This is a genomic window from Taibaiella sp. KBW10, from assembly GCF_003852495.1.
Taxonomy (GTDB): Bacteria; Bacteroidota; Bacteroidia; order Chitinophagales; family Chitinophagaceae; genus Edaphocola.
On record NZ_QAJI01000004.1, the window covers coordinates 500,404 to 615,746 of the forward strand.

Sequence of the window (115,343 nt, forward strand, 5' to 3'; positions counted from 1 at the left end):
GTCTACAGAGGTAATTACGGCATGTTTTACTTTCATCAGGTGGATTGCCTCTGCTACGCGCTGTGGCTCATCCCAATCTACCGCCTCCGGTCTGCCCGTTGCTACGGCACAGAAGCCGCAACTGCGGGTGCAGATATTACCCAAGATCATAAACGTTGCAGTACCCTCTCCCCAGCATTCACCCATATTAGGGCAATTACCGCTTTCACAGATGGTATGTAATTTATGATTATCTACTAATCCTCTTACGTGTTTATATCCCTCTCCGGTAGGCAACTTCACACGAAGCCAATTGGGTTTTTTGGCCTTCCCGTTTACATAAGTTACTTCCTCTTCTTTATTTCTTGCTGCAGTCACAGCAGAAATCACCGGTAATTCTATCATGTATTATATTAATTTATTCAAAACACTTTGGCAAAGTTCCTAAAATTTAAGTCTTAAACCAAGTCCATTTTCACTTAAACCTAATTCTACCTGCAGCTTTCTGTTTGCGCTGCTCAAACCTTCATTATAGTGGTGTACCGCGCTCCGTAAATGCCGCTTATAGGCAAGGTCACAAGGAATACTAATAGTTATGGCGGCGGAGCCGGCACAAAGCAAGTATATATTCATCGGTTGCCCTGCTATTGCACCACCTATTTGCGAACCGATCAAGGCGCCACCAATGATACTAAAAATCATGGACGCGTCCTGATTCGTACCCGATTTAACTACTGCATGATAGGCAATCGGATCATTTTTCGTTATGTACAATAAGTCTTTACGGCTTTGTGACACACCTTTGTAAAATACCTTTCTGCCGGACAATTGCAGCGGCTGATTTTGGGCCGAAACAGTTGTTGTACTAAAAAACAATAAAAAGACTACGCTTATCTTTTGAATCATATATGCCGGTGCCTGAACTATCCTTTTTTATTTTTTCCAGCCGATTTCGAAAGCCGCATAAGCATTCAAAAATACGGATTTAGGGTCCTGAAAAGCCATTTGGTGAATTTTGGAAAAGTATACTTCCACATTCATCCCTACTTCAACGCCTGCTAATCTTTTGCGCTTATCGGCATAGTCAAACTTCAATCCGGAGCGCAGGTGTAAACCCGGTACAAACTTCAATTCATCCCATCCTTTACGGTATCCGTATCCACCCAGTAAGCGGGTATAAGGAAGTACATCATACACTTTATCCGGATCCAGCTTTATATCTCCCTGAGAGCTTTCAAAATAATAAGGTTTAAGTATCCCCAAACTAAAACCACCAACGGTAGACCAATGAATAGACACCGTATTGGGCTCGGGTTTCCCGGCAATCAGTTTTTTATAACCTACGCCTATTTTCGCCTGATAAAATGTATTGATCTTACCATAACGGAACAACTCCGTGCTAAAAGCAGATAATAAAGGATTTTTAAACCTACCGCTACCTTCATAAGCAAACTCACGCATCTCTTTAGCATGTCGTTTTTCACCAATTTCCAATTGCAAAAACAATACATCAAAATAACGATCTATTTCGTGTTTTTCTCTATCGTTTTTCTTGATGAAGCCATAGTTATAATAGGCATTCCAACCATCAGTATTGATCCGAAAACCCAAGGCACGCTCTTTGGATAAAGGCTTAGGACCTTTTACCCTCGGCAATTTTTCCTGGGTATTCACCAAAACGACCGTGTCTGCTACGCGATTTCGATATTGTATTTTCTTACCCTGCTGGGCCTGAACGGAAGTCGTCCCCAAAAGAAGCACAGAAAATATTAAAGGTAATTTTGTAAATAAGTTCATCAAATGCGATTTATCTTTGTAAATTTATAAGAAAAATTTCAAATGACTTCGAAAATAATTTATAAGGGTGATTTACGCACGGAAGCCACACATTTACAGTCTGGCAGCGTCATAGAAACCGATGCTCCTACCGACAATAAAGGCAAGGGTGAACGCTTCTCTCCTACAGATATTGTAGCCACTGCATTGGGTTCCTGTATGCTTACGATTATGGGGATTGCCGGCAATACGCATAATATCAATATCGTGGGTACAACTTGCGACATTACTAAACTGATGGCGGAAAATCCTAGACGTATCGGGGGCATTAAAGTAAACCTGAATATTATAGGACAGGAAAGCTATTCCAGCAAAGAAAAAATGATCCTGGAGCATGCCGCTATGACCTGCCCCGTCATCGAAAGTTTGCACCCGGAAATAGAGAAAGTGCTTACCTTTACCTGGAACGGTGTGGCAGAAAATTAAACGTAAGATCAAATTCAGGCTTTGGGCATCAATACACAATTACAAAATTTTAAAAACCGGCTGGCAAATGAGATTGTAGAGCCCGCTTGGGGCTGGGGATTTCGTGTAGCCATATCGGTAACCCTTCCGGTGCTGCTCAGTATCTTTTCGGGCAATCCTAATTACTTCTGGATGGTCATAGCGGGAGAAACGGTTTCTATTGTAGAACTGAAAGGTTCTGCAGGCTTCCGTTCGCGCCTGTTGATCGCTGCCGTTATTTTTGCGGTCTTATTTACCATAATCGGCGGCCTGGCCGGCGGCCATCTCTGGTGGAGCGTCCTGCTGATGTTTCCTATTGCCCTGGGTTGCGGGCTTATGAAAAACCTGGGTGACTGGGGCTTAGGGCTAGCCATCAATATTTACCTTTTTTATCTTATATCCTCCTCCCACCCACCCCCAACAGTAGCTGCCTTTTGGGACAGGATTTATTTTGTGGGCTTAGGAGGCCTTTGGGCTTTGTGTGTAGGGGTATTTAGTTTTTCTTTTTTACCACAGGGCAAACCGTACCGCAGAACGATAGCACATATCTGGAAGGCAGTAGAAAACCTGATGGTCTTAGTCTCCAATGATTGGGATCTGGGTACCAAAAAAAGTTCCATACGAGCCATTTATCTTAAAGAGAAAGAAATCAGAACAGCTATTGACGCCTCTTTGGCTCTTTATGGCAATCTTTATGATGAGAAGAAACAACAGCCGGAAAATGAGCGCAAACTGAGCTATGCCAGAAGATGCGCCTCTATGGCGAGTTTACAGATCATCAGCATTACCAATAATGCTGCACTGCTCTTCAAAAAACCGTTGAGCCAGGCCTTTATCATTCAGATGCATACGATCTTAAAGGTATTAGAACAGCTGTCTAACAGGATGGGCTTTTATTTTTACACGATAAAAGAGGAAGAATTACTGCTGATCCAATCCCGATTAGAACGCCTGAATAAATTCAAAACGAACCTGAGCACTTTCGAAGAAAGTAAAATCCCCGAATGTGAACGAATCATCCATCACATCAACCGTTTTGCGCATTTGGTAGAACTGTCGGTAAAAACAGTTTCTTCGGAAAAAGAGAAGATGATGATCAGCCAGTATTCGCTGATGCAAACCCTCAATATCCTGCATCCAAAACACCTGCAAAACAATATTCGCCAGTTCCTGAACTTTGACAACCTTACCCTGCGTTATGCCCTGAGAATGGCGATTACCGCTACTTTAGGGCTCGGGTTAGCCATGTTTTACTTTCCCAATCATGGGTATTGGTTGCCGCTTACGATCATTATTGTGAGCCAGCCTTTTTTTGGGGCTACCTTAAAAAAAGGGATACAGCGAAGTGTGGGTACCATTGCGGGGGTGATCCTCGGTTCCCTGATCATGATCGCTCCTTATGCCCATATTACCAAACATTTCATGGTTGTGTTCGGGGCCATATTGATGATCTATAATCTGCGGAAGAACTATTCCTGGGCCGCGTTTTTCATTACTATATTTTTGATCGGACTGCTGTCTACAGAAAATCAGGTGAGTAATGCTTTATTAATCGAGCGCATTATCTCTACGGCGCTGGGTGCAGCCATGGCGATCATTTCGGGCTTCCTGCTCTTTCCATCCTGGGATAAAAAATTATTACCCAATTATCTCGGAAAGGCGGTCGCTGCCAATTACAAATATTTCCAGTTTTTATTTAATGCACAAGTCTCGGAACAGGAACAAAAGCCCTGGGTGGTTTATAAGATTGCGGCAGAATCAAGCAACAGCAATGCTTTCGATTCTTTAAACCGGTATATTACGGAACCGAAATACCGCAGCAAGAATGTAGGTGCGGCATACTTTACGGCAATTACGTATAACATTAGGATCACCAGAGAACTGAATGCTTTCATTGATGAAAAAGAGGCCATCGATACGGATGCCAATCTGATCACCGGCGCACCCTTGAAGCCTTTGCTCCTGCAGATTGATACACTTTTCAAGCATACCATCGCCCTGCTGAAAACAAATTACGCGATCGAAATCGACGAATATACCTTGTATCCTACAGCCCAATATGATGTGCTGAATATATCGGCACAGCAAAAAATAAACCTGGAACGCCTGCACATAGAACTATCGGCTTTGTATGCCAGTCTTGAGCATTAGTACCAGGATTAGTTATTCGTTTTTGTCCGGCCGATAATTGGAAACAGCTGCATACGATGCTTTAGATTTCCGTTTGTATTTAAAAATAATAAAATGGAGCGCCCTTTATCAGGCATCCAGTTCTTTCAGTACTTTTTGATTGTTTTCAATCAATTGTACGAGTTTTTTACGGTCTACTTCTGATAAGCTCACCGAATCATCTGCTAATATTTTGCGTAGCGACTCCAGTTCGTCTTCTTTTCCTTTAAAAATATGGTCGAGTTTCGATTTAATGCCTGAAGCTACATTGGCCACTGTTCTCCTTGTATTTGCCCCTCTGGAGGGTGCAAATAAAATACCTAAGGTAAAACCGCCGATTGCTGCCCATGAGAATTTTGATAATGCCATATGAATCAATTATTTTATTCGTAAATATACCCATTTTACCTTAGACCATTTTTCTAAAATTTTGCTAAAGCAACACACATATTTTTAACCTAATTTTTCCAAGAATGTAGCTATATTTTATTAGGTTTGCATCATCACACAAACAATTTACCTGTTATGACAAATACTACTGTACAAGCCGTAAAAGAAAGACTGGATAATGGCGAGCAATTGAACATTATCGACGTAAGAGAGTCTGCGGAATATTACAATGATAATATCGGTGCCATCTTGATGCCCTTAAGCAAATTAAGAAATTTTGAAGCGGATAATCTGGAAGACATCCTGGATCAGGAGATCATTGTGCATTGCCAAAGCGGCAAAAGAAGCATCGAAGCGTCTATCCTTATGGAACAAATGGGCTTTACCAATGTGGTAAACCTGGAAGGTGGAATTGTGGCCTGGCGTAAAGCTTTTGGAGCCGAAAATATTTAATATGCAAAACATAGAGCCTTACTACCAGTGGCGACACTTATACACGGCAGAGGAAGACCCTTTATCTCCCTTCTATGGCAGAACCTATAGTGAATTTGAATTCAGCCAGACTGTTTATAATTATTACATTCATCCGCAATGGGACGAATTCGGTTCTAATACCCTTTACCTCAAAATCTTATTTACCGATTACGAGGAAGGCTATACAATCATAGAATTTTTAGGAGAGTGGAACGATGCTATCGGAAATGATATCATGATGCTGAAGCGGGAGGTCATAGACCTGCTCATCAGGGAAGGTATTCGCAAGTTTATCCTGATTACCGACAATGTATTGAATTTCCATACGAGTGATGATAGCTATTACGAAGAATGGAATGAAGATCTTATGGAGGACGGTGGATGGGTAGTTATGCTGAATATGCCGGAACACCTGCAAAGGGAGCTCAGATCGGCCGGGATCAACCGTTATGTATTCTTTCAGGAATATGAAGAATGGCGCACGCACCAACCCCCAATTGTATTACAAAAGGTAGAGGAACAAATTTTAAAAAGGATAGGATAAAATGGAGAAGGCGATTCAGGTAGATATTTTCATTCCCTGCTTTATAGATCAGTTGTTTCCCGAGACGGGAATTAATATGGTTAAAGTATTGGAGAAACTAGGCTGCACCGTACATTACAATAAAAACCAGACCTGTTGCGGACAACCCTCCTGCAATAGTGGTTTTCAGGATGAAGCCAGAGCCATCGCTAAAAAATTCTGTAAAGACTTTGGTCATTCAGAACATTATATTGTGGCACCCTCCGGTTCCTGTGTGGGTTATATTGCCAACCAATACGATCATCTGCTCAAGAATGCAGCAGAGTACAATACCTTTAAGAAAATCAAACCAAGGTTGTTTGAATTTGCAGACTTCCTGGTTACCGTGTTACAGACGACTTCTGTAAATGCCGTTTTTCCGGCAAAAGCAACTTATCATGACGGATGCGGTTCGCTTAGAGAATGCCATATCAAATCGCAACCCAGGCAATTGCTCGAACAGGTAAAAGGCTTAAGCCTCACCGAAATGAAGGAATGTGAAACCTGTTGCGGTTTTGGGGGTACTTTCGCAGTGAAGTATGAAACCATCTCAATCGGCATGGCTCAGACGAAGGTGGAAAGCGCTCTGGCAGTCGATGCGGAATATATTATTTCCAGCGATCTGTCCTGCCTCATGCACTTGGATGCCTATATCAAAAAGCAAAATATTCCTTTAAAAACCATGCACATTGCCGACATACTCGCTTCGGGTTTATAGGCGAGTGCCCAAACATAAAAAATGGCCTCAATCAAATATCTTTTCCTGAGCTTAACCATCCTGTTGATCGGCACCTGTTCCTGGCAAAAAAGCTTTGCACAGCAGCATACACCTGCCGATACTGATACCACAGTATTGACACAAATGCGCAAGATATTTTACGGTTTAAAATTTAACGACATCAAAGACGATGCTTTGGTTACGATTAAAGACATGCCTAAGGATAGCCCTGTACTTATTATCTATTTCAAAACAGATTGCGGGCACTGCCGTATGGATGCAGAAAGGATGCCACAAATTGCCGCTGCTTATAAAATACCGATATGGATGGCTTCCTATCAAAGCAAAACGGAACTCAGTGCCTTTGCCACCGAATTTAAGCTGGACAAGGTACCGAACCTGCGTATCTTAAACGATTTCAGCAAGGGGATGCATAACTGGTTTGATTTTAAATATGTGCCCTTTATTGTATTGGTTGATGCGAAAGGTAATTTCATCAAAGAGTTTGACCGCCTGCCCAAACCGGAAGAACTGCAGGAAATAATCAGAACGAATGACTTTTTAGAAATGTATCAGAAGTAAAAAACGATTCGAAATAAGAAATAAACAGAAAGGCAGCCATGAAAATGGCTGCCTTTCTGTACTAAAAACTAAAAACCAAAACAAAAATGCGTGCAGGTCTTATTTACTTAATGCTTTTCTTACTTCCGGAGCCACTTTGGTCCCGAATAGTTCTATCGATTTCATCATTTGCTGATGATCTGGAGCACCCACATCCATATGCCCGATAAAACGGGTAATGCCAAACAATTCGTGCATGTAGAGAATCTTATCCACCACCTGAGCCGGTTCCCCGATAAACAATGCACCTTTGGGGCTACGTCCACCATTAAACTGTGCTTTGGTATAAGGAGGCCAACCGCGGGACGCACCGATGCGGTTCATTTGCGCCGCATAGTTTTGGAAGTACTGATCGCATTTCGCTTCTTCATCGCTTACAAAAGTATGAGAATGGATTCCGATTTGCATTTTTGATACATCATGTCCGTGCTTGATATACTCTGCCTTGTAGAACATCACCAAATGTTCAAACTGCTCCGGCATACCACCGATAATGGCCAGGATCAAAGGCAGTCCCAGTTTTGCTGCTCTTAAAATAGATTCAGGAGTACCGCCTACGGCAACCCATATCGGCAACTGACCGTTATTAGTTGCTCTGGGGTATACCGTTTGATTGTTAAGCGGTGCCCTTAATTTACCCGACCAGTTCACCACTTCATTATTATTGATATTTAATAAAAGATCCAGTTTTTCTTCAAACAATTGATCGTAATCTTTCAGATCGTATCCGAACAAAGGAAAAGATTCAATAAAACTTCCGCGGCCCACACCGATTTCCGCACGGCCGCCGGAGATCAGGTCTATGGTTGAAAAATCCTGATACACTTTTACCGGTTCTGCAGAACTCAATACCGTTACCGTACTCATCAACTTGATGTTTTTGGTAATGCTTGCCGCCGCTGCCAGTACAATCTCGGGTGAGGATACCGCATAGTCGGGCCGATGATGCTCCCCCATCCCAAATACATCCAATCCTACTTCATCTGCCAGTTTTATCTCTTCTAATATCTCTTGTAATTTTATTTTTGGATCCTGTGGTTTGCCCGTAGCCGGGTCAATTGCCAAATCTCCAAACATACCGATACCTAATTCCATAATTATTTATTTTATACAAAAATACACCAATGATGGTGCCCAAAACATTGATGTATGATAAGTTATGATTATAGTAGTCTATAGTATTGTTCCTTATTGGTATTGGAGCACCAAAAATTCTGTGCCATAAGGATGGGTATGCGCATAGAGATCTTCAAAGAAACGCTGCCCGTAGGTCAGGTAAAAAGGTAAAAAAGTATCATAACGCTCCTGCAAACTGTCATTCGGAAAGGTATGTTCTTTTAAAGAACGGATCTGCTGTACCTTGTCGTCCATCTTTCGCTTAACCGCTTTTAAAATCTTTTTCTCCAAGACCAGTACTTGCTTTTTCATTTTGGTAAACACTGCTTCTGCACTATGATGCAATTGATGGTCTAAACCGGATAGATCCGCTTTCGTAGCCATTTCCAATTGCTCCAGCTGAGCCTTTAGATCATTCACCTGCCAGGTATCATCACCATATTGTTGTACATATTGATTGATCAGCACTTCTGTCTTCTGAAATAATTCCGATAAAGAAATCTGCAATTTTTGTTGCAGCTCTATAGACTTACGCTCAATAATCAATGCCGATTGTCTTAAGACAATGGCCGGAAAAAATACCTGATAATGATGAAACAGCGCCCTGAGCTGCATCCAGTAAGCCACTTCGCTGCCGCCGCCGATAAAGGCAACATTAGGCAAGATCGTTTCCTGGTAAAGCCCGCGCAGGATTACATTGGGGCTAAAACGCTCGGGATGGTTATTTATTTCGGCACGCATAGCCGCGGCGTCAAATAAGAAATCCGTATTTAAAACTTGCCACTGCTCCCCTACCTGTTCTATACGCTCCCGGATATTATCCTTCATGTAAAAGAAATTGATGGGGCGAACAAATGCCTGTGCCGCATAAACAGCATTCAAATGGTCGGAGGTCTCGGTAACGATAGCCTGCGCGGAATGTTGGAACATTTCGTTTTCAATGACCGGGATAAAGGCTTTTTTGAACCGGTAATCATTCGCATCTAGCACGACCACACCCAGAAAACCGAGCAATTCATTTACCATGATGCGTGTGGCCTGTGCAATGGTATGGCCACTGCTGTAAGCGGTACCGATGATGTGTTTGATCTGCTGCTCGGGAACGCCTACCGGCCCTAAAACCTGGAACAGTTCTTTGATCAACGGTTGCAGGTCATCGGTATGCATACTGCCTACCGCACCGGTCTGTGGAGTGTTCCAGCGATACGTATTATGATTATAGCGAAATACACCTAGCTCGTCCAGATCATTATCTTCTGAACCAATATAAAATACAGGTACAAAATTTTGATCGGGATGTTTTGTTTTTAAATGCTGTGCGAGTTTCGCAGCATGAATTATTTTATAGATAAAATATAAATAACCCGTCATCAGGTTAGGCTGATGTGCGGTACAAATGGTAAAGGTATTTTCCTGTTGTAAAGAAGCAATGTTTTGTCTTACGATATCTGCAGCCTCGATAGTGCTGTATTGTTCCTGTAAAACGGAGACCAAAACGCTGCGGTCTACCGGAAACTGTTGCCGCAACGACACGGCTTCTGCTAAACCCTGATCATCGGGTGTAAAGGTGTAAAATGGCTTTAAGCTTGGCGCTGCGGCAAGGTAATCTTTTACCAAAGCAGAAAAATAACCGGTCTCTTTTATTGGAAGATATTGCGCAATGCAGTCAGCTGGATTGTCCATTACAAAATTCGTTTGCGCAAAAATAGCAGAATAATAGCGAATGTAATCTGCAATTTTTTCCTAAAAAAAATTAGCCCCCGTATGGAGGCTAATTCAATATAATTGTGATCAATAAATTAATCTTCTTTTACTTCTCCTTTGATAAAGGCTTTGATCCAATGAGTATCTACAGACTTAGGACGCTCCAGAGGGAATCCTAAGGCTCTATCCCAACATAAGCCGGCCAATACACCCAAAGAACGGCTTACACCGAAAATAACGGTATAAAACTCTTCTTCTACCAAACCAAAGTATTTCAGTAAAGCACCGCTATGAGCATCTACGTTAGGGAATGGATTTTTGATCTTACCGGTAGCACCTAAGATATCCGGAGCCACATCATATACATTCCATACCGTTTGTACCATAGGATCTTCAGGGCAATGCACTTTTGCAAATTCCATTTGTGCCGTAAAGCGCGGATCTGTTTTGCGCAATACTGCATGGCCATAGCCTGGTACTACTTTACCATCGGCTAAGGTTTTCTTGATATAGTCGCTGATCTGCTCTTTACTTGGTGCCTGAGTACTCAATTCAGCACACATTTCTTCGATCCATTTGACCACTTCCTGATTGGCTAAACCATGTAAAGGACCTGCCAAACCATTCATACCGGAAGCGAAACAAAGATAAGGATCAGATAAAGCAGAACCTACCAAATGCGTAGCATGTGCAGAAACGTTACCCCCTTCATGATCGGCGTGGATGGTTAAATATAAACGCATCAAGGCATAAAATCCTTTATTGTCATAACCCAGCATATGAGCAAAATTACCCGCCCAATCTAACATTCCGTCCGGTTGGATATGATCACCATTTTTATATTTTCTGCGATAGATATAAGCTGCGATGCGCGGTAAACGGGCAATCAGGTTCATACAATCTTCAAATATGAAAGACCAATAATCCTTTTTATTGATTCCGTTAGCGTATTCTTTAGCAAAGATGGATTCTTTTTGTAAGGCAGTGATGGCAATAGAAAATTGCGTCATCGGATGGGTGCCCACCGGCAATTTTTCAATTACATCAAATACATAATTCGGTACATGAGATTTTCTCGCGAAGGTAGCAGACAAATGGTCTACATCTTCAGCCGTAGGTAACTCTCCGATCAACATTAAATAAAATAAGCCTTCCGGTAAGGGTTCTGTACCGCCGGGTGCTTTAGGTAATTTTTCTCTTAATTCCGGTATCGAATATCCTCTAAAGCGGATGCCTTCCTCTGCGTCAAGTAAAGATGTTTCTGTGATTAGCCCCACAATACCTCTCATACCCTGATAAGCCTGTGCAATTGTCGTCTCTCCTAAAACTTTATTTCCGTGCTCCGCAATAATTGTTTTGATTTCCGCTGCTACTGAATCAGCTTTTACTTTAAACCTGTCTTTTACGAGTCCCATATTAAGTTTTTATTTATGAAAAATTCCACTCAATTTCTTTTTTGAGCGGTACAAAGTTAACTAATTATCATAGAAATCGGAAGAGCTCTTCTGATTTCTTAACAATATAAAAATATACCATACATAAGCTATTCTATATATTCTAAGGTAAAAGAAACGATACCCGTTTCCTGCTTATTTTCTTCCGGAAATGCCGCATTTTGCGACAGCTCCCACACATTATTGGTCAGGTACTCTTCCGTAACCCCTATCTTATATAAACATTCTTTTAAAACTTTTGAATAGTCATGTAACAAGCCCGTATCCGTAAGGCCTACATAACTGTTCATTTCCAATCCTACAATCTTACCGGAATAAGGTTTTAAAGCCCTGCTGATTGCAATACAAAAACTGTCGTTACGCAAGAGCGCACTATCTTTCATGTTTAGGGTCAGCAAAACAATATTTTTCTTATTGGGCACATACCCTTCAGGTACCAAACGGCATTGCAACGTATCCATAACCCGGAGCGTAGAAAGCGTTATCGTATCGGTCCATGATTTATAATAGTTATGGTTAATGGCCAGGCCATAGCGATTACCTGCGGGTAAAGTGGCATAAAAACTACCATCTCCACGGTTACTTTTCAAGGTATACAATACCTTTTCACGGACTAGATCGGTGATGGTAATCGTTGCTTTACTGAGCTGGCTTTCCGTTTCATAATCGGTAACCAAACCATACAATATAGCCATAGGTAAGGGTTTCAAGTGTTGGGGCAATTCGGCTTTATAGAGATCTAAGCCCCCAAAACCACCGGCCCGGTTTGAAGCAAAATAAAGTGTATTGCCTTCTATCGTTACCGTACCACAGAACTCGTCATCAGTTGAATTGATCGGTGTGCCCAGGTTCATGGCTTTCGTCCATTTACCATCTGCCTGCCTGACGGCCTCATACATATCATATCCCCCAAAACCCGTGTGTCCGTTAGAAGCAAAAAATAAAGTCTTGTTGTCGGCAGCAATCACCGGGCTCATCTCATCTTTATCAGTATTGATTTCCGGTCCCAGATTCTCGGGTACCTGCCAATACCCCTCTTTAAAATAACTTACCCAGATATCTTTCCCACCATATCCACCCGGACGATTACTGACAAAGTATAAAGCCGTTTCATCGGTCGACAGTGCCGGCATACCTTCAAAAGCAGTCGTGTTGATGGTATACCCGAAAGGACGTGGTGTAGACCAGCCTTTAGCAGTGGCATAAGACAAATACAGATCGCAGCCGCCCATCTCCCAGCCGTTCGGGCTGCGGTTATCGCACTTTTGATAAATCATGTATTTTTCATTGAAAGAACGGATCTGTGCGCCTTCTGGATTAGGGGAATTTAAGGGGAAGCCAAGATCGGCCGATCGGGACCATACCCCGCAACTATCCAGACGGGTGATGAAAAAATCTTCGTTGACACCGGCACTTCTGCGGGTAAAGATAAGATCATTGCTGAGTACCGAAAAAGAAGGGAAATAATCATCTTCCGCACTATTCACGCTATCTCCCAGGTTCACGACCTTGACATTATGCTTGTTATACCCGATCAATCGACCAAAATCAATGGAACGCTGCAAGGCGGCCACTTCTGTTTTTAACTGGGGCTTGGCATTAACCGGCATTTGATAGGTTCGTAAAACCGATCCTGCTTTTTCCGCGTTACCGGAACGAAATAGTGCATTAGCCCAGGGAATAGCAAATAACTGAGTGCCTCCCGAACAGGATTTTGTTCCGGACTCAAATATATAAGCGGCATCAAGATATCGTCCCTGGTCAAAATAATATTTACCCACAACACCATACACATAGGGAGCGTGTACCGCAGCCGCAAGGGCTTTCTTGTAGAAATTTTCTGCTTTCTTGGATTTGCCTTCGTTTAAGAAAGTATTGGCTTTGTTTAAATAGCGGTCCGCCATTGCCGAGCCTGATTGAGCATAAGTTTGCTCAAAAGCCGTTAACAGAAACACTAATATAATACAATACCTAAACAATATGTGGATGATTGATTTGTGTGTTAAGATTTTCTTCGCTGCATTTCTCTTTTGATCAGCGACAATTCTCTGCCGGTCTGTCCTTTTACAGAAGTATTTTCCTGTGCCCGGCGCATGAGGTAAGGGATCACATCTTTTACCGGACCATAAGGCAGGTATTTAGAAGCATGATAGCCTTCATTCGCCAGGTTAAAGGTCATGTTATCGCTCATGCCAAATAACTGTGCAAAATATACTTTATCCGTATTGTTGGGTAAACCTTGTTGTTTTAAGATATCGGCGGCGATCAGGCAACTGTCTTCGTTATGGGTACCGATAAAGGTAGCAATATCCTGATGATGGTGCAGGCAATAATGCACTGCAGCATTATAATCCTTGTCCGTAGCCTCTTTATTGGCCTGAATGGGACTTAAATAACCCATCTCCATGGCACGGTTTCTTTCCTTTTCCATATAAGCGCCCCGTACCAGCTTTGCTCCTAAGATAAAGCCTTTGGCCTTTGCTTTCTCATGCGATTTTTTTAGGAATTCGAGCCTGTCGTGACAGTATAGCTGAAAGGTATTAAATACAGTAACCTTTCCTTTATTATACTGCTCCATCATGGCATCGGTAAGATCATCCACCGGTTTTTGTATCCAGGATTCTTCTGCATCAACCAGGATCATCAGCTGATGATCGTTGGCCACACTGCAGATGGCATCAATGCGGTCTTTTACCCTGTCATACTCTTTAGTCTCTTCGGGCGTTAAGGGTGTTTGTGCATGCAACTTTTCTAATAATCCGAAACGGGCAAAGCCGGTAATCTTTATCGGAATGAATGGGATATTCTTTTGCGAGGCCGCATATTGAATCGCTTTAATAAATTCGGGAACGGCTTTATCAAACTCTGCTTCTCCATGTTTTCCTTCTACCCCGTAATCCAAAGCTACCCCGACATTATACTGCGCCAGCATATGTGCTGTAGCCGCTACTTCCTGTAAGGTTTCCCCGCCACAAAACTGTTCAAAAATAGTTCGCTTGATAATACCCTCTACAGGCAGGTTTATCTTTAAAGCCACACTGGTAAAGGCGATTCCTATTTTCGTAAGCGTAGAAGACGACATAGAAGAAAATAAGAAATGGGCTTGCTTAAGTTGTTTGTTGTTTTTATAGCGAAATGCTACTTCAGTATTGTCGAACGAAAGAGACATTATAAAAATAAATTTATAAGATATAAGATTTAAACGCAAATATAAAACAAAATGAAGCTTTAAAAGATTTTAAAATACAAGTTTTTAATTCACATTCTTAATGTAAGCTGTACCTTTGCCCCTAAACGTTTATATCCTCATAATGAATATATTCAAACGCGTATTCGGTCATCTCTATTTTGTATATGGGATGATTCTGTTTTTTATCACTATGCTGATTGCCCTTATTCCGGCAAGTATAGCCCTGTTGTTTCCCGAACCAAGGCGCGCCAAAATCATCCACCCCACTTACAAAATATGGATGAGTATTTTTTTACCCCTTGTCGGCTGCCCGGTAAGAAGGACCGGTAAAGCTCATTTTAAGAAAGGCGAAAACTATGTGGTCGTCATCAATCATAATTCCTTAGTAGACATTCCGGTATCCATGCCATGGGTGCCTGGTCCCAATAAAACGCTGGCCAAAATTGAAATGACAAAAGTGCCTTTATTTGGCATTATTTACCGGGCCGGTTCTATCCTCGTAGACCGCAAGAATGACCGCAGCCGTAATGAAAGTCTGACCAAGATGCAAGAAACCTTAAAAATGGGATTGCACCTGACCTTATACCCGGAAGGCACCCGAAACAAAACGGACAAACCCTTACAACCCTTCTATGACGGCGCTTTTATGAATGCTATTATGGCACAGAAACCCATTATTCCGGGTCTGATATTTAGTACAAAAGAAATCTTGCCGCATCATATTAAACTTTGGGCCTGGCCAAAAACCATTCGGATTCACTTCCTGGAACCTATACCTACTGCGGGTTTGGAACTAAAAGATAAAAAAGTGCTCAAGGAGCAGGTATACGCAATCATGGAACAACATTATCGTACAAATCGTTAGGCTTATGAAAGTAGTGCTGCTGGGTACGGGTAATATCGCGCATTTTTTTGCACAGCAATTATCCTCACATCCGGACATAAACATCGTACAACTATACAACAGGACGCTGGAAAGTGGTCTGGTATTAAGCCAGGCTTACGGCATTCCGATCGTACAACAAATAGAAGCCATTGATACAACGGCAGATGTCTACATCTTTTGTGTCAAAGACAGTGCAATCGCGGCGCTGGCAGATGCCCTACCCTTAAAAGGTAAACTTGCCGTGCATTGTGCCGGTTCGCAACCCTTGTCGATCCTGGAAGGTTGTAGTGAGCAAAATGCGGTCATCTGGCCCGTTTATTCCATCAATAAACACAACTTGCCACAACACCGCGACGTTCCTCTAATCGTAGAAGGAAATCAGGAAGCCGCGCTGCAAAAGGCGCTTTACTTAGCCGAACGTCTCTCCGATCGCAGCACCGCAGTGAATTACCAGCAAAGGCAATATATGCACCTGAATGCGGTTATTGCGAATAATTTCACCAATCACTTATTGGCCATTTGTACAAAAATCAGCGCGGAACAACAAGTTCCTTTTAACTTTCTGCTGCCTATTATTACACAAACCCTGCAACAAGTGGAACAACACCCGCCTGAACAATTGCAGACGGGACCCGCTATCAGAAAGGATATCCCGACGATGGAGGCGCATATCCGATTACTAAAGGATCATCCCGAATGGGCTGCTGTTTATGAAAGTATTAGTGCCTCTATTTTAAAAATGTATTCGTAATGGCCTATTACGATTTACCTAAAGAGGCTCGTGCAGATTTGTTCCGGGAAATGACTGCCCTTATAGAAAAGGAAACCCATCAGGGAACATGGCACACAACCTATACCTACCTGCAGGATGAGGATACCTACATCCGCAAAAATGCTTATCTTGCCTTGGGTAAAGTATCAAAACGCAATGCTGTAGCAAAGGTAAATGCCCTTATGCGCTTAGAACAGTTGCTTGATGATACGAATCCGCTGGTGCGGCAAACGGTAATTAATGCTGCCGGTGAAATCGGTTGTTTCGATTTCGAAGCGGTATCTTTCTTTTTTGATAAGGGCCTCTTCGATCCTCACCATAGAGTAAGAAACGCGGTGATCGGATCTATTAAGAAAATGAGTGAAAAGAATCCGGTACCGGTATTGGCCTATGCAGCCCGCTTTTTACAGCATGAAGATTATGAGATACGCAGGGAGATTGTACATGGTATCGAACTAAGAGGAAGAACCCATCCGGAAGACATTTTACCCTTATTGCGGGTATTGGAGCAGGATACCAAAGCCAGGGTACGCAATACCCTAGTTCATGTACTGGGGCAGATTGCCTACAAAAAAGGTTGCCTGGAAACGGTATGTGCCGATTTAAAGCAACATTGGCAAAACAAAAAGCTTATTGCCGATGCTTTGGCCGAAATTATCGATGTGCACCATCGTTACCGTAACTTTTCTTTTTACACACAAGAGCAGGCTCGGAACTATATTGAACACTATTTTAGAAATTAATCAGACTATGAATATTTTATCTTTATTTGAACATATCAAAGTATTTGTTTTTGACATTGACGGTGTGCTGACCGACAGTATGCTGCATGTACAGGAAACAGGAGAGCTACTGAGGAGAATGAATATCAAAGATGGCTATGCCCTGCAACTGGCGGTAAAAAAAGGATACCATGTATGGATCATTTCGGGAGGACATTCTAATGCTTCTAAACGACGATTAAATAATTTGGGCATACAAGAAGTGCATATAGGCGTACAGGATAAGCTGGCTTTATTAAAAGAAAAAATGGCCGCACTGTCTATTACCACGGAACATGTTTTGTACATGGGCGATGATATGCCGGATATTCCTTCCATGCAATTTTGTGGCCTTGCTACCTGCCCTAATGATGCTGCCGTAGAGGTATGCAACATTGCTCATTATATTTCCCCTTTAAAAGGCGGCTCGGGTTGTGTACGGGATGTAATCGAAAAAGTACTAAAGATCAATAAACATTGGGAATAAAAAAACCTGTATGCATACAAAAGGCCACAATATATTGTGGCCTTTTGTATCAGCATATATCTCAATCATTTAAACAATTCAAAACCATATTGGGCATCAGCCCAAAAAGCATCCAGGGCAATGAGCCGGGGTTTAAAAAAGGAGATCAGTCTGCTCCACTCTTCTTTTCTAAACATATTGACGCCTTCAAGTTCATATCCTATCCTGCTGACCGTTTTATCGTAATCATTCAACACATCTTCTTCCCAATTCCATCGTTCTTCCAAAGCGCTTTCCAGAAGTTTTTTCAACTGGGTAAACTGTTCAAACATTAAGGCACGCATGCCTTGATCCGGATGGGATAATTCTATTGCAATACGGGCATGCTTACTATCTGCGTCAGTTTTAAAATTCAGGTATTTGATCCCCGTTTTATAATTAATCCAATTAATCTTTTGTCCTTCTGCAGACGGCACCGAAGACATATATTGCCCAAAGGTTTTCCAAAAGGTTTCTTTTATAGCTGCGGCTTCTTCTCTTGTATACAAATCCTGTTTTTAAGGCAAAAATAAATATTTTGATGTAAAGAAGCCAATATTCAGGGATTGTATATTGCCCGAATAGTGAACAAAACCTGCATATTTATAAAATCAAAAGAGGCTTATCTGTATTGGTTCAGACTTTGAGTTCTATCCGGAAACCCTCATCATATATTGCTGTCAGTACACCACCGATTTTATCGGCTCTTAGCCGCATATTATCAAGCCCCATGCCATCTGTAGGGATACCGGTCTCTTTTTTTCCGTTATCCTGAATACTTAAATAAAGGATATCTTTTCGTTTGATGAGTTTGATCACTACTCTTGTAGCATCGGAGTGCTTCACGATATTGGTTAAGGCCTCTTTAAAAATAAGATAGATGGCCTGCCTTTTTTCCGGATTAATGAATGCTTCACCAATAACCCTTTCTATTGAAAATTCATATCTTATTCCTCGTGCCGGTAACGTTTTATCTGCGAATGACCGCATGCGATCAATCATATTTTCGTATTTATCTTTCCGGTTATCCATAGACCATACTATATCTCGCATTTTCTCCATTGCATCCCGGCTCTGGCTGCTGATGTAATCCAGCGCGCCTTTATTTTCCGGCGCACTGGTATAGCCCAGCATTTCGCTTTGCACTGCCAGCCCTGATAAGATACTTCCGACATCATCGTGCAGATCCATACTGATTTTAGTACGCAGATTGGCAAGATATTGTTGCCTCTTTAATTTTTGTCGGTAACGGAGCCGCATAAATAAGGATACAATCGTGATGGTAGCCAACAAGAATAAAATACGCACCCAAATCATTCTGTGCCATACCTGCCGGATAACGATATTGATTTGAAAGTAGCGTGCATTATCATCATTCAGATCGGTAGAGGCTTTTATCTCCAGCGTATAGCTTCCCGACCTAAGGTTATACAGATAAAGGCTGCCATTCAAGGAATAATCTGTCCATTGTCCATTTTGCTCTTTAATCCGGTAACTGTAATAAACACTCCTTCCGAATTCCGGCACTGAAAAATCTATGGTTATGGTGTTATCGAAAGGTCCTAAAACAAGTTCTTTACTCAGATTGTTCCAGGCACCCAGATAATAATATTTTTTCTTCTGACTGTTAAAGACGATAATATTGGATACTTTTAAAGGCCTGATAAGCATTACCGCTTCCTGATTAAAAGGAAGTTCAGAAGGAAGAAAAGAATACAAACCATTGGTACCGCCGAAGTAATAACGGTTATCGGAGGTTTTCAGCGCTGAAGCCCGGTTAAATTCTAGGGCAGCTAAAGGGTGATCTTCATGAAGGTTATAAAATTTTTTCTTTACAACATCAAAATAGCAAATCCCGAAACTCGTACCTAAATAAAAGTTACCTGTCGTATCTACAAGCAGAGAATAAATATTCCGGTCTACCAGGTTGCCGTCCTTATTATATTGATTTTTATAGATCTTATAGGTTCCAGTCTGCGTATTTAACAATCCTAAACCACCGGCGCAGCCAAACCAAAGCCCTTCTTTGGAAAGATACAGCATATTGATGGTGGCTCCTATGTCACGTTCCATTTTGAAATACTTCTGGTCGTATTTCTTTAATAGCTTTCCGTCCTTTGTCATTAGTGCAAGACCATTCAATTTGGTAGCCAGCCAAAAGTTATTTCCGCTGGCATCCGGAATTATATCGCTGATTTCTTCTAAAGCCTCTCCAAAACTGCCTAGGTTTTTGTCCATAGGGTGCATGATCAGTTTTTTTCTCGCTAGGTCATAGCGAAACAATTTGCCTGATTCCCAGGGATAAAACCACATCGTATCTTTATTCAGGCATTGTACGGTATGCATTATTAGATTATGATCATTCTTATCTCCTAAAAAATCGTACTGTCCGGTTTTTAGATCTAATATAAGATTGCTCCAAAGTAAAGAGCCTTTCCAACAATTAAGGTCATAAGTGGACTGCACTTTGGATGACAATTGCTTCGATATCGGGAAAACCCGAAAATCGTTTGCATTTTTCGGTTTGATGAGCAATCCGTTATAAAAAGAAGCATAGATATTTTTCTGGTCATCTTCTGCCAAGCCCCTAAAACTAAGCAAAGGGTATTTTTTGTAAACTTCCGCATCAATTCCAACGAAAAATGGATTTTCCGATTTGGGTCTTTCTGTCAAGGAATACATTCCTTTATCTTTAACCAGGTAGGTATTATTCCCTGCAAATATTATTTTTTTCAATAAATTATTGAAGGGCAAACCCTTTTGCCCTTTACGCAATTCACTGTACATTCCGGAAAAATCCTGTATGCTATGGTCTTTTTTATCAATAAGATAAAAGTATATATCATTACCGATATAAACCATATCATTTTTGACGGCAAAAGCAGAAGCCCATTGCCATGAAAAAGCGGAACTAGAATAGTTTATATTGAAAAGAGCAGGCAAGGTCATATAATGCACCATTTTATCTTGCCGGGCATCCCATGTATAGATATTTTTACATTTTTGATCAAGGAAAAAAAAATGTTCTTTATCGGAATAGACTCTAAAAACGCCCCTGTTATCTGGTGCCTGGTAGCTTTTTACTTGGCTGCCATCGGCGGCAATCCGGAGAATCTGGTTATCATTGACCAGCCAGTGATAACCACAACTGAATTCAAAATGCCAAATATCGTCCTTGTTATACAAACCACTATATACCTGTTTCGCATTTTTATCATTGGTTACCCTTCTTACAAAATATGTTCCTTTTTCTCGATCAAAAGCTACGGCCATTATTTCGTTACGATCAGAAATACTCATCCTAAAATGAAAACCTTTATTGTTCTTATGCCTGGTTTCATAGCGGTACTTCACTTTACGGCTATAAGGATCAAAACAAATAAAGCTATGATAACTACCTTCCTGGACATATAGTAATCCTGCTGCTCCTTTACGGATATTTCCAAAAACCTCCAAAGACGAGTCCTTTTTCAGGGGATAGGCCGCATTGGTCTTGGAGTAATTGATTACATTGTAACCGTCATATACATGGAGTCCTTTGCTACCGGACAACCAAATATATCCTTCATTGTCTTCAATAGCATCCCAGAAAAAAACATCTTCTCCTTTTGTATTGAATTTAATCTGTGTTATATCATATTCCGGCGATATGTAGTGATACTGCGCTTGTGCCTTATAAGCAATAAGCCACAAAAAAATAGTATATATCCACCGCATATTAAAAAAAAATTTGTGCATTCAAAATAAACCTCTTAAACACGATATACCCACATCTTAATTGATTTCTCCACGCATGTATTTAGCAATGGCTTCCGTTTTATTATTAACCTGCAAAATCTTGTACATTTTTTTCACATGGCTCCTTACCGTTTCTACAGACACAAATAGTTCTGTACCAATGACATCATACGTTTTGCCATCAACAAGTCTCTGTAGTATCTCTCTTTGTCTGCTTGTTAGAATGGTTGCTTTACTTACCCTACCGCCCATTAAATAAGTAACAATCTCGCGGGCAATAGAAGGTGACATATAAGAACCACCTTCACCAACGATGTACAAGGCAGATACGATATCACTCATGGAAGCCGTTTTGGAGATATAGGAACAGGCTCCCGAACACAAAGCCTTTAATATCACATCTTCCTCTTCATATGTCGTAAGCATAACGATGTTAATATCCGGCATTTTTTCAATAATAAGCGGAATAGCCTCTAAACCAGATATATCAGGAAGCCCTACATCCAATAGTAAAATATGTGTCTGGCCCTCATACCTGCCCATCAGTTCGTCTAAAAAGGGACGTACAGCCGAAAAACGCACACCCAATTCAAATTCTTCTTGTAAACTTATATACTGCATTAAAGTATCCCTAAAAACAGTATTATCTTCTATAATGCTAACCCTTGTCTTCTTCACAATAATAAATTTTCAATTAAAACGCCCCAATAAATAGTATAAAGTGACAATATAACGATTTTTTAAAGATTCAAAATGGCTTAAACCCAGATTTTAGCAATAGCTTGAGTATCTATTTCAAAAATCAACCTATATTTCACCCTATAGGGTGATTGTTAGATTGATTAATTTTTAGCACTTTTGTATTGTCAATGAGAGCATTACACTTTTAATCCTTACAATACTAATTTACTTATATAAGATTAAATATTTGAGATAAATTTAAAAAAAATAAGAAAAAAAATGCAATATTTACCAAAGTAAATAGTAAAAAGATTACCTATGATTAAAAATCAAGGCCCATAATTATAAGAGGAAAGGGTTTATGATTTAAGAGACTGATTGTATTCAATCAGTCTCTTTTCATTTTGCGAAAGTGATTTAGCTATATTTTATTCCTTTTTAAAAATACACAGGGACAATGCTGAAAAAGAGGATACTGTATCCTGAAGCAGGGAAATAAAACGGGGAAATAAAAAAGCCCCTTAACAGGGGCTCTACTGAATTTCTCTAGAGCCCCCCCTGGAAAACCAATAGTAATACAAATCTAAAAAGAAGCAGCCATTGAACATAAGGGATTTCCCACATTTATAGCTAAATAGAGTACTTTAAGGGAAAAAGGCCCATTGTTAGAGCAAAATGAAACAATAATCTTCATATACTTGATGATCAATACAGAATAAAATCACATTACGGTTTAATAAAACAAAGAAAACGCCATTGTAGCAAACAGAACGCTTATTATACGATTATAGATGGCACGCAAACAATCCTTCAATCCGTCCGGCCCAAACTCGTTTTACGTAGATAAATATCCTTATATAGGAAGCAGCTTAAAAAAAATTCCAAAAACAAAAGGCTCCTAGAAAGGAGCCTCGATAAAATCAATCGTTGAAAAGCATTAAATAGGTTCGTAGTATTTTTAATGTCTCCTAAAAGGAGGGGTACCATTTACTTTGTAATAATTTTTTGTTGTTTATTTTTCGATAGTAAGCAAATGTAATACGGTTCCGGTTCAATATCTAAGGGAAATCCCACATATCTCTCAATGAAGTTTATAGTACTTAATGTATATGATATCCATCGCCTTAGCTTAATCTTACCGGGGAATAACCTTAGGTACTTATTCAGCATAACGATTATCGTTTAGTATAACCCTGTCTACAGGCATTACTTTATGAGGATATTTTTCAACGTAGTTACGAATCAACTGCGCCATATAGTGGTTACCATAATAGCGTGTCAGGCTGTTTTTAAGGTCTTCCGATTCAGAAATCTGTGTATAGGCGTCAATATAACCCATAGCATACAGGTTCCCCTTTTCCACCCAAATACAGCTTTGCTCTTCTGCCACCCTACCCTTATCGATAATAATAAAGCTTTTTTGCCTTTGTGTCAGATCGCTGAGGGCCAGGTATACCCTTTCGTTGTATTCCGCCAGATCAGGTAAAACTGCTGCTTCCTCAAAAACATCCTCTGTCCGGTCCGGTTTTGATGGTAACCCGAATTTACAAAACCGATGATCCAGCTGAAACTCATCGATCAAATTTCGAAGCAATACAATGCCATCATACTGCCGGTCAAATACGTGCACACACTGATGAAACTTACTTAGTTTGCCTATAGCCAAATATTGATAACCGTTCCTGGCTTCATACTGAAATAAGCCAAACTTAGGCTCGAAGCGCTTTAAAGATCGGTTATAAGCAGGCCATAAACGCTTGATTTCTATGCATTCTAAAAGTAGTGCCATCAATTCTGTCGCACAAGGCTCAAAGGAAATGGAGTAGATCTCCCGTAAAAAATGTTGCCTTTGGGGACTGATGTTATGACCGGAAAAATGCGAAGCAACCCTCTTTTTAAGGTTTACCGCCTTGCCCACGTAAATCGCTTTACCAACATGATTGTGAAAATAATATACCCCTGTGCCCTCCGGTAGCGCCTCAAAATATTCGGGAGGCAGATTTGGTGGGAGCCGCTGATCCTTTGAAGTCTTTTTAAGCATGTCTGCAATCACATTATGCGCATCCCAGGCCAATAATTTCTCAAAAAGCTCAGCTGTGGCATCGGCGTCGCCACCGGCCCGGTGCCTGTTTTCAATAGAAATATCTAAGTCGCCACAAAGATTACCTAAGCTATAGGAACGCAAGCCGGGTTTTATTTTACGGCTCATCCTTACCGTACAGAGTTTGGGGGCAGTCCACTTATAACCGGCATGCTCCAATTGGTGACGTACAAAAGAGTAATCAAAATTGACATTATGGGCCACAAATACCCGGCCCTCCAAAAGGTTAAAAACCTGCTCTGCGACTGCGCTAAAAACAGGCGCATCTTTTACCAAGTCGTTATCGATACCCGTCAAAGCAAAAATGGAATAGGGAATGTTTTTCTCCGGGTTAATGAGGCTTTCCCAGCGATCGATAAGCTCCTTGCCATTATGTATCAGAATGGCAATCTCCGTTATATTACTCCCTGCAGCATTGCCACCCGTGGTCTCAATGTCCACAATCGCATATTCTATATTTTTCATTGCCATTAAAACCCGGTGTCTATTGTAAACGATATGATATGCACTCTTTTATAGGGCATCTTCATGACTACTCAAAGTATATACAAAAATAACATTATAGGAAATACACATTTCACTTACAACACACTTCTTATTCACCTTTTTATATTTTACAAAAATGATATGTATACATAAAATATAAAGTGCGTGTTGTATAATGAATTAACTATTAAGGGAAGGCAAAGAGCAAGAGCTGCTTAAAGACAAACTAGAGGATAAAATAAAAAGAGCAGGTAGATACCCACTCTCTTGTTGTATAACGTTTAGCTCAATTAGGGATACATTGGTTTCATCCAGTTTGGCATGTCCTAATTAATACCAGTTTCTTATAGTGCAAAGGAACGACTTACTTTTTCTATTTATGTTAACCTATGTTAACATAGGAAAAATTATTTTGAACGCATAGGAATTATTGAAAACGGTATCGCATTTACCGGGCTTTAAATCACAGTATGCGCTCAGAGCACTATATATAAGAATATACATTTACGAAATTTTACGCACAATAATCAAAAGTTAAATAATAATATAGAATAATTAACATTTGTGGGATTTCCCCTTCTTTTTGGTATAGCGCAACAATATCTTTATCCGGTACTTATTCAATTTTGAGTTGTGCTTATGGATAAAATTTACGATCGTGAAAACGCTTCATTTTTATCATATAACTGCCACCCTCCTATAGCAATAAGTCTTTGAAACTTTCTGTTTCAGCCCTAATTAAGCATACAATAAGCGATTATTTTTAATTTTTAAACCTTTCAAAATGAAAAAACAAATCTTTACGATTTCAACCTTGGCCCTATTAATGGCAGGAAGCCTGAGTTCCTGTAAAAAAGATAAGGAGACCATGCCCGAAGCGGCCCGACCGAAAGTAAGTACACTATCCAACAACATTTCTTTCACCTTTTATGACTTCGGTACACAGATTGAAGAAGATGATTTTCTAAAAAACCCGGATGATGCTAATGATGAAGCCTATAACTATGTAGAATATGCTTTAACCTTAGGACTGCTGGAAATGTACAACAATCATCCTCAGTTAGTAGACCAGTTGCTTCAAAAAACAAACAGCACCCGTAACAAATGTTACAACCTGTTTAATTTTGCTGATGAAGTACCACAGGTTGATGCTATTTTTAATGCCGTTTTTGACGCCCGTTTTTCCGATTTCTCGGTTTATGGCAATAACTGGAGAGCTTATGTACAGGAAAAGTATAAGTACGATGTGCATTATACACCTTTCGTAAGATTTGCGAACAATGGCACTATTAACTTTAATATGCCCGCATATGTAGCCGCACCTTTCGAGATCAGTGAAGAAAAGTTCAGCGATTTTGACAATAATATTCCCCTTTGGATCAAAGATGGTAATGTGACGAAATTCACCACCCTTAATGAAGATATGTCAAAAGTGATCGGTAATCCGGTACTGTTGATTTCAAACGGTTTCGCAGGAGATGAATCTAACGTAACCCAACTGATCCGGGAAGAGGAACAAACCATGGTTCCTTATAAATGTACCTTCCCGAACCATCGTCATGAATACCTGACCCATCACTATTTCAAGATCAACGAAAGATATGAGGGTACCGGTAAAAGTGATTATGTGTTTGTATGGGTGGCCAGAGCAGCCTTCCGTGCCGATTTATTAAATTGGGAAAATGCTACCGTAACGGGCACACATTCCAAATCGGTTCATAAAAATGATATCGGCAAGTTATTCCATGAAGAATTTACCGTGTTCAGCCCAGATATGTATAATCCACATCCAAGATGTTTTGAGATACAACTGATGGCTTCCTACCCAAGTGTGTATAAATCATACGCTGTAGGGGCTTATGAAAAAGACTGGTATGCCGGTTGGAAAGATGTAATGAAAGCGGCCAACTCTGCAGGCGTCTACGAATCTTGGCAAGGTAGAAGAAAGTATTCTAATGAATGGTACTACTTCGATCCGAGTACAAATAATTCATATCCTTTCAATGTACGTAATCCGGCACAGCACACCACTTATTACAACTATAATAAAGGAGAATTAAGACTACACAGATGGAATTTGTAAGTCCATTGACAAGTCTGTAAATATGTACATCGCATGCNNGCATGCGATGTACATATTTACATGAAAGAAGTATTCCGAAACAGCAACTAAGATTACACAATAAAGCCCGGTAATGATACCGGGCTTTGTTTATTGAAGGGGCAAAGTACTATATCCTTAAAATATAATCAATGTTGCGTTGGCTGTTGCCGCACTCTGAGCCCAACTACCGGTAAAGAATGTGGAGCTGGTAAGACAAGGCGGAGTTGGTTGACCCAAGCTGTTAGCATAAGGATTGGACATACCAACACCAAAGCCAACATTAGTTGCTCCTCCTCCAACAATATACACAACTTTTGCCTCTGTAATATTGGTAGCAGGATAAGAATTAAACGTTGTTACGCCCGGGCCTACCGTTACAATTCCACCTCCGGCTAAACTTAAGGTATAAGAACAAGCGGTCAAATTGTTTACGGTCAATACATTTGCAGCTTTAGAAATTCCATAAGTTCCCATAAGGGCGAGTGTTGCTAATAATACTTTTTTCATAATATATTATTTTATAAAAGTTAATAATACCCGAATACGGGAATATTATTTAAAGTTATGCATAACACCCATTGGAATACTAGCTATTTTGTATGATCAATATATTCTTTTTGTAAAAATGGTTATTCATTTTGTTATCTGACAATCAACTACTTACAATCCTGACATAAGATAATGTTGTGTGCTTTTCTGATGGCATAAGCAGGGGCATCATTTGCTAAATGATATAGGATCAGATACATTATTGGTAAACAATAAACCAGGCACAAGTATTTTGTGAATAGTAAAGGTGATCCATACAACAAAGCCCCCTGGCGCCAGGGGGCTTTGTTGTTATTGGCAAGAAATCATTAAAGAATCTTAAAATATAACCAATGTTGCATTATCTGTTGGACTAGCTTGCGCCCAGCTTGCTGTAAAATAGGTACCTGTAAGGCAAGGAGGTGTTGGCTGACCAATACTGTTTGAATAAAAGAAACCATACCCTACATTAACCTGGGTAAAGTTGGTACCAGAAACATACATAATTTTAATCGCACCGATATTTAGCCCGGCACCAGAAGTATACGTTATGGAAGCACCGGCGCCAACCATTGCCCCGCCACCGCCTGATCCTGTTCCGGATATACTTAAGGTATAAGGACAAGATGTAAGATTCGTAATTGTTAAGGTATTTGCAGCTGCAATACCCGCGGTACCGGCTAAAGCCAATAATCCTAATAGTACTTTTTTCATAAAATAAAATCTTAAAGGTTAACAATGAATACGCTAATGCGATATACTCAAATATATACCATTAGCAGATTCGCATATCGGGCAATTTTGTATGTGTTATCAATCTATTTTGCCTAAAGAAGTAATTATTTTGTTAGGTACCGATGTGTTGGGCCGCTACTATAAATAATCTTTCCCGCATTTTATAACTGGAAGTCGAATCATTAAAATATAAGCGACTCAATGAGTTCAGGCATCCCATATAAAAATGTGAACTGAGTTGAGCACAGATTGTAATACACCTTAAAGATGTAATAAATAAAAAAAATTAAATTTGGATACAAAAAAAAAGCAACTATAATATTATACAAAATATCAAATGCAATTTCTCAACTGATTAACGAGTATGACAGACGATACCAACAACAAAAAAGTTCAACAGACTATTTTCTTTATATGCTTATTCGCTTTACTACTAGGCGTCATTAGAATTTTCAATGATGGATTAGCAGATATTTTTAAATTTAAAGTAATAATGCCGCAGACTTCGTGTCGTAAGGGAGAGCCATATATTTTAGTAATGATTTTTGCTACTATCGGTTTGCTACTGAGTGGTAGAAATCTGATAAAGATTAAAAGACGGCATAAAAATTAAGGCTACAGTATAATTAATGTGCACAAAGGAAACCTCTGCAGGTTCCCTGACTTACCCAATTGAAATAATCAGGACAGGTACAGAGGATTCAGACACATCTATCAAAACCGTTAGCAGGGAACAGGACTGCCGATATTGAGGCGGATTGTTGCTACATATTCAGGCTTTAACCCTATATTTTTCAATAAAAAAGCCCCCAATAAGTGTCTAACTTTTGGGGGCGCTGTAAGCCTTCGGCTTTTTTTACTTAAAATATGACCAATGCTGCATTAGCCGTTGGTGAGGCTTGCGCCCATGAGCCGGTAAACAAGGTAGATCCGGATGCAGTGATACATGGGGGTGTTGGTTGTCCCATACTATTGTGGTAAGGTTGGGTAATCCCGACGTTAACTTGCGTAACAGCCCCTCCCCCAAAAGTATACATGATTTTCACGAAATCGATATTTGCAGTTGGAAATGAATTAATTATCGTTACACCCGGTCCGATAGTTGCGTACCCGGCTCCGGAGATACTTAATGTATAAGTACATCCCGTAAGATTATTAACAGTTAACACATTTGCAGCTTCTGCCATTCCATAAGTGCCTACTAAGGCAAGTGTAGCTAAAAAGATTTTTTTCATAATTTACAATTTAAAGATTTAATGACAATTAGAGATGTCATTTAAATATATACAAATTGCACACGACTATATCTTCTATTTTGTGAGGTTAACCGCTTATTTTGTATAAATAGTTAATCATTTTGTGAAAAAATGGCCCAAAATGTGCTTTCCTTTTGTTGCCACAAAAGGACGAATAAAACGGTTGCCTATATGCTTGATTTCATATTTAATTATAATAAAGGAACCTGAATCATTATTTGACCCAGGTTCCTTTATTATTTACAGTTGTCCGAAAATGAATATTATCTTTTATGAACTTCGATTGTTTGTGATTGATTTCCAGAGATGATTTCAAAATGATATACACCATTCGGTAATGTCGAAATATCCAGCGTCACGGTCACTCCTTTAACGGTTTTATTCATTATCAGCTTGCCTTCAACATTATATACCTTTATATCCGATTGATTACTAGTTAATCCGTTGATGGTTACCTGATCCCGTGCCGGATTCGGGTATATACTCAGTGATTGCTGACAATTATTACTCAAAGAGATTGCCTTACTATACTGATACAGATCGTCTAGGTCCACAATATGCAGACGGTAATATTGTTTATCTGCTTTTGCCTGCTTATCCGTATAGCTATAAGCACTATTTCTGCCTTTAGGAGCAACAATTGTGATGGTCTCAAATATAATCCCATCATTACTGCGTTGCAAAGCAAAATGTTTCAGATTATTTTCTACACCGGTGTTCCAGTTTAGGTTAAAACTACAGTCTTTGCTCGCCCGTCCGGTAAAGCTCAGCAGTTGTGCGGGTAATGGAATACTCCAGGTTACCGTATAGGCTGCAGGCGTAGGGTCTTTTTTTCCGGCCGCATCTATCGTGGAATATTTAAAGGTTGTGGTTCCTGTACCCGCCGAGCTTGCCCCGGGGGCAATGGTTAATAAGGCAGGATTATAATTCGGTATGGGTGTACCAGCCGTAACCGCAATACCATTATACCTTAAAATATACCCATTAGTGGGTAAAGTATCGATTACAATTGACTTTCCGCTCCACGAACCTTGGGCAACCTGATCTTCCGGATCACTGCCCTGTAAGGGTTGCGTATTAAGGGTCGTCAATGTAGGCACACCGGTAGGATTATAGCTCACCGGGTATGATTCGGGTAAACGCTCAATACCAAAATTGGCATTGATGGTATTACCGCTGATCACAACGGCCAATCCACCGCCGGCTACGGCATCGTTCACACCGGCAAAACTCTCTCCCGTAGCGACCCAACCCGTGGGTAATAGCTGAGCAGGGGCAGCCTGGCCTACTTCGCCTTGCGTACTGCTTAACTGCGCCGTAAAGTTACCGTCAGGAATATTGGGTATGGTATAGGTGCCATTGGCATTTATCGGAACAGTGGCAATCACCACACCACTGCCATTCACAAGATTTATATATAATTGTGTAGTACCGGCGACACCGATTCCGGTACCATCAACGGTATTATCGGTCATGCCGTCATTATCATTAAATAGCGTGCCGGTTAGGGAGGAACAACCACCGGTAATGATCGTAGGGTCATTTGCGGTTGCCGTTGCCGGATTATCGGAAGATACCCTGTCATTGGGTAAATTCAGTTTTTCCACTCCGGTATAAGATACGCCTGCCTGGTTGCTGTAGGTGCCGGGAACCGCGGTAGCAGTGATCACAATCGTAGCACTATCGCCACGTTCTATCACACCATTCTGAAAAGCGGCTGCTCCGCTAGAACTGATCAAAGGGCCGTTGCCGGTATTGAATAGCGCATTATTGGCACCGGGGATGGCAGTACCGTTTAAGGTGGCACCGGTAATGGTAAGACCGGCGGGTACGAGGTCAAAAATATGGGTATTAATAGCCGCAAATTGGCCGGTGTTCCGAACCGTAATAGTAAAAGTAAGGGTAATCTGATTGGCTGCAGTACAGCTACTTGTTGCTGATTTACGGACAATTACATTGGGTACTGGAGCCGCACAAGAAGCGAAATCCGCAGTTCCAAAGGCGGAAAGTGTTGTTTGCGCCGCCGTATTCGTATTCACCCGGATTACACCGGTACCACCACCGGACAAATAATCTCCACTCGGAAGAAATGCGACAGAAGCCACAGCAGTCGTAAAATTAGCGATTACCGTTCCTTGCGCCAGGTTTATACCCAAATAAGTTCCGTTTGCATCATAATTTGCCGGGAAAACAGCCAGGACATTCTGACTTGTAAAAGCCCCGGTCAGGTTGCCTAAACCATCAAAAGCAATATCACCGCCACCAAAGCTGGCAGCAGTTGTGGTAATTCCGGTTAGCCCTAAATTGCCTACAACTACGGGAGCAGTATTTGGTGTCGCCGGATTAAAACGATATAAGGTGTTTAATGTTCCACCGGCATGAAAATAAATATTTCCATCTGCGGGGTTATACGCTGCTTTATTCATGGTTGCAGATAAGCCAAAGGCGGCGGTAGTCGTACCATAAGGATTCGTTGCACCGGGTGTATAAGAATAGATATTGGCCGGAGTACGGGTACTAAACCAAATGATACCGGTTGTAGGGTCTACTGCAATCGCACTTGTCCCCATTGCGGGATCTGTCGCCGCGGTACCTCCGCCAAAAACATTTCCTATGGTGGTTTCGACACCTGTAGCGGTATCAATTCTTACCAGCGTACGCTGATCGCTGCTGGATATGCCGTAAATGGTATTGGCCGGGCCACAGTTTTGTGCACTTAACCGGTATAAAGGAAACAGGGAAATTAAAAGTAACAGAAGTATGTACTTCTGAAGAAAATTTGTTTTCATGTACTAAGAAGAAGAAGAGGTTTGAAAAATGAATTGAGCTATTAGGGAACGCGTGATACTTGTCCGGAATGTGTAATAAGTGGTCTTAATTTATGATGGGCATGAGTGAGGTATCACAAGTAAAGTCTGATCGGTCAATTTTTAGCTGCTGCTTACAAGCCAAAGGGGACTAAGATGGTCACTACTATGGTGTGTTAGGGGTGATTTTCTTTTACATTGGTTGTCTATTTTAAATATAGGTGTAGGAATCATAACCCTGCAAAGATGGGGTATTAAACAGTAAATAGAAATCACCCTATAGGGTGATTTTTTAATAACAGACCACCCTATAGTGTGATGTATTAATAAATAAATTAATAAATAATTTTCTATATTACATTGGTGAGGGACAGACAACATTTGAGCAAAGAATAGGCTTAAGCAGGGCTGCAATTATTAATATAACAAACTCATTTAAAGCACATTAACTAAATAACATTGCGACCAAACATCCAGAGTTAAATATAAATTGGCTTTCAAACCGGTGAAGGAGATATGCTATTACCACAGCTATGGATAATAAAAAAGCCCCGGAGCCGTTGCCATAGATAGGGCAATAAAAGAGACAAATCTTAAGATAGCTCAAATTTCAGGAAAGGGTGACCAGCATGCCGAGAGCGTAATAAAACTTTTTCAGCTACTTGCAGATGTAATGAATGAGCAAAGGAAAATCATTGAAAGGCTGAACAATGCAGATGCCGTTCTTTCTGCGAAGGAATTAAAGCAAAAGGGCATAAAGTACATAAAGTAAGGGTACAATATCTGCAGAACGAGAGGGCTTTTCTACCATTATAATGTTGATCCCTTAACAATATATTGATTTTCTATAACTTCGCGACAAATTGATAATTTAAATACGATATTAAGTTTAGCATACGCCATATTGTGGTACTATAAATATTCAAGTATGAAATTGAGACTTACTTTATTAATGTTACTCCTCAATATTTTGGCATTTGGTCAAAATAAAGAAGTAAACGCATTAAACAATTATTACTTAAACGCGATTGGTATAGGAATAGGGTTTTCATCCATAAATAGTATACAAATGGATTTAAAAGTTTCAAAGAAAAGAGGCGCTTTTTATTTTTCATTTACAAATGAACTTGGTACGACGAAGGGTAAATATGTAAAGAAAATTCTGAGTAATTATGGACAAACGCTTATTAACAGCGGAATAGATCGGGAATCCTATTCTATCGGCTATTCCAGGCACTTAAATAAAGCTTTATCTGTTTCCGGGGAAATCACTTATGGGATTAACTATGGATACAAAAATTATAGTGATGACAATTTTTCCGGCGGTGGATACCATGTACTCAATAAAGAAAAGGACCTCTTAGGATTTGGGCTCAGGCTAAATTATAGACCTATCCAATATTTAGAAATATCAGGAGGATTTAACACTATCTCTAAGGCAAATTTTACAATCCTATATTATCCCTTTGTATACAGCAAATAATTACTGATTATAAGATAACAAAAGCCCCGGTTAGCTATTAATCGGGGCTTTATTTTTGGCAAAATGTGTAAGGTTTGTGTCCGCAAAAAAAATAGCGTTTCGAGCAAAGATGCTGAAACGCTTTCTGGTATTGGTGGTCCCACTCGGGCTTGAACCAAGGACCCTCTGATTATGAGTCAGATGCTCTAACCAACTGAGCTATAGGACCGCACGGTATTTACTTTTACCGTAAAAGGATTGCAAAGATAATGATTTATTTTTGCCAACAAAATTTAAAACCAATTTTTCAATAATTCACGCAAAAACCTATATTTGCTATAAATTATTCATCATAAAAAATAACTAAAATGTCTGAACAACAAAATCAGGATCAAGGAATCAATATCGAATTAACAGACGAGCAAGCGAATGGTACCTATTCTAACTTAGCGATTATTACACACTCTTTCTCTGAATTTGTGTTTGACTTCATTAGCGTAATGCCGGGTATGCCAAAAGCAAAAGTAAACTCCCGTATCATCATGACGCCGCATAATGCAAAACGTCTGATGAGAGCATTGATTGATAACGTAAAACGCTACGAAACACAAAACGGTTTAATTAAAGACGAGCAGGAAGGTGGTGTACCAATGAACTTTGGTGGTGCTGCAGGAGAAGCTTAATAAGCACTAAAGATAAAAAAGAACAGGCAACAGCNNGCTGTTGCCTGTTCTTTTTTATGTCCGGCACTTTTATTAACAACAAATAAATCGTAATTTTGCCCAAAATTTTCTAATCGCTTTTAGGCAAAGCCTCTTCTTCAACAATGACGGAAAAAATATTAATCCTTGATTTCGGTTCTCAATACACACAGCTTATAGCCCGTGCCATTCGCGAACTCAATGTGTATTGCGAAATCGTACCTTGTTTAAAACCCATAGAAATTACTCCGGATATTAAAGGTATTATCTTATCCGGTAGTCCTTTTTCGGTAAATGACCCGAATGCACCCAAGCCCGATGTGAGCCAGTGGAGCAATCAGGTACCTGTACTTGGGGTATGTTACGGCGCGCAATTGATCGCCCAACAAAACGGAGGAATCGTCGCTAAATCGAACAGCCGTGAATATGGCCGTGCTCATTTAGTGATGGAAAATCAGGAATGTTTTTTAAGTAACATCAGCGAAGGTTCTCAGGTATGGATGAGCCATAGCGACAGCATTAAAGAATTACCGGAAGGATTTACGCTATTGGCCAAAACCGATAGTATTCCCGTAGCCGCTTATCGTGTTGATACCTATAAACAACCGGTTTATGGTATTCAGTTTCACCCTGAAGTAACGCATAGCACCGAAGGCAGGAAGATGATTCACAACTTTGTGGTGGATGTGTGTAAATGTACCCAAAGCTGGACTTCTGCTGCCTATGTTGAAGAAACTATTGCCGGTTTAAAAGAACGCTTAGGCAATCAAAAAGTAGTGATGGCTTTAAGTGGCGGTGTAGATTCTACCGTAGCTGCTACCCTCATTCACAGAGCAATTGGCGAAAACCTGTATTGTATTTTCGTAGACAACGGCCTGTTGCGTAAAAACGAATATGAAGAAGTATTAGAAAGCTATAAAGTATTAGGACTAAATGTAAAGGGAGTTGATGCCAAAGACCGTTTTTACCAAAAACTGGACGGTGTAAGCGATCCGGAAGGCAAACGTAAAATTATCGGCGGCCTTTTTATCGACATCTTCCAGGAAGAAGCCCATTTATTGGAAAACGTAAGTTTTCTGGGACAAGGCACGATTTACCCGGATGTTATCGAATCGGTATCGGTAAATGGCCCTTCTGTAACCATCAAGTCACATCATAATGTGGGTGGCCTGCCGGAGAAAATGAATATGCAATTGGTAGAACCCCTGCGCTTTTTGTTTAAAGATGAGGTACGCCGTGTAGGAAAAGAATTAGGTATTCAGGCTTCTTTCCTGGAACGCCATCCTTTCCCGGGGCCAGGCTTAGGAATCAGAATCCTTGGTGCAGTTACCCCCGAAAAAGTACAAATGCTGCAGGATGCAGATGATATATATGTAAACCTATTAAAAACAACCGGAGAATACAATAATGTATGGCAAGCCGGTACAATCTTATTGCCCGTACAAAGTGTAGGCGTAATGGGTGATGAGCGTACATATGAATTTACCGTAGCCTTAAGAGCCGTAACTTCTGTAGATGGCATGACCGCAGACTGGGCACACCTTCCTTACGAATTCCTGGCCAAAGTATCGAATGATATTATCAATAAAGTACGCGGGATCAACCGTGTGGTATATGATATCAGTTCAAAGCCACCGGCAACAATCGAGTGGGAATAAGTTCCCGGATTATTATATTTTTGAAAGCCATTATACTTGTAATGGCTTTTTTACTGTTTTATAGATAAATGATGAAACTTTTATTCGCGGCTAACCGGTTTCCTTACCCACCCTACAGAGGAGACAAATTAAAAATATACAATCTTGCCAAAAGACTGTCGGTAAAGCATGAATTGCATTTGCTGACTTTTCTGGAAGACGAAACGGATCTGCAATACCTGGAAGAACTTAAAAAAATCTTTACGGAAATCCATCTGGTCAAACTCCCTAAGAAGCAAAGCTACTGGAATGTCCTGAAAGGCATTATGAGCACTAAGCCGCTACAAGTCGCCTACTTTGAGTCTGCTGCCATGCATGAAAAAGTAAAAGACCTGCTGCATCAGCACACATACGATGCCGTCCATGTACAGCACCTGAGAATGGCACAATATTTTGAACACCAATACCAGGTACCCAGGATTCTGGATCTGCCCGATGCCTACTCTTTATATTGGAAACGCAGGATAGAAGCCACCTCGGGATTCAAGAAAATATTCAACAGCATAGAATTTAAACGGGTTAAAAAATATGAGCAAGTACTCAACCGGTTTAACCAGACTTTAGTGTGCTCCAAAGAAGATAAAAACTGGCTGGAACAAGAACAGCATATCCATAAAGTGGGTATTCTGCCCAATGGTGTAGACACGACAACCTTTCACAACATCGCCCACGACTATACCCAGGAAAAGACGATACTCTTTACCGGTAATATGGACTATGCCCCTAATGTAGATGCAGTGCAGTATTTTGCAAAAGAGATATTCCCCATACTGCAGCAACAGTTTCCAAAGGTAAAATTCGTTATCGCAGGACAAAGACCGGTAGAAGCTGTGCTGGCCCTGCAAAGCGACTCCATTGAAGTGACCGGATTTATTAAGGACCTGAAAGAAGTTTATAAAACGGCAGCTATAGTAGTGGCCCCTTTGCGTTTTGGCGCCGGCACGCAGAACAAAGTACTGGAAGCTATGGCCATGGCCGTTCCCGTGGTCAGTATGAACGTCGGTTTTCAGGGATTGAATATTGAATCGGGCGAAGGTGTGATCCTGGCTACAGATACCACAACCTTTATCAAAGCCTGCTCCGGTTTACTGGCCGATAAAGCACAAAGACAAACCGTGGGAGAAATGGGTAAACGCGTGATCCAGACACAATTTGACTGGGATGTGGTTAGCGATAAATTAATACAATATTTCAACCTGATCCTTAGGAAAGCTTAAGCAAAATAAATACTTTAGCGCCTCATAAAAATCCTTAAAACATGATCAACCAATTAATAAAAATATTTACCATTTTAGTGCTCGCTGCTGGTATACCCTCTTTAAGCCAGGCACAGCAAAAAACAGTAATCACCCAAATCTCCAATCCCGGAAGAATATTTCCTTCCTGTGAACTGGAAGAAAGCAGGCAACAGTTGCAACAACAGTTCGGCCCTGAAAAAGCCGATCAGATCATTCGCCTGGTTAAAGCGTCAGGCTGGCCGGCACCGCTTAATAATGTGAGCAGCCGATTGGAGGAAAGTTCGCAACAGGCCATAAAGAAATACAAGGTACGCACTATGGCAATAATCGATGCAAGGTATTGTCTAGTATCAATAAGCGCAGCAGACAATCCGGGTATGGATGCTTCCTATTTTTTACCTTCAGGGCAGCTTTTCTATATGTTTGTGGGTAGCGATGGTATCAAAAACCCGGTTGCGCCACCCCTGGTCAAAAAGAAAGCTACTGCTGCACCGGTAAAAACTAAAAAGACTAAATAATCAGCACTTCATCATAAAAAAAGGGTGACAACAGATGTTGTTACCCTTTTTTGTATTTTCCTGCAAAGGAGAAGAATTATTAACCCTTCACTAGTTCCGTATTAATCACGATCTCTACCGTATTGCCTACAGCAGGTACCCCGCTGGGTAATTTATCATTATAAGACAAGTTAAAGTCCATGCGGTTAATGCTCGTTTTTGCGGTAAAACCAGCCCTAGTTTTTCCCCATGGATCGGTAATGATACCGCCATTTTGCACTACATTGAAGGTAACTCTTTTGGTTACGTCTTTGATTGTCAGATCAGCCACCAGTTTATATTGATTGCCTTTTACTTTTGTAAAAGAAACCGATTTTAAAGACATGGTACCATATTTTGCGGCATTAAAAAAATCAGGCGATTTCAGGTGACCATCCCGCGCTTCGATTCTTGTATTGATGCTGTTTACATCAATGTCGAACGCTATGGCTGCACCGTTAAAATCTTTATCATTTTTAGCGTCTACACCACCGCTTACTTTTGTAAATTCACCATCTACAAAGCTAATGCCTAAATGTTCAATAGAAAAACGCGCATTGGTATGTGCCGGGTCTGCCGACCATTTTACCTGCGCAAAAGTGCTGCCAAACATTAATAGGGCAACGGATAATAATTGAAGTGTCTTCTTCATCTTTTTGTTTTTGAAAGGATTAATTTATAATGCAAAGTACGGGCAGCCTTTTCAGCAAAAACTTGATGTATGTTAAGTTTTTAGAACTTTTATCCTCAAAGAATATGCCGATTATAAATTATTTTCCAGGAATAAGCTAACTTGCCAGGATGGAACAGGCGCTTTTCAGGCACTTTAATCAGTTTATTAGCCTTAGCACAGAAGAATTTAGTACATTGATACCCTATTTCCATATCCGCAAGCTCAAAAAGAAAACCATTTTTATCAGAGAAGGAGCATATGCCAACAGTATTGCCTTCCTTATAACAGGTTCCATGCGTGCCTACCACATTTCAGAAGGCGGTATAGAACAAGTGACCCAGCTTGCTTTGGAAAACCATTGGGTATCGGATCTCTATGCTTTTCTGAAAGGAACACCCACAACCTTAACAATAGAAACCATAGAAGACACGGAATTTCTCGAGTTTTACAGCCACGATATGGATCGGCTATACGAAACCATGCCAAAGATAGAACGTTATTTCCGGATCCTTTTTCAAAACGCCTATGTACATACCCAACAAAGGCTCAATGCAGCTTTAAGTATTCCGGCGGCAACGCGGTATAGCCAACTGATCCATACCCATCCCGAAATCGCGCGGCGTATTCCGCTACACCATATTGCTTCATATCTGGGCATTACACCCGAAAGCCTGAGCCGGATCCGAAAAAAGATCATGCAATAAAAAAGACCGGCCTGAGACCGGTCTTTGATTTAATAATTTGAGATTACTTCTTCTTCCACCACCACCACTTCCGCTGCTTCTTTCTTTTTCGCCTCCTCATACTTACGATATTTATCGCTCGTCATCCTGCTGCCATCATGGCTATAGCCCGGCTTATCAAAAAGATAGCCCATACGCTGTTTCCAGCTCAGTTTAGGTTGGGTTACATCTTTCCAGATTTGTGCAAATTCGTGAAAAACAATGGTCACCGCATTGGGTTTAACCAGGTTCTCCGTCAATCCGTAGCGAATCGGTTCATATTCCTCGGTTGTCAGTTCCTTTTGAAAAGTACCAAACATCTTATCCCATATAATCAGGAACATACCCATGTTCCGGTCTAAATATTTAGCATTGGAGGCATGGTGTACCCGATGATGAGAAGGGGTAACAAATATTTTCTCCAGGAAACCCAAGTTGCCGATCGATTTGGTATGAACCAGCGTACCCCATATTTGAGTCGCTGCAAATACAAACATTACATCTAAAGGTTCGAATCCAAGGAAAACCAAAGGAATAAAATACACAAAGCGGTATAATGGTTCCAATACAGAAGAACGGAAACCAACAGAAATATTATAATGTTCCGCACTATGATGGGTCACATGCGTTGCCCAAAAAAAGCGAATAAAATGATCGTTGCGATGCAGCCAATAAAATAAGAAATCTTCTAAAATCACCAAGCTTACCCAATAGAACCAACCTTTATGCTCCCAGGTCACAAAAGTATGTTGGAAACAAAGACTGAAAATATAGAAATAAACCACCCGGAAACTCAGGTCAACCACAAAGTTGAGCAGGGATAAATAGATGTTTTGAATCGTTTCTTTAAAAGTATAGAAAGTCTGTTTACGGATATTGGCAAGAATCAACTCTGCACCGATTACCACCGCATATATCGGAATCTGGGTAATGAGCAGTACCTGTTCTCTGAAATTGGTCATCATAAGGCAAATACTTTATACAAGGATCAGGATATAATCCGCTCTTGAAAACGCTGCAAAATTAGGTAACTTTGCGCAATTGTGCACTTATTTCTATAATTTATAACAGCTCAAAATCACACTACCCCCTACTATACAATGAAGAAATATTTTATCCCGGCGTCCTTTTTAATACTCCCTAATTTACTCTTGGCACAGACAAATGTGCAAACCGAAAGAAAAAATACAGAAGAAGTGTTTAAAGTAGCTGATATCCCACCCAAAGCAGCTTATAATTTCAACACTTATCTTTCCGGTAACCTTCAATATCCTTCAGCAGCCATTGAGGCTAATATTCAAGGCAAATTATACGTATCTTTTGTGATCGAAAAAGATGGCACCATATCTACGGCAAAAGTCATAAAAGGAGATACCCTTGGCGGGGGACTACCTGAGGAAGCCTTGCGCGTAATCAATACCATGCCCAAATGGGAAGCCGGAACTATAAATGGTCAACCCGTACGCTGTGCGGTCACGACACCAATTAATTTTCGATTAAAAGAAGCAGATACCGTAGCTTACACTGAGGAGAATGTCCCACCCAAAGCGCCTTATGACTGGAACCACTATCTGTCTCAAAATGTACGATATCCGTTTGACGCCAGAGAAAAAAGGATACAAGGGAAAATATATATAAGTTTCGTTGTTGGGAGAGACGGCACAATATCCGATGTGGCAATTGCAAAAGGCAAAGAAATAGGTAATGGGCTGCCTGAAGAAGGAATACGCGTAATCAGTTCTATGCCAAAATGGGAGCCCGGGAGACAAAAGGGTGTCCCGGTACCTTGTTACTTCACTGTACCCATCAATTTCAGGGTTCAATAACACCACCTGATTTATTATAACGCTATCTTTATCATCAATATGAAAATATTTTTCAAGCTTTTAATCCTTGCCGTCACGCTTAGGCCTTCTTTGTCCGCACAGGAATTAAATACCCCAGCGCCACAAGCCAAAAATGAAGTCCTAAGTATGGTTGAGGTACTCCCCAAGGCTCCATATAATATACGCGATTACTTAAGCAAAAATGTGCGCTACCCTGCCAAAGCGATGGAGTCCGATATACAGGGCACCGTGCAGATTACCTTTATCGTGGAAAAAGATGGCAGCATCTCTACCGTAAAAGCTAATGGCAATAGACCCGGAGGCGGATTAACAGAAGAAGCCATACGCGTTGTACGTGCGATGCCCAAGTGGCAGCCCGGCATGAATAAGGGTGTTCCGGTACGCACCTTCTTTGCGATACCAATCACATTTAAGCTGGAAGATGACATCATTGTAGATAAAGACACCACCGTCTATCGCAGTGTACAGGTACCCGCTAAGGCTTCCTACGATTATACACAATATATCAGCCAGCACCTCAAATACCGGAAAGAAAACAAGGCAAACCCTAATGTTGGAAAGGTATATGTAAGCTTTATTGTTGAAAAAAATGGAAGCCTATCCCACATTAATATAGATCATAAAGGAAAAGAAATGGATAACCAACTGGAAGAAGAACTAAAACGTGTAGTCAGTACCATGCCCAAATGGACACCGGCACAACATAAAGGCTTACCCGTACGTTCCTACTTGAGGATGCCCATTAATATTTATCTTCGATAACCTATCTTCGTATTTGTGAAAAAAATCATATTATCCGTCTTCTGTTTGTTAAGCGTTACCCTATCGGTATATGCACAGGAAGTCCAGCAAGTGGAGGGAAAGAAATTTGCCGCTATTGAGCGCATGCCGGAACCGGCATTTAACCTGCCGCAATACTTGCAAACGAATATTCAATATCCTGAAGAAGCCCTTAAAAATAAGGTTGAAGGTAAAGTATTCCTCAAGTTTGTGGTGGATACAGACGGAAGCCTGAGCAACATAGAAATCGTAAAAGGAAAAGACATCGGATACGGCATACCCGAAGAGGCGATCAGGGTGGTAAAAAATATGCCCAAATGGAAACCGGCTAAACTAAGTAACGGACAACCCGCAAAATCATCTTTTATGCTTCCAGTACAATTTAACATACAATAGTGCCTATTATAAAAAACAGTGCATTCATTCCTTATGAAAACAATCCTAATAGCTGCATTTAACCTACTCGCCTTGACTAGCGCACAGGCACAGGATAAGGTACAAAAAGAAAATCTGGTGTTCAGAATGGTGGAAGAACCTCCGGCGGCCGGATTTGATATTATTCAATATTTAAGCAAAAACCTTCAATACCCTGCCGAAGCACTTAAAAATCAGGTAGAAGGTAAAATCTACATGAGCTTTGTGGTGAATGAAGACGGCAGCTTAAGCAATATAGAAATTTTAAGAGGTAAAGACCTGGGCAACGGTCTTCCTGAAGAGGCGATCAGGCTGATTAAAAGTATGCCCAAATGGAAACCGGGAAAACAAAATGGTGTCAATGTACGCGTATATTATTCCCTCCCTGTAACCTTCAGACTAAATTAAGGTTTTATGATGCTTAAACCTATTTTCACTTTATTTTGGTGCAGCATATACCTTCCGGTATTTGCACAAAAAGAAGCTGTTTATACACCTCATCAGGATACTGCGGTCTTTGCCTGTGGCGGAGAAGTTCCTACCCCACCCTTTGTGCTTAAAAAATACATAGAAGAACACCTTAACTACCCGCAGGAGGCCATAAAAGCCGATATACAAGGAAGGGTGTATATTTCGGTAGTCATACAGGAAGACGGCAAGGTAACAGATGCCAAAGTAGTAAAAGGACAGGAGCTTGGATATGGCCTGCCCGAAGAAGCCCTCCGCGTGATTCAAAGTATGCCCGGAAAATGGAAGCCGGCTATCTCTCTTCAAACGAATAAACCGGCAAAATGCCATTATACCATCCCGGTAGTCTTTATCCTTCAATGATCATCTTCCGCATTTTACATTAAACGGCGCACTTTTTCCAATTGACCAATCCTATAGGTCTATTAACAATCCCCATCATAAATTTTTTTCCTTCCTTTCTCTTATCAAGCAGCAAAACAAATCAATATGACTATCAGCATATAGTCGACCATTTTGTTCATGCTTTTGTGGTAACCAAAGGACCCAAAATGCCTGTTTTCATCAAAGCGATTGCTCCGCACCGCAATTTTGTTAGGTTCCGTGCATTGATTTTTGAGCTTTAAGAGCGTATACATGGTTCAAAAATCGCAACGCCAATACAAAATTGCTATCACTGTGATGAAAACAATAAACGATTCCAACAGAACAGGTCACTTAGAATCGGCCTTATAAATCTGGCGTTAAGAAAATCATTGGCTCGGTCGATAAAGGCGCAAACCATTGTCTGAGCACAGCGCGTTTGGTTTACGAACGACCGACATATGTTCAGATGCTCAGGTAAAGCATACTTCGTTTTAAAGACTAAATCCCGGGGAAATATCCACTATCCGATAAAAAAAGAACGTAAATGATTGCATATCATAATGAACAATAATGCATTTTTAAAAACATTAATAAAAATTATATTCATAAAAATAAACATTAAATTTATTTACATTATAACTAAATACTGTGATTATATTTGCATCACAAAACACAATTTTTATACTAAAATAAATGTGCACGCTATGAAAAAAAACCTACTACTGCAACCTGTTTTGGCTAGCAGTTCCCTGTCCTTTGCACAGAAAGGAAATCAGGTATTGCTGCAATCGACCACAACTGAGGAAAAGGAGTTTGCAGTTTACGAAGTCGAATACGCAGCTGATGCTAAACACGGCAGAAGGTCGCTTGCTCCGGGCACTCCCCATTATATCGGCAATAACAAATCTTGGAAAAAACACCATAACTAATCCTAATTCTTAAAAACAGCCAAAAATGAAAACAACAATCACAATCTATACCGCTTTATGCGGCATTTTACTCGCCGGCTGCGGCCTTAAAGCGGTAGCTCAAGTTAAAGTGGGTAGCAATCCTACCCAAATAGTAACAGGAGCCCGATTTCAGGTAGATGGTGACAATACGACCACCACTCCGGCCAAGCTCCTGATAGACGCCACCGGCAATGTCGGTATTGGTACCGCAGCCCCTACCGCTAAATTGCAGGTAAGCGCCACAGGTACAAACGATCCTGTACGTATCGAAAATCTTCAAAATGCAGCGACCACTGCCGGAACGACGGCTAAAACCTTAGTGGTTGATGGCAATGGCGTACTTAAAACAAAAAATAAAGATAATGTAAGTGCGGTAAGGGCTACCGGAACAATAACACTTGCCCAAAATAATACTGTTTATTTTACTGATGTAACAGCAGCAGCTACCGAAACATTCGACGGTTTGAATGAATTTAGCGGCCATACTTTTACAGCGGCACAAGATGGCCTTTATCAGGTGAGTTTTACCGTTCGTTTTGACCAGACAGTTTCTGCATTTGTAGGTGTTTTGGGTCTTAACTTATATAATGTTAGTGCTACGCCAAATTACACCTCAAGCTATACCGCAAACATTCAGGTACCTCCCGTACTCTCCGGACCTTTAGCATTATCTTTAGTTAGCTCAAATCTGGTTAAACTTAATGCCGGTCAGGTGATCCAGTTTTGTATTCAGGATTACGCTGCGGTTCCAAACCAAACGGCTAATTATATCATTAATGTACATCGCGTAGATTAAATAGGATCATTTATCAATTTCTTGGGTCATCTGTTTATTTTAAAAGTAGGACTTAAGAAGTGGAAAAATTATATAAGTATCATTGCGTTCATTATACAGGATAACTAGCCCGGGGCATGTCTCGGGCTAGTTATATATTGTAGCAGGCTGGCTATCCACTTCACGAAAACGGCTACTTGTTTATTATTATTAACCCGCACAACTACTGCTCTTTCGGCTTTATTATACTCATTAAGCATTAAATATCACTTATTTATGAAAAAAGCCAACTTTATATAAAAGGTTATGGTCTTTCTAGATACATCAAAATCCAATGTATCATGAAAAAAATTTTAAGCCTCCTATTTATTACCGGTTGTCTGCAGGCCAACGCACAGTCCTGGGAATGGCTCCGCTCGCCCAATGTTGTTATTGGCGGCAATAGCGGTTTCAAAAAAATAGATCTGGACAACAGCGGGAATGTCTATTCGGTAGGCACATTGTATAAACAGGCTAGTTTTGGCAGCACCACCCTAAACAGTCCCGGCGAATACCTGAGTCTCTTTCTATCCAAACAAGATGCGGGGGGCAACTATCAGTTCGCGCAAAGAATTTGGGCAGACAGTGGTATTTTTTCTGCCGTTATGAAATTGGATGACAATGCCAATGTCTATGTATTCGGAACTTGCGGGGGTACTAAACTGCACTTATCTCCCACCGATTCTATCTCCTTTAGTTCCGGTGGCGCTGTCGGATCGGTTAACCGCCTGTTCCTGGCGAAGTACAATAGCAGTGGTACGCTTATATGGGTCAAAAAAGGAGAAGCACCTAGTTTTTATGCCAATGCAAGGGGCATTACCAGTATCGGTTCGGACATTTATATCGGCGGCGATTATTATGGCACTTGTTCCTTTTTGGGGCAAAATATGGTCGGCAGCCCTGCCACCAAAAGCTTCCTGATGAAAGTAGATGCCAGCGGAAACGGCACCTGGCTTAAATCAAGCAGCAATAATGCCATGTGCTTTATTACCCGCCTGACGAATGACGGCAGTAATATCTATGCAACGGGCAAGTTTCAGAATTCCCTGCAATTCGATAATATTAATGTTGTGAATCCTTATGCCAACCCAGGAGGCGAACGTATTTTCCTCTTTAAATTCAACAGCTCGGGTACCGCTCAATGGGGTAAAGAAGAAGGGGGCGCGCATAATTATGTAACCACAGCAGAAGATGCCAATAATCCCAATGCGCTGGCTTATGATGGTAACGGTTATCTCTATGTAGGCGGATCGTACCAGGATTCTGCGGGTACAATCTTTAACCAACTGCAAAAGCCCACCGTTTCTAAATATGATGCCAATACCGGTGCAAAAATATGGACGGCGCGTTTTCCCAGCGAAGTGGAAAACGCCATCAACGGCATTGCCATCGACTCTAACCGTAACCTGATCTGTGTAGGCGAATACAAAGGCAGTTTCACCGCCGGAGGCATCAATCTGCCTACCGATAACACGGCCCGTAAAGGCATGATCATGAAGCTAAACAGCAGTGATGGTGCTTGTACTGCTGCCAGTATGATCGGCAACCTGAATTACACCGCAAACGTAAATGAAATCCTGATGGCGCCTAATAAATCCTATTATATCATTGGGGGTATATACAAAGAGAACCTGGATATCAGTACTTTTTCGTTGAATTCTTCGGGATTCGGTACACCATTCAATGCCAAATATAACCTGGGCACCCCTTTGTCTACCCATAACCTGACGACACTGAGCTATAATGTATATCCTAATCCTTGTCATGAGTCACTGAACATAACCAGAACAGGAAATGAATCTGCTACAATTTCTATTATCGATATCAGTGGTAAACTGGTGCACCTGCAAAGCAGCAACAACCAAACTACCAGTATTGATGTAAGCCGTTTAGCGGCGGGACAATACTTCCTGAGTGTCCTTACCGAAAAGGGCAAAGGCGTACAAGCCTTTATCAAGCGTTAATCATTTTTTAACTGCAGATAGCTGTAAACGGCAGGGCTTCCATATCTCGAAGTCCTGCCGTTTTTTATTCCGGGCATGTTACCGATACCATTTGATGAGGATTATGCGCGAATATTTTAGAATAAGGGGCTAAAATAGTACCTTTGCCCTCTCAAAAAACACCATATGTTTTCGCTAAATCATCAGACTCAATTTTATAAAGGAAAAGTAAGAGACGTATACACCATTGCAGACCAATATGTCGCTATGGTTGTTAGTGATCGTATCTCTGCATTCGACGTAGTGCTGCCCCGCCCCATCCCTTTTAAAGGACAAGTATTAAACCAGATCGCTGCCGTAAACCTCGAAGCGACCAAAGATATTGTACCGAACTGGGTGCTCGACAGTCAGTCCCTTCCTAATGTAACTATCGGAAAGAAATGTGAAACTTTTGCTGTGGAAATGGTGATTCGCGGTAACCTGGCCGGTCATGCCTGGAGAACTTATAAAAACGGTGATCGCCTTTTATGTGGTGTGGTATTGCCCGAGGGCATGAAAGAAAACGACTTTTTTGAGACCCCGATCATTACCCCTTCTACCAAAGCGCATGAAGGGCATGATGAAGATATTTCAAGAGCAGAAATCATCGAAAGAGGAATTGTTTCGGAAGCGGACTATCTGGAACTGGAACGCCTTACGCAGGCAATTTTTGAAAGAGGCAGAACCATGGCTAAAGCACAGGGCTTGATCCTTGTAGATACTAAATATGAGTTTGGTAAGATTGGCGATACCATATATCTGATTGACGAAATCCATACCCCTGACTCTTCCCGCTATTTCTATGCGGACACTTACGAAGCCCTGCAAAGCGAAGGCAAGCCACAAAGACAACTCTCCAAAGAGTTTGTTCGGGAATGGTTGATGGAAAATGGGTTTCAGGGCAAGGACGGGCAAACCGTTCCGGAAATGACAGAGGAGAAAGTAACGGAGATATCAGAACGTTATATAGAATTATATGAAAAACTGACCGGTAAGCAGTTTGAGAAACAATTACTCAGCGATACAGAAACTGAGAAAAAAATCAATGAAGTCCTCAACAAACTGGTATCCTAAATCATACAACATAATATATGAAGAAAGGGACGCAAAATGCGTCCCTTTCTTCATATGTTTAAGATAGATCTTATTGCGACAAAACACACTCTAACAAACAAGGCATATAGCCATACAATTTTAAGTAAGTATAACTTCGTTGGGATTTAGGCGTTGCCCTCTTTATCAAGAGATTCCTTAATGTCCTTAACTTCCGCTTTCATCTCTTCGGTACTTTTGTTAGCCAGCATCTCTATATTAGCATCGGACTGTTTTAAAACTTCTTCAGAAATCTCGGTCTTATTTAATGCTTCTACAGGTGCATTCTCCATATGTACCTCCACGATCTTGGTCGTAACCGCATATTGATTAGGATAGATATTATTGCCGTAATACACCGCCCAGGCCTTGGTAAATTCGGCACCAAAATAAAGAATCAGCGAAGAATAGTATACCCAGGCCATTAACACAATGATTGCGGCGGCTGGCCCATAACTATTACTATAATTACTACTTCCAATATAAAAAGAGATCAGGAACCTGCCGATCAGGAACAGCACCGAAGTGGCGACAGCGCCAGACAGTACATCCCGGAACTTAATCTTCGCATCCGGTAGTATTTTAAAGATCACCGCAAATAAAGTGGTAATGATCAAGAAAGTAAGCAGTACATTGAGCACATAAAACACCGCAACAGTTACATTAGGATAAAGAATCATCAAGCGATCGCTCAGGGCATCGACAAGCGTATTAACCCCCAAAGAAACGATCAGTAAAAACCCGATGCTGATGATCAAAGAGAAGGACAATAGACGGTTCAACAGCATTTTGATCCAGCCTTTCTTCGGCTTTGGTTTGATACCCCAGATGATATTGATTGAGTCCTGTATCTCTGCAAAAACCGTCGTGGCACCAAAAAGCAGGGTCGCTCCACCGACAATGGCTGCAGTCGTACTCTTTCCGGAGAGCGAGGCATTTTTCACGAGACTTTGTACCTGGCTTGCCGCATCAGATCCCATATAGTTCTTAAGATAATCAAACAATTGTCCTTCAATAGCATCATTGCCCAAAACGAAACCTAAAATAGCCAGTAGGACTACAAAAAACGGGGCGAGTGAAAACATGGTGGCATAAGCCAGAGAGCCACTTAACTTTGTCACTTTATCATCTCCGAAACCGGTAAATGAATTTTTCAATACAGTCCATACTCCTTTTCCAGTAATCTTCTTGTCATTATATTCCATATGCTATCGCTTTGTTTTCCTCCTAAAAATAAGGTATTTTACTACAGCCTAAAACATCTAATCGTTAAAATATAGATCACAAACACATTTTTCCTATTATAAGGAGAATAAATTAACTTTGCTACCCATAAAAAAACAGAAAGATGATTAACCTGACTTTTCCCGATGGCGCAGTTCGTAGTTACGAACCAGGTATCTCGGGCTTAGACGTAGCTAAGACAATTAGTGAAGGGCTGATGCGTAAAGTATTAGCTGTAGAAATTGATGGTAAAATAGTAGATGCCTTCGGTGCGATAACGACCGACGGAACGATCAAGTTTCTGACCTGGGACGATCATGGTGGAAAATCAACATTCTGGCACTCTTCTGCACACTTGATGGCAGAAGCACTGCAACACTTTTATCCGGATACTAAATTTGCGATCGGGCCTCCGATTGAAAGAGGTTTTTATTACGATATTGATTTAGGTGAACAGAAAATTTCGGATGAAGACCTGGAGAAAATAGAAAAGAAAATGAAGGAGCTGGCCGGACAAAAGTCCCGCTATGCTCGTAAAGAAGTATCTAAAGCAGATGCCATTGCTTACTTTACCGAAAAACAAGATCCTTATAAACTGGAATTGATTGACGGCTTGGAAGACGGGCAGATTACCTTCTACTCACAAGGCGATTTCACTGATCTGTGCCGTGGGCCACACATCCCGAATACAGGCTTTATTAAAGCGATTAAACTGACCAATATTGCGGGTGCTTATTGGCGCGGGGACGAGAAGAACAAAATGCTAACCCGTGTTTACGGCGTTACGTTCCCTTCTAATAAAGAACTGGAAGAATACAATACCTTAATGGAAGAGGCGCGCAAACGCGACCACCGTAAATTGGGTAAAGAATTAGAATTATTTGCCTTTAGTGAGAAAGTTGGTGCCGGTTTGCCTTTATGGTTGCCTAAAGGTGCCATGTTGCGCGATCGTTTACAACAGTTCCTGCAAAAAGCGCAACTGGAAAGCGGTTACCTTCCGGTTATGACCCCGCATATCGGTAACATTAACCTGTATAAAACATCCGGCCACTATGAGAAATATGGTGCCGATAGTTTCCAGTCGATCAAAACGCCGCACGAGGGCGAAGAGTTTATGTTGAAACCCATGAACTGTCCGCATCACTGTGAGATTTACAAAACCTCTCCGAAATCCTATAAAGATTTACCGGTGCGTTTTGCAGAGTTCGGAACGGTATATCGTTATGAGCAGGCAGGTGAATTACATGGTTTGACCCGTGTACGCGGCTTTACTCAGGATGATGCACACTTGTTCTGTCGTCCCGATCAGGTAAAAGATGAATTCAAAAAAGTAATCGACCTGGTATTATATGTGTTCAATTCTTTAGGCTTTACCGATTATACGGCCCAGGTGTCCTTGAGAGACCAGGTGAACAGAGAAAAATATATCGGTACAGAAGCGAATTGGGATATCGCAGAAAATGCGATCCGTGAAGCGGCTGCCGAAAAAGGATTAAAAACAGTGGAAGAGTATGGTGAGGCGGCCTTCTATGGCCCTAAGCTTGACTTTATGGTGAAAGATGCGATTGGTCGTAGCTGGCAACTGGGAACGATTCAGGTAGACTATAACTTACCGGAACGTTTTGAACTGGAATATGTAGACAGCGATAATAGCCGTAAGCGCCCGGTTATGATACACCGTGCACCATTTGGTAGTATTGAGCGTTTTGTAGCCGTATTGCTGGAACACTGCAGTGGTAAATTACCTTTATGGTTAGTACCCACTCAAGTAAAAATCCTTCCAATCTCCGATAAATTCATGGAATATGCGGAAGAAATCAAGAAAGTATTGCATCGCCAGGATATCCGTGTAGAGATTGATGATCGTCAGGAAAAGATCGGTAGAAAAATCCGTGATACCGAATTGGAAAAGATCCCTTACATGCTGATTGTGGGAGAAAAAGAAATGGAAAGCCAGACGGTAGGTGTACGTAAGCAATCTGTTGGCGACCTGGGTAGCCAGTCTATACAGGAATTTGCAGACCTGATCAAAAAAGAAGTAGAAGAGAAACTAGCATAACCAATCTTATCATTATAACAGACAAAGGGCATANNTATGCCCTTTGTCTGTTATAATACGTGGAACTCATGTCCAAAAAAAAGAAAAATACCGCTTCGTCTTTACCCTTTTTGTCGCTTTTAAGAAACGCATATTAAAAAATCCGCTAAGGTACATTACCCCATTTCCGTCTATATAGGTATTGATTTGTCTTAGTCATCAAGTGATATAGACAATATAAAATCATAAATTTTACAAATTGTTCATTATCAATAACAAAGACATGAGCGACAAACAACAGCTTTCTATCACTACTACAAATGCCCAGCTAAAACACCGTTAGATCAGCCCGATCTCCGGAAGGAAAATATATTTTTTCATCATCAAAATGCAATTATCCGATGCTTTAAAACACAACAAAAAAGTAGCAACAAAAACACCTAAACAAGAAAATGTTCACCCATCATCTCAAACAACAAATTATGAAAAAAATCTTATGCTTATGTGCAATGCTCGGCATCAGCACCCTTATCTTCGGACAAACAGCAACATGGAATGGTTCTGTCAGTGACAGCTGGCACAATGCTGCAAACTGGACCTGGTCCAATGGTACAACCGGAATACCCGGTGCCTCTACTGACATCGTATTGGACACTCCAAGTAACTTATCACTGGTTTTACAGCCTACTGATTCTGTAAGTTGTAAAAACATACGTTTAAGCGGCGGAATAACGATGAATAATTTCAGCGTGCTTAACGTGTATGGAGATTCTATTGCTGTCGGCCAAAGTACCTCTTCGGGGGCGTCAATAGTTGGTATTGATCCCTTTGCTACGGTACCGGGACAGCATGCAAAAATTAATTTTTTCGGTAATAATAACAAAGTAATTTCCGGGGTTGAAATTATGATCGGTAAAATAAACATTGCCTGTAACAGCCTTACCTTGCTTAATGAGGCAAGCCTATCCGTGCAGACAGCGATCAAGTTTAGCCAGCCTACTGTAGCATTGGGTAACGCCGCTACCGGTAACCTGATCGTTAGTGCAACAGGAAGATGTATCGTCAGCCCAACAACTACCTTTCAGTTCAGTACCTTTACACCGGGCAGCCAGATTCCACCACATATTATCGCAACTGCCGTTATTACCGCGACAACCGATGATTTTTACGGAATGGTTATTATCCTGGATTTCCTGAACGGCATCGGGCTCAATGGTCAGATCACACTGCCCATCGGTGCCAGTACAAAATCCTACACCCCAATGACCATAAATCATACAGGAGATTATCCATGGTGCGTATCTGTACGAAAAGGGCTCCCGGGTACCTGTACCAATACACCCGTGGTTAATAATAATGCGGTCCAGAATGTATACAGCATCTTCCCTATCGACATGGCTCAGGAGCGGCTTGCCACAATGCTGGATACTCCGGCCGCTATCAGCCTTACCTTTAACAGGTCTGCGACAGGAGAAGATGTACTGACCGGCTTTAACATAGGTAACAACCCACTGAAAATGTATACAATGGACTTTGTCGGTTGCCACCAAATAATCTCTGGTAGTACAGAAACAAGTACCTCCGGAAACCAACAGGTGACCATGAATATAGCACAACAAAATAACTTCGGATATTTTATCATAGCACCACATGCATCGACATCAATCAGGAAAAGAGCAAGTGAGATGGCGTTTCAACTCTTCCCTAATCCGGTTTCAGCGCACTGTACCTTCCGTATGGAGGTGGGGCATCCTGCGGTTGAACTTAAACTGATCAATATCCTCGGCCAGACTTTATGGAATAAATCCTTTGAAGCAAATAGCTTACAACATGGCTATTCCCTTCCAATGGAAACATTACCCAAAGGTGTATATAACCTGCAGGTACAATCTGAAACTACCCATACCAGTCAGAAGATTGTGAAGCAATAAGGAAAATAATAAAAATGTTATAGAAAAGGGNNCCCTTTTCTATAACATTTTTATATATCAGAAGCCATCTAAGCCAGTAGCAGATCTGTTATCGTAAATACCGCAAATACTAAACTGATGATGCCATTGGTCGTGCCGAAGGCCAGATTTACTTTACTCAGGTCATGAGGCTTTACCAAGGTATGCTGGTACACCAATAAGGAAAGTACAATGGCTGCGCCAATCCAGTAAACCCAGTGAAAACCGGCATAAAAGCCTACTGCTATAATCAGCGAAGCAGAAATAACATGTAATACATTGGATACCATCAAAGCGTTTTTCTTTCCTAAAGCTGCCGGTATAGAATTCAAATGATGATCCTTATCAAACTCTTCGTCCTGCAAGGCATAAATAATATCAAATCCTGATACCCAGGTCAGGACAATAAAAGAAAAGAACAGGGGCACCATATCAAAAGTCCCGGTAATAGTCAAATAAGCACCGATAGGTGCCAAAGCCAGGCCCACACCCAATACCAAGTGGCACAAAGCGGTAAAGCGCTTGGTGTAGCTGTAAAACAGCACAACAAATAAAGCGACAGGCGATAAGTAAAAACACAAAGGATTAATGAAGTACGTTGCTGTCATGAACAACAAGGCATTCACAATCGTGAAGACTAAAGCATTATTAGCAGAAATCAGACCGGCAGGCACCTCGCGGGAAGCCGTTCTTGGATTTTTAGCATCAAATTTACGATCCAGAAAACGGTTAAATGCCATGGCAGCATTACGTGCCGTAACCATGCACACCAGCATTAATAACAAAATTTTCCAGTCAAAAGCATAATCCTGTTTATAAAAAACAGCCAGCGCAAACCCAATAAGGGCAAAAGGTAAAGCAAAGATCGTGTGACTAAACTTTACCAGGGATAAGTATTTCTTCAAAACGAAATGATAATATTATTGTACAAGGGCTTTAAACTTCAGGGGAATACGATCCTGCTCGGCATTAGAGATCACCGTAATGGCTTTATCTACATTGCCCGCTTTCCCTTTAGAATTAAAAGAGATTTTGATTTCTCCGTTTTGTCCCGGAGGTACAGGTGTTTTTGTATAAGAAGGAATGGTACAACCACAAGTTGCAATCACATCATCAATAATCAGCGGATTAGCACCTGTATTTTTAAATTTATACGTATGTTCTACCACATCACCATCTTTAATTGTTCCAAAATTAAACGTGTCTTTATCAAATCTGACCGTTGTTTTCGGCCGGTCGCTTTGTGCTGGTGTTTTTAATTCTTTTAAGTTACCCGTGGATTCCAGGTTGTGTGCCGCATTCGCTTTATTTCCCTGCATATTCAGCTTATTCAATAAAGCAGTTTTGCTTACACCGGATAATTCTACCAACGCGATCGTAAAACAAGATAGGGTCAGCACTGTTAACAGAATCGTCTTTAGATTAGAGTTCATGAGTTAAAATAATGTTATTTAACGGCAAATATACCAATTATACAAAATAAAAATACGAAAAGTAAGAGTTCAAACTGTTATTCTTACCAACTTCCACTGGCACCGCCACCACCAAAACTACCACCGCCAAATCCACCAAATCCGCCGCCACCGCTACTTCCACCACCCCAGCTACCGCCAGAAGAACCCCGTCCACTCATCATTTCTCCTAAAATAGAACCCAGAAATATATCGGAGCCTCTGCGGCTGATATACCTTCCGCCACCACCACCCCCGCCACCGCGGGAAGCAAAGAAGATAACAAAGACAATAATGAGCACTATAATTGCAATGGCACCCTTGGGTACGCCTTTCTCTACATTATCTTCGGGATCTGCTTTATACTCTCCTTTAGAAACCTTTATAATGGCATCAGCCCCATTCACAAATCCCTGATAATAATTACCTGATTTAAAGAAGGGGGTTATTTCATTACGGATGATGCGTCCGGCCAGACCATCGGGAAGCACCCCTTCAAGTCCGTAACCTGTAGAGATATTTATCTTACGGTCACTGATGGCAGCCAAAATCAAAGCTCCGTTGTCCTTTCCTTTACGGCCTATCCCCCACCGGTTGCCCAGTTCAACAGCATACTGTGAAATATCATATTGCCCGGTACTCCGCACAATTACGATAGAAATCTGGGTAGAAGTTGCTCGATCAAAGCTATCTAAACGGGCCTCTAAAGCACTGACCTCTGAAGCATTCAGTATCCCCGCATAATCGTTGACCAGTTTAGGAGGATTGGGTTTTGCAGGAAAATCTTTATCTGATTGCGCTAGTGCCTGAAATGTGCCCAAACTCAACAGGAGGACACAGCACAGCTTTATATACTGCAGGAATTTAATTCTTAATAACATTCATTTTTTCTTTTAGTGGCCAAAGACGATATCGTCCGGAATTTCGTTTTTATCTTCTTTCTCGGAATGCGGAAAATGCGTTCCCAAGTCTGTTCCGATGTCTTTAATGACGGTCACAAGCCCTTCTACAATTTTATCTTCCTTACAAAAATCCTGTAATATCCGCAGTTCCTTTTTCCAGTACTGCTCCTTTCCTACCTTATGATGAATGCCTTCATCGCCCACGATTGCAATCTGGCGATCTTTGAGTGCCATATAAATCAATACGGCATTGCGCTGCTGTGTCAGGTGCATCTTCAGTTGTTCAAAAACTTCCCATGCCCGATCCGCCGCATTTACATATGTACAATGTGACTCTATATATACCCGCAATTCTCCCGAAGTAATACCCTCGGCATATTGTATGGCGCCCACAACCTCCTGCGCTTCATCAGCAGAAAGTAAGGGCTTTTTAGATGTAGAAAAAATAGCCATTCGAACCCTTTGAAATTAATTCCAAATTTAGGATTAAAAATCAATATCATCGGCAGAATTTCCACTTATGACAAGGGAATATATACAAGATAGCCATGGGCATTCGTAAAAATTGATTAATTTGCAGGAATTCAGCAATCTAAAAATTTTATGTCGAAAATTAAACAAAAAGAAATCAATGTATCTTCAGAAACAGGAACCTTAAAACGCCTTTTGGTACACAGCCCCGATAGCGGCTTAGGCAAAGTGGTACCTTCAAAAGCACAAGACTGGTTATTTGAAGACATTGTGCATTTGGATACCATTCGCAGAAAAGAATACGATTACTATACCAAACTACTCCTCTACTTCCTTGACCCCGAAAAAATAAAGGGAAAATTGAATAAAATCGATGATCCCAGAAGTAAACGCAATTTTTACAAACCGGAACATAAAGACTTTCATGCTTCGGATAAAGTTATAGAATTACAGTTGTTGCTCAGCCAGATCCTGGCACAGGAAAACATCCGCATCAAACTGATCGCATCAGTATGTGCTATTGAAAACTGTAGCTATGAAACCCAACAAAAATTAATGGGTTACAAACCGGATCAATTGGCTAAAATATTCATTAGCGGTACGCATAATGAAAACGAAATGATTTTCCCGCCCATCCCGAATTTTATCTTTACAAGAGATATCGGCATTACGGTAAATGAGTTTATCTTATTAAATAAACCGGCGAAAAAAGCCCGTACAAGAGAGGCTTTGTTATCGAAATACATTTTCTTTAACCACCCTTATTTTGCCCATTATAAAGACAATATCATAGAACTGCCCGATTTGCAGCATCATTTCTTATTGCCCAAGGAAGCGGAAGAACATAAAGTGACCCTGGAAGGTGGTGATGTTATGGTGGTGAGCAAAGATCATTTATTGGTTGGGGTGAGTGAGCGTACCAGCTGGGATGCCGCTTATCAAACCATTAAAGTATTGTTTGATAAAAAAGTAGTGAAGAAAATTACGGTTGTAAAAATTCCGCGTAAGCGCGATTATATGCACATCGATACAGTATTTACACAGGTGAAGAAAAACATCTGGGTGATGCTGGGTATTTTCTCCGACAAATCGGTAAAACACCTGGATGGAGATAGTGTGCAAAGGAACCTGGGTATTGTACAAAAGTCAAAAGATGATAAATTAAAGATCATCCAGTTCAATAGTAAAAATATAGACAATCCGAGCTATTTTGAAAGTCTGGAGGAGCTGCTGATCGACATCAGTACCAAAGACCTGGGTTGTAAAGAGAAAGATGTAAAGATCATTTTATCAGGTAATGATGAGTTCCCTTATGATGTGCGTGAGCAATGGACGGACAGCTGTAACCTGTTGGCTATTAAAGAAGGTGTAGTTCTAGGCTATGACCGGAATGATAAAACAGTTGAAGCATTTGAAGCGGCCGGGTTTAAATCGGTAAAGGTTGAGGACCTTATCCAGGCATTGGAAACCGATAAAATACAAGTGAAGGATATTAAAGATACCATCATCCTCATGCCTTCTGCCGAGCTCTCCCGAGCAAGGGGTGGTTTCCACTGTATGAGTATGCCTATATTAAGAGATAACGATTAAAAAATAAACGGGACACATTATGAGTAGTTATGCCTTATTGATGGTACGCCCTTCCCGTTTCGGATTTAATGCCGAAACGGCTGTAAACAATGCGTTTCAGGTGGCCGGTAATCAAAACGACGTACAAGAAAAAGCCTTAAAAGAATTTGACGATTTCGTCACCCTATTACGCGATCAGCACATAGACGTTATCGTGGTAGAAGATACTGTAGCGCCACATACGCCCGACAGTATCTTCCCCAATAACTGGATCAGTTTTCATAAAAACAGTACGATTGTACTCTACCCCATGTTTGCCGAAAACAGAAGACTGGAGCGGAAGGAATCCGTAATGGACGCCATTCGCAACCAATTCAGTATCGACAATACCATAGACCTGACCAAGAATGAATCGCAGGACATTTTCCTGGAAGGTACCGGGAGCATTATCTTAGACCGTAAGCAGAAGATTGCTTATGCTAATATTTCGCCACGTACCGACGAGAATCTGTTTAAAGAATTTTGTGAGGAAATGGGTTATCAACCGGTCATTTTCGAAGCAAAAGATGAGCAGGGACAAGACATCTATCATACCAATGTAATGATGTGTGTGGGTGACCATTATGCCGTTATATGCCTGGAATGTATCCCGGAAGCACAGCGGAGTATGGTTAAAGAAACCCTGGAAAACAGTGGCAAAACGATCATCGAAATCAGCTATGATCAAATGAATCATTTTGCGGGCAATATGCTACAGGTAGAGAATACAGCCGGAGAGAAATTCCTCGTCATGTCTGCCCAGGCCTATGCCTCGCTGAACCCTATGCAAATAGAAACCTTAACCCGTTTTAACCCCATCTTACAAACTCCCTTATATACCATAGAGCAAAATGGCGGTGGTAGCGCAAGATGTATGATGGCAGAAATACTATTACCTAAAAAATAATTCAGCAACAAGAAGGTGTTACAGAAATTACTGATCAGGAATTATGCGATTATAGACGAACTAACAATAACGTTCGATGAACACCTGAATGTCATTACCGGAGAGACAGGTGCCGGTAAGTCCATCATTCTGGGAGCGATCTCTTTAATTTTAGGAGAGCGTGCCGATACTTCTGTATTGATTAATGTAGCCGAAAAATGTATTGTAGAGGCGCATTTTGACACCGCTGGCAATGCAGCATTCACGCAATTACTACAGGAGCAGGAATTAGATATAGAGCCGATAACCATCATCAGGAGGGAAATCAGTACTTCGGGTAAATCGCGTGCTTTTGTAAACGACACTCCCGTAACGCTGACCATCCTTAATGAACTCACGTCTACCCTTGTAGACCTGCACCGGCAGTTTGACAACCGTTCGCTGGACGATAGCGGCTTTATGTATGCCGCGCTCGATGCCGTAGCTGAAACACAAACTTTAGCTACGCAGTACCAGAACGCTTTTGAGGACTATAAATTATTACAAAAACAATATCAGCAACTACTACAGGACCAGGCGGCCTGGCAGAAAGAAGCGGACTATAACCAATTTCTTTTTGATGAGTTGGAAGCGGCAGATTTTAAGGAACAGGAGATTGAGAGCCTGGAAACACAGCTGAAGCAATTAAGCAATGCAGAGCTTATCAAAAACACCTTAAGCGAAGGTTATATGGTATTGGCAGAAGGGGAACAACCCTTAACAGCCGAAATCAAAAGGATCGTACAACAGTTACAACACATTATTCCGGTATATCCAGATGCTCACGATATTGCAACAAGACTGAATAGTGCCTATGAGGAGCTGAAAGATTTGGCCAATGAATTGTCGCACCTCCAGGAGGCTGTAGACCTTGATGCAGGCCAATTGCAGGAAATGCAGGAACGCCTGGACCTTGGGAATCGTTTATTAAAAAAACATGCCCTGAGCGATACGGAAGCCTTACGTGCAGTACACCAACAACTGGCCGGTATCCTCTCTGCACAACAACAGGCCGATACAACTTTAGAGCAGTTAAAAGCAGCCATAAGTCAATCAGAAGCCGGACTCGAAAAGCAAGCGCAATCCTTGTTCAAACAACGTATCGCCAAAGCACCGGTTTTTGCAAAAGACATCAATGAATTATTGCAATTGATTGGCATGCCCAATGCTGCCTTCAAGATAGAATTGCAGCCGGCGACACAGTTCAATGCTTTTGGTAAAGACAGTATTCAATACCTTTTGGATGCCAACAAAAGCGGCAAATTTGCGACAGTACAGAAAGCTGCATCGGGCGGGGAACTGAGCCGGATTATGCTCAGTATTAAAACCCTCACGGCAAAAGCCCTGCAACTCCCTACCCTGATCTTTGATGAGGTGGATACCGGCATTTCAGGTGAGGCGGCCAAACAAGTAGGTATTCTGCTTCGCTCACTGGGTGCTTATCACCAGGTATTGTGCATCACGCACCAACCACAGGTAGCCGGCAAAGGACACAAACACTTCTATGTATACAAAGCCATGGAGCAAGGTAAAATCAATACCCGTATAAAAGCATTGGATATGGATGAGCGCATACAACTGATTGCACAAATGATTGGCGGCGAACAACCTTCTGAGGCGGCATTAAACAATGCAAAAGAATTGGTCACTGTTTCCTGATCGCACTAATATCAAATTATTTACAAAATGCCTGCATAAATTGTGCAGGCATTTTGTAAATATGATTACAGATGCGATCGGCTATAATTCCTATTATCGTGGCGGCTATATCAACCAAATAGATGCGCACAATTTTGCTTTTGCGCTACTTGTTTTAAACAAAGGCTTTCAGGCATCTACATTTTACAAAAAAGAACTACTCAAAGGCAAACCTTCATTTATAATAGATCAAACTTAAAAAATCATAGCCCTTTTCCCAAATGATAAGCGCTTCTTATTTAATTTTTACTCTTTTCCCGAATTGATATCTAATTTCTACTACACCTCTCCATACGTTTAAATTCCAGGAATAGGCTTTATAAGACCATAAATCATGCTCAAATTCCAATCCTGTTTCAAGCAAAAAACTAAGATTTTGTAATTTTTTGAACGGGGTAACTTCTACACCTAATGGCACAGAAACAAAGAAATTTGTACTATTAATAGTACCGGGGAAAAAATACTTTTGTCGCCAAAACTTTAATTTATACTCCAGGCCTGTATATAAATTTATACTTTTTTCATTCAAAATATTGTATACAACACCAACTGTAGGAGTATGCTTATATCCATGGACTTGATCTGGTGTAAAGGGTACTTCCCAATATTCATAATAATATCTTGTATATAAAGTAGCATTCTTATACTTAAGCCCTAGTCCAATACCTTCAGAACCAATGGAGCCAAATGTCTTCAGTTTATCTTGTGCATTCAATGAACTGGTTATTAAAAATGCTGATAAAACTAATTGTAAAAATTTAGATGTTGAATGCATTTCTTAAATTGATTTTTTATAATTTGTTCAAAAAAGTTAATCTTATTTCAAACTACCAACTTATTATTATTCTGTTCTTGTAAGTACCAAAAAAGAGAACGAAATCACTAAAGACATACTTGATCGTTGATAGTTTGATTTTCCAAGCAGCAAACATAGCCAACTTTTCCTATATATCAATTTCCATTTGTTCATAGATATTACAAAAATAAACCAGACTTATCGTCACCTTTTTTGTAGAAATAGAAATGGTATAATACCCGAAAAATAGTTAATTAAAATCGTTTCAAATCTTTTATAGTCTTAAATGGGTTTACCAGAGAATGGAAATTTCAAAAATTGCTACCCATTTTCGATACCCTTGCAAAGGATATTGATTCATATCAAAGTACTCAATTTATGCTACGCTGCCGGGTACAGCGCTGCTCTAACCAATCCGAAAGACAAAAAAACACTTTAAAACCTCAAAAAAGATGTTATCTTTCCAACTAATTCAAAAATGATTTCATTTTTAATATTGATTATCAATAAGTTATGGAGATAGCGTAAAAATAATTAATAAAACTGTTGGAAAAATAATGCGGGATACCTACCTTTGCGCTCCCTTTGTATGCAATGTAATCATGCATTGTTTACTTAAGTATTAATCATTAAAAGAAAAACAGGAAAAAAATGTCTCTAAATCAATTGAGCTACAGAACACAGTCTGCCAACGAGAAAATCGTAAAACGTGATTGGTTCGTTGCAGATGCAACAAATCAAACATTAGGCCGCTTTTGCTCTAAAATCGCTGCAGTATTGCGCGGTAAAAACAAAGCGTACTTTACACCCCACTTCGATTGTGGTGATTATGTAATTGTTACGAATTCTTCTAAAATTACCATGACCGGTAACAAATTAGATCAAAAAGATTACCAAACTTATTCTGGTTATCCAAATGGTCAAAAACACGAAAGTGCTAAAAACTTATTAGCACGTCGTCCTAACGCTGTTATCGAGCGCGGTGTAAAAGGTATGTTACCTAAAAACAGTTTAGGTCGTCAAATGATTAAGAAATTATTCGTTTACGATGGTGCAGAGCATCCTCATGCAGCACAACAACCTAAAGAATTCAAATATTAATATCATTTCTCCCCGGGAGGCAAAATATTACAAATAATAAATGGAAAAGCAAACAAATGCAATTGGTCGTCGTAAGGAAGCCGTAGCTCGTGTTTATTTAAGCAAGGGTTCTGGTGATATAAAAGTAAACGACAAAGAATACAAAAACTACTTCCCATTAATCTACTTACAAAACCAAGTAGAATTACCATTCAAAACAATTGAAGGTGCTGATAAATTTGACGTTGTTGTAAACGTTAAAGGCGGTGGCCCTAAAGGACAAGCAGAAGCGATTAAATTGGCTATTGCCCGTGCTTTGTGTGAAGTAAATGCAGAGTATCGTCCTTCATTGAAAAAAGAAGGTTTATTACACCGCGATCCTCGTGCTGTTGAGCGTAAGAAATTCGGTAAGCGTAAAGCGCGTCGTAGCTTCCAGTTCTCAAAACGTTAATATCGTATTTTACACTTCTTTTTTGGAGTGTGCCTAGTAAAAATTTTTTCAAAACAATATTTAATATATTCCAACAATGGAAGAAAATAAATCATTACATCAGCAGTTACTTGAAGCGGGCGTTCACTTTGGTCACCAAAGAAAAAAATGGAACCCAAAAATGTTGCCATACATCTTCAATGAAAAAAATGGTATCCATATCATCGATTTGAACAGAACAATCGAAGGTTTGGAAGAGTCTGCTGCAGCTTTAAAACAAATTGCTAAAAGCGGTAAAAAGATCATGTTTGTTGCTACTAAAAAGCAAGCAAAAGAAATCGTAGCCGAAGCAGCAGAAAAAGTAAATATGCCTTTCGTTACAGAAAGATGGTTAGGTGGTATGTTGACCAACTTCCAAACAATCCGTAAGAGCGTTAAGAAAATGCAGTCTATCGAGAAAATGTTGAATGACGGTACTTTGGACAGCGTTACTAAGAAAGAGCGTTTGACTTTAACCCGTAGCAAAGACAAAATGGAAAAAGTATTAGGTGGTATCGCTCAAATGGGTCGTGCTCCAGCTGCTTTATTCATCGTAGATATCAGCCACGAGCATATCGCTTTGTCTGAAGCAAAACGTCTAGGTATCGCTACTTTCGCTATGGTAGATACTAACAGTGATCCTACAAAAGTAGATTTCGCAGTACCTTCTAACGATGATGCTACAAAATCTATCGCTATTATCACAAACTACTTAACTGCCGCTATTATGGAAGGTCTTGAAGAAAGAGCTCAAAATAAAGAAGCAGATGCTGAAGAGCAAGAAGTAGAAGTTGCAGAACGTTTACGTGGTTTAGACTTAGACGAAGAAGAAGCAGCTAAAGAAGGCAAAAAACCAACTGCGGGTAACCGTCGTCCTGGTGCTCCTGCCGGTGGTGGTGCTAACCGTCGCCCGGGTGGTCCTGCTAAAAAATAAAATTTACAAAATTTTATATATAAATAAAAAAGGTGTTTCGTAATGAAACACCTTTTTTATTTATCTTTACAGTCTTATTTTTTATTGTTCCTAATTATTTTTCATGCAAGAAAGACTTGTAGCGCCCTGTAGAGAATTGTTTTTAAGTGCCCGTGATCATGAACAGCTGTCCAATTCCTTTTTGCGTTGTGTACAACAATGTGAGCATAAAAAGTGCTGTAAAAAATACAAAAGAGGAAAACGATGTAAATCTTGTCCCAAGCGATAAAACACAGTACACATACTACAGACTGCCCACAGCGGTCATAAGACAAAAAAAATCCCCTTAACAGATATACCAGGATGGTACACGGTTAAGGGGATTTTACTACATACTATTTTAGAACGGAACATCACCGTCATCCGGTGGCGGCTTAAAGCCTTTAAAATTACCGCCCATATTATCTTCATCATCAAAGTCAACAAAGTTATTCGCTTTGGACTGTAGCGTTTTAAACGAACTGTTATCCGGCCCGCCTTGGGTGTACACCCCGCTGTTCCCGAAATCATCAGTATTCGCAAGGCCACTAAAGGATTGATGGCCACCACCACCCCAGTCATTTTCACTCGGTAATTCAACAAATCTCTGGTATTCAAGTTCTGCTTTGAGCTTCACACTATCCAAGCGGCCATTACGGTGTTTGGCGATATTGATATGCGTTTCCCCTTTTACAGTTTCACCATTCTCATCACTATTCACCCCATGATATTCAGGACGGTAAATAAACATTACCATATCCGCATCCTGCTCAATCGCACCCGATTCTCTCAAATCGCTCAACTGTGGTATTTTGCCCTTCTCACTGGAACGGGTCTCTACGGCACGGCTCAACTGAGACAAGGCAATAATGGGGATATTGAGCTCCTTAGCCAGCCCTTTCAGCTCTCGCGAGATCTTACTGATCTCTTGCTCACGGTTACCATTCTTACTATCATTCGTGCCATGCATCAATTGCAAATAATCGATGATGACCAATTGAATATCATGTTTTACTTTCAGCCTTCTACACTTTGCCCTTAATTCAAAAATGTTCAAACCTGCCTGATCATCCAGAAACAAAGGCGCTTTAACCAGTTTATCCATCCTTTCGGTCAGCTGCACCATTTCGTAATCTTCCATCTTACCACGGCTGATGCTTTCCAGCTTCACCTCGGTTACCATACTCAACAAACGTTTTACGAGCTGTGTATTACCCATCTCCAAAGAGAATACGGCAACACCCATAGGCTTGGCATTCAACGCTGCATTAACCGCCAGGTTTAGGGCAAAAGCCGTTTTACCCACTGAGGGACGTGCCGCCAGAATAATCAGATCCGTTTTCTGCCAACCTCCGGTAATCTCATCTAGAGAAGGGAAACCGGTAGGTACACCGGTAAGATCGTCTTTATTTTTACGTGCTTCTTCAATTTCATCCAGGGTACGTACGAGAATATCTTTGATCGACTCAGAGTCTTTTTTCAAATAACTGTTCCCGATATCGAAAAGGTCTTGTTCTGCCTTATCCATCAATTCAAACACATCCGTTTTATCTTCAAAAGAGTCCGAAACAATCTCTCCTCCGATACGGATTAATTCCCTTTGGATATATTTCTGCATAACCACACGGGCATGTGAGATAACATGCGAACTGGTTACTACAGACTGAGTAATTTTGGTTAACTGATACGCGCCGCCGATCAATTCCAGCTCATCCGTTCTGCGCAATTCTTCCATGACCGTTAACAGGTCAATTTCTGATTTTTTATCTTGTAAACGCTGTATGGCACTATAAATTACCTGATGGGCATTTACATAGAAACACTCCGGCTTGGGGAGGATCTCCATCACATCAGAGAGTTTATCCTTCTCCAGCAAAATAGCACCTAATACGGCCTCTTCAATCTCTCTGGCCTGCGGAGGTACTTTACCATAAATACTTGCGGATAAATCCGTGGCTTTAGTTTTTCGTCCGGGGGTCAAATTCTTTTTTACATTCACATCCATAGCGCCAATATTTTCTAATACTTATAGGTAGAAAAGGAGAAAAATCCCCCTCCTTTTTGGGGATAGCGAAGTTAAGTTCAAAATTGCTAGGAAAGAGATTTCATTTGAAATTAATTTTTTAGCCTTACGAAGTTTGGTTATCCACCTAAATATCGGCTTTTCCCCATCGGAAAAAGGGTTTTTAACATATTTCTATAATTATGCACATAAGTTAATGCTATATCTACATCTTATCCACAATTTAAACCAAGCAAAACCAGTGCATACTCCGGAGGAAAAACAGCTTAAATCCCACGAATAAGCTGTACCTTTGCAGGCTATTAACCAATTATAAAATTCTACTATACAATGGCTTTAATAGCACCTTCTATCTTATCAGCCAACTTCCTGAATTTATCAAAAGATATCGATATGATCAATCAGTCGCAAGCTGATTGGTTTCATCTGGATGTCATGGATGGCAGATTTGTACCCAATATCAGTTTCGGATTGCCCGTGATTGATGCAATCAGCAAAGCGGCACAGAAGACCCTTGATGTACACCTGATGATTGTAGAACCGGAAAAATATGTAGGTGCTTTTGCTCAGGCTGGCGCACATAACCTTACGGTACATATCGAAGCGAGCACACACTTGCACCGTATCATACAAATGATTAAAGCAGAAGGGATGAAAGCCGGTGTAGCCGTGAATCCGCATACGCCTATCCATCTCCTGAATGACATTATTGAAGACCTGGATCTGGTCTGTTTAATGAGTGTAAATCCGGGTTTTGGCGGACAAAAATTTATTCCGCAGACTTTAAAGAAAATACAACAATTGCGCCAGTTGATTACCGAAAGTAACAGCAATGCGCTGATCGAAATTGATGGTGGGGTAACCCTCGAAAATGCGAAAACCATTATTGATGCGGGTGCAGATGTATTGGTGGCGGGCAATACGGTGTTCAGTGCACCGGATCCGGTTGCCATGATTGCTCATTTAAAACAAATCTGATAAGCAGCTTATCTATAAAAGTAAAACCCTGTACGGATTGCGTACAGGGTTTTACTTTTATAAAATAAAGACGAGCAGGGATTAACCCACAATATCCATAAATTCAACACCACATTTTTTCAATTCTTTCAGTACCGGAACATACACTTCGGGCATTACCGGAATATGCACACCGGTAAGGTTTCTGGAAGGTAAGCCGTCCTGAATCATACGCTTGGCCAAGATCGCCATAGGCAAGCCTACGGTTTTTGCCATCGCACTAAACAAACGGTTTTCCCCTTTCACCACCAGATTGGAGGTCAGGTGTACCGGAACGCCTTTACGCTCATAGGCAACCTGATGTTGCATCACCACCATATCCTTATCCATCACACCCAGTTTCCATTTTTCTTCCAGGATATCCTGTAAAATATCTGCCGCACTATAGGTGCCCTGGCGTCTGATTAATTTTTTCGCATCAAAAAGATCGAGCCATTCTAAAGCCTTCAGCACTTTGTCCTCGATCACATATTTCTCTGCTACGGTCATTCTCAAATGCTCATCGTTGGCGACACCGGTTTTAAACGCAATCCAGTCGGCATAGGTCTTACCACTCGTATCAAAGCTGTCTTCCTCATTCGTAAGATCCATTTTAACGATATAATTCCAGGCTTTGGAAAACGCCGGATGACGTAAAGTGGCTCTCACAAAAGTGCCGATGTCATTAATATCATACAAATCAAGGTATTTCAAAGAATCTCTGTTGGGATAATAACTCAAACTACCCACGCCTTCCACTTTCACTTTTTTATTGTTGGCATACAAATCGGCATACTCCAGTTTTTGTATTTTCCCATTTTCCAGCCATTCTGCTCCGGCTTTACCCGCCATTACAATATTCCGCGGATTCCAGCTAATCTTGTAATGCCAAGGATTATCGTCGCTTTCGGGTGCCACTAAGCCTCCGCAAAAGCTTTTAAAACTTTTGATTTCTCCAGCTATTTTCTGAATACTGTGAATGATCTGCATGGCCGACATATGGTCTATACCGGGGTCAAGGCCCATCTCACACATAAACAATAAACCGGCTTCTTTAACAGCCGCATCCATCGCTTTTATTTCCGGCGAAACATAGGAGGAAGTGATCAGGTTTTTCTTGTACTTCAAACAATCCTGCGCCAATAGGTAATGCAGGCTGGGCGGCAATATAGACAATACGATATCCGCATTTTGCACCAGTGCTTCTCTTTGCGCATTATTGGTAACATCTATTACTGCAGCGATACCTTTCGGATGGTTATTCAGCTTCTCCGCAATGGCTTCGGCGGAGGCGTCCATTACGACAACCTTCCATTCTTGTCGGGCATTTTTGAGCAAATAGTCAATGAGGTATGTTGAGGATTTACCTGCGCCGGCTACGAGTATCGTTTTCATGATTAATATTAAATGGTCTATTTTTGTAAATCCTTGAAGATTAATTTAGTGTCTTCTCAAATCTCTTGCAATTTCAGGAAAAGTATTCAATAAAAACATTTTCTTTTGCAAAAATAAAAAATCTAAACTAAAATAAACATGATCTGGTATAATGGCATCCCATCCCTGGCGCAACTGAACGAAATGACTACAGGTACGCTGTCGGCACATTTGAATATGAAATTTACCGATGTGGGGGAAGATTATCTTTCGGCAAGCATGCCCGTAAACCCTACAACACACCAGCCCATGGGTTTATTGCATGGTGGTGCCTCTGCGGCGCTGGCCGAAACAGTCGGGAGTGTGGCAGGATGGTTGTGTATTAATAAAGAAAAGCAGGACTGTGTAGGCATTGAACTCAACTGCAACCATATAAAAGGCAAAAGAGAAGGGCTGGTAACTGCTACCGCACGTCCGCTGCATATAGGCGCCAGCACACAGGTTTGGGATATTAAGCTGACCGATGAAAACAATAAATTGATTTGTGTGGGCAGGCTTACAGTAGCCGTGATCAAGAAAGTGCAGCTGTAAGCATAAAAAATACGCGTGAAGGTCACGCGTATTTTTTATGCTGTATATGCCTATTGATATTGTTTCATCGCTTCTTCCAAGCGTTCCGGATCATCGAACAGTTCTGATAATCTCCGAATCACATTTTCCACCAAAGCATCCGGACAACTGGCTCCTGAAGTGATCATTACGCGGAGGGGCGATTTACCAAAAGTATAATCTTTTGTGATATGTTCCTGCTTGTCCGACAACACAAAGTGTTTGATGGTTGCGGCATCGATGAGGCAGGTCTCATTATTTATAAAATAAGTAGGCAGCACTTCTTCACAAAGATCAACCAGGTGAGAGGTATTACTGGAATTATAGCCACCGATCACCAAAGCAATGTCTGCTTCGTATTGTAACATCTCTGTTACTGCATTCTGATTATCATTTGTTGCATAACAAAGGGTATCGCGGGTATCTGCAAATTGCAGCTTAAGGCCCTCCTCATCTAAATTGTAATACGTTTTGATCGTTTGCTTCAGGTATTCGGCAATTCCCTGCGTGTCGCTGGCCAGCATGGTGGTCTGATTCACCACACCGATCCGATGCAGGTCTTTGGTTACGTCAAAACCTGCGGAATATTGCCCTTTAAATTCTTCATAAAATTTTTCAGCATCTTCTGTACCCACAATATATTGTGCCAGGCGCTCCGTCTGTGCCATGTCTTTTACAACTATAGTTGGCGTGTTGGCTTTACTGTGAGAGAAAGTTGCTCTGGTCTCTTCATGATTAGGTTTACCGTGTACCACAATCGTATACCCATCATTGCCAATCTTTTCGGAACGGTTCCAGACCTTTTCTACAAAGGGACAAGTGGTATTGTATAAAGCAGGCTCAATACCCTTCTCTTTGAGGATTGCTTCGATTTCTAAAGTCGTGCCGAAAGCGGGTACAATCACAATGTCTTCACGATGTAATTCATCCCAGGAGATCAGTTGGTTTCCCTTGGTATCCATAATAAACTGCAGGCCCTCTGCAATCAGGTCTGCATTTACCTGCGGATTATGAATCATCTCACTCAATAAAAAAATACGTTTCCCTACATTATCATGAATCGCCTTAAAAGCGATCTCAATCGCATTCTCCACCCCATAACAAAAGCCGAAATGCCTCGCCAGTACAATTTCCAGATTAGGTAACCTGATGATACTCGGTGCAAAATCTTTTTTTAATTTATCCAGGCCTTTCCGATAGGACTTGATTGCGGTAATTATAGGACTTCTATAATGAATAGGGACATCAAACGATTTCATTGATGCAAATATATAGCTTTATTCTCATTAAGAAAGACGGCCATATTATATATCAAAAAAGAACCTATATTCGCAATAATCAATGCTAGCAAGGGTTTTAATTATTAAAAAAATATAAAATAAATTTGGTTATGTAGAAATATAGCCTATTTTTGCTATACACAAAAAACAATATTTCATCATTTAAAAAACAATAAAAGATTATGAACAAAGCAGAATTAATCGACAAAATTTCAAAAGACGCTGGTATCACAAAAGTACAAGCTAACGAAGCTTTAGATTCTTTTACAAGCAGCGTTATCGGAGCATTGAAAGGTGGTGACAAAGTTACTTTAGTGGGTTTCGGTACATTTTCTGTATCTGAACGTTCTGCTCGTAACGGCCGCAACCCTCAAACTGGTGCCGTTATCAAAATCAAAGCGCGCAAAGTACCAAAATTCAAAGCGGGTAAAGAATTCTCAACAAAAATCGGTGGTAAGAAAAAATAATTTTACCTCATATTATATTTTTAAAAAAGCAGAACTCAAAAGTTCCGCTTTTTTTTATACATTTGCAGCAATTCATTAAATACAAACGTTTTAAATTTATTTACCATGGGTAGAGGTGACAACCGTTCTAAAAGAGGTAAAATTTCAAGTGGTACATTTGGAGTAAGCCGTCCTAAGAAAACAAGAAATGCAAAAAAAGCAAAAGCTTAATTTGATGAAATCTTTCCTAAATAAGTATTAACTTTAGGAAAGATTTTTTGTTTAAAACAAGATTGTATAACTGTATCGCTATGGAAAACCGTTTATTACGACTAAAGAACTTTGTAGAGTATCAGGCTTTTGGCGTGTGCAGTAAAATAGGCGAAAAAATGGGTATTGCTTCGGGCAAAATCAGGTTATGGTTTATCTATATCTCTTTTCTCACCCTCGGTTCCCCGATTATTATTTATATGATTCTGGCCTTCTTTATGAATATCAGAAACTATATCTTGTTGCGTAAACGTAATCCCCTGCGTTTTTAATTTACACTTTTCTGTGTTTTAAGTTTTCCTTAAGCAAATACTACCGTATATTTCGTTACTTTTGCGTCCATATTAACCCCCCTCGGAATCAAATGGACGTTATCCTTAATTTCTTTCACAACCTTACTGACCCCAACTGGATCATTAACCACGGCGGCTACTATATCGTATTGGCTATTGTATTTGCAGAAACAGGTTTATTACTCGGCTTTATCCTTCCCGGCGATTTTTTATTGTTTATCACCGGAACGATCATTGCGAAACCAGAAGCCTTAATTCCTTTTGACGATCATTTGCATAATATGATTTTCTGGGAAGTGATGATTATTCTGGCAGCAGTATTGGGTAATATGGTTGGCTATTGGTTCGGAAAGAAATCGGGTAAATACTTATTTGAACGAAAAGACACTTGGTATTTTAAGAAAAAACATATTGTTCAGGCCAAAGATTTTTATGAAAGAAAAGGTGGCGGCGCCATTATTATGGCCCGTTTCCTCCCGGTAGTCAGAACCTTTGCTCCTATCGTAGCCGGTGTTGTCGGTATGAATTATAAGAAATTCATGTTGTACAATGTAATCGGTGCGGTAATTTGGGTAGGTGTACTGGTAACTGTAGGTTATTTCTTGGGTAGAAATCCATGGGTAGAGCGCAATTTAGAATATATCGTTTTAGGCATGGTTGCGGTAACCACGATACCGGTACTGGCCAAAATGATCTTTGGCAAAACCAAGCCAACCGATGAAGTGACTGCTAACGGGAAAACAGTTTAAACATTGCATTTTCTTCGCAAAACCATATTTATCCTTATTTGTCTACTGCCCATCGCATCCAAAGCGGTGGGTCAAGTATTTTATGACACCCTGAAAAACGTACAGGTTACCGAACAGAAAAAGCAATTCAATAATGACCTGAAGGCCGGTATGCAAACCGGCCAGACCAGAGATACCATCAGTAGCCTGACCCTAAGGCAATACCAACAATTCTCTTTAGCGACTTTACTGAGCCAGCAGACTACCGTATTTGTAAAGTCCTATGGCATTAACAGTATGGCGACGCTCTCCTTTCGGGGGGCTTCTTCGGCACAGTCTGCCGTACTCTGGAAAGGTGTTCCCATTCTGAATCCGGCTTTAGGCGTATCGGATGTTTCTATGCTGCAAACCGGTTTGTTTGATAAGATCACCTTACAATATGGCAGCAATGCGGCACTTTTGGGCAGTGGTAATATCGGAGGCGCATTACTGCTTGATAACCAACAGGACTACCCAAAGCAAAACAGCCTTAAATTAGGCCTTGGTATGGGCAGCTATGGCCGTAAGGAGGGCAATGTACAAGCACTGTGGCAATCGAAAAAATGGATTATCAAATGGAATGCCTTCGGCTTAGCCGCCAAAAATAATTTCCGCTTTGTAAATAATAATCAGGAAACAGAGGCGACAAGCCATGCAGATCTTAAAGCCTTCGGAAGCATTTTAGCAACAACCTATAAGATTGATCCTACCCAGCACATTAGCCTCGACCTCTGGTATCAGCGTTATTACCGGGAAATACCCAAAGCGCTGTTTGAAAGTCAATCCAGCAAGGAGCAAACCGATGCGGCTTTCCGCAGCTTATTGCACTGGGAAAAGCAACATCGTCTGCATACCTTTTACGCAAAATTTTCTTTGAATAAAGAATACCTGAAGTATACGGATACCTTTTACCAGATCAACACACAGAATACAGTCAATCAGTACTATCAGGAGCTGGGTTGGAAAAACACCTTTCAGCTGCGGCAAACTGCGGCACAACATACGGTATTGGTCACTTTACCCTTTCAGTATGTAGCCATTCGTTTACTATCGGGCGAAACCTATTTCCAAAACAGGCCCGCCCTGACCGGAACCTATCGCTACACGCATGGCCATCAGAAGCTCAGCCTGCAGGCCAATATACGGCAGGAATGGAACCAGGGTAAAGCCTTACCCCTGCTTTCGGGTACGGGTATCCACTATGATATTGTAAAAAATACTTCCTGGCAAATCGGCCTCAATGGAACCATACAAAGGACCTACAGGCTGCCCACTTTAAATGAATTATATAATTTCCCGGGGGGCAATCAGGAGCTCAAACCGGAACAAGGTTGGAACCGTGAAGTCTCCTATACCCTCTCCTGGTCTTCTCCTCATCAGAAAGTGCAGGTCGATCATCAGCTTAATTATTTCAACCGGCATATCAAAGACTGGATCTACTGGCTGGGTGGCGCGATCTGGACACCGCATAATATCGCACAGGTACATAACCGCGGGCTGGAAAGCAATAATACATTACGCATTCAAATCAGTGCACCCGTACAGTTACAATTAGGGCTGAAGACGGCTTATATCCTATCCACTACCGAACAAAGCTATATACCCAATGACAATAGTATCGGCAAGCAAATACCCTATACCCCCCGTTATAACGGCCAGGTGAACATCGGGCTGCACTGGAAGGAACTCTATCTTAATTATAACCATACCTATACCGGTTATCGCTTTGTGACGACCGATGAATCACAATTTACCCTACCCTATCAAACGGGTAATGTGCAAGCCTTATATAGCTTTCCTTTGGCCAAAGTACGCTGCAATGCTTCTGTACAGGTACAGAATATCTGGAATGCACGCTATGTAGTGATTGCCCAGAGACCGATGCCACAACGATATGTAGTTGCCGGTTTGCAATTTGAACTTTAATTTTACCACATGATGCATCAGGATACTATCGTTGCTTTAGCGACCGCTCCCGCCACCGGCGCCATTGGCGTCATCCGCTTGTCGGGCAGCCAGGCACTCTCCATTACCGCCCGTTTGTTTAAAGGTAAAGACCTGTACAAGCAAGCAAGCCATACGGTACATTTCGGAGCCATCATACAGCCCGAAACCGGCGTTTTGGTAGATGAAGTAGTCGTGACGCTCTTTCTCGGCGGCAAAAGCTATACCGGCGAAGATACCGTGGAGATCAGCGGACATGGTTCCTTATACGTATTGCATCAGATCATCGAATTATGCGTGGCTCAGGGCGCGCGTTTGGCCGCTCCGGGAGAATATACCCAGAGAGCCTATTTAAATGGAAAATTAGACCTCGCACAGGCCGAAGCGGTGGCCGATCTGATCGCAGCTGAAAACAAAGCTTCCCACCAGATCGCGCTAACCCAAATGCGGGGCGGCATTAGTTCCGAGCTACAGGGTTTGCGCGAAAAGCTGATTAATTTTACGGCGCTGATTGAGCTGGAGTTAGATTTCGCGGAGGAAGATGTGGAATTTGCCGATCGTACGGCCTTTAAACAATTAATAGAAGAGATCGACCAACATACCTTACAACTGATCCAGACCTTTGAATATGGTAATGCCATTAAGAATGGGGTTCCGGTAGCCATTATCGGTAAACCTAATGCCGGTAAATCCAGCCTGTTGAATGCCCTGCTGAAAGAGGAACGTGCCATTGTAAGTAATATTGCTGGTACCACCCGTGATACGATCGAGGAGGTATTGAATATCGAAGGGATTAATTTCCGCTTTATTGATACCGCCGGTTTGCGGGAGACAGAAGATGTGGTGGAGGCCATTGGGGTACACAAAGCCAAAGAAAAAATCGCTCAGGCCCAACTGATCCTGCATTTATATGAAGGCAATGATACCGAACTTTTAACCGAACTGGCAGAGAGCCTGAAAGGAAAGACCGTCTTTAATCTCCGTAATAAAGTGGATGAGCCTGAAGTGGCTGCTGATTCTCAGCTAAGCATAGAGGAAGGCTATATTTCTCTGGACATTTCGGCCAAAACGGGTTATCATTTAGCTGTGTTAAAAACGCAATTGGTTCAGCTGATCAAAGGAAGTCATTCAGAATCATCGGTGATCATTACCAATACCCGCCATAAAGAAGCTCTGGTTAAAGCACAGGAAGCCTTGCAGGAAGTACGCCATGGCCTGGAGATCAATCTGAGCGGTGACCTGCTTTCTTTTCACCTCAAAGATGCGCTACTTCATCTGGGTTCCATCACCGGCAAAATAGATATCGACCGGGATATACTCGGAACTATTTTCGGAAAGTTTTGTATCGGAAAGTAAAAACAGTTTGGCAATTCATGGTTGGATCTGCTCCTGGAATTTCCATGCCTTTTCCTTACTAAATATTGCGCACATATGCTGTAGTAATTTAACTACAACATCAGTAAAATTAAATATTTGTATAAATTATAAATAACTGAATATAAAATGCTTATATAAAAAATAAGGTAAAAAAATATGCTTTTTCTATGTCTTTAGAAAAAGCTTTTTTACTTTTGGCCCGCACAAAACATTTCCACTATTCAAGTCCTTTTTATGAACAAATTTTTAACGGCATCGCTATTATTATTGCTTTGTCCGAAACTCCATGCCCAGACATTGCCGGTAACCAACGGTCTGCAACTTTGGCTGGATGCTTCTGATGTAAATGCAACCGGCACCAACCTGGTCAATGGTGCTACTTTCTCGACCTGGAAAGATAAGTCTTCCAATAATCGAACGGTAGCCCAAATTACTAACCAGAACGTTGCGGTATTGAATTACAACCAGATCAATGGAAAACCGGTCGTACACTTTACCCGCAGTACTGCATTTAATGGATCTGTATTTAATGTAGCCGGACTGGATATTCGTTCCAGCAGCATGAATGCAGTGACCATTTTTACGGTGTACCGCCAGGGAACCAATACAGATGCACAACAAGGACTTTGGGGTAATGATAACGGAGACTGGGACCGTTTTTTCATGACTGTATACAGTGGCAGTACAGGTGTCGTCGCCATCGGGCCTACAGCACCATACAATGTTTCTATCCCTAACGCAGGCGTTACAGGGGTCACCAAATTACTGACCGCTGTTTATGACCGTGGAGTAACGAATGGTTCCACCATTTATTACAATGGTGTACCGGCCCAATCGGTTACCGATAATACACATCCTACCGCTGCCCAGAATTCTTTTTTCATTGGCTGGGATGGTGATGATAATACGTTTGACGGAGACATTGCGGAGCTAATGGTTTTTAACCGAAAGCTGACGCTTTGTGAAATCCAGCAAGTGAATAAATACCTGGGTACCAAATATGGTTATACTTATTCTACTGTAACCATTACACCGGGTGGCAGTACGGCATTGTATCCCGGCAATAATGTAATCCTTTCTGCCAGTAGCGGCACGGCTTATCAATGGCTGCGCAATGGCAGTCTAATCAGCAATGCTACTACGGCCAACTATACCGCAACAACTGCAGGTAATTACCAGGTCATTGTGACGAATGGTTGTGCCGATACTTCTGCAGTACAAGAGGTAACGCAAGTGACAATGCCCGCACCGGGACATGCCCTTAATTTCCTAGGTGGCAGTACCGGTGACGATTATGTTGATTTAGGGAACATCCCTGCAACAAGTGTAAAAAGTATGGAGTGCTGGGTAAAGTTTAATGACCTTACCGGTAGCCAGGAAATCATGAACAGATCAATTACCGGTTATGGTATTGAATTATTAGTTTTTAATAACAACCTGGCCTTTTTCTGTATGGACGGCACCAATAACTCCAGTGTAACCTACACAGACGGGGACATTGTACCGGGAAGGTGGTATCATATTGCGGCTACCTGGAATGGTGTCAATAAAAACACCATGAAACTGTACCTTAATGGTAAAAGTGTGGGCAATCTGAGTATTGTTGGTAATCCGGTTAGTGGTGTCAGCAATAGCGCCTCCTCTTTTAAACTGGGTCGCTGGTCCGATACACAACCGCGCTCGCTCAACGGGGCTTTAGATGAGGTGCGCATCTGGAATACAGAACGCACGGAAGCGGAAATACAGGCGGGTATGTACGTGCCCTTATCCCTTCCGGCTAGCGGACTAATCGGGTATTATATGTTTGATAATGGTGCGGCTATCGCGAATGGTAATAATGCCGGCCGCAATACAGTTTATGATTACTCGGGCAGCGGCAATACCGGTACCATCACCAATTTCACCCTGAATGGTACGACATCTAACTGGACAGAAAGTTATGCAATGGTTCGTCCGATCATGACCGGCGAATCTGCGTACAGCGCTTCTGGCTTCACGGCAAACTGGACTGCGCCGATTACCGGTACCGTTCAGTATTATACTCTGGATGTAGCTACGGATACTTTATTCAACAACAAGATAAGTGGCTACAATGCACGTAATGTCGGTAATGTAACTTCTTTCAATGTTACGGGCTTAACCAATAACCAGAAATATTTTTACCGCGTCACACCGGTTAAAGCAACCACAGACGGCGTAGCCGGACCATCTGCAACACGCATTGTAATGACCGGTACGCCACTAGATTTCACATTGGTATCCTTTGAGGCCAAGGCTTTGGCGCAAAGCGTACAACTCCACTGGATAACGGCAAAAGAAACGGAAACAGATGCATTTGAAATCGAACGCAGCACTAATGGTACTGACTTTATCATAGCAGGTCGTGTAGCTGCTGCCGGAAATAGTGCACAGCCGACCGAGTACCTGTTTATGGATCATTACCCGGTAAAAGGGCTGAACCTGTATCGCCTAAAAATGATTAACAAAGACGGCACCTGGTCTTATTCACCGATTCGCAATGTACGCTTCCAGGCGGAGGACATTTCCACTCATCAGCTTTATCCTGCACCGGCCAAAAATAGAGTTACGCTGAAATTATCGGCTGCACCATCCACGACCCTGCATGCCTACCTGTATGATATGCATGGCCGCGTGATAAAGCAGCAGCACATTATACAGCAAGAAACGGCTATTGATCTCCTGGATATTGCCCCTGGACAGTATTTATTGGTATTGAGCGATGGCACCAGCTTTAAAATGGAAAAGATGTAAGTGAATAGCTTATAACTTAATTAAGAAAGGGCAGCAATTTATTATTGCTGCCCTTTCTTAATTGTAACAAAATATCTTTTCTAATTGCAATTTGATAGTGTAACTGGTTTTATAAGTATTATAATCCCCCTTACTCCATTTTCATTCCTGGAGAAGTATGTTTATATGGGTTCTATAGACTTTATTGGGCACTCGGATATTGCTCATCTACGCTGATCTTTCTGTGTCTTATGGGGATGATTTCTTTTGTACGGCTGTTGTTTTTTGAGCATATTAGTATCCTGCTGTGTGCTTAACAGCTCCATTGCCGTATTGGGCGTCTTGTACCTTACGAGTTCACTGTTTGTATAGCCTAAAGCAGCACCCATAAAGGCCATTAGCATGGTTGTAATAACTAGTGTACCTTTCATGATAATTCATTTTAAGAGGAATAATGGATCAATATGAAAATCATTTACAATGCTATTGGTTTTTGCTTCCAGAGGGGGCTATTGGAGCAGATATTTACCAGTCTGTTTCAGAATCACTAACGGGAATCTGTTTCAGAAAATCGTCAAAAGCCGGGCCGGTATGATCCGAATTACTACCATACACATCCATAATATAACCGATAGCCTGATCTTTATCCTGTACCAAATAAAGGGCGGTGTTATCAGCCGGATCAGAAAAGCCTTCAAAACGGTAGGTTTTAATAATGGTCAGGTCATCCGGTGTATAGACCTTATCCATGCCTTGCATTTTCCCATGATCCGATAGGAGGAGCTCATTATCGTACCCTTTGTTTTTCAATTTGTTTAATACTTCGCTTAGCGTTCTCATCGGAGAAGGCATCATGTCTTCTGGTTCGTTGTTCATAATTCCTGTTTTTAACGTTAAGGCTGTAAAGCGTATGCCCAACAGCATGAAAATACTTGTATAAATGTAATTATTAAATCACAATAAATTGATTACAAATAAGTTAAAATAAACTAAGGTTTTAGACAAGGCTTTGTTATATACCAATAAATGCTATCGGTCCCATTTAGAATTATGACTGCATTTAAGGGTTTTAATAGATTCCTTCTTTAGTCCGAAGGACACATACGATCTGTATATTTTACTCATTCATTTGACTGTAGCGAAACAAATAAAGCTTTAAAGGAATAATATTTACAAGTGGAATGTCCATAAAAAAAGGGATGATCTGTAGCAGATCATCCCTTCCTCAATATTATACGTATTTAATTAAATACATCTTTTATCTTTTCGAAAAAACTTTTCTCTTTTCGCGCTTCTTCTCCCGGTTGAATATTGGGAGAATCCTTTAAAGATTCAATGGCAATACGCTCCGCGTCACTTAAATGCTGCGGTGTCCATATTTTCACTAAAACCAATTGGTCTCCACGGCCATAGCCATTAATATCGGGGAATCCTTTTCCTTTTAAACGGAAGATCTTACCACTTTGCGTTCCGGCAGGAATCTTGATCTTGGCCTTGCCATCAATGGTAGGCACTTCGATTTGCGATCCAAATACGGCGTCGGGGAAGGATAAAGACAATACATATTGCACATCGCTGCCATCGCGAGTCAATTCTGCATGTTTTTCTTCTTCAATCAGGATAATCAGGTCGCCCGGAGGACCACCACGTTCACCCATATTTCCGCGTCCGCTCATGCTTAACTGCATACCGTCCTGTACACCGGCCGGTACATCGATAGAGATTGTCTCTTCACCATATACTCTGCCCTCGCCTTTACAGCTGGTACATTTAGACGTAATCGTACTGCCCTGGCCATTACAGGTCGGACAGGGAGATACGGTCTGCATCTGCCCCATAAAAGTATTGGTCACGCGCCTTACCTGGCCGCTACCGCCACAGGTATTACATTTCTGCACTGAATTGCTGTCTTTTGCCCCTGTATTATTACAGGTATTACAACCTACATATTTTTTAACCTTAATCTTTTTATTCACGCCGTTGGCAATTTCTGCGTAGGTCAACTTGAGTTTTACCCGCAGGTTAGAACCACGGTTTACCTGTGCACCACCACGGCCACCGCCAAACATATCACCAAAGCCGCCGCCACCGCCGCCGCCGAAGATGTCGCCGAAATGACTGAAGATATCATCCATATTCATGCCACCGCCATTAAAGCCGCCGCCGCCTGCTGCGCCACTCATACCGGCATGACCAAAGCGATCGTATTTCGCTTTTTTATCCTCATTGCTCAGTACATCGTAAGCCTCTGCCGCTTCTTTAAATTTTTCTTCTGCAGCATGGTCGCCGGGATTCCGGTCGGGGTGGTATTGTAATGCTAATTTACGGTAAGCCTTCTTGATTTCGTCGGCTGCTGCCGTTTTGCTTACGCCCAACACCTCATAATAGTCTCTCTTGCTCATGGTTATAATTTGCCTTCGGCTGTATAAAAATAATGTATCTTAAAATCTTATTTACCCACCACTACTTTAGCGTGGCGAATAATTTTGTCGTTTAAATAGTATCCTTTTTGCAATTCATCAATCACTTTACCCTGCATATCCGCATTCGGCGCCGGAATTTCGGTAATGGCTTCATGGAACTCCACATCAAAATCAGCACCTTTTGTTTCCATAGCCTTTAAACCTTTGGCTTCCAGTATCCTTTTCAGTTTATTCAACACCAAAGCAGTTCCGCTTTTGATTTGCGTCAGATCATCAGATTGTTCCATTTGCTGCAAGGCCCTGTCACTATCATCCAGTACATCCAGCAGCTCTACAATTACGTCTTTGCCGGCCGTTTGCATTAATTCCAGGCGTTCTTTGGCATTTCTTTTACGGAAATTATCAAATTCGGCAACCTGGCGTAAATATTTATCTTTCATTTCTGCCAACTCGGCTTTCACTTTCTCTAATTCCGACAATTCGTCACTACCTGTCTGGGCCGTTTCTGATGGGCTTGTCGTGCCGTCATTTGTATTATCCAATGCCTCTTTATTCAAATCCTGCTCCTGATTCCCGTTTTGATCCATTGTTTCCATATATAAATTAGTTTATTAAATGATATGTTTTTGTTTATTATAATAGACATGTTCAATTTTATTGCCAAAGTAAAATTATTGTCAAAATGTCGGAATGGGGCTTGAGTGTATTGCAACGGCCTTATAGGCGGAATCTACACAATAGACTTAGTTAGATAGCTCGCTGCGCTCAAAATGACAAATATGATCACTCTTTCTTTGAAAGACAAGAAATACATCCCCATCCGAAATGATCCGTTAATCCTTCTTTTTGAAGGAGGGCATCCATATAAAATAGTACCTTTGCGCCCGTGCGTCAAAACCTGCTTTTTTTCCTCCTGATGCTCTGTGCTCAATTTTCCACTGCTCAAAACCTGTTTTGTGTGGATTCTATTGCCTTTGAGGGTAATCATCGGTCTAAAGCTTCGGCTTTGTTACGGGACCTGAATATAGCGGAAGGCACTTGTTTTGCACAGGATTCACTGAAAGCGGTACTGGAAGTGGCAGAACAACGTTTGTTCAATACGCAATTATTTAACCAGGTTATCGCCGATACGCAAACAGTAAACGGACGCAATACGGTGCGCTTTAACCTGAAAGAACGTTTTCCTATATTTCCCAAACCGAATCTTGAATTTGCCGATCGTAATTTTAATGTCTGGTGGACGGAGCAAAACCGCAAACTAAACCGTTTGAATGTGGGACTTACCCTATTGCATAATAATGTGAATGGTATGCGTGAGGTGTTGGGTGTGGGGGCACAGGTAGGTTATACCCAAAAATTCTTGCTTAGCTATGAAAAGCCTTTTGTAGATCGCAAGAAACAACATGGCTTTGGTGCTTCGGTACAATACCTGCAAAACCTGGAACTCAGTTACCAAACAGAAGCGAATAAACTCCGGTTTATCCGGTTTGAGCGCCAACCCGCACTACAGCTTTTTGAAGGGGCTTTATGGTATACATACCGACCGCAATTCTCTACCAAACACATCTTCAAAACTACCCTACAGCAATATCGAATTCATGATAGTATTGCAAACCGCTACAATCCAGATTATCTGGGCGAAGGCCGCAAACAGGCTACAGTCCTGGGTTTGGAATACCGTATGGAATGGAACAAGGTGGACAACTGGAACTATCCCTTATCGGGACAGCGCTTTATCGGTATTGCGACCTATCAGCAAATGCTGAACGGAAAAGGTATGCCCAGCATGCACCTGCAATATGACTGGTATAAAAACCCTTATCCACATTGGTATGTTTCTGCTATTGGCCGGGCCAGATGGGCCTTGAACCAAACCGTACCCTATATATTTCAAAGGAATCTGGGGTATGATTATGATGTACTGCGGGGTTATGAGTATTTTGTAATGGATGGCAGTTTATTCGGCCTTGCCCGTCTAAATGTAAAACGGACTTTGATCCATAAAAACATTAAACTACCCATACGGTATTTTCAGGTGATCCCGATTCGTATTTATGCCAAAGCATTTGGTGATGCCGGATATACCTATCAAAAAGAACCGGGCAATAATAGCTTAAACAATAAATTTCTGTATAGCTACGGAATTGGATTAGATATAGTAACTTTATATGACATAAAAATCCGGCTGGAATATACGATCAACAGGCAAGGGCTGAGAGATTTGTATATCCATAAATCGGGAGAATAATTTTGCCCATGAGAATAGCATTATACAACAGGGTTTTTGAACCTACAGACATTCCTTTTTTCCAGCAACTGATTGCTCTGTTACAAGCCCAGCGTTTTGAGATCGTGTTGTACAAAGATTTTTATGAGCGCCTGCAAAGCAGCATGGAGCTTCATTTTACACCTGCTCTATTTACCAGCCACAAGGACCTGAATCAGGATGTAGACCTGATGCTCAGCCTGGGAGGAGACGGTACGATGCTGGACACGGTGTGTTTTGTTCATGATTCGGATATTCCTACTTTAGGTGTAAACCTCGGTAGACTGGGCTTTTTGGCTGATGTAAACCAGCATGAAATTGCTTTTGCGATCAAGGCTTTGGCTTTGGGTTCTTATTCCATAGAAAAACGCTCTTTGATTCACCTCGATTCCAGTGAGTCCTTGTTTGGAGATTATCCCTTTGCCCTGAATGAGTTTACCCTGCACCGGAAGGATTCTTCTTCCATGATCAAGATCCACACATTTTTAAACGGAGATTTCCTGAACACTTATTGGGCTGATGGCCTGATCGTAGCGACCCCGACCGGTTCTACAGGCTATTCTTTAAGTTGTAGCGGACCATTGGTATTCCCAACAGCGGGTAATTTTATCTTAACCCCGGTAGCACCGCATAATTTAAATATACGCCCCATCATTGTTCCGGACGATACGATCATCTCTTTTGAAGTAGAGGGTAGAACCGATCAGTTTCTCTGTACGCTCGATTCCCGTGTAGCTACCATTACCAGTAAGGTGCAGCTGGCCATCAAGAAAGAACGCTTCGGACTGAACCTTATCCGGCTGGATGAACACAACTTTCTCAATACCATTCGCAAAAAACTATATTGGGGTATTGATACCCGAAATTAAAAGCTCCGGTACCCATGTATTGTATTTGGGATTATTGTATTTTTGATAAAATTTAAAAACAAAAAAATATGAAAAAACGCATCTTACCTTTATTAGGCCTCCTTGCTGTAATGTTTTTCTTTAGCTCTTGCAGCTATAATTCTATGGTTAAAAAGGATGAAACCATTAAATCTAAATGGGGCGAAGTACAAACACAATATCAACGCAGATCTGATCTGATCAATAACCTGGTAGCCACGGTAAAAGGTGCTGCTGCCAATGAAAGAGGAACTTTAGAAGCAGTGGTTAATGCCCGTGCAAAAGCCACGCAAATTACCGTAAATGCAGATGATCTTTCTCCGGAAAAAATCAAGGCTTATCAGGCTGCTCAGGGAGAATTAACCCAGGCTTTGGGAAAATTATTATCGATCACAGAAGCTTATCCTGATCTAAAAACGAACCAGAATTTCCTGGCTTTACAGGACGAGATTGCCGGTACAGAAAACAGAATCGGTGTCGCCCGCAAGAACTTCAATGAATCAGTACAGGATTATAATAGCTCGATCAGAACCTTCCCGGCCAATATAACTGCGAAAATGTTCGGTTTTAAAGAGAAAGGATACTTTGAAGCAGATGCTACTTCACAAAAAGCACCGGAAGTAAAATTCTAATCTTATAAAGGAAATAAAAGAAAGACGGCTAGCAAAGTTTGCTAGCCGTCTTTCTTTTTAATTGAAATCTCTTCGTTCTTATTTTGCTTCGCTCATGGCTTTAAGGTTGTTCAAACCCGTGCCATAATCTTTATCCATAAATTTATCCATAAACAAACCCATCACAAAATTCATAGGGTATTGCATTTCGCTGTCCAGGGTCCAGGTCACTTTACTTTTAGTACTATCGCCAGATAATAAAATATTGGCCTGAGAAATGGTTTTGCTTGGGCCGAACTGTAGGTCCAAACCTGTTTTCTCCATGGGCGTCAAGCTGTTTATTTTCATGCTACCATCACCTAATTCTTCGCTTTTCCAAGTGTACGTCGCGCCGACATTACCATCATCTCCGGTAATCTGTGAGGTCATTTTAGGGTCCATTTTCATCCAGGGCATCCATTTGATCATGGAACTCAAAGAGTTCATATTGTTCCATACTTTTTCCTTTCCGGCAGCAATTTCGATGCTTTTTTCGAAATGATATTTTTTAGGAACAATGAGCCCTCCAACCAATACGATTGCAATAATCAGTAATAAGAAGAGGCCTAAAAATTTGAGCACTTTTTTCATAAATACCTTGTTTTTGTTTTCACAAAAATACTACTTTTAGACAAAAAGCAAGAAAACAGGCCAGATTTATGAAGTTAGTGATTCAAAGGGTATCGGAAGCAGCGATCAGCATTGAGGATAAGGTATATGCCCGTATCGACCAGGGACTACTGGTCTTAATTGGCATCGGGCATGAGGATGATGCAAAAGACATCAGCTATTTGGTACAGAAATTAGTACAGTTGCGCATTTTCGGTGATGAACAGGGTTTAATGAACCGTTCGGTCAGAGACATTGACGGCGACATTCTTTTAGTCAGCCAGTTTACTTTATTTGCCGCAACCAAAAAAGGAAACCGGCCTTCTTTTATGCAGGCAGCCAGACCGGATATTGCTGTACCACTTTATGAACAATTTAAAACGGAGCTGGAAGCACACTTGGGAAAACCAGTTGCGACAGGTGTCTTTGGCGCAGATATGAAAGTATCGCTGGTCAATGATGGGCCGGTTACCATCCTGATGGATAGTAAGTTTATTGTATAACAAAGGCAAAGCGGGTGCTTTGCCTTTGTTAGCTTATCTCTAATCATGATTGCAGCGTATCAATTTTTTTAACGGATACTCATTTATTTTATATAATTGGCCAGTTTACGCAAGTCTTTATGCTTAAAATTATAAGAAACTGCTACATAAACAGTGTACAGCATAGCCCCCGTCTTGCTGTCAAATACACTAACGTGCTTATCGGTACTGCTTTTAATATAAGAAAGGTATTTTATGCCATTAGGATTTTGTACCGCCAACCGGTTTAATTCCTTCAGGGACACATAGCGTACCGGATATTTATACGCCGCCTGCAATTCTGCAGCATCCTCTTCCGTATCTTTTTCGCCCATGGTAAACATATTGAATTTGATGTTTACATAGTCCGGAATGTAGAGTGTGTCATTTTTTAAAACCTGCAGGGCTTCTTTATTAATCGTTTCTTTAAAAACAGAACGGGTTTCTTCCTGCAGCAAATGATCATTGATCACTTTCAGGTAACCGCTTAAGGTAACCGGAGACCAGTTGTTTAATTCTGATTTGCCGTATATATAGGGAATAATCTTTTGAGAAAATACTTTGTCTCTGCTGTGCGCATATCTCATGGTTTCGCTATAAGTATCGGCATCGGGATGCAACATAATTTTGGCGTATAACTTCTTATCCGGATTACCCTTCTTATCTTTTTCAAGCATAAATAAATCATAAGAAAGATGGGTATGATAGCTGGTGGTGCTTTGCCCTCTGCGCACGGTCATAAACCCACCAAAGAAAAAGAAGCTGGTTTGTTTTTTATTCGCGGTATTGATGTCTTCGGGTTTTACAATTTTGAAGGGCGTTACCGTCCAGACTTTTGCAATTGCCTCACGATAGGCTTCTTCCTGTGCATAGTCTTTTTCCTGAAGTACGAAGAAAGTGGTGGTTTTTTTAAAAGATTCGAAATCTTCTTTATCGATCTTTCCCGGATTAGGACTGCTTTCATTACTACCTATCTGGATTTGCGCTTTGGCGGATAAGGCCATGCCTAAAAGACAACATAGGATGAGGAGGGCATTTTTGTTCATGCTTTGTTTTTTATGCGGGCAAAAATACTATTTTAGCCCAAAAAGTCGCATGAATCGGTCTTTTTCTTAAGGAATATGGTTTAGCGAATAACATCTGCAAATGCCTGAGTACCATCGATCCGGATATTGGTGATGCCCGTACTTTCAGGATATAATTTCAGCGCAGCTTTCCTGAGTTGCCGGGCTATTTTATTTTCATTGCCGACGCCGGAAGCCCCCTCTGTAGAGATAGCCACGGTGCCCATTACCATGACTCTGGATACGCGCTCATAACTGCCTTCATCATTTTTAGGATGTCGTTCGATATCTTCATTACAAGACCATATTCCACTACTCAAACATAGGAGCCACAATATCTTTCTCAATTCAATTATTTTTCACAAAAATGTGTAAAATAATTGAACTACAAAAATATATTATTTACCTGCAGGATAGGGAGCCGTCTTAATTTATAGGAAATGGCCTGGTTTTATCAAGACAATTACTGCGCGACACAATAGTGCTACCCTTTCGTACTTTAATGAAAACGGAAAAGAGATGATGTATCTATAGCTCAGTTACGGTTTACGAATATCAATTATCGTAAAATGAATAAAAAATGTATCACCAGCGTTTACCCAGGCTAAGCCCTACAAAAAAAGAAGCCTGCCAATGTGTATTTTTATTTTGCGCCATTATCGGAATTTCCTTCAGGTAATAGGCGACATTGGCTCCGATTGTGAATTTCTGTACAAAGCTGGTGTTCCTGTCCGGAGCAAAGATTATTTTGGGGGCCAGGTATATGCCGGGGATATAGTTCAACTCCTTTAATCCATGCGACCATTTATCTGCTCCCAGTATATTGTTGGGACTTAAGAAAAGGTTTTTGTTCTGTTCGGTATACTTTTCGGAGCTGGCATAGGCCTGCTGCGCCGGATCAACACGAATCAGGTTCAGGTAAACCGGTTTTACTAAGGCAAGGGCCATACCCGCCTCCATTCCCAGTTTCAGACTGATCTGATCTTGCAATAAAGCCGGAAATACTATGTACTCTTTACCAATACCCAACTGCAGGGTATAAGCCTTATTCAGCTTGCCCAATGCATAGGGTTTGAAAGCGCCCAGGTCGCGGTAGACGGTTCCTTTACGCTGTTGCCGGATTTCTTTTTCCTGCCTTATCTCTCCAAATTGCAGCCTGATAGTAGTCTGATGTGCTTTTTCTTTGTTCAGCAGGTAGCAGACTTCCCCACTCCATCCGTTGGTATGTAATTGTACCCCCACAAAAATAGCACGGGTATAGCTACTGTCAGTACCCCATTGTTTTAAATGGTTTGTCCAGCCCTTAGCTTTGGATACCTGTTTATTTTTGGCTTTTTGAAGCGTTCCCTTTTGCTGCTGTACCGTTTGCCATACTTTTTCCTGTGCCCATACGGTTTGCCGGGTTATAAAAAAGCAGCTTAACAACAGGATACCATAACACCATGTCTTTCTCTTAAACGATCGAATGATCGTATCGGTACAGGAATATGGCTTTCGGAAAATATGGTTTTTCATTGTGCTCGAGGAACGTACAGGTTTTTAAACGCCCGATACCGTTCAAAGTTTGGTGCAAGTTAAATTTTTATGGTTAATTTGCCACGCTGTCTTTAACAAAACACAAATATCTACAGGTATGCTGCCACAAAAAGAACGACAAATCCTGACCCTTCTGTTTGGGGTTTGCTTTTGTGTTGGCACTGCTTTTACGGTAAAGGCACAAAACGGACTGAGCCCTTCCGGATATACTACCTATTACCGTTTACCTTATCATCAATACCGCTGGCAGCGCTACCAAACTTCTTTTGCCCAGATTTTTTATCCTAAAGACCTGGATAGTGTATGCCGTTTTACCCTGGAGTATTTCCCCCGTATCAAAAAACAAATGGAGCAAAACAGCGGTTTGTCCCTACAGGGTATACCCAGCCTGATTATTTATCCTTCCGTGACGCAGGCCTATGCCAGCAGAATAGGCGGTAATGAATCTATGCCCAATACCTTCCCTACCATTACGACAAAAGGGCACAGGATCATCCTGGGCTTTGAAGGTAGTTACGAAAGGTTTACCGAACAGTTACAGTTGGCCTGCGTACGGAGTATGTGGCAACATACTTTTAATCCAGGCAGCCAAACAAACCTTGCCCCTACTTATGATCCGGATTTGCGCTGGTTTCAGGAAGGAGCGATACGGTATCTGGCTAGGGGGTTTTCTTTAGCAGATTACGGGGCTTTACACCAATTGTTTGAGGCAAAGAATTTGCAGCGCTGGACACAGCTAGCAGAAGGAAATTCAGAAACACAGGCACTGGCTATGCAGGGTTTTTGCTATTTTTTAGCACAGCGATACCGTAAAGATGCGGTGAAACAAGTGGTGTTTCAAATCAAGCGGAAAAAATCTTTAGCTACTGCCCTGCGCCTGGTTTGCAAAAGGGATATGGCTTATCTGCAACAGGCTTATATCGATTTTCTGTATACTGCTTTTCAGGTGGAACCTATACCTGCAATCCCTCCTGAAGATAGTGTAATGACACCCAAACCTATGTATCGTTCCACACTGGATTCGGTGCAAAGGCAGGAGGGCATCAATCAAGTATCGTATACAAAAGACAGCAGTAGTATTGTTTTTGTACAGCATAAAGATCAGCAGCGGACGGTTTGGCTGCTGCAAGGAGGTAAACGACACAAATTATATACTTACAATACGCCACCCTGGATCAATACTCCTTATTTTGATGCCTATCCTCTGGTGACTTTGGATGGGCAGGATATTTATATTGTAAGTGTGTGGCATGGACAATCTGTGGTGTATCGTTATACGACTTCAGGGACAAGGATCGCAACAACTTTATTACCCAAAGGCATAGATGGTGTTAGTAGTTTTATCCCAAAAAACGCTACAGAATGGTGGTTGACCGCCTATACTAAAGGCCGAAGCGATCTGGTCATGTTTCATACGGCTAGCTTGCGCTTAAAGCCTTTGACTGATGATCTTGCGGATAATGATCAGTTGAGGCTATCCCTTGCGGATGCCGGCATACCGGAAAACAAACAACTCATTTTTTATCATTCCGGTTATCCCGGCATACCGGTAGAAGATACCGCACATGAGCATCCTAAGGGCAAGGCTTATGGCTGGTATGGGATTGACCGTTCTGGGAGTACAAAAGAAGAACAGTTTTTGCGCAGTGATAGTGTCGTTTTTGCACAGGCACTGGACGGGCTGAATAAAAGAGAAGCAATGGTTCCTGACTATCAGCGCTATTGGCTGGAAGCCTATCTGCGCCGGAAAAAATCGGAAGATAGCCTTGCTGTACTGGAGGAAAAGTACCGGGCAGCGGATCGCGCGACGCCCTCTTTTCTGCAAGGAGCCCTTAATTATGGTAAGGATACTGCTGCACTTACAGCACAAGATGAGTCTGTTTTCTCTAAAGAAAAGGTACAGCCTTATATCCTGCAGTTAAACAGTCTTTGGTTTAATGCCGGTTTGAATAACGATTATTTTATCAATCGTCTGCAACCTTATCAGGGTTATCTGGGAACCTATAAATTCCCTGAAATTGGTGGTATTTTCAGCAGTGGGTACAGCGATATTTTCGAGCAACATCAGTTTAATATCGGCTACAAACTCCCGGCCGGTACAGAGGGTAGCGATTTTTTTGCGCGCTACCGCAACCTGTGCAAGCGACTGGACTGGTCGCTGCTGTATTACCGAAAAGTGGAAAGCCTGAAACCTGATCCGAAACAAGTATGGGTAGATGCGCGCGGAATGCCTTATCCGGCTACGGCCAAGGTAAAGACTTATTATTATGAATTGGGCTTGAGCTATCCCTTTAATTATTATACAGGGCTGTCTTTTACCTCCGCAATCCGGCAGGGGCGCACGGTTTTCTTAGCGACAGATCAGTATAGCCTGCCCTATCCTGCCCTTCCGGAAACCTGGAATATCAATAGCCTTTCAGTACAATATAACCGTTTACAGGCCACCCGTAAAAACCCGTTTTTTTATAAGGGTATACGCAACAAAATTTTACTGGATGGCATGATGAGTATTGGCAAACAGCAGCAACTGACCTATGCGATCAGCAATGCCTTTGAATGGCATCAGCCGCTACACCCTTCCGTCAATTGGGTGACGGTTTTGAAGCTGGGCTACAGCGGTGGCGATAAAAAGGTCTTGTACAACTTCGGGGGCATGGATAATAATGTGATTGTACGGGTAGATTCTACGGTGCTTTTTAAGCAGCAGGCGCCTTATGCTTTCCAGCAATTGGTCACGCAATTAAGGGGTTTTGAACAGAATAGTTTATACGGCAATGTATTTGGTCTACTGAACACCGATATATCGGTACAGGTCTTTGATGGCTTGTTTGATTACAAAACGCCTTATCGCTTTATTAACAGGATTCAGTTAGGGGCATTTGCAGATGTGGCCCTGGCTAAAGAAACATGGAATCCTGCCGCCATCTGGCAGCATCGGAATAGCTTTGGATTAAGTATGAAAACGGTTTTTGCCAGTTATCCTGTTCGCCTGGACCTGGCGTTCCCCTACAACTTCAGCCATAAGCCTATGTTGCAATTTTCATTAAGGTTATAAGTAGTCGTATATAAATCACCTTTTTTATATTGAACCCTTTCAGAAACATATCTATCCTTATTCCAAATTTCAAAGAATATTCAAATTTCTTTACCGTCAGGATCAATGAACTTTATTGGATTATTAGCCACATAGGCCATAGGGCTTAGTCCATAATATTTATCTGCTGACGGATCTACCCCTTTCCATCTTGCAATTTGCGGATCATATTGTCTAGCACCATATTCATAAGTCTCCAAGCCGAATGATTGCTCCAACTCCTTACCATTATACTTATATGGCTGTGCTGTACCGCCTGCACTGGTTTGAGCCAAAGTCAATCCAAAAAGATAGTAATGATCCTCCTCCAATACCTGGCTGATGTAATGTACACGTATCACATTATCTGGCTATTTAGGAGGAAGCCGATTGAAATTTACAATTATTTAGGTGATTTTCATAAAGACACACATTAAGTTTTTCACAGTACTTTACCTCAATTCCTTATTGTCCATTTATTAAACATAGACCGTATAATCGACTATCATAGAATAAATCACGCACTGTACCTACCTCTTCTATGTGAATAATATCCTTTCCCAAGTGTTTACCACCAAGATGATTAAGAGGCACTATGCTATCTTCAAAGCAGGATTTCAGAATTAGATCATATTTTTTGTTTTCTATTAATTTACTACATGCCAATTTTTTTTCCTCTCCTTTAAACGATAATACTTTAAAAACTGAATCATTCCGTTGAGCATAAATTACATAACCAGCGGTGTACTCTTTAATTTTTATCACTAAATAAGCATTCTTATTATTGATTATATCAGCATTTCTATGTTTACTGTCTTTTGCTGTTCCACAAGAACAGAAAATAAATAGCAAAAAATAATTAATGTAGTAAACGCGATTTTTCATTATCATCTAATTTAAATTTATTTTATAACACAATTTTAAGGATTTACTTGGATTATTAGGGGAGGTTTTACACCATCATCAACACTATATTCCCATTTTACAGTATTCGAAATATCATTTGTTTTTTGGCCATTTGCATCAAATCTATCTTCATAGATTTTTCCGGGCTGTTCTGCGCCAATTGCATTTGTAGCCGCATGAGCAGAATTGTAAAACGAAGCATTTTCTGCAGAATTTACTGCTCCAACCCCCGATTGCTGCGACTCCACAGCTCCCTCATATGCCTCTATTGTTTCATGCATCATATTTGCACCAGGTTTATTGTAATAATTGTCCATAATTCCCATAACTTCTGGTTTTATAAGCTGAATAGCAGATACCTTATTGTCAAAATTTCCAGGAAAAGACCCTTTATCAACATTGTTACCCATAAAACCGGCGGTTACCAAATGTTTAGAATCTGTCGTTCCCATATTGACTTTAATAGTTGGATCATTAATAGCTTGTTCTAAGCGTTTATCTGTGGCTGTAATCGCAGTACCCGTAGCATTAATCTTTCCGCTAACAGGATCTCTGGTAATATTTAATGATGTTCCGGCATTCAATTGATTTGTTGCCATTACTGCTTCTTGATATTTTTTATTATCTTTCATATTTACAATAGAGACACCGGGATTAATATAAACCTCTGGTTTCATTCCATCCGGATCAACAAACCTTATTGGGTTATTAAACGCATAGTTATAAGGGGAATACCTTCTCATCTGTTCTGCTAAAGGATCAATACCAAACCATCGACCTAACTGTGGATCTTGCATTCTGGCACCATAATCATACATCTCCAAGCCAAAAGATTTCTCCAGCTCCTTACCATTATACTTATACTGCTGTGGCGTACTTCCTGCACTTGTTTGCGCCAAAGTTAACCCAAACGGATAGTAATGATCCTCCTCCAGTACCTGACCGCTATAATGCGATACCTGTACGTTATCAAACCAAACATCGGTACCGATATTTCTATTGTCTACATACACGATCACATAAAAAAATTGAGTGGCTTAAGTGCTGATTTATTTTGGAGAATGGCTTAATTTCTGTGCTTTTGACTTCTGTATAGGTTTTTTATTTTTGATATTGATAGGTATTTTATTTATCAATGTTTTGATACCTATCGGCTTTATGGCCTGATGCTGATATTCAAAATGCAAGGATGCCCCATCATTTACCTGTATATCAAAATAATTACGACTACAAACAAAAGGCCAATTATCAGAATATACTTTATAGCTGATTATTACAGGCAGGATATAAAACTGCTCATATTCGTAACAGTCGCTACTGTCTTTCCCTTTATATAAAAAGGCTGCATTTTTTAATGGCAGGCGGTTATGAATAGAATCCACCCTTAAACCTTTCTTGAACGATATGGCTATATTGGGTTCTGTAAGCCAGTTGCTATCAAAATCGGATACAGGAAAGAAAAAATCGTGAAATCCTAACAATCTCATTTCTTCTCCTCTGTAATCATACAAGTAATTATAAGTGGATAAAAAAAGAAAGCCTTTTTGCTCCTTTACAACAATGGTATCACTTTGAGCAGTGCTAATAAATACAGAACTCACCAGTAAGCTTATAATAGTTATTGTTTTTTTCATAATATATTATCTTTTTATCCAGCCACTAGGTATATCTCCCTCGGCTACTGATGAATTAATTACACCAACCCCACCACTCGGCACTTTTAAAGTAGAAGAACGGTATGGGGGTAGTAGATGCTTCTGCCCCTGATTGACTTTAAAATCATAATAATGTACATAGTCATTATAATGGGTCTGTACCAAATTTAATTTTGATCTTCCCATCAAATCATTTTTAAATCCTTCGTGAGTAAATGAAGACCATTCTTTTTGATTTTTAGAATTCATATAATCTGTATATCTATCTCTTAATCCGAACATATGCCCCATTTCGTGAACCGCTACATTCCCACCCGTATTTTGAATGTATCCCATATTGCCCTGTACGTTGGGACGTTTACCTCCTCCGGGTTGATTCAACCCTGCGTTTTCATTATCAACAACCATTATGTTCTCACCTGTCTTTAAATCTCCTTTTGTTATCGTTTCATTTATCTCTGCCGTAACATCAAATTTAACGGTGTATTCCAGATCCCCCTCTGTTCCTGTCCTTCCCTTGAATGTGGATTGTAAATCTGCATTGATTTGCTTCATATACTCTGCACGAGCTTCATTTCCTTTTGGTAAATCCTTACCTTGAAAATATACCTTAGCACTTATCGTTAGTGTATTGGTTGCCTTGTCAAAGGTCATTGTCGCATCCTTTCCATTAGGATCTATATAGTTGATAGGACTATTATTCATCGAACCGTAAGGTGATATATGTGTATAGCGGTCTGCATGAGGATCTAACTGCCAAGTTCTTGCTAATTGAGGGTCTACCATCCTCGCACTAAAGTCATACATTTCCAAACCAAAACCCTTCTCCAACTCCTTACCCTGATACTTATAAGGCTGTGGTGTACTGATAGTATTATTGTTCTCCGTAATCGCCAGCCCGAATGGATAATAATGATCCTCCTCCAGTACCTGACCACTGTAATGCGATACCTGGACATTATCAAACCATACATCGGTACCGATATTTCGGTTGTCTACATACACGATCACATAACCGGGTTCCGTCGATACCACGGGGGTATGGCTTATATTGTTAAACACACCGGGAGTTGCCGTAATGGGATGGCTACCGCCCAGGTCACGATATTCTCAAATTGAAAAACTCCTAAAAATATTTAAACAATGATTTTATTTATACTTAATTGAATGAATTATATATAGGACTTGATTTTGCGTAGTAGAATCGAGATCTTTTCCATACATAGAAAAACGCATTCCATTTTTTAAATTGGGGGTATTATATATTCCCGTTATTCCTTTACCAATTCTCTTTGGCTGAACGACTTTTCCAACTCCTTACCATTATACTTATATGGCTGTGGCGTACTTCCATTATTACTTTCCGCGTTGGTTAATCCAAAGGATAATAGTATGTATAATTATTTTATTAGTTCAGGTAAATTAGATTGCACTGTCTTTCTTCCCTCATCTGTTTTTCGTGCTATATTAATTAAATAGTCGTTACTAAAAAGTAGAGGAATAATCATTTCTGTCTATTCCTCCTTAAAACCATTAAAATTATTAGAATACTATTGAATTTCAGTTAATTCATATTTTACTTCTCTATAACAGTTCTAATAAACACTGGAATTCTAACTTTACCTCCATATACATCATTTAATATAATAGCAACTGGAGTTCCCGACTTCGACATTTCATACTCATAGAAGGGGTCTGTTAGAGAATAAAAATTTGAGTATTTAGTTAGAGCATAGGAAGGAGGCGAACCGAATGATTCCTTAAAGAGATTGGGGAAATCATGAGAGAATTTCAACCAGTCTTTTGATTTGATGATTTCTTGATCTTTTGGGGATAATAATTGCCAATAGTCTAAATCAACAAAATATCGGGAATTATCAAAATTGATTTGATTATTCTTATTAGCGTATGAATAATAATCAGGAAATAATTTCTTGAATAGTTTAAAATTTATTGCATCCAAAGATAATTCAAAATTAGATATGTTCTTTTTAAACAAAAGGCGGCCCGCAAAGTCATATAAAACAATATTATACTGACTCTCCATTGCCCTTGATAATCCCAAAATCAGTTTATTTGAATCATTAATGATCAAATTGTCTATCGGAATTGTTGGGACAACAATTGATTTATAACTCGACTTATTTGTTATATAAAGCAGTGAGAAATTATTAAAACTATCAGCAAAAATACCATCACGAGCAAAAAGTACTTTTTTATCTAATCCCATCTTTCGATGTAAAACATGATAAACTTCTAATTTATTGCTACTATATTTTACGGAGTCTGTAGAAGAATAAAAATATTCCTCTTTATATGTTCTTCCTAAAGAATCTTTTTGTGCATACATACTATAATTATTACAAAATAAAGATAGTAGAGCAATTATTTGGGTTTTAAATATAGTCTTCATAAATATAAACTTATTTAGTAGCATTAAATCTAGTTTTCTGTTCTTCTTGTGAGGGATTCAAATTTACATCGCTGGTATTATTACGATAATCTATATCCGCATCGTGGTTTTTTCTTTTTTGTTGATGTGATCCTTTACTACCATTTTTTGCCTTTTCTAAGGCATTTATCTGGTCAATATAAACCATTTCATGTTTCTCAGTATTTTCTCTCTCTTCTTTTGTTCCATACTGTGCATCATAACCGAAATTTTCCTCTTCTGTATCAGCTATATATTTTGACCATGCTTTTCCCCCAATACCAAAAGCCAAGGCATTAATCATATTGACTACATGACCTAATTCATGTACAAGTACGGTAGATGGTGACATCATCCCTTCTACAAATGGCCCATCTCCAACTAAAACTTTGGAATTGTAATCCCATTCTAACTTCCCTAAATTTACATCTTCATTTTTACGATCATTAACAATTGGCTGAAAATGATTGACGTCTCTATCAGCTACAGTTGCATCTCTAAAATTAATATTTACTACCTTTTCACTATTACCTACAGTATTCCAAATTTCCTTTCCCATGTTTGTCTGCATAGAATACACTGCTGCCTCATGAACTTTCATAAGTATCTCAGGAGAACCGGCTGCTGGTTTAACACCTGGTGTATATTGATACGATTCTTTGTTATGATGCACCACAATTTTCTTTCCATCAGGATCAATATATTTAACAGGATTATTTGCTACATAAACAAAAGGACTTATTCCGTAGTACTTATTAGCTAACGGATCAACCCCCTTCCATCTTGCAATTTGCGGATCATATTGTCTAGCACCATATTCATACGTCTCCAATCCAAAACTCTTCTCCAACTCCTTACCATTGTACTTATACGGCTGTGGCGTACCGCCTGCACTGGTTTGCGCCAAAGTCAGCCCAAACGGATAGTAATGATCCTCCTCTAATACCTGACCGCTGTAATGCGATACCTGTACATTATCAAACCATACATCGGTACCTATGTTTCTGTTATCTACATACACGATCACATAACCCGGTTCGGTGGAGACCACTGGGGTATGGCTTATATTGTTAAACACACCGGGAGTTGCCGTAACCGGAAGGCTACCACTGATTTGGTTCATCAGCTTCATATTTTTATCAAAGAACAAATAGTTCAGGCCTGCCTTGGGGCCATTGCCGGTATAAGTTTGATTCAGGATGTTTTCCAATTGGTTGCCCAGTCCAGCATTGCCCAAAGCCTGGTTGATCAGGTTGCTGCTATTACCGCTCTCACTTACTGGCATACCGCCTACGGTACCACCGGTTAAGGCAGCGGTTAATGAAGTTACGATATCTTCGGCAGAACTATTGTCTAGCTCATGATTGGGTTCTGTTTCATAATAGGCATCGGTGGCAAAGGTCAGTTTATCGCCGGGCATTACGCGCAGCATTATAGCGGTACCAATGCGTTTATTGGGATTATTGGCGATCAGTTTTGCGGCCTTCACATCATCTGGATTTATACTGCCCGGTTTATCCTCTCTTACCGCGGCAATATTATCAAAGACCAGTTGCTCGGCATTGGCGGTGGCTATTTCATGACGTGCCAGGTACTGTGCACTATCCGGTGCAGCACTGATTGTACTGCGTACATTCCCCAAATGATCTTTGATAAAGTAATCGTATACAAATTTGGTCTGCCCGCTCTGGCTGCCGCTGGTCACGCCTTGCGGACGGCTTCTACCTTCTTCATTAATTATATATTGCAGTTGGTCGTCTTTGTACACAAAGTTGCCGATATAGTCCCATATCTCGGTAGTGGCGTTGGTATAGTCTTTGATCTTCTTTCTTAAACGGTTGCCTGCGGCATCGTAGGTATAAGTGATCTTGCCTTTACTACCAACCGCGATTAGCTCCGGCTTGTTCAGGTAGTTATAGACCACTTTGGTGATGTCTTTATTGGCATCGCTCAGCAGGTTGCCGTTATCGTCATAGGTATATTCTTCATCCTCATTGGCATTGTCTTTAAAGTCGGGTAAGGCATTGGTGGTCGCGGCGGCTACGGCATCGCTTACTTTAACCAGTTTATTGCTGTTGGGTGCATAGGTATAGCTCAGTATATCCATATCGCCGGGGCTGCCGCCAATATTGCCTCTGTGGTTCATGGTCTGGATATTGCCTAAAGCATCGTAGCTGATATTACTGTTGGTATAATCGAAATTGTCTTTTACCCAATTATTCGGGCTGGCAATATTATTACGGTACTCGGCATGGGTCAGTCTGTTTACTTGATCATAGCTATAGCCATAAGCATGTTTCTGTGCATTATCATCGGTATTATAATAGTTCCAGGTAATCCCTGCAATATTGCCATTGTATAGTTTGCTGCCAAAGCCTTGGTCATAATGCAGGGTCTCATTAAAGTAGTTAATGTCCTGGTCTACAGGATTGCGTGCCTGGATATGTTTGAGCCAGCCCCGGATATTGTATTCCTGCAAAACATTGGCGATGGTGTATTGCTTGACAACGGGCTGTCCTAAATGGTTGTAATCGTAATAGGCGATGTTATAAGCGGTACCGTCATTGATGCTTTGCTGTATGTTCCAAACCTGGTCATTACCCCCAAAGCCGAGGTTGCGTTTGTATTTCTTATCGAGTTTAATACTGGTTAAGGCGGCATTGGCACCGGGAATGATCTTGGCATCGGGGTTCTGATGGTAGTTTACATTTTCATAAGCCATGCCCTGGAAAAAGTAAAGGTTGCTGTTGATCTCGGTACCGCCTTTCAGGTTGTTCTGCTGGCTTTGGATCATCCGGCCTTTGGCATCGTAATAGTTTACGGTGGTGATCCAATCATTGCCATTGGGGTTTTCCGGGTCCATGATCCTTAGTTTCGTTCCGGTCACCAGGCCTTTTACACTATTGCTGTTGATGGAGGGCACAATGGTGTTGTCATTTGTCGGGGGTGCCGGTACTTTGGAAGGATCGAAGCTAAAACCGCTTAACTGTGTATAGTTATCATAATAGGTATAACTCAGGATCGTGGCATCTGTTATATCGGATGGGTAGCTGTTGAACTGGCTATAATTGTTCAGGTAATATCCTGCTTCCGGTGCGGTATACCCGCTACTGTTGATCATAAGGTTCAGGTCTTCTCTGGAATTGGTGGTGTTCCATAATGCGGTTACGGTAGGCCGGTTCAGCGCATCATAGATCGTCATAAACCACTGTTCCCGGGCCCGCAGATTCCCGTCCTGGCTGAGTACGGGGCGGTCTCTTTTATCATAGACGATGTACTCTACGGCTTTTCCGGGAATTTTCTTTTCGGTCACCCTGCCGCGTGCATCATACACATAGCTGTAACACAGCTCGGCTAATTGCTCTTCTGTAGGTACGGTCCAGTTATGGTTATAATGGCTGATGGGCGGATAAATGTTTGGATTGCCCGGCTTCTGCTCTATCGTAAAGGAGCAGGAGGACGGTGGTAATACAAAACGCAATCTCCCTAAGTCATCATAAACATAAAAGGTATAGTGGTAATTGGCCGGGAACATCGCTGCCGGTGCACCGGCAGGATACAAACTGTTGATGAGCTGTTTTGCTAAGGTTCTTTTGATCACGACTCTGCCCAACTTGTCTTTGATCTCTTCGCTCACATGGCCGTCTTCGTCGGTCACTGTAGTGATATATAGGGTGCCGTTGGCATAGTTCTCTTTGTACTTTACCGTATTGTTGCCCGGCTCTACTATAAATCGTGGGAAACTCCCATTGACGATAATGGTCGGGATGGGGTTATTGATGGTACCGCTCATGTATTGCGGACTGGTATTGGTGCTGTATTGCATACTCGTACCGCGGTTACTGCCCACCCAGCTTTTACCGGGTGCCAGTTGTTTGGTAACGCGGTTTAAGGGAGAGTTATCATATTCTGTTTTGCTATAGGGCAATTCTCCCTGTGCTAGGGGGTAAAAGGTTTCGACGCGTGCTTTTGGGGAATAGTCGATCTGTCCACCGGAACTGACTTCTTGCTTGGCATTGGGCAGGTATTGGAGGGCTTCTCTTCCGGCGGCATCATAGATATGGTATTGCACCAGGTCATTGCCATCGGCATGGGCTCTTTTTTGTACGGTTTGTAAGGGACGACCCAGGCCGTCTACAAAATCGGTTACCTGACGGTGTTTAATATTATTGTTCTGTATGGTGGTGGGCGCATCGGGAATCCAGGTGCGCACATAGTTTTCTTCAGGGTAGAAGCAAAATTGTACAAACCGGGATAACTGCTGACCGGTGCAGGCGCGGTTACCGCAGCCGGAATATTAGTGGCCGGATCGGACACTTGCTGTGCACTGAGGGTATAGGTGCTACCCAACAGTAAACCATTAAGGAGGAGGATATATTTTGAGGACATGTGTGTAGGTTTTTAGTTGGTACTTTGGAATTGGTATTCATGGGTCTTTAAAAGATTACCATTCAGGTCTTTTACCCTGATCAGCCTGCCCAATGCATCATATTCGTAATAGGAAATATTGTTCTTATCGTCACATACGGAAGTGATCTGTGCTTTGCTATTGTAGGTGACGGTTTGCAGGGTGGCGGCGATGGGCATTAGCCGTAACTCATCTATAATACCGGTACCGGTTAATTGTAACTGGCTGTTTTGAAAATCATACTCGTAGAGTTTCCAGCCATTGATGGCAGGATTAGTGCTGCTGAGCAAGGTACCGTTAGCATAAACATTTGCAGCCCCTTGTGCCCAGAAGCTTACTCGGTAAGGTGTAGCGGTGTTCAGGCCACTTTTGGTGAGGCTGCCGCTACCCAGGTTACAGGCGCTCGTGCCGGTAAGGCCGCTGCTCTGGTAACTAATGCCGCTACCGGTCCAGGCATCGGTACTCGCGTTTTCAAAAGAAGTTGCCGATACCGTCGCTATATCTGCTCCGGCTACTACGGTGCTGATCTGGCCCAGTCTCGGGTTGTGATAGGTTTTGGAAAATAACTGATCATTGACGGTATAGCTGGTCGGGCTTCCGGCGCTATAGGATAATACGCCCAGGTCTTTGGTATAACGGCTGTCTTTATCTATTTGGGTACCATTAACGGTTGCCGGGCTGTAATCATCAATCGCATCGCTCAGTTTAAGGCTATAGATATTTTTGGGGGCACCGATCGGATTGCTGGCGACTTCCATATAATTACCGGCGGTCACCTTCTCTCCGTCCTCGTCCGAGGTGGTCTGGTATAATTCTAAAGGCACATTGTAGATGCGATTATCCTGAAGGCTTTTGATGCCTTGCAGTTCTCCGGATAAAGTACCGGTAGCCGGCAGGCTAAAATCACGGGCGTATTTAAAATTACTGATCTCTTTGGTACCATCGTTAAAAATGGTGGTAATGGTCGAAGGGGATTTTTGTTCGGGCGTATTATAGGTATAATTGGTGGTGGTGACCATTTCCTGTCCATTCAAATATTCTTTATTGACTTCCTGTGCCACTTGTACACTGGCGGATTTGATCTCGTATTTAATCAAGCGGATAAAATCAGAACCGGATGCCATTGCGTTGGTTGTTGTTTTAAAAGCATAAACACCATAACTGGATGTTGCAGCCGGAAAGCTGTTCGTATAATTCTTCTGTTGTTTGAGTACACCATTTTCATCGAAAGTCTTTGTACCGGCTAATTGTCCATTCTTATAGCTTTCAGACATAAAGAATGCGGGCAGCCCTTGGGGAACGACCATTGGCAAGCCTTGATTACGGTAGGTATTTACGATCTTACCATTAGCCGCACCGGTAATCTTTTTACTCACCTGACGATAGTAAATCGGAGAACCGATAACACCACCACTATTAACCAGATCATTAAATTGAAAAGTATAATAATCACTATACTGGATAATAGTAGGCCTAAGTGGATCGAGCGTCTCTTGCTCACATTTCATCGTCCATTCTTTGATCACATCCGGATATGAAAAAAGGATACCGCTGGAGTGCCCTGCACTGTCTGTTTCGTAGGTATAGGCTGTTGTTTGGGTCTTGTTACTATACTGGTCATAGTTCTCGATTGAAGCGATGCGCAAACCCGGGCCGATCTTGCTGTGGTTGTAGCCAATCACTTTATACTCTTTACTGTTCACCCTGACCATGGCAGTGGTACAGGTATCTTGTTGGATCGTACTTTCAAAATGATAGGTACCCGGATCCAATTCTATATCAAAATCCATTTCTTCTGCAAAAGATAAAATAGCACCGAAAGTTCCATTTTTGTATAGCACCGCACTTCCTGCGTAAGGACAAGGGCCTTGAGGGTTACCTGAAGAGCTATAATGGATAATGCTGGGGCTGAAAAAGCTGCTAAAGTGAAACCTGGTGGTCGTCGTAATCGTAAAAGGCGTCGTTATAGGTGTGGCATAATTAACGGTATTGGCATTAGTGGCATTGGTACGGCTAATCACTTGGTATACCGGTTCATTGACCCAATACCGGTTATTTTCAAAATTAAAATTGGTGTAACCACCTGTCGGGTAGGTGATTTTAGACAGGGTTCCGGCGATGGTTTCGGTTCCGGGCATACGGCTCTCGGAAGAATAATTATATTGAAATGTTGATGGGCCTCCATTACTACCTTGTAATAAAAGCTCTTCTTTTACAGGAAATTTAATGGCGCCAATCCTGTAATAACCCCATAGGTCCTGTAAGGTATCATTTCTTGCAGGTAAGGGAGTGCTGTTATAGTCAAAAGTGTATTCCCCGATGACCTGGTTATTGGAAGGGTCAAGTTGCTGTACTTTCTCCAATTTTAAGCGCTTGGCCGTATTGCCCATACCGGTAGCAGCGGTAAAATAATCAGTGGCCAGTAGGGTTTTCTGTACCAGGTTATTATTTTTATAGACACTGACATTATCCAATGCCTTAGTTCCCAATACATCTAAACGATTAGTTGTTGCCGCATTAAAATCGATCCGGGTATTTTCATAGTTGATGGATTTCAAACGTAAAGAAAGAATGCGCGAATAGGCATCTCTGCTTACCTGGGGAGATAAAGAGCAATAGCTGACCGCCCCCGGTTTGGCAATCGTTTTTTGAAAGTCCCAAATCTTATCTGTTTCCAACGTATCTACTTCATAGCTAAAGCTTACGGTAGATCCGGTTTTAGGATCGGAGATAGAACCCAAATACCAGGCGGTATTTACTGAAGCATCGTAAGTTGGAGCTGGAGATGGATTAGTAGTAGACAGGTTGTCCAGGTTTTTTTCAATCTTATTGAACAAATAGATCAGTCCATTATCATCGGTAACTTTAAAGGAGGTTAATTTACCGGGTAAGGGTAAACTGGCCTCCACTTTGATATCATCATTTGGAGTAAGGATGGCCTTCAGCTGCATCTCGTTGTTCTGCTGACCTTCGGGAAGTAATGTAAAGGTCCCCGACCTCCCGGCAAAGTTATAAGAGAACAGATCGGGCATAAAGTCATAACGGCCTTCGTCAATGGCCATTTTGAAATCCATAAAAGGGAGACCCTGTTGCTGGGCATCGTTAATTTCTATACCTGAAGTCACGTTATTAATGGTCTGGTAATTATAAAAGTAACCTGCATTACCGGCGCCAACAACGGCATCATCGGCCAAACCCTGTACGCGGCGAGTCACAACCCCACCCGCATCCAGCGAAAATCCAGCCCCTACCCAAGAGGTCTGCTCGCTTACTTTAATCCCCGAACCATGATAGGAAAGGCTAATAGGAAAGCTGATGTTGCCGACACTTACATTATATATAGGAATTTGGATATTGGGGGTACCAGTGCTTTCATTTACCGGGTACTCGCCATACTTGCCCAGCTCTGCCGCATTGGGCGATTGCGCCACTGCGGTCATGTTCTGTGTTAAGCTCTGGAAATAATTGTTCTGCTGCGCCGAAAGATGCCCCAAAGTCAATAGGGAAAAACAACTCAACAGGAAGGTGGTTTTAGTCATAGTATAGATTAAATATTAATGTGGTTATAAGTGTATTTCATTTTAGCATTTTATAATTTCCATCCCAACCTGATCATCCATGGCGAATTGATCCCTGATTTATCGCTCAGAAAGTTGTAGCCGATCAGGAAAGTACCTTGTGCTTTACTGTTGACTTTATAGCTTTTCATCACGCCTAAATAAGCGGCATCCTGTAACAAGCCCATAGCGGTTTTCAGGTTACTGCTGTTGCCATATTGCTCCTGTAGTTGCACGTAGGGACGATTATTGGGGCGCAGGCTCTTTTCGTAACCGCCTTGCAGGCTAATACCCCAGATAACTTTGTAATCTAAGTATACCCTGGCTGTAATTCCTTCATAACTGAGTTTGAGGTGCTGCCAGTCTTTACCCAAGCCCAGGCTGCCATCTAAGCCGACACCAAAGCTCAGTTTTGGGGTTTGCCGGTAAGCTGCGTTTATCCCCGTTTGCACCATTACGGGTTTTAAACCATCGGCCGAGGCTCTTTGACTTTGAAAGTTGTATTGCAGCTCCCAACGATGCCAGAAAGGAATACCTCTCATGGGATTTTTAAGTTCTTTTCCGGTACGCTTAAGGTTTTGTTTGCCCTCTTTAAGGCTGTTCTGCGTCTCTTTAACTAAGGCCTTATTTTCTTTTATCGTATTATTTACTTTCTTAACCTGGTTCAAGTGCTTATCGATTCCCAATTGCTTACTATATTCCTGTACCTGCTGCCCGGCCTGTTGTTGTAATTGATCCAGCTGATTGCCAAACTGCTGCTGCATGCCTGCAGCAACGCTGGCTTTGGTCTGAAAACCCATTTGTTGCAGTTCTTCTGCACTGATATTCGGATTATTCATCGCCGCCATATTATGGACGCCATTGGCCTTACTCAGGTATTCATTAAAACCTTCTATCCCCTGCAGGTAATCCAGCGCTTTTTGTTCGGCCTCATCAGGATCCTGTACGATCTGTTTCCAATAGCCTACCTGTTGCTGTCCATAACCAAAGGTTTGTTTCAGTTTAGCGGCCTTATCGGCAAGTGCTGTATTATTCAGGAGTTTTCCCAGATCGGTATTTCTTTGTTTAAGCCGGTTCTGAATATAGCTTTGTACATTCAGTTTTTGGTTAAGCTGCTCCAGTCCGGGTATATTGACGGCATTATTCGGTACCAACAGACCTGCCTTGTTTTGTATAAAATTCTGTATTTTCTTAAGACTATCCAGCGCTTTGCTAGGATATTTGGCTTGCGCCTGTTTCAAAAAAGTGGAATCTTTAAGGCTTTTGCCCAAACTATCGAAACTGAGGGAGCTTAATTTCCGGTAACGGGCATACAGCAGGGAATCGCTGCGCTGCAATTGGCGGGCCAACTGGTTTTCCTGTCTTTGCAGCCGCTTGAGTAAGCGGCGCTGGCTACGGCCGGCCTTCTTTTCGTATCGGGTATAATGCCCGGATTGTTTTTTAATATAAACCTTTGCAGCATGAACAATCTCGCTGCTGTCCGAAGCATAAATTAGGGTTTGATCCTGTGCCAGACTAGCGAAACAGGAGCTCATCAATAGAAGGACGATCAATAAAAAAGGATATTTCAAGGGCGCTAAAGAAAATTTCAGGCGAAAATATTACGTTAATTTTAATTATTTCCTAAAACGATCACATAAATAAAATAATATATATTATTACCTAATGATCAAATTTATTAATCTGTAAAAAGCACAAATAACAATATTATTTACATATATTTTACTGCAAATATTTTACTTATCTTTCTTAGGGCACTATCAGGCTTATATATTTATCGTTATAAATTCTTTAGTATAGATAGTAGCGGCTTCCTTTCCTGCAAAAAAAATCAGCAGCGAAAGGAGTCTTTCGCTGCTGATTGCTTTAATGCGGATCATGAGGTGCAGATGATCGTTTGTGTTGTTTTTGTTTTTAGCCTAGGTAATGTGTTTGTATAACTGATCGGGAGATAAACCCGTTATATTTAATAGAAAATGAGTTGGGCATATTCCTGGCAATTATTGGCCGGAATCCATCTTACCCTTATGTCGCTGCAACGCTCACATTGATACCCTAAACCCAGATAGCTATAGTTCAAGGGTAATGTACATGCGGGAGCAGGTTGCCCTACAACACCGGTCGTTGGGTTTTGACAAGCCGGAGAACCGCTATAGATCAGGGCACCGGTAATGCCTTTAGGAATTGGAGGATAGGATCCGGGTAAGGGGAAAAACGTTGTATTCGCGTAAGTTGCGGTACCACCGGGTGCCAAAGACATTATCCCGCTCTGATAATTGCGGCCACAGACACAGATCTCATCTCCGATAACACTATAAAAGACAGGACAATTGGTTTGGTTAACAACCCGCAGGGAATAAGCAGAGGGTGCTTGGGCAAATAAGGCACTGCTGCAAAGCAGCATCATTACAAATAAATATATTCTTTTCATAATCATTTCCAATTTTATAAACTCAAAAACCGGGAAAAACGTTTAGAAGGATAAAACATTTTTTTTGCAATAGCCACTTACAAGGCAAATGGTTTAAAACAAGTAAAGAGGGGCCTACTTTTTTCTAAAGGTTTTCGGATACATTCCTTTGATGTAAAATTCACAATATCAATAACTTATACAAAGGGGAAATCCCTTTTTTATAGAGAGCACAAAAAACTACTCTCTTATATGTGATTTAAAAAATACCCTAAAACATAATACTGGCATAAGCTGCAAAGGAAAAGAAGCCTATTTCTCAATTAAGTGTTTACTAAAAAAAAGCAGAACAAACAAAGGAATTCCTATATTTATTTAAGCAAAAAGGCGATCATTTTAAACAGTAAATGCCTAAAAATGAGTCAATTATATATAATATTGTCATCACAGTATAAGCAACCATTTTGTTCATCCTTTTGTCCGGCAACAGAAAAACCCACCGGAAATTATCCGGGGTCATAAACTCATTGACGGATACTTTCTGAAATATATTCATGTGCAGCAAGGGCTACCCCACCCTCTAGTAACTAATCGCTCAAAAAAAGACCATTATCAGCATCATCTTGAAGTAGTGTAAAAGGTCTTCCCTTTTTATTCAAGCAAAAAAAAATCGGGGTTTAAAACCCCGATCTCTCTTTTATTCAGAACTGTAATGAAACAGACTGAGTATAATTATTATTGTTTTGCAATCACTTGCGTACTGTTTTTCTGACCATTAATGGTTGTGGTTAAAAAGTAGGTACCGGCATTCAGCTGATCCAGTCCGTCCATTTTAACAAGATGATATCCTTTAGGAAGCGTTACCGTGCGTTGTGCAACCATACGGCCGGTTACGTCAGTAAGGCTCAGCTGTACCAAACCTTGCTCATTCATTGTTACTGTATTAGTAAACGCGGCATGAAAAGGATTAGGGTAAGCAACTGTCTGAACGGCTGCCGCTACATATTGGCTGGCATGTTTGCCACAATCAGCGTGAAACTGGGGAGGTGTTGAGCCACCGCCTCTAAACACAGGATTGTTCCATTTGTGGAAAGCATGATGTAGCAAATAGTTACTACTGCCGGAACTTTTTTCTGTGAAATAAGTCGCGTACAGGAAGTCCGGAGCTAATCCGCCCTGGCCGTCACTTATCTTACTGAATGCTATAGCAGAGACAGGGTAAGAAAATGAATTAAGAGAATTAGGCAAACGCATATAATCCGGAGCACTGATGAGTGATGTACCACTTTCTTTCATTTCCAGAGCAATGTATTGGGAGCCGATGCCACCCGTAGTATACCAACCCACAGTAATCTGTCCGGTAGTACCACCCGCACCACCATCACCGTAGTGTAAAGCAGGTGCCGTCGCTTTGTATCTGCGGTCTGTCGCGGCATTACCCAATGATCCGTTATTAACAATCACTGTTGCCGGAGCGCTTGCAGAATGATAATCCATATGGCGTACATAAATCCTGCTGCCATCGGTATAAGAATAAGCCCAGTTTTCTACATCATAGTGATCAGGACAATCCAGTACCAGATCGGAGATGGAGGCTGGTCCTGAATTTACATCTTCCACAAGAGCAGTCATGGTAGCGGTACTGCCAAAAGGAACAGCCAACAACACATTCCAGTCTAATACCGATTCAATGATCGTGCCGGTTGGTGGATTTTTATACACAAAATGTACATTAAGCGGTCCGGAGCTGTGGCTAAAAGCGACATCAGGACCTGAATATTTTTTGGTACCGGAAAGCGTGGTTATACCACTCCAGTTGCCTGCATTGCCCACCATGGTTTGGATACCGATACCGGGATAGTCCCAGGTGATGGCTACGCCATAAAGTTTATGGCTATCCATACGTATACGGCCATAAGTGGATGAGCTGGATAAGTTGATAGTGGTTCCCAGGGATAAAGGGCTACCAGGCGAACCGGTCATATTGTATATATCAAGATAGTGGCCCCCCATACTAAAACTATAGTAAGAAACCAGTACCACATAATCACTGATATTGCCGTCCCATACAATGCCTACGTTTATATCTGTGGCATCCGGGTACTGAAATGCACCTTGAGAGACGGTGCTGGTGGGGTTAGAAGGATTGGTGAAATGATAAATAAATTCACCGGCTGTACCAGGAAGGTTAGAATTCCAGGCAGAAAGGTAAAGGTCTGTCAAACCGAAGCCGGTATTAACATTTTTCATGGAGTAATTAGCGGTTCCGGTCGGTTTTTTGACCCCAAAAGGAGCATAAATGAATTCGCTGGCTAAAGGTGTGGTAAATACCTGTGCAGAAATTGTATCCGATCCGGCGATGAGTAGGGAAAGAGGAATGACCAACTTTTTTAGAGATTTTAACATGGGATAAATTGTTGATTAGTGAATAATATTTAAATAATCAATTGCCGATAGGTTATTAGCTATAAAACATGGATAATGGTACTTCCTTTTGAAGGCTATTATCCCGTTTTATCTACGGGCAAGCACCGATGTCTACCGGTTCGTCTACTTTGTAAAATACCTGCCTCCTTCCAGGTCGTTTTAGGATATATTTTGGTTAACAGAAGGTTAAATATAATTATCATTTTTTTTAATTCCAAATGATATGATTTATTTAAAATGTTATAAAAAACTTAAAACCAGTGAAATAGAAGTAAAAGTGAATCTAGGCATAGGATACCATCGGAAGAAAAAATTATCGCAGCTAAAACATGAGCATATAACAATGCTGATAACCGGAACATTTGCGGACACGGAGCAAGATTGGGCTTAGGAAGGCCCGGAATTGATCGGGGCGGGGTAAATATGGGGAGACATAAAACACTTTTATACGGCCTTGGGTTTCAGCCCCCGGAACAAACGCCTGCCCTACTTCCCATATCCATTAAAGTGCAATAACTTATTGTTTGGCAAATGCCAACCTGAAGGCTTTGGGGCTTTTACCGCGCTGGGTTTTAAAAAATTTATTAAGATGGCTTTCATCGGTGAAACCCAGCTCATCGGCGATTTCTGTAATACGCCTGTCGCTGTGTTTCAAGCGGTGTTCAATCAATGTGGTTTTATAATTATTGATAAATGATTGTAGGGTCTCGCCGCTATGTTTCTTAAAATATTTGCCCAGGTAATTTTCAGAGATGCCAAATGCTTTACAGATGCTTTCTGTACGGATTTTTTCAGGCTCATATATGTGGCACTGTATATAGTTGAGCATTTCAATAATACGCGCTTCTGAAGATTCATCAATATTCTGCGGCAGGTATTTGGCAATATTACGCGCCACCACCATAATCAATGTGTTGACCAATTGTCCGGTCAGTTCGCCATGGTACAGGTCTTTGTTTACTGCCTCGCGGATCAGCGCTTCTACCAGCGGACGTACAAGTGTTTTATCGCTTTGGTTTTTTAAGATACAGCCCGGCTTATGGTTGGCATTTTGCAGGATAAATTCCAGCCGCTGTATATTTTCCTGAGAAAATCCATTCCCTTTCAGGTAAATATTACGGAAACGCAGGAAGAAAAACCGTGTGGTACTGTCGATAGAGAACTGGCTGCAGTCCTGTGGTGTCAGCAAAAACATGTGGTTTTCGTAATACGAAAAACGATGCTGGTTAATGCAGTGCTGCCCGCTTCCGGACAAGATAAACACCAATTCGAAAAAATTCTTTTTACCCTGCAGTTCAGGAAATGTATCAAGGGTTTCGAAATGGATGTTATAAGGTTCGTATAAAAAATTGGGCTTCATACCGACAAAATTAATAGGAGCAAATATATACCTAATTAAAGCAATTTTATACTACACAACAGCCATTTAACGGTATATTTTTGCTTTATCAAATCAACAAAATACGATTAAGCATGAGAGCAATAATAGGCGCAACGATTTTAATACTGGCGGCAACACCCCTCAAGGCGCAACAAAAAGCGGACAAAATTTTTCATTATTCGACTATGGATGCGATGCGCAACGGCGTATATACCGGCGGGCTCAGTGTAAAAGAGGCAAAGCAAAAGGGCGATTTCGGCTTAGGCACCTTCCATCTGCTGGATGGGGAACTGATTGCCCTAAACGGAACCATTTACCGGGTGGCCACCGACGGCACTGTAGCGATAGCCAGTGATCAGCGCAGCATTCCTTTCGGTTCTTTTACCTTTTTCAAAGCAGACCATACTATAATATTAAAAGACATAAACACAATTGATGATTTACAAAAAGAGTTATTAAATCATCTGCCTTCTAAAAACCGTTTTTACGCCCTTAAAATTGAAGCTACTTTCAATAATATATCACTGGGAGGTGCGATCAAAACCCATGAATCGGATACTACCGGCATCGCTGCCTTTATGAAAAACAGACCGGTATATACCAAATCGAATGTCCGGGGCACCATCGTAGGCTTTTATAACCCGCCCTATATTAGCGGTATCGATCTGTCGCCTTTTCACTTTCATTTCCTTTCTACCGACAAAAACTTTGGCGGGCACTTAATGAACGGAAAGCTATCTTCTGCAACAATCACGGTTTACGCAGATGAAAAAGACAGCTATGAGCTGGCGCTGCCAAACACAGACAATGCGGGATACCGGCGACACTGGAAAACATCTGAAACAACCGCTACATACTAATTCTTAACCATACATTTTAATCTTTCACACAATGAAAAGGACAAAGAAATTCCTGCTTTTAACGGCTACAAGCCTACTCTTTAATCAGGCAAATGCACAAGAACGCATACTACAAACAGACTTTAGCAAAGGGAGCTGGGAACAAGTGGGCAAAGGCCTGCAGCGTAAATGGGTAACCGGTTCTGAAAGCACTTTTGCCCATTGGAAAATGGATAAAGGTGCTCACGTACCGCCACATCAGCACCCTAACGAGCAGGTCACTTATATTACCAGCGGCAGCGTAAAGGTGATTATGGATGGGAAAGATCATATTGTAAAAGCAGGGGGCGTACTCGTCATTCCTCCGAATACAACGCATGAATTTTTCTGCCTGGAAGATGGCACGGTAGACCTCGATTTTTTCGCCCCGGCCCGTAAAGATTGGATAGAAGGTACGGCCAATTATATTCCACAACAGCAACGTAGCATAGAAAAGGTCGCACAATTTGATGATGTACGGCCGGGCAACGTAGCGGTAAGTAAAGATGGACGTGTGTTTGCCACCATTCATCCACTAGGTAATCCTAAGCAGCAATTGGTAGAGATTATAAATGGCAAAGCCATTCCTTTCCCCTCGCTTGCCCTTCAAAAAAACGGAAATCCGGCCAGTGATAAAACCTTTGATACCCCTCTGGGTATAACCGTAGACGATAATAACCAACTGTGGATGATCGATATGGGATTGGAACTGGGAAAAACCCGCTTATGGCGTTTCGATTTAAAAAAGAATACTGTAGCAGAGACAATATACTTTTCTCCGGAAATCGCGCCTAAAGGAAGTTTTCTGCAGGATGTCGCTATTGATGCAAAAAGAGGATGGGCTTACCTGGCCGACATTACGAATCCGGGTATCATTACCTTGAATCTTAAAACAAAAAAGGCCCAAAGATTTAGCGGTCACGCAGCCTTGCAGGCAGAAGATGTGGATATGATGATTGGCGGACGGGTTATCAACTTTGGTGGCAAACCGGCACGTGTCGGCATCAATCCGATTACGCTTTCAGCAGATGGAGAAACGCTTTTCTTCGGCTCTATGAATGGTACTACCTGGTATAAAGTACCGGCAAAACTATTTCGTGAAAACGCCGATGAGCTTACGATTGGCAATGCCATACAAAAATTTGGCGACAAGCCTATCAGTGATGGGGTGGCAACAGATGCCCAAGGCAATCATTATATGACCAACCTGGGTGGCTATAGCATCAGCAAACTGGATGCAAAGGGCCAACTCAGTAATTGGGTAACGGACAGGGCTTTGAACTGGCCGGATAATATAGCATTATCTCCGGATGGATACCTGTATATTTCGGTTAACCAACTATACACGACGCCGGCCTTTACCGGTGGTACTGACCAGGGCAGACCACCCTATTTCATTTACCGTATCAAACTATAAAAAAGCGGTTACCGATCTCAAAGCCGCCGCTGAACCGTATATAAATAACATTTTAAAAATATTCTAATGAAAGCCATCGGATTTAAAACCTCTTTGCCCCTTACCGAAGCGGAAAGTTTCCTCGCATTTGAAAAAGATATTCCCAGCCCTTTGGGGCACGACCTGCTGGTAAAAATAGAAGCTATCGGCATCAATCCGGTAGATTTCAAGATTCGTCAAAATAGCTTGAAAAATCAGGTACTGGATAGCCCTAAAATAATCGGCTGGGATGCCGTGGGTACGGTAGCAGCAGTGGGCAACCAGGTTTCACTTTTCAAAATAGGCGATAAAGTTTTTTATGCAGGCGATATTAACAAAGATGGTTGCAACCAGGAATTCCAATTGGTTGATGAACGTATTGTGGGTTTTGCCCCTAGAAAGATAAGTGCCGCGGAAGCGGCTGCGATACCATTAACCGCACTTACTGCATTTGAATTATTATTTGACCGGATGCGGTTGCATCCGGAAAAGGACAAGGGCAAGTCAATCCTGATTATCGGGGGTGCAGGCGGTGTAGGCTCTATTGCCATCCAAATAGCTAAAAAGCTTTTGGGTTTAACCGTAATTGCTACGGCATCAAGACCGGAAAGTATGGCCTGGTGTACGACACAAGGTGCCGATTTTGTGGTAAACCATAAAAACCTGGTAACAGAAGTAAGGCAGAGGGGCCACGAAACGGTAGATTTCATACTGGATCTGGTTGATGTGAATCAGTATTGGGATGCTTTTGTACAGCTGATTAAACCACAGGGTAGCATCGGTAGCATCAGTGATCCGGTAGCACCGGTCAATCTTCGTCAGTTAAAGGGAAAGAGTGTCAGTTTCCATTGGGAGCTGATGTTTACCAGGAGTATGTTTCAAACGGATGATATGATCGGGCAGCATCATATACTGAATACTGTAGCGGAGCTTTTGGATAAGGGTATTCTACAAACCACGTTACAAAAAACCTTTAATGGGTTTAGCGTTGAGCATTTAAAAGCCGCGCACCATTTACAAGAGAGCGGCCAGACCATCGGAAAAACGGTTCTTGTATATTAATTTATCTGAAATCCGGATCTAGGCAACTATTTTTTCGTCCTTTTATGGCCACAAAAGGACGAAAAATGCTATCGCTGTGATGAAAACAATAAGTAATCTGTACAAAACAGATCGCTTAGGACCGGTATTATAAATCCGGCGTTAAGAAAATCATTGGCTCGGTCGATAAAGGCGTAAACCATTGTCTGAGCGCAGCGAGTTTGGTTTGCGACCGACCGACACCTTGATTTTTAGCCATGGATTTATATAGCCTTGATTTTTGGGCGCTACCTTTTGCATCAAGGCAAAAGGTAGCATAACGATAAATGAAAACCAAAAGAATAAAGAAAGTCTTTATTTCCTAAAAGCGGATACTCAATTAATTTTAATAGCGTCTTGATCCTGAAAATTAAAGGAAATGCAGCCAATAAGATTGATCGGAAGAAGACATATCGCAATCTTTCGCTATTGATCGGGCTGCTTCCTTTTACAGCATGCAAGCCCTGTGACGGAATATTTTATTGCTTTACAATTTTATAAGACTGACCGTTGACGAGTATAGTGTAAATACCTTGGGACAATTGTCCCATATGTAACTGCAGCTGTTTACCATAATGTCTTATACCCACCATTATGGTCACGTCTTTACCCTGTTCGTTAAAAACCCGGATTCTATCTGATGATATATCTGTTTGGGCTACGAGATAAACGAATTGTGTAACCGGGTTAGGATATACCTCCATCAAAGCTTGCGCACAATCAATATCATTTCTCAATACTTTGCTGTAGATCGATGCGCCGCCAATATAGTTAATCTTAATCCTAAAAAATCCGGCTCCGGGATAGGTGTAACTTTTTACAGTTCCATCCAGGATGGCCAGCGGACGCCATACTATGCCATCTTTACTATAGCCCAGTTCAATACCGGATACGATTTCCGCATCCGTTGCGATAGTCCAGTTCAAAACAGTATGGCAGTCTTTGGTCTGTACAGAGAAGTCTTTGACACTAATCGGAAGTGGCGAAGGTATAGACAATATAAGCTGTTCGGGAAAGCCATTTTTGGTATTAAAACGCAGCTCGGTAGTGGTATCTCCCGGCTGCAGAGAAACATTGGCATTGGCGGAGTCTATAGCCCATAGTCCCCTTAATACGATGGTTACCGTATCGGTCTGCGCCACACGATGTAAACGGGAAGCGACACCACTAATCTGTCCCCAGCTATAGGATTCATTAGCGGCCAGCAGGCCCAGGTTGGGGTTCGTAAGACTGACCTTTATCTTTTGCCCGCCATTCATTTTCCGGGTCATGATTATTGCAGGTTTATTGCTTTTAACAAACACGTCTGTGCTTGCCAGCGCGGCATTCTTCCACACGACATAGCAATAGGTAGAATCGGGCTTATGCAATACAATATGCGCCAGGCTATCCTGCTGTATTACAGAAAAGTAATTATTAAAATTTTGCAGGAAATCTGCAGTAGCTGCCCCACCCTGCACCTTTATACCATATTGATAGCTACCCACAGCCGGAGCGATTCCATGATCCAAATATGCTTTTGTAAAATTGCCGGTCAGTACAGACGTATTAGATTCATCCGGAGCAGACTGGCTCGCCCGGCTCAATACAACGGTATGGGCATTATAGCTGTTAGCCGGTACTACGTAGCCATTACCCATAGCATCAGTAGCCCACAGTCCGCCGCCATTCTGGCTAAAATTATAATTATTACCAGAAACGGTCGTTCCGTTTACCAGGCTGGTATTCGTACCGCTAATTGCATTCTGAAATAAGGTTGTATGAATTGGGTATGTGCCACCTATATCCTTAATATTGGATCCCAGGCAAAGGATCTGATCTCCAAAGAAGAAATATGTCTTCAATGCAGTCATACCGCTTGTAGAATTATAATCTTTATAGTCCATTGCAAAAATACCGGAGGACTGATCCAGATGGGCATGCGCCAGAAAATCCTTTCCGTTCATTTGGCGCATGGCAAAGTTTGCCATAGTCGCAAAGGGTACATCAGCTACCGTCGTACCGGGAAGGTGCGCCCAGTCCCAGCCGGCGAAGGAAAGGCCATTGCTGTCCGGGCTTACCGGATTGCCGTGGGTCAGTATTTCCAGGACGCCTGCAGCACCGTAGGCGCCCAGCCGGTTTTCGGCATCCCCATTTTCAAAATGCCAGATGATCTTGCTGGTGCCTTTTACGCTTATTTGCCAGCCATTGTATTTATGTATACTAAGCCCTGCATACGGGAACCCGAAATGCCCGTTTGTCAGCTCCGCTAATGGCGCGAGACCGGCATCCAGTACATTTACCATATCCTGTAT

101 protein-coding genes and 1 tRNA gene (2 of these 102 only partly in view) are annotated in these 115,343 nt (G+C 41.3%); 51 read left to right on the forward strand and 51 right to left on the reverse strand.

What is annotated here, in order from left to right; all coding sequences use genetic code 11:
* The 3 genes in view from lipA to DBR32_RS09880 are tightly spaced (at most 39 nt apart) and all read right to left on the reverse strand, a layout consistent with a single transcriptional unit that may run on beyond the window.
* On the reverse strand, window positions 1-384 hold the 5' portion of the coding sequence (gene lipA, locus DBR32_RS09870; RefSeq protein ID WP_124636144.1) for a lipoyl synthase. 585 nt of this gene lie to the left of the window's left edge; 384 of the gene's 969 nt are visible here — the first part of the coding sequence; its start codon is at window positions 382-384; its stop codon lies beyond the left edge, outside the window.
* Between the two features lie 39 nt (window positions 385-423).
* Window positions 424-885 carry a hypothetical protein gene (locus DBR32_RS09875; protein WP_124636145.1) on the reverse strand — a complete coding sequence of 154 codons (462 nt, stop codon included), beginning with the start codon at window positions 883-885 and terminating at the stop codon, window positions 424-426.
* Window positions 886-912: 27 nt separating this feature from the next.
* The gene (locus DBR32_RS09880; protein ID WP_124636146.1) at window positions 913-1,776 is read right to left on the reverse strand and encodes a hypothetical protein; all 864 of its coding nucleotides are present in this window, start codon (window positions 1,774-1,776) and stop codon (window positions 913-915) included.
* Window positions 1,777-1,818: 42 nt separating this feature from the next.
* Between DBR32_RS09880 and DBR32_RS09885 the strand changes: the two genes are divergently transcribed.
* Both DBR32_RS09885 and DBR32_RS09890 read left to right on the forward strand, forming a co-directional pair.
* Entirely contained in the window at window positions 1,819-2,241 is a 423-nt protein-coding gene (locus DBR32_RS09885; protein ID WP_124636147.1) for an OsmC family protein, read from the forward strand.
* Between the two features lie 21 nt (window positions 2,242-2,262).
* Window positions 2,263-4,410, forward strand: coding sequence for an FUSC family protein (locus tag DBR32_RS09890; RefSeq protein ID WP_124636148.1), 2,148 nt, complete (start codon window positions 2,263-2,265; stop codon window positions 4,408-4,410).
* Between the two features lie 108 nt (window positions 4,411-4,518).
* Here DBR32_RS09890 and DBR32_RS09895 read toward each other — a convergent pair whose 3' ends face one another.
* Window positions 4,519-4,797, reverse strand: a complete 279-nt coding sequence (locus DBR32_RS09895; RefSeq protein ID WP_124636149.1) for a YtxH domain-containing protein — start codon at window positions 4,795-4,797, stop codon at window positions 4,519-4,521.
* A gap of 156 nt (window positions 4,798-4,953) precedes the next feature.
* On the opposite strand from DBR32_RS09895, the gene DBR32_RS09900 reads away from it, so the two are divergent.
* From DBR32_RS09900 to DBR32_RS09915, 4 genes are read left to right on the forward strand one after another with little or no spacing between them, the layout of a single operon-like run.
* On the forward strand, window positions 4,954-5,271 hold the full coding sequence (locus tag DBR32_RS09900) for a rhodanese-like domain-containing protein (RefSeq protein WP_124636150.1): 318 nt from the start codon (window positions 4,954-4,956) through the stop codon (window positions 5,269-5,271).
* A gap of 1 nt (window position 5,272) precedes the next feature.
* A complete protein-coding gene (locus DBR32_RS09905) occupies window positions 5,273-5,836 on the forward strand; it encodes a hypothetical protein (protein ID WP_124636151.1) in 564 nt (187 codons plus the stop codon).
* 1 nt (window position 5,837) lies between these two features.
* Window positions 5,838-6,572 carry a (Fe-S)-binding protein gene (locus DBR32_RS09910; protein ID WP_124636152.1) on the forward strand — a complete coding sequence of 245 codons (735 nt, stop codon included), beginning with the start codon at window positions 5,838-5,840 and terminating at the stop codon, window positions 6,570-6,572.
* Window positions 6,573-6,593: 21 nt separating this feature from the next.
* Window positions 6,594-7,154 (forward strand): thioredoxin domain-containing protein, encoded by a 561-nt coding sequence (locus tag DBR32_RS09915; RefSeq protein ID WP_124636153.1) that lies wholly within the window; start codon window positions 6,594-6,596, stop codon window positions 7,152-7,154.
* Between the two features lie 99 nt (window positions 7,155-7,253).
* Here the strand turns inward: DBR32_RS09915 and DBR32_RS09920 are convergent, their stop codons facing one another.
* The 5 genes from DBR32_RS09920 to DBR32_RS09940 all read right to left on the reverse strand — a co-directional run bounded on the left by DBR32_RS09920 (window position 7,254) and on the right by DBR32_RS09940 (window position 14,636).
* On the reverse strand, window positions 7,254-8,288 hold the full coding sequence (locus DBR32_RS09920) for an LLM class flavin-dependent oxidoreductase (protein ID WP_124636154.1): 1,035 nt from the start codon (window positions 8,286-8,288) through the stop codon (window positions 7,254-7,256).
* A gap of 93 nt (window positions 8,289-8,381) precedes the next feature.
* A complete protein-coding gene (bshC, locus tag DBR32_RS09925; protein WP_124636155.1) occupies window positions 8,382-9,992 on the reverse strand; it encodes a bacillithiol biosynthesis cysteine-adding enzyme BshC in 1,611 nt (536 codons plus the stop codon).
* Between the two features lie 116 nt (window positions 9,993-10,108).
* Window positions 10,109-11,428 carry a citrate (Si)-synthase, eukaryotic gene (locus DBR32_RS09930; protein WP_124636156.1) on the reverse strand — a complete coding sequence of 440 codons (1,320 nt, stop codon included), beginning with the start codon at window positions 11,426-11,428 and terminating at the stop codon, window positions 10,109-10,111.
* 128 nt (window positions 11,429-11,556) lie between these two features.
* Window positions 11,557-13,371: a PD40 domain-containing protein gene (locus DBR32_RS09935; protein ID WP_124636157.1), complete on the reverse strand. Its 1,815-nt coding sequence runs from the start codon at window positions 13,369-13,371 to the stop codon at window positions 11,557-11,559.
* 98 nt (window positions 13,372-13,469) lie between these two features.
* Complete coding sequence (locus tag DBR32_RS09940) at window positions 13,470-14,636, reverse strand: proline dehydrogenase family protein (RefSeq protein ID WP_124636158.1); 1,167 nt, start codon at window positions 14,634-14,636, stop codon at window positions 13,470-13,472.
* 142 nt (window positions 14,637-14,778) lie between these two features.
* Between DBR32_RS09940 and DBR32_RS09945 the strand changes: the two genes are divergently transcribed.
* Genes DBR32_RS09945 through DBR32_RS09960 form a run of 4 tightly spaced genes read left to right on the forward strand, consistent with a single transcriptional unit; the run spans window position 14,779 to window position 17,563 of the window.
* Entirely contained in the window at window positions 14,779-15,522 is a 744-nt protein-coding gene (locus tag DBR32_RS09945) for a 1-acyl-sn-glycerol-3-phosphate acyltransferase (RefSeq protein WP_124636159.1), read from the forward strand.
* A 4-nt stretch (window positions 15,523-15,526) separates the two neighbouring features.
* Complete coding sequence (locus DBR32_RS09950) at window positions 15,527-16,294, forward strand: Rossmann-like and DUF2520 domain-containing protein (RefSeq protein ID WP_124636160.1); 768 nt, start codon at window positions 15,527-15,529, stop codon at window positions 16,292-16,294.
* Window positions 16,294-17,058 carry a HEAT repeat domain-containing protein gene (locus tag DBR32_RS09955; protein ID WP_124636161.1) on the forward strand — a complete coding sequence of 255 codons (765 nt, stop codon included), beginning with the start codon at window positions 16,294-16,296 and terminating at the stop codon, window positions 17,056-17,058. Before DBR32_RS09950 ends, DBR32_RS09955 begins: the two co-directional genes overlap by 1 nt.
* Window positions 17,059-17,065: 7 nt before the next feature.
* A complete protein-coding gene (locus DBR32_RS09960; RefSeq protein ID WP_124636162.1) occupies window positions 17,066-17,563 on the forward strand; it encodes an HAD family hydrolase in 498 nt (165 codons plus the stop codon).
* A 65-nt stretch (window positions 17,564-17,628) separates the two neighbouring features.
* Here the strand turns inward: DBR32_RS09960 and DBR32_RS09965 are convergent, their stop codons facing one another.
* From DBR32_RS09965 to DBR32_RS09980, 4 genes are all read right to left on the reverse strand, one after another.
* Window positions 17,629-18,090 carry a DUF4268 domain-containing protein gene (locus DBR32_RS09965; RefSeq protein ID WP_124636163.1) on the reverse strand — a complete coding sequence of 154 codons (462 nt, stop codon included), beginning with the start codon at window positions 18,088-18,090 and terminating at the stop codon, window positions 17,629-17,631.
* 127 nt (window positions 18,091-18,217) lie between these two features.
* Window positions 18,218-21,274, reverse strand: a complete 3,057-nt coding sequence (locus tag DBR32_RS09970) for a histidine kinase (RefSeq protein ID WP_233559708.1) — start codon at window positions 21,272-21,274, stop codon at window positions 18,218-18,220.
* An 81-nt stretch (window positions 21,275-21,355) separates the two neighbouring features.
* The gene (locus DBR32_RS09975; RefSeq protein ID WP_124636165.1) at window positions 21,356-21,997 is read right to left on the reverse strand and encodes a response regulator transcription factor; all 642 of its coding nucleotides are present in this window, start codon (window positions 21,995-21,997) and stop codon (window positions 21,356-21,358) included.
* 1,162 nt (window positions 21,998-23,159) lie between these two features.
* Window positions 23,160-24,566: an exonuclease domain-containing protein gene (locus DBR32_RS09980; protein WP_124636166.1), complete on the reverse strand. Its 1,407-nt coding sequence runs from the start codon at window positions 24,564-24,566 to the stop codon at window positions 23,160-23,162.
* A gap of 805 nt (window positions 24,567-25,371) precedes the next feature.
* Between DBR32_RS09980 and DBR32_RS09985 the strand changes: the two genes are divergently transcribed.
* Window positions 25,372-26,670, forward strand: coding sequence for a hypothetical protein (locus DBR32_RS09985; protein WP_124636167.1), 1,299 nt, complete (start codon window positions 25,372-25,374; stop codon window positions 26,668-26,670).
* Window positions 26,671-26,826: 156 nt separating this feature from the next.
* Here the strand turns inward: DBR32_RS09985 and DBR32_RS09990 are convergent, their stop codons facing one another.
* The 4 genes from DBR32_RS09990 to DBR32_RS10005 form a co-directional block, all read right to left on the reverse strand.
* Window positions 26,827-27,198: a hypothetical protein gene (locus DBR32_RS09990; RefSeq protein ID WP_124636168.1), complete on the reverse strand. Its 372-nt coding sequence runs from the start codon at window positions 27,196-27,198 to the stop codon at window positions 26,827-26,829.
* 360 nt (window positions 27,199-27,558) lie between these two features.
* The gene (locus DBR32_RS09995; protein WP_124636169.1) at window positions 27,559-27,933 is read right to left on the reverse strand and encodes a hypothetical protein; all 375 of its coding nucleotides are present in this window, start codon (window positions 27,931-27,933) and stop codon (window positions 27,559-27,561) included.
* Window positions 27,934-28,814: 881 nt separating this feature from the next.
* A complete protein-coding gene (locus DBR32_RS10000; RefSeq protein ID WP_124636170.1) occupies window positions 28,815-29,189 on the reverse strand; it encodes a hypothetical protein in 375 nt (124 codons plus the stop codon).
* Between the two features lie 284 nt (window positions 29,190-29,473).
* Entirely contained in the window at window positions 29,474-31,999 is a 2,526-nt protein-coding gene (locus DBR32_RS10005) for a T9SS type A sorting domain-containing protein (RefSeq protein ID WP_124636171.1), read from the reverse strand.
* 946 nt (window positions 32,000-32,945) lie between these two features.
* Here DBR32_RS10005 and DBR32_RS10010 point away from each other — a divergent pair.
* Window positions 32,946-33,500 carry a hypothetical protein gene (locus DBR32_RS10010; RefSeq protein ID WP_124636172.1) on the forward strand — a complete coding sequence of 185 codons (555 nt, stop codon included), beginning with the start codon at window positions 32,946-32,948 and terminating at the stop codon, window positions 33,498-33,500.
* A 131-nt stretch (window positions 33,501-33,631) separates the two neighbouring features.
* Here the strand turns inward: DBR32_RS10010 and DBR32_RS10015 are convergent.
* Window positions 33,632-33,708, reverse strand: a tRNA-Ile gene (locus tag DBR32_RS10015).
* 139 nt (window positions 33,709-33,847) lie between these two features.
* On the opposite strand from DBR32_RS10015, the gene DBR32_RS10020 reads away from it, so the two are divergent.
* The 4 genes from DBR32_RS10020 to DBR32_RS10035 all read left to right on the forward strand — a co-directional run bounded on the left by DBR32_RS10020 (window position 33,848) and on the right by DBR32_RS10035 (window position 37,633).
* Window positions 33,848-34,162, forward strand: a complete 315-nt coding sequence (locus DBR32_RS10020; protein ID WP_124636173.1) for a DUF3467 domain-containing protein — start codon at window positions 33,848-33,850, stop codon at window positions 34,160-34,162.
* A gap of 143 nt (window positions 34,163-34,305) precedes the next feature.
* Window positions 34,306-35,838 (forward strand): glutamine-hydrolyzing GMP synthase, encoded by a 1,533-nt coding sequence (gene guaA, locus DBR32_RS10025; protein WP_124636174.1) that lies wholly within the window; start codon window positions 34,306-34,308, stop codon window positions 35,836-35,838.
* A gap of 68 nt (window positions 35,839-35,906) precedes the next feature.
* A complete protein-coding gene (locus tag DBR32_RS10030; protein WP_124636175.1) occupies window positions 35,907-37,094 on the forward strand; it encodes a glycosyltransferase in 1,188 nt (395 codons plus the stop codon).
* Window positions 37,095-37,135: 41 nt separating this feature from the next.
* Window positions 37,136-37,633: a hypothetical protein gene (locus DBR32_RS10035; RefSeq protein ID WP_124636176.1), complete on the forward strand. Its 498-nt coding sequence runs from the start codon at window positions 37,136-37,138 to the stop codon at window positions 37,631-37,633.
* A 79-nt stretch (window positions 37,634-37,712) separates the two neighbouring features.
* Here DBR32_RS10035 and DBR32_RS10040 read toward each other — a convergent pair whose 3' ends face one another.
* Window positions 37,713-38,303, reverse strand: coding sequence for a YceI family protein (locus DBR32_RS10040; protein ID WP_124636177.1), 591 nt, complete (start codon window positions 38,301-38,303; stop codon window positions 37,713-37,715).
* A 149-nt stretch (window positions 38,304-38,452) separates the two neighbouring features.
* Between DBR32_RS10040 and DBR32_RS10045 the strand changes: the two genes are divergently transcribed.
* Window positions 38,453-39,028 carry a Crp/Fnr family transcriptional regulator gene (locus tag DBR32_RS10045; protein ID WP_124636178.1) on the forward strand — a complete coding sequence of 192 codons (576 nt, stop codon included), beginning with the start codon at window positions 38,453-38,455 and terminating at the stop codon, window positions 39,026-39,028.
* A 29-nt stretch (window positions 39,029-39,057) separates the two neighbouring features.
* Here the strand turns inward: DBR32_RS10045 and DBR32_RS10050 are convergent, their stop codons facing one another.
* On the reverse strand, window positions 39,058-40,011 hold the full coding sequence (locus DBR32_RS10050; protein ID WP_233559709.1) for a sterol desaturase family protein: 954 nt from the start codon (window positions 40,009-40,011) through the stop codon (window positions 39,058-39,060).
* Between the two features lie 135 nt (window positions 40,012-40,146).
* Between DBR32_RS10050 and DBR32_RS10055 the strand changes: the two genes are divergently transcribed.
* From DBR32_RS10055 to DBR32_RS10095, 9 genes are all read left to right on the forward strand, one after another.
* The gene (locus DBR32_RS10055) at window positions 40,147-40,872 is read left to right on the forward strand and encodes an energy transducer TonB (RefSeq protein WP_124636179.1); all 726 of its coding nucleotides are present in this window, start codon (window positions 40,147-40,149) and stop codon (window positions 40,870-40,872) included.
* Window positions 40,873-40,911: 39 nt separating this feature from the next.
* Window positions 40,912-41,655 (forward strand): energy transducer TonB, encoded by a 744-nt coding sequence (locus DBR32_RS10060; RefSeq protein WP_124636180.1) that lies wholly within the window; start codon window positions 40,912-40,914, stop codon window positions 41,653-41,655.
* A 15-nt stretch (window positions 41,656-41,670) separates the two neighbouring features.
* The gene (locus DBR32_RS10065; protein WP_124636181.1) at window positions 41,671-42,069 is read left to right on the forward strand and encodes an energy transducer TonB; all 399 of its coding nucleotides are present in this window, start codon (window positions 41,671-41,673) and stop codon (window positions 42,067-42,069) included.
* 33 nt (window positions 42,070-42,102) lie between these two features.
* A complete protein-coding gene (locus DBR32_RS10070; protein WP_124636182.1) occupies window positions 42,103-42,495 on the forward strand; it encodes an energy transducer TonB in 393 nt (130 codons plus the stop codon).
* 6 nt (window positions 42,496-42,501) lie between these two features.
* Window positions 42,502-42,918 carry an energy transducer TonB gene (locus tag DBR32_RS10075; RefSeq protein WP_124636183.1) on the forward strand — a complete coding sequence of 139 codons (417 nt, stop codon included), beginning with the start codon at window positions 42,502-42,504 and terminating at the stop codon, window positions 42,916-42,918.
* Between the two features lie 707 nt (window positions 42,919-43,625).
* Window positions 43,626-43,850, forward strand: coding sequence for a hypothetical protein (locus tag DBR32_RS10080; protein ID WP_124636184.1), 225 nt, complete (start codon window positions 43,626-43,628; stop codon window positions 43,848-43,850).
* Window positions 43,851-43,875: 25 nt separating this feature from the next.
* Window positions 43,876-44,667: a hypothetical protein gene (locus DBR32_RS10085; protein ID WP_124636185.1), complete on the forward strand. Its 792-nt coding sequence runs from the start codon at window positions 43,876-43,878 to the stop codon at window positions 44,665-44,667.
* Window positions 44,668-44,987: 320 nt separating this feature from the next.
* Window positions 44,988-46,649 carry a T9SS type A sorting domain-containing protein gene (locus DBR32_RS10090; protein ID WP_124636186.1) on the forward strand — a complete coding sequence of 554 codons (1,662 nt, stop codon included), beginning with the start codon at window positions 44,988-44,990 and terminating at the stop codon, window positions 46,647-46,649.
* Window positions 46,650-46,814: 165 nt separating this feature from the next.
* Entirely contained in the window at window positions 46,815-47,741 is a 927-nt protein-coding gene (locus tag DBR32_RS10095; RefSeq protein ID WP_124636187.1) for a phosphoribosylaminoimidazolesuccinocarboxamide synthase, read from the forward strand.
* Window positions 47,742-47,887: 146 nt separating this feature from the next.
* Here the strand turns inward: DBR32_RS10095 and DBR32_RS10100 are convergent, their stop codons facing one another.
* Window positions 47,888-48,964, reverse strand: coding sequence for a YihY/virulence factor BrkB family protein (locus tag DBR32_RS10100; RefSeq protein ID WP_124636188.1), 1,077 nt, complete (start codon window positions 48,962-48,964; stop codon window positions 47,888-47,890).
* Window positions 48,965-49,107: 143 nt separating this feature from the next.
* Here DBR32_RS10100 and thrS point away from each other — a divergent pair, with 143 nt between their 5' ends.
* Window positions 49,108-51,042, forward strand: a complete 1,935-nt coding sequence (gene thrS / locus DBR32_RS10105) for a threonine--tRNA ligase (protein ID WP_124636189.1) — start codon at window positions 49,108-49,110, stop codon at window positions 51,040-51,042.
* 461 nt (window positions 51,043-51,503) lie between these two features.
* The gene (locus DBR32_RS10110; RefSeq protein WP_158605954.1) at window positions 51,504-52,952 is read left to right on the forward strand and encodes a T9SS type A sorting domain-containing protein; all 1,449 of its coding nucleotides are present in this window, start codon (window positions 51,504-51,506) and stop codon (window positions 52,950-52,952) included.
* 68 nt (window positions 52,953-53,020) lie between these two features.
* Here the strand turns inward: DBR32_RS10110 and DBR32_RS10115 are convergent, their stop codons facing one another.
* The 4 genes from DBR32_RS10115 to DBR32_RS10130 form a co-directional block, all read right to left on the reverse strand.
* Window positions 53,021-53,875, reverse strand: coding sequence for a UbiA-like polyprenyltransferase (locus DBR32_RS10115; RefSeq protein ID WP_124636191.1), 855 nt, complete (start codon window positions 53,873-53,875; stop codon window positions 53,021-53,023).
* A gap of 15 nt (window positions 53,876-53,890) precedes the next feature.
* Complete coding sequence (locus DBR32_RS10120; protein WP_124636192.1) at window positions 53,891-54,403, reverse strand: DUF1573 domain-containing protein; 513 nt, start codon at window positions 54,401-54,403, stop codon at window positions 53,891-53,893.
* Between the two features lie 83 nt (window positions 54,404-54,486).
* The gene (locus tag DBR32_RS10125; RefSeq protein WP_124636193.1) at window positions 54,487-55,302 is read right to left on the reverse strand and encodes a YgcG family protein; all 816 of its coding nucleotides are present in this window, start codon (window positions 55,300-55,302) and stop codon (window positions 54,487-54,489) included.
* A 12-nt stretch (window positions 55,303-55,314) separates the two neighbouring features.
* Complete coding sequence (locus DBR32_RS10130) at window positions 55,315-55,776, reverse strand: TPM domain-containing protein (protein ID WP_124636194.1); 462 nt, start codon at window positions 55,774-55,776, stop codon at window positions 55,315-55,317.
* Window positions 55,777-55,926: 150 nt separating this feature from the next.
* Here DBR32_RS10130 and DBR32_RS10135 point away from each other — a divergent pair, with 150 nt between their 5' ends.
* Genes DBR32_RS10135 through recN form a run of 3 tightly spaced genes read left to right on the forward strand, consistent with a single transcriptional unit; the run spans window position 55,927 to window position 59,986 of the window.
* Window positions 55,927-57,384, forward strand: a complete 1,458-nt coding sequence (locus DBR32_RS10135) for an arginine deiminase family protein (protein ID WP_124636195.1) — start codon at window positions 55,927-55,929, stop codon at window positions 57,382-57,384.
* 19 nt (window positions 57,385-57,403) lie between these two features.
* Window positions 57,404-58,309: a citrulline utilization hydrolase CtlX gene (gene ctlX / locus DBR32_RS10140; RefSeq protein WP_233559710.1), complete on the forward strand. Its 906-nt coding sequence runs from the start codon at window positions 57,404-57,406 to the stop codon at window positions 58,307-58,309.
* A gap of 15 nt (window positions 58,310-58,324) precedes the next feature.
* The gene (gene recN / locus DBR32_RS10145) at window positions 58,325-59,986 is read left to right on the forward strand and encodes a DNA repair protein RecN (protein ID WP_124636197.1); all 1,662 of its coding nucleotides are present in this window, start codon (window positions 58,325-58,327) and stop codon (window positions 59,984-59,986) included.
* Window positions 59,987-60,260: 274 nt separating this feature from the next.
* Here recN and DBR32_RS10150 read toward each other — a convergent pair whose 3' ends face one another.
* On the reverse strand, window positions 60,261-60,800 hold the full coding sequence (locus DBR32_RS10150) for a hypothetical protein (protein WP_124636198.1): 540 nt from the start codon (window positions 60,798-60,800) through the stop codon (window positions 60,261-60,263).
* A gap of 672 nt (window positions 60,801-61,472) precedes the next feature.
* Between DBR32_RS10150 and rplM the strand changes: the two genes are divergently transcribed.
* From rplM to rpsB, 3 genes are all read left to right on the forward strand, one after another.
* Window positions 61,473-61,922 (forward strand): 50S ribosomal protein L13, encoded by a 450-nt coding sequence (rplM, locus tag DBR32_RS10155; protein ID WP_124636199.1) that lies wholly within the window; start codon window positions 61,473-61,475, stop codon window positions 61,920-61,922.
* Between the two features lie 40 nt (window positions 61,923-61,962).
* Window positions 61,963-62,352, forward strand: coding sequence for a 30S ribosomal protein S9 (gene rpsI, locus DBR32_RS10160; RefSeq protein ID WP_124636200.1), 390 nt, complete (start codon window positions 61,963-61,965; stop codon window positions 62,350-62,352).
* A 160-nt stretch (window positions 62,353-62,512) separates the two neighbouring features.
* Window positions 62,513-63,304, forward strand: a complete 792-nt coding sequence (gene rpsB / locus DBR32_RS10165) for a 30S ribosomal protein S2 (protein ID WP_233559711.1) — start codon at window positions 62,513-62,515, stop codon at window positions 63,302-63,304.
* A 379-nt stretch (window positions 63,305-63,683) separates the two neighbouring features.
* On the opposite strand, the gene dnaB is transcribed toward rpsB, so the two are convergent.
* Entirely contained in the window at window positions 63,684-65,327 is a 1,644-nt protein-coding gene (dnaB, locus tag DBR32_RS10170) for a replicative DNA helicase (protein ID WP_124636202.1), read from the reverse strand.
* A 348-nt stretch (window positions 65,328-65,675) separates the two neighbouring features.
* Between dnaB and rpe the strand changes: the two genes are divergently transcribed.
* Window positions 65,676-66,323: a ribulose-phosphate 3-epimerase gene (gene rpe / locus DBR32_RS10175; protein WP_124636203.1), complete on the forward strand. Its 648-nt coding sequence runs from the start codon at window positions 65,676-65,678 to the stop codon at window positions 66,321-66,323.
* Window positions 66,324-66,404: 81 nt separating this feature from the next.
* On the opposite strand, the gene DBR32_RS10180 is transcribed toward rpe, so the two are convergent.
* Window positions 66,405-67,736: a saccharopine dehydrogenase C-terminal domain-containing protein gene (locus DBR32_RS10180; protein ID WP_124636204.1), complete on the reverse strand. Its 1,332-nt coding sequence runs from the start codon at window positions 67,734-67,736 to the stop codon at window positions 66,405-66,407.
* 138 nt (window positions 67,737-67,874) lie between these two features.
* Between DBR32_RS10180 and DBR32_RS10185 the strand changes: the two genes are divergently transcribed.
* Entirely contained in the window at window positions 67,875-68,306 is a 432-nt protein-coding gene (locus tag DBR32_RS10185; RefSeq protein WP_124636205.1) for a hotdog fold thioesterase, read from the forward strand.
* A gap of 50 nt (window positions 68,307-68,356) precedes the next feature.
* On the opposite strand, the gene DBR32_RS10190 is transcribed toward DBR32_RS10185, so the two are convergent.
* Window positions 68,357-69,583 carry a 4-hydroxy-3-methylbut-2-enyl diphosphate reductase gene (locus DBR32_RS10190; protein WP_124636206.1) on the reverse strand — a complete coding sequence of 409 codons (1,227 nt, stop codon included), beginning with the start codon at window positions 69,581-69,583 and terminating at the stop codon, window positions 68,357-68,359.
* A gap of 203 nt (window positions 69,584-69,786) precedes the next feature.
* Here DBR32_RS10190 and DBR32_RS10195 point away from each other — a divergent pair, with 203 nt between their 5' ends.
* The 7 genes from DBR32_RS10195 to DBR32_RS10225 all read left to right on the forward strand — a co-directional run bounded on the left by DBR32_RS10195 (window position 69,787) and on the right by DBR32_RS10225 (window position 77,473).
* Window positions 69,787-70,071 (forward strand): HU family DNA-binding protein, encoded by a 285-nt coding sequence (locus DBR32_RS10195; protein ID WP_124636207.1) that lies wholly within the window; start codon window positions 69,787-69,789, stop codon window positions 70,069-70,071.
* Window positions 70,072-70,176: 105 nt separating this feature from the next.
* Window positions 70,177-70,281, forward strand: coding sequence for a 30S ribosomal protein THX (locus DBR32_RS10200; RefSeq protein WP_124636208.1), 105 nt, complete (start codon window positions 70,177-70,179; stop codon window positions 70,279-70,281).
* An 80-nt stretch (window positions 70,282-70,361) separates the two neighbouring features.
* Window positions 70,362-70,592: a PspC domain-containing protein gene (locus DBR32_RS10205; RefSeq protein ID WP_124636209.1), complete on the forward strand. Its 231-nt coding sequence runs from the start codon at window positions 70,362-70,364 to the stop codon at window positions 70,590-70,592.
* Between the two features lie 92 nt (window positions 70,593-70,684).
* A complete protein-coding gene (locus DBR32_RS10210; RefSeq protein ID WP_124636210.1) occupies window positions 70,685-71,362 on the forward strand; it encodes a DedA family protein in 678 nt (225 codons plus the stop codon).
* Between the two features lie 66 nt (window positions 71,363-71,428).
* Window positions 71,429-73,306 (forward strand): TonB-dependent receptor plug domain-containing protein, encoded by a 1,878-nt coding sequence (locus DBR32_RS10215; protein ID WP_124636211.1) that lies wholly within the window; start codon window positions 71,429-71,431, stop codon window positions 73,304-73,306.
* 9 nt (window positions 73,307-73,315) lie between these two features.
* Window positions 73,316-74,680, forward strand: a complete 1,365-nt coding sequence (gene mnmE / locus DBR32_RS10220) for a tRNA uridine-5-carboxymethylaminomethyl(34) synthesis GTPase MnmE (RefSeq protein ID WP_124636212.1) — start codon at window positions 73,316-73,318, stop codon at window positions 74,678-74,680.
* A gap of 255 nt (window positions 74,681-74,935) precedes the next feature.
* The gene (locus tag DBR32_RS10225) at window positions 74,936-77,473 is read left to right on the forward strand and encodes a LamG-like jellyroll fold domain-containing protein (RefSeq protein WP_124636213.1); all 2,538 of its coding nucleotides are present in this window, start codon (window positions 74,936-74,938) and stop codon (window positions 77,471-77,473) included.
* 203 nt (window positions 77,474-77,676) lie between these two features.
* On the opposite strand, the gene DBR32_RS10230 is transcribed toward DBR32_RS10225, so the two are convergent.
* From DBR32_RS10230 to DBR32_RS10245, 4 genes are all read right to left on the reverse strand, one after another.
* Window positions 77,677-77,883, reverse strand: a complete 207-nt coding sequence (locus DBR32_RS10230; protein ID WP_124636214.1) for a hypothetical protein — start codon at window positions 77,881-77,883, stop codon at window positions 77,677-77,679.
* 94 nt (window positions 77,884-77,977) lie between these two features.
* Entirely contained in the window at window positions 77,978-78,328 is a 351-nt protein-coding gene (locus DBR32_RS10235) for a hypothetical protein (RefSeq protein ID WP_233559712.1), read from the reverse strand.
* A 365-nt stretch (window positions 78,329-78,693) separates the two neighbouring features.
* Entirely contained in the window at window positions 78,694-79,854 is a 1,161-nt protein-coding gene (gene dnaJ, locus DBR32_RS10240; protein WP_124636215.1) for a molecular chaperone DnaJ, read from the reverse strand.
* A gap of 47 nt (window positions 79,855-79,901) precedes the next feature.
* A complete protein-coding gene (locus DBR32_RS10245) occupies window positions 79,902-80,471 on the reverse strand; it encodes a nucleotide exchange factor GrpE (RefSeq protein ID WP_124636216.1) in 570 nt (189 codons plus the stop codon).
* A 290-nt stretch (window positions 80,472-80,761) separates the two neighbouring features.
* Here DBR32_RS10245 and DBR32_RS10250 point away from each other — a divergent pair, with 290 nt between their 5' ends.
* From DBR32_RS10250 to DBR32_RS10260, 3 genes are all read left to right on the forward strand, one after another.
* Window positions 80,762-82,123: a POTRA domain-containing protein gene (locus tag DBR32_RS10250; protein ID WP_124636217.1), complete on the forward strand. Its 1,362-nt coding sequence runs from the start codon at window positions 80,762-80,764 to the stop codon at window positions 82,121-82,123.
* Between the two features lie 8 nt (window positions 82,124-82,131).
* On the forward strand, window positions 82,132-83,010 hold the full coding sequence (locus DBR32_RS10255) for an NAD kinase (protein WP_124636218.1): 879 nt from the start codon (window positions 82,132-82,134) through the stop codon (window positions 83,008-83,010).
* A gap of 68 nt (window positions 83,011-83,078) precedes the next feature.
* Window positions 83,079-83,660, forward strand: coding sequence for a LemA family protein (locus DBR32_RS10260; RefSeq protein WP_124636219.1), 582 nt, complete (start codon window positions 83,079-83,081; stop codon window positions 83,658-83,660).
* Window positions 83,661-83,738: 78 nt separating this feature from the next.
* On the opposite strand, the gene DBR32_RS10265 is transcribed toward DBR32_RS10260, so the two are convergent.
* Window positions 83,739-84,269 (reverse strand): SRPBCC family protein, encoded by a 531-nt coding sequence (locus DBR32_RS10265; protein ID WP_124636220.1) that lies wholly within the window; start codon window positions 84,267-84,269, stop codon window positions 83,739-83,741.
* A 68-nt stretch (window positions 84,270-84,337) separates the two neighbouring features.
* On the opposite strand from DBR32_RS10265, the gene dtd reads away from it, so the two are divergent.
* Window positions 84,338-84,790, forward strand: a complete 453-nt coding sequence (gene dtd, locus DBR32_RS10270; protein WP_124636221.1) for a D-aminoacyl-tRNA deacylase — start codon at window positions 84,338-84,340, stop codon at window positions 84,788-84,790.
* A gap of 83 nt (window positions 84,791-84,873) precedes the next feature.
* Here dtd and DBR32_RS10275 read toward each other — a convergent pair whose 3' ends face one another.
* The 3 genes from DBR32_RS10275 to DBR32_RS10285 all read right to left on the reverse strand — a co-directional run bounded on the left by DBR32_RS10275 (window position 84,874) and on the right by DBR32_RS10285 (window position 87,387).
* Window positions 84,874-85,854, reverse strand: coding sequence for a hypothetical protein (locus tag DBR32_RS10275; protein WP_124636222.1), 981 nt, complete (start codon window positions 85,852-85,854; stop codon window positions 84,874-84,876).
* 80 nt (window positions 85,855-85,934) lie between these two features.
* Entirely contained in the window at window positions 85,935-86,219 is a 285-nt protein-coding gene (locus DBR32_RS10280) for a hypothetical protein (protein WP_124636223.1), read from the reverse strand.
* Between the two features lie 238 nt (window positions 86,220-86,457).
* A complete protein-coding gene (locus DBR32_RS10285) occupies window positions 86,458-87,387 on the reverse strand; it encodes a hypothetical protein (RefSeq protein WP_124636224.1) in 930 nt (309 codons plus the stop codon).
* Between the two features lie 118 nt (window positions 87,388-87,505).
* Between DBR32_RS10285 and DBR32_RS10290 the strand changes: the two genes are divergently transcribed.
* Window positions 87,506-90,463: a hypothetical protein gene (locus DBR32_RS10290; RefSeq protein ID WP_124636225.1), complete on the forward strand. Its 2,958-nt coding sequence runs from the start codon at window positions 87,506-87,508 to the stop codon at window positions 90,461-90,463.
* A gap of 80 nt (window positions 90,464-90,543) precedes the next feature.
* Here DBR32_RS10290 and DBR32_RS10295 read toward each other — a convergent pair whose 3' ends face one another.
* The 13 genes from DBR32_RS10295 to DBR32_RS10355 form a co-directional block, all read right to left on the reverse strand.
* Window positions 90,544-90,843: an RHS repeat-associated core domain-containing protein gene (locus DBR32_RS10295; protein WP_124636226.1), complete on the reverse strand. Its 300-nt coding sequence runs from the start codon at window positions 90,841-90,843 to the stop codon at window positions 90,544-90,546.
* A 103-nt stretch (window positions 90,844-90,946) separates the two neighbouring features.
* Complete coding sequence (locus DBR32_RS10300; protein ID WP_124636227.1) at window positions 90,947-91,366, reverse strand: hypothetical protein; 420 nt, start codon at window positions 91,364-91,366, stop codon at window positions 90,947-90,949.
* Between the two features lie 35 nt (window positions 91,367-91,401).
* Entirely contained in the window at window positions 91,402-92,406 is a 1,005-nt protein-coding gene (locus tag DBR32_RS10305; protein ID WP_124636228.1) for an RHS repeat domain-containing protein, read from the reverse strand.
* Between the two features lie 30 nt (window positions 92,407-92,436).
* Complete coding sequence (locus tag DBR32_RS10310; RefSeq protein ID WP_124636229.1) at window positions 92,437-93,021, reverse strand: hypothetical protein; 585 nt, start codon at window positions 93,019-93,021, stop codon at window positions 92,437-92,439.
* A gap of 6 nt (window positions 93,022-93,027) precedes the next feature.
* A complete protein-coding gene (locus DBR32_RS10315) occupies window positions 93,028-94,104 on the reverse strand; it encodes an RHS repeat-associated core domain-containing protein (protein ID WP_158605955.1) in 1,077 nt (358 codons plus the stop codon).
* Between the two features lie 514 nt (window positions 94,105-94,618).
* Window positions 94,619-95,455, reverse strand: coding sequence for a hypothetical protein (locus tag DBR32_RS10320; RefSeq protein ID WP_124636231.1), 837 nt, complete (start codon window positions 95,453-95,455; stop codon window positions 94,619-94,621).
* A 10-nt stretch (window positions 95,456-95,465) separates the two neighbouring features.
* Complete coding sequence (locus DBR32_RS10325) at window positions 95,466-99,686, reverse strand: DUF6443 domain-containing protein (RefSeq protein ID WP_199724443.1); 4,221 nt, start codon at window positions 99,684-99,686, stop codon at window positions 95,466-95,468.
* Complete coding sequence (locus DBR32_RS10330; RefSeq protein WP_124636232.1) at window positions 99,620-99,862, reverse strand: hypothetical protein; 243 nt, start codon at window positions 99,860-99,862, stop codon at window positions 99,620-99,622. Before DBR32_RS10330 ends, DBR32_RS10325 begins: the two co-directional genes overlap by 67 nt.
* Before the next feature lie 12 nt (window positions 99,863-99,874).
* Window positions 99,875-103,420 carry a hypothetical protein gene (locus DBR32_RS10335; RefSeq protein ID WP_124636233.1) on the reverse strand — a complete coding sequence of 1,182 codons (3,546 nt, stop codon included), beginning with the start codon at window positions 103,418-103,420 and terminating at the stop codon, window positions 99,875-99,877.
* A gap of 50 nt (window positions 103,421-103,470) precedes the next feature.
* Complete coding sequence (locus DBR32_RS10340) at window positions 103,471-105,009, reverse strand: hypothetical protein (protein WP_124636234.1); 1,539 nt, start codon at window positions 105,007-105,009, stop codon at window positions 103,471-103,473.
* Between the two features lie 395 nt (window positions 105,010-105,404).
* Window positions 105,405-105,869: a hypothetical protein gene (locus DBR32_RS10345; protein ID WP_124636235.1), complete on the reverse strand. Its 465-nt coding sequence runs from the start codon at window positions 105,867-105,869 to the stop codon at window positions 105,405-105,407.
* Between the two features lie 714 nt (window positions 105,870-106,583).
* On the reverse strand, window positions 106,584-108,254 hold the full coding sequence (locus tag DBR32_RS10350) for a T9SS type A sorting domain-containing protein (protein ID WP_124636236.1): 1,671 nt from the start codon (window positions 108,252-108,254) through the stop codon (window positions 106,584-106,586).
* 538 nt (window positions 108,255-108,792) lie between these two features.
* On the reverse strand, window positions 108,793-109,635 hold the full coding sequence (locus DBR32_RS10355; RefSeq protein ID WP_124636237.1) for an AraC family transcriptional regulator: 843 nt from the start codon (window positions 109,633-109,635) through the stop codon (window positions 108,793-108,795).
* Between the two features lie 113 nt (window positions 109,636-109,748).
* Between DBR32_RS10355 and budA the strand changes: the two genes are divergently transcribed.
* From budA to DBR32_RS10370, 3 genes are all read left to right on the forward strand, one after another.
* A complete protein-coding gene (gene budA, locus DBR32_RS10360) occupies window positions 109,749-110,516 on the forward strand; it encodes an acetolactate decarboxylase (RefSeq protein WP_124636238.1) in 768 nt (255 codons plus the stop codon).
* Window positions 110,517-110,547: 31 nt separating this feature from the next.
* On the forward strand, window positions 110,548-111,951 hold the full coding sequence (locus DBR32_RS10365) for an L-dopachrome tautomerase-related protein (RefSeq protein WP_124636239.1): 1,404 nt from the start codon (window positions 110,548-110,550) through the stop codon (window positions 111,949-111,951).
* Between the two features lie 66 nt (window positions 111,952-112,017).
* Window positions 112,018-113,031 carry a zinc-binding alcohol dehydrogenase family protein gene (locus tag DBR32_RS10370; RefSeq protein WP_124636240.1) on the forward strand — a complete coding sequence of 338 codons (1,014 nt, stop codon included), beginning with the start codon at window positions 112,018-112,020 and terminating at the stop codon, window positions 113,029-113,031.
* 497 nt (window positions 113,032-113,528) lie between these two features.
* On the opposite strand, the gene DBR32_RS10375 is transcribed toward DBR32_RS10370, so the two are convergent.
* Window positions 113,529-115,343, reverse strand: the 3' portion of a protein-coding gene (locus DBR32_RS10375; RefSeq protein ID WP_124636241.1) for a polysaccharide lyase family 8 super-sandwich domain-containing protein. Its footprint extends 1,188 nt past the window's final position; the window shows 1,815 of its 3,003 coding nt (coding positions 1,189-3,003); its start codon lies off the right edge, out of view — the gene reads right to left on this strand; the stop codon is at window positions 113,529-113,531.

Bases quoted from the DNA above. Each gene is read 5' to 3' on its own strand.
- DBR32_RS09875 (WP_124636145.1), bottom strand. From the start codon at position 885: ATGATTCAAAAGATAAGCGTAGTCTTTTTATTGTTTTTTAGTACAACA.
- DBR32_RS09880 (WP_124636146.1), bottom strand. From the start codon at position 1,776: ATGAACTTATTTACAAAATTACCTTTAATATTTTCTGTGCTTCTTTTG.
- DBR32_RS09885 (WP_124636147.1), top strand. From the start codon at position 1,819: ATGACTTCGAAAATAATTTATAAGGGTGATTTACGCACGGAAGCCACA.
- DBR32_RS09895 (WP_124636149.1), bottom strand. From the start codon at position 4,797: ATGGCATTATCAAAATTCTCATGGGCAGCAATCGGCGGTTTTACCTTA.
- DBR32_RS09900 (WP_124636150.1), top strand. From the start codon at position 4,954: ATGACAAATACTACTGTACAAGCCGTAAAAGAAAGACTGGATAATGGC.
- DBR32_RS09905 (WP_124636151.1), top strand. From the start codon at position 5,273: ATGCAAAACATAGAGCCTTACTACCAGTGGCGACACTTATACACGGCA.
- DBR32_RS09910 (WP_124636152.1), top strand. From the start codon at position 5,838: ATGGAGAAGGCGATTCAGGTAGATATTTTCATTCCCTGCTTTATAGAT.
- DBR32_RS09915 (WP_124636153.1), top strand. From the start codon at position 6,594: ATGGCCTCAATCAAATATCTTTTCCTGAGCTTAACCATCCTGTTGATC.
- DBR32_RS09920 (WP_124636154.1), bottom strand. From the start codon at position 8,288: ATGGAATTAGGTATCGGTATGTTTGGAGATTTGGCAATTGACCCGGCT.
- bshC (WP_124636155.1), bottom strand. From the start codon at position 9,992: ATGGACAATCCAGCTGACTGCATTGCGCAATATCTTCCAATAAAAGAG.
- DBR32_RS09930 (WP_124636156.1), bottom strand. From the start codon at position 11,428: ATGGGACTCGTAAAAGACAGGTTTAAAGTAAAAGCTGATTCAGTAGCA.
- DBR32_RS09935 (WP_124636157.1), bottom strand. From the start codon at position 13,371: ATGGCGGACCGCTATTTAAACAAAGCCAATACTTTCTTAAACGAAGGC.
- DBR32_RS09940 (WP_124636158.1), bottom strand. From the start codon at position 14,636: ATGTCTCTTTCGTTCGACAATACTGAAGTAGCATTTCGCTATAAAAAC.
- DBR32_RS09945 (WP_124636159.1), top strand. From the start codon at position 14,779: ATGAATATATTCAAACGCGTATTCGGTCATCTCTATTTTGTATATGGG.
- DBR32_RS09950 (WP_124636160.1), top strand. From the start codon at position 15,527: ATGAAAGTAGTGCTGCTGGGTACGGGTAATATCGCGCATTTTTTTGCA.
- DBR32_RS09955 (WP_124636161.1), top strand. From the start codon at position 16,294: ATGGCCTATTACGATTTACCTAAAGAGGCTCGTGCAGATTTGTTCCGG.
- DBR32_RS09960 (WP_124636162.1), top strand. From the start codon at position 17,066: ATGAATATTTTATCTTTATTTGAACATATCAAAGTATTTGTTTTTGAC.
- DBR32_RS09980 (WP_124636166.1), bottom strand. From the start codon at position 24,566: ATGAAAAATATAGAATATGCGATTGTGGACATTGAGACCACGGGTGGC.
- DBR32_RS09985 (WP_124636167.1), top strand. From the start codon at position 25,372: ATGAAAAAACAAATCTTTACGATTTCAACCTTGGCCCTATTAATGGCA.
- DBR32_RS09990 (WP_124636168.1), bottom strand. From the start codon at position 27,198: ATGAAAAAAGTATTATTAGCAACACTCGCCCTTATGGGAACTTATGGA.
- DBR32_RS09995 (WP_124636169.1), bottom strand. From the start codon at position 27,933: ATGAAAAAAGTACTATTAGGATTATTGGCTTTAGCCGGTACCGCGGGT.
- DBR32_RS10000 (WP_124636170.1), bottom strand. From the start codon at position 29,189: ATGAAAAAAATCTTTTTAGCTACACTTGCCTTAGTAGGCACTTATGGA.
- DBR32_RS10005 (WP_124636171.1), bottom strand. From the start codon at position 31,999: ATGAAAACAAATTTTCTTCAGAAGTACATACTTCTGTTACTTTTAATT.
- DBR32_RS10010 (WP_124636172.1), top strand. From the start codon at position 32,946: ATGAAATTGAGACTTACTTTATTAATGTTACTCCTCAATATTTTGGCA.
- DBR32_RS10020 (WP_124636173.1), top strand. From the start codon at position 33,848: ATGTCTGAACAACAAAATCAGGATCAAGGAATCAATATCGAATTAACA.
- guaA (WP_124636174.1), top strand. From the start codon at position 34,306: ATGACGGAAAAAATATTAATCCTTGATTTCGGTTCTCAATACACACAG.
- DBR32_RS10030 (WP_124636175.1), top strand. From the start codon at position 35,907: ATGATGAAACTTTTATTCGCGGCTAACCGGTTTCCTTACCCACCCTAC.
- DBR32_RS10035 (WP_124636176.1), top strand. From the start codon at position 37,136: ATGATCAACCAATTAATAAAAATATTTACCATTTTAGTGCTCGCTGCT.
- DBR32_RS10040 (WP_124636177.1), bottom strand. From the start codon at position 38,303: ATGAAGAAGACACTTCAATTATTATCCGTTGCCCTATTAATGTTTGGC.
- DBR32_RS10045 (WP_124636178.1), top strand. From the start codon at position 38,453: ATGGAACAGGCGCTTTTCAGGCACTTTAATCAGTTTATTAGCCTTAGC.
- DBR32_RS10050 (WP_233559709.1), bottom strand. From the start codon at position 40,011: ATGATGACCAATTTCAGAGAACAGGTACTGCTCATTACCCAGATTCCG.
- DBR32_RS10055 (WP_124636179.1), top strand. From the start codon at position 40,147: ATGAAGAAATATTTTATCCCGGCGTCCTTTTTAATACTCCCTAATTTA.
- DBR32_RS10060 (WP_124636180.1), top strand. From the start codon at position 40,912: ATGAAAATATTTTTCAAGCTTTTAATCCTTGCCGTCACGCTTAGGCCT.
- DBR32_RS10070 (WP_124636182.1), top strand. From the start codon at position 42,103: ATGAAAACAATCCTAATAGCTGCATTTAACCTACTCGCCTTGACTAGC.
- DBR32_RS10075 (WP_124636183.1), top strand. From the start codon at position 42,502: ATGATGCTTAAACCTATTTTCACTTTATTTTGGTGCAGCATATACCTT.
- DBR32_RS10080 (WP_124636184.1), top strand. From the start codon at position 43,626: ATGAAAAAAAACCTACTACTGCAACCTGTTTTGGCTAGCAGTTCCCTG.
- DBR32_RS10085 (WP_124636185.1), top strand. From the start codon at position 43,876: ATGAAAACAACAATCACAATCTATACCGCTTTATGCGGCATTTTACTC.
- DBR32_RS10090 (WP_124636186.1), top strand. From the start codon at position 44,988: ATGAAAAAAATTTTAAGCCTCCTATTTATTACCGGTTGTCTGCAGGCC.
- DBR32_RS10095 (WP_124636187.1), top strand. From the start codon at position 46,815: ATGTTTTCGCTAAATCATCAGACTCAATTTTATAAAGGAAAAGTAAGA.
- DBR32_RS10100 (WP_124636188.1), bottom strand. From the start codon at position 48,964: ATGGAATATAATGACAAGAAGATTACTGGAAAAGGAGTATGGACTGTA.
- thrS (WP_124636189.1), top strand. From the start codon at position 49,108: ATGATTAACCTGACTTTTCCCGATGGCGCAGTTCGTAGTTACGAACCA.
- DBR32_RS10110 (WP_158605954.1), top strand. From the start codon at position 51,504: ATGAAAAAAATCTTATGCTTATGTGCAATGCTCGGCATCAGCACCCTT.
- DBR32_RS10120 (WP_124636192.1), bottom strand. From the start codon at position 54,403: ATGAACTCTAATCTAAAGACGATTCTGTTAACAGTGCTGACCCTATCT.
- DBR32_RS10125 (WP_124636193.1), bottom strand. From the start codon at position 55,302: ATGTTATTAAGAATTAAATTCCTGCAGTATATAAAGCTGTGCTGTGTC.
- DBR32_RS10130 (WP_124636194.1), bottom strand. From the start codon at position 55,776: ATGGCTATTTTTTCTACATCTAAAAAGCCCTTACTTTCTGCTGATGAA.
- DBR32_RS10135 (WP_124636195.1), top strand. From the start codon at position 55,927: ATGTCGAAAATTAAACAAAAAGAAATCAATGTATCTTCAGAAACAGGA.
- ctlX (WP_233559710.1), top strand. From the start codon at position 57,404: ATGAGTAGTTATGCCTTATTGATGGTACGCCCTTCCCGTTTCGGATTT.
- DBR32_RS10150 (WP_124636198.1), bottom strand. From the start codon at position 60,800: ATGCATTCAACATCTAAATTTTTACAATTAGTTTTATCAGCATTTTTA.
- rplM (WP_124636199.1), top strand. From the start codon at position 61,473: ATGTCTCTAAATCAATTGAGCTACAGAACACAGTCTGCCAACGAGAAA.
- rpsI (WP_124636200.1), top strand. From the start codon at position 61,963: ATGGAAAAGCAAACAAATGCAATTGGTCGTCGTAAGGAAGCCGTAGCT.
- rpsB (WP_233559711.1), top strand. From the start codon at position 62,513: ATGTTGCCATACATCTTCAATGAAAAAAATGGTATCCATATCATCGAT.
- dnaB (WP_124636202.1), bottom strand. From the start codon at position 65,327: ATGGATGTGAATGTAAAAAAGAATTTGACCCCCGGACGAAAAACTAAA.
- rpe (WP_124636203.1), top strand. From the start codon at position 65,676: ATGGCTTTAATAGCACCTTCTATCTTATCAGCCAACTTCCTGAATTTA.
- DBR32_RS10180 (WP_124636204.1), bottom strand. From the start codon at position 67,736: ATGAAAACGATACTCGTAGCCGGCGCAGGTAAATCCTCAACATACCTC.
- DBR32_RS10185 (WP_124636205.1), top strand. From the start codon at position 67,875: ATGATCTGGTATAATGGCATCCCATCCCTGGCGCAACTGAACGAAATG.
- DBR32_RS10190 (WP_124636206.1), bottom strand. From the start codon at position 69,583: ATGAAATCGTTTGATGTCCCTATTCATTATAGAAGTCCTATAATTACC.
- DBR32_RS10195 (WP_124636207.1), top strand. From the start codon at position 69,787: ATGAACAAAGCAGAATTAATCGACAAAATTTCAAAAGACGCTGGTATC.
- DBR32_RS10200 (WP_124636208.1), top strand. From the start codon at position 70,177: ATGGGTAGAGGTGACAACCGTTCTAAAAGAGGTAAAATTTCAAGTGGT.
- DBR32_RS10205 (WP_124636209.1), top strand. From the start codon at position 70,362: ATGGAAAACCGTTTATTACGACTAAAGAACTTTGTAGAGTATCAGGCT.
- DBR32_RS10210 (WP_124636210.1), top strand. From the start codon at position 70,685: ATGGACGTTATCCTTAATTTCTTTCACAACCTTACTGACCCCAACTGG.
- mnmE (WP_124636212.1), top strand. From the start codon at position 73,316: ATGATGCATCAGGATACTATCGTTGCTTTAGCGACCGCTCCCGCCACC.
- DBR32_RS10225 (WP_124636213.1), top strand. From the start codon at position 74,936: ATGAACAAATTTTTAACGGCATCGCTATTATTATTGCTTTGTCCGAAA.
- DBR32_RS10230 (WP_124636214.1), bottom strand. From the start codon at position 77,883: ATGAAAGGTACACTAGTTATTACAACCATGCTAATGGCCTTTATGGGT.
- DBR32_RS10235 (WP_233559712.1), bottom strand. From the start codon at position 78,328: ATGAACAACGAACCAGAAGACATGATGCCTTCTCCGATGAGAACGCTA.
- dnaJ (WP_124636215.1), bottom strand. From the start codon at position 79,854: ATGAGCAAGAGAGACTATTATGAGGTGTTGGGCGTAAGCAAAACGGCA.
- DBR32_RS10245 (WP_124636216.1), bottom strand. From the start codon at position 80,471: ATGGAAACAATGGATCAAAACGGGAATCAGGAGCAGGATTTGAATAAA.
- DBR32_RS10255 (WP_124636218.1), top strand. From the start codon at position 82,132: ATGAGAATAGCATTATACAACAGGGTTTTTGAACCTACAGACATTCCT.
- DBR32_RS10260 (WP_124636219.1), top strand. From the start codon at position 83,079: ATGAAAAAACGCATCTTACCTTTATTAGGCCTCCTTGCTGTAATGTTT.
- DBR32_RS10265 (WP_124636220.1), bottom strand. From the start codon at position 84,269: ATGAAAAAAGTGCTCAAATTTTTAGGCCTCTTCTTATTACTGATTATT.
- dtd (WP_124636221.1), top strand. From the start codon at position 84,338: ATGAAGTTAGTGATTCAAAGGGTATCGGAAGCAGCGATCAGCATTGAG.
- DBR32_RS10275 (WP_124636222.1), bottom strand. From the start codon at position 85,854: ATGAACAAAAATGCCCTCCTCATCCTATGTTGTCTTTTAGGCATGGCC.
- DBR32_RS10285 (WP_124636224.1), bottom strand. From the start codon at position 87,387: ATGAAAAACCATATTTTCCGAAAGCCATATTCCTGTACCGATACGATC.
- DBR32_RS10290 (WP_124636225.1), top strand. From the start codon at position 87,506: ATGCTGCCACAAAAAGAACGACAAATCCTGACCCTTCTGTTTGGGGTT.
- DBR32_RS10300 (WP_124636227.1), bottom strand. From the start codon at position 91,366: ATGAAAAATCGCGTTTACTACATTAATTATTTTTTGCTATTTATTTTC.
- DBR32_RS10310 (WP_124636229.1), bottom strand. From the start codon at position 93,021: ATGAAAAAAACAATAACTATTATAAGCTTACTGGTGAGTTCTGTATTT.
- DBR32_RS10320 (WP_124636231.1), bottom strand. From the start codon at position 95,455: ATGAAGACTATATTTAAAACCCAAATAATTGCTCTACTATCTTTATTT.
- DBR32_RS10330 (WP_124636232.1), bottom strand. From the start codon at position 99,862: ATGTCCTCAAAATATATCCTCCTCCTTAATGGTTTACTGTTGGGTAGC.
- DBR32_RS10335 (WP_124636233.1), bottom strand. From the start codon at position 103,420: ATGACTAAAACCACCTTCCTGTTGAGTTGTTTTTCCCTATTGACTTTG.
- DBR32_RS10345 (WP_124636235.1), bottom strand. From the start codon at position 105,869: ATGAAAAGAATATATTTATTTGTAATGATGCTGCTTTGCAGCAGTGCC.
- DBR32_RS10350 (WP_124636236.1), bottom strand. From the start codon at position 108,254: ATGTTAAAATCTCTAAAAAAGTTGGTCATTCCTCTTTCCCTACTCATC.
- DBR32_RS10355 (WP_124636237.1), bottom strand. From the start codon at position 109,635: ATGAAGCCCAATTTTTTATACGAACCTTATAACATCCATTTCGAAACC.
- budA (WP_124636238.1), top strand. From the start codon at position 109,749: ATGAGAGCAATAATAGGCGCAACGATTTTAATACTGGCGGCAACACCC.
- DBR32_RS10365 (WP_124636239.1), top strand. From the start codon at position 110,548: ATGAAAAGGACAAAGAAATTCCTGCTTTTAACGGCTACAAGCCTACTC.
- DBR32_RS10370 (WP_124636240.1), top strand. From the start codon at position 112,018: ATGAAAGCCATCGGATTTAAAACCTCTTTGCCCCTTACCGAAGCGGAA.